Annotated in this window: 107 protein-coding genes, 4 tRNA genes and 1 pseudogene (2 of these 112 running past the window's edge); 51 read left to right on the forward strand and 61 right to left on the reverse strand. The window is 66.9% G+C overall.

Annotated elements, in window-relative coordinates; translation table 11 throughout:
- Positions 1-354 carry the beginning of an SDR family oxidoreductase gene (locus tag QNM97_RS24815; protein ID WP_283820764.1) on the reverse strand. The gene continues 354 nt to the left of window position 1, outside the view, so 354 of the gene's 708 nt are visible here — the first part of the coding sequence; the start codon lies at positions 352-354; its stop codon lies beyond the left edge, outside the window.
- Positions 355-446: 92 nt separating this feature from the next.
- Here QNM97_RS24815 and QNM97_RS24820 point away from each other — a divergent pair, with 92 nt between their 5' ends.
- The 3 genes from QNM97_RS24820 to QNM97_RS24830 all read left to right on the forward strand — a co-directional run bounded on the left by QNM97_RS24820 (position 447) and on the right by QNM97_RS24830 (position 1552).
- Complete coding sequence (locus QNM97_RS24820) at positions 447-893, forward strand: winged helix-turn-helix transcriptional regulator (RefSeq protein WP_283820765.1); 447 nt, start codon at positions 447-449, stop codon at positions 891-893.
- A gap of 5 nt (positions 894-898) precedes the next feature.
- Entirely contained in the window at positions 899-1045 is a 147-nt protein-coding gene (locus tag QNM97_RS24825; protein WP_283820766.1) for a hypothetical protein, read from the forward strand.
- Between the two features lie 66 nt (positions 1046-1111).
- Entirely contained in the window at positions 1112-1552 is a 441-nt protein-coding gene (locus QNM97_RS24830; protein WP_283820767.1) for a hypothetical protein, read from the forward strand.
- Here QNM97_RS24830 and QNM97_RS24835 read toward each other — a convergent pair.
- The 4 genes from QNM97_RS24835 to QNM97_RS24850 form a co-directional block, all read right to left on the reverse strand.
- Positions 1549-2379 (reverse strand): SDR family oxidoreductase, encoded by an 831-nt coding sequence (locus tag QNM97_RS24835; protein ID WP_283820768.1) that lies wholly within the window; start codon positions 2377-2379, stop codon positions 1549-1551. The genes QNM97_RS24830 and QNM97_RS24835 overlap by 4 nt on opposite strands.
- Before the next feature lie 6 nt (positions 2380-2385).
- Complete coding sequence (locus QNM97_RS24840; protein WP_283820769.1) at positions 2386-3273, reverse strand: LLM class flavin-dependent oxidoreductase; 888 nt, start codon at positions 3271-3273, stop codon at positions 2386-2388.
- A gap of 10 nt (positions 3274-3283) precedes the next feature.
- Positions 3284-4069 (reverse strand): alpha/beta fold hydrolase, encoded by a 786-nt coding sequence (locus tag QNM97_RS24845; protein ID WP_283820770.1) that lies wholly within the window; start codon positions 4067-4069, stop codon positions 3284-3286.
- An 87-nt stretch (positions 4070-4156) separates the two neighbouring features.
- A complete protein-coding gene (locus QNM97_RS24850) occupies positions 4157-5581 on the reverse strand; it encodes a DHA2 family efflux MFS transporter permease subunit (protein WP_283820771.1) in 1425 nt (474 codons plus the stop codon).
- Positions 5582-5664: 83 nt separating this feature from the next.
- Here QNM97_RS24850 and QNM97_RS24855 point away from each other — a divergent pair, with 83 nt between their 5' ends.
- On the forward strand, positions 5665-6135 hold the full coding sequence (locus QNM97_RS24855) for a winged helix-turn-helix transcriptional regulator (RefSeq protein ID WP_283820772.1): 471 nt from the start codon (positions 5665-5667) through the stop codon (positions 6133-6135).
- A gap of 26 nt (positions 6136-6161) precedes the next feature.
- Here QNM97_RS24855 and QNM97_RS24860 read toward each other — a convergent pair whose 3' ends face one another.
- From QNM97_RS24860 to QNM97_RS24885, 6 genes are all read right to left on the reverse strand, one after another.
- Positions 6162-6638: a MaoC family dehydratase gene (locus tag QNM97_RS24860; protein ID WP_283820773.1), complete on the reverse strand. Its 477-nt coding sequence runs from the start codon at positions 6636-6638 to the stop codon at positions 6162-6164.
- 92 nt (positions 6639-6730) lie between these two features.
- A complete protein-coding gene (locus QNM97_RS24865; protein ID WP_283820774.1) occupies positions 6731-7891 on the reverse strand; it encodes an acyl-CoA dehydrogenase family protein in 1161 nt (386 codons plus the stop codon).
- Positions 7892-7966: 75 nt separating this feature from the next.
- Positions 7967-10084, reverse strand: a complete 2118-nt coding sequence (gene helR, locus QNM97_RS24870) for an RNA polymerase recycling motor ATPase HelR (protein ID WP_283820775.1) — start codon at positions 10082-10084, stop codon at positions 7967-7969.
- A 70-nt stretch (positions 10085-10154) separates the two neighbouring features.
- Positions 10155-11351 carry a CynX/NimT family MFS transporter gene (locus QNM97_RS24875; protein WP_276113600.1) on the reverse strand — a complete coding sequence of 399 codons (1197 nt, stop codon included), beginning with the start codon at positions 11349-11351 and terminating at the stop codon, positions 10155-10157.
- The gene (locus QNM97_RS24880; RefSeq protein ID WP_079931525.1) at positions 11348-12022 is read right to left on the reverse strand and encodes a FadR/GntR family transcriptional regulator; all 675 of its coding nucleotides are present in this window, start codon (positions 12020-12022) and stop codon (positions 11348-11350) included. Before QNM97_RS24880 ends, QNM97_RS24875 begins: the two co-directional genes overlap by 4 nt.
- A 31-nt stretch (positions 12023-12053) precedes the next feature.
- Positions 12054-12275 (reverse strand): hypothetical protein, encoded by a 222-nt coding sequence (locus QNM97_RS24885; RefSeq protein WP_276113599.1) that lies wholly within the window; start codon positions 12273-12275, stop codon positions 12054-12056.
- A gap of 82 nt (positions 12276-12357) precedes the next feature.
- Between QNM97_RS24885 and QNM97_RS24890 the strand changes: the two genes are divergently transcribed.
- From QNM97_RS24890 to QNM97_RS24900, 3 genes are all read left to right on the forward strand, one after another.
- The gene (locus QNM97_RS24890) at positions 12358-13335 is read left to right on the forward strand and encodes a GlxA family transcriptional regulator (RefSeq protein WP_283820776.1); all 978 of its coding nucleotides are present in this window, start codon (positions 12358-12360) and stop codon (positions 13333-13335) included.
- A 2-nt stretch (positions 13336-13337) separates the two neighbouring features.
- Positions 13338-14381 (forward strand): NAD(P)H-dependent flavin oxidoreductase, encoded by a 1044-nt coding sequence (locus QNM97_RS24895; protein WP_283820777.1) that lies wholly within the window; start codon positions 13338-13340, stop codon positions 14379-14381.
- A 152-nt stretch (positions 14382-14533) separates the two neighbouring features.
- Entirely contained in the window at positions 14534-14854 is a 321-nt protein-coding gene (locus QNM97_RS24900) for a GIY-YIG nuclease family protein (protein ID WP_283820778.1), read from the forward strand.
- A 149-nt stretch (positions 14855-15003) separates the two neighbouring features.
- On the opposite strand, the gene QNM97_RS24905 is transcribed toward QNM97_RS24900, so the two are convergent.
- Positions 15004-16311, reverse strand: a complete 1308-nt coding sequence (locus QNM97_RS24905; RefSeq protein ID WP_502874961.1) for a competence/damage-inducible protein A — start codon at positions 16309-16311, stop codon at positions 15004-15006.
- A 39-nt stretch (positions 16312-16350) separates the two neighbouring features.
- Entirely contained in the window at positions 16351-17574 is a 1224-nt protein-coding gene (locus tag QNM97_RS24910) for an oxygenase MpaB family protein (protein ID WP_283820780.1), read from the reverse strand.
- 116 nt (positions 17575-17690) lie between these two features.
- Between QNM97_RS24910 and QNM97_RS24915 the strand changes: the two genes are divergently transcribed.
- Positions 17691-18368 (forward strand): TetR/AcrR family transcriptional regulator, encoded by a 678-nt coding sequence (locus tag QNM97_RS24915; protein ID WP_283820781.1) that lies wholly within the window; start codon positions 17691-17693, stop codon positions 18366-18368.
- A gap of 4 nt (positions 18369-18372) precedes the next feature.
- Here the strand turns inward: QNM97_RS24915 and QNM97_RS24920 are convergent, their stop codons facing one another.
- Positions 18373-19083, reverse strand: a complete 711-nt coding sequence (locus QNM97_RS24920; protein WP_283820782.1) for a CPBP family intramembrane glutamic endopeptidase — start codon at positions 19081-19083, stop codon at positions 18373-18375.
- A 109-nt stretch (positions 19084-19192) separates the two neighbouring features.
- Here QNM97_RS24920 and QNM97_RS24925 point away from each other — a divergent pair, with 109 nt between their 5' ends.
- From QNM97_RS24925 to crtI, 4 genes are all read left to right on the forward strand, one after another.
- Complete coding sequence (locus QNM97_RS24925) at positions 19193-20899, forward strand: alpha/beta hydrolase (protein ID WP_283823318.1); 1707 nt, start codon at positions 19193-19195, stop codon at positions 20897-20899.
- A gap of 106 nt (positions 20900-21005) precedes the next feature.
- Positions 21006-21563, forward strand: coding sequence for an isopentenyl-diphosphate Delta-isomerase (gene idi / locus QNM97_RS24930; RefSeq protein ID WP_283820783.1), 558 nt, complete (start codon positions 21006-21008; stop codon positions 21561-21563).
- Positions 21560-22483: a phytoene/squalene synthase family protein gene (locus QNM97_RS24935; RefSeq protein WP_283820784.1), complete on the forward strand. Its 924-nt coding sequence runs from the start codon at positions 21560-21562 to the stop codon at positions 22481-22483. Before idi ends, QNM97_RS24935 begins: the two co-directional genes overlap by 4 nt.
- Entirely contained in the window at positions 22480-24060 is a 1581-nt protein-coding gene (crtI, locus tag QNM97_RS24940) for a phytoene desaturase family protein (protein WP_283820785.1), read from the forward strand. The genes QNM97_RS24935 and crtI overlap by 4 nt, the downstream gene beginning before the upstream one ends.
- Positions 24061-24565: 505 nt before the next feature.
- On the opposite strand, the gene QNM97_RS24945 is transcribed toward crtI, so the two are convergent.
- From QNM97_RS24945 to QNM97_RS24965, 5 genes are read right to left on the reverse strand one after another with little or no spacing between them, the layout of a single operon-like run.
- Positions 24566-26053, reverse strand: coding sequence for a phytoene desaturase family protein (locus QNM97_RS24945; protein ID WP_283820786.1), 1488 nt, complete (start codon positions 26051-26053; stop codon positions 24566-24568).
- A complete protein-coding gene (locus QNM97_RS24950) occupies positions 26046-27212 on the reverse strand; it encodes a glycosyltransferase family 2 protein (RefSeq protein WP_283820787.1) in 1167 nt (388 codons plus the stop codon). Before QNM97_RS24950 ends, QNM97_RS24945 begins: the two co-directional genes overlap by 8 nt.
- A complete protein-coding gene (locus QNM97_RS24955) occupies positions 27209-28036 on the reverse strand; it encodes a carotenoid biosynthesis protein (RefSeq protein WP_283820788.1) in 828 nt (275 codons plus the stop codon). The genes QNM97_RS24950 and QNM97_RS24955 overlap by 4 nt, the downstream gene beginning before the upstream one ends.
- Positions 28033-28743 carry a monooxygenase gene (locus tag QNM97_RS24960; protein WP_283820789.1) on the reverse strand — a complete coding sequence of 237 codons (711 nt, stop codon included), beginning with the start codon at positions 28741-28743 and terminating at the stop codon, positions 28033-28035. The genes QNM97_RS24955 and QNM97_RS24960 overlap by 4 nt, the downstream gene beginning before the upstream one ends.
- The gene (locus QNM97_RS24965; RefSeq protein WP_283820790.1) at positions 28740-29849 is read right to left on the reverse strand and encodes a polyprenyl synthetase family protein; all 1110 of its coding nucleotides are present in this window, start codon (positions 29847-29849) and stop codon (positions 28740-28742) included. Before QNM97_RS24965 ends, QNM97_RS24960 begins: the two co-directional genes overlap by 4 nt.
- A 121-nt stretch (positions 29850-29970) precedes the next feature.
- Here QNM97_RS24965 and QNM97_RS24970 point away from each other — a divergent pair, with 121 nt between their 5' ends.
- The gene (locus QNM97_RS24970; protein ID WP_283820791.1) at positions 29971-31191 is read left to right on the forward strand and encodes an NAD(P)/FAD-dependent oxidoreductase; all 1221 of its coding nucleotides are present in this window, start codon (positions 29971-29973) and stop codon (positions 31189-31191) included.
- Between the two features lie 30 nt (positions 31192-31221).
- Here QNM97_RS24970 and QNM97_RS24975 read toward each other — a convergent pair whose 3' ends face one another.
- The 4 genes from QNM97_RS24975 to QNM97_RS24990 form a co-directional block, all read right to left on the reverse strand.
- Positions 31222-32592 (reverse strand): ABC transporter permease, encoded by a 1371-nt coding sequence (locus QNM97_RS24975; RefSeq protein ID WP_283820792.1) that lies wholly within the window; start codon positions 32590-32592, stop codon positions 31222-31224.
- Positions 32589-33344 (reverse strand): ABC transporter ATP-binding protein, encoded by a 756-nt coding sequence (locus QNM97_RS24980; protein ID WP_283820793.1) that lies wholly within the window; start codon positions 33342-33344, stop codon positions 32589-32591. Before QNM97_RS24980 ends, QNM97_RS24975 begins: the two co-directional genes overlap by 4 nt.
- A gap of 126 nt (positions 33345-33470) precedes the next feature.
- Complete coding sequence (locus QNM97_RS24985; RefSeq protein ID WP_283820794.1) at positions 33471-34112, reverse strand: response regulator transcription factor; 642 nt, start codon at positions 34110-34112, stop codon at positions 33471-33473.
- On the reverse strand, positions 34109-35308 hold the full coding sequence (locus QNM97_RS24990; protein ID WP_283820795.1) for a sensor histidine kinase: 1200 nt from the start codon (positions 35306-35308) through the stop codon (positions 34109-34111). The genes QNM97_RS24985 and QNM97_RS24990 overlap by 4 nt, the downstream gene beginning before the upstream one ends.
- Before the next feature lie 14 nt (positions 35309-35322).
- On the opposite strand from QNM97_RS24990, the gene QNM97_RS24995 reads away from it, so the two are divergent.
- Complete coding sequence (locus QNM97_RS24995) at positions 35323-35742, forward strand: hypothetical protein (protein ID WP_265077140.1); 420 nt, start codon at positions 35323-35325, stop codon at positions 35740-35742.
- A 428-nt stretch (positions 35743-36170) separates the two neighbouring features.
- Complete coding sequence (locus QNM97_RS25000; RefSeq protein WP_283820796.1) at positions 36171-37832, forward strand: HNH endonuclease signature motif containing protein; 1662 nt, start codon at positions 36171-36173, stop codon at positions 37830-37832.
- Between the two features lie 179 nt (positions 37833-38011).
- On the opposite strand, the gene QNM97_RS25005 is transcribed toward QNM97_RS25000, so the two are convergent.
- On the reverse strand, positions 38012-39127 hold the full coding sequence (locus QNM97_RS25005; protein ID WP_283820797.1) for an Rv3169 family protein: 1116 nt from the start codon (positions 39125-39127) through the stop codon (positions 38012-38014).
- Positions 39127-40296 carry a phosphotransferase family protein gene (locus QNM97_RS25010; protein WP_283820798.1) on the reverse strand — a complete coding sequence of 390 codons (1170 nt, stop codon included), beginning with the start codon at positions 40294-40296 and terminating at the stop codon, positions 39127-39129. The genes QNM97_RS25005 and QNM97_RS25010 overlap by 1 nt, the downstream gene beginning before the upstream one ends.
- Before the next feature lie 39 nt (positions 40297-40335).
- On the opposite strand from QNM97_RS25010, the gene QNM97_RS25015 reads away from it, so the two are divergent.
- Positions 40336-40956, forward strand: coding sequence for a TetR/AcrR family transcriptional regulator (locus tag QNM97_RS25015; RefSeq protein ID WP_283820799.1), 621 nt, complete (start codon positions 40336-40338; stop codon positions 40954-40956).
- Positions 40957-40962: 6 nt separating this feature from the next.
- Here the strand turns inward: QNM97_RS25015 and QNM97_RS25020 are convergent, their stop codons facing one another.
- The gene (locus tag QNM97_RS25020) at positions 40963-43014 is read right to left on the reverse strand and encodes an OPT family oligopeptide transporter (RefSeq protein WP_283820800.1); all 2052 of its coding nucleotides are present in this window, start codon (positions 43012-43014) and stop codon (positions 40963-40965) included.
- 116 nt (positions 43015-43130) lie between these two features.
- On the opposite strand from QNM97_RS25020, the gene QNM97_RS25025 reads away from it, so the two are divergent.
- Positions 43131-43616 (forward strand): PPOX class F420-dependent oxidoreductase, encoded by a 486-nt coding sequence (locus QNM97_RS25025; protein ID WP_283820801.1) that lies wholly within the window; start codon positions 43131-43133, stop codon positions 43614-43616.
- A 1-nt stretch (position 43617) separates the two neighbouring features.
- On the opposite strand, the gene QNM97_RS25030 is transcribed toward QNM97_RS25025, so the two are convergent.
- Positions 43618-44919 carry an aspartate aminotransferase family protein gene (locus QNM97_RS25030; protein ID WP_283820802.1) on the reverse strand — a complete coding sequence of 434 codons (1302 nt, stop codon included), beginning with the start codon at positions 44917-44919 and terminating at the stop codon, positions 43618-43620.
- A 98-nt stretch (positions 44920-45017) separates the two neighbouring features.
- The gene (locus QNM97_RS25035) at positions 45018-45371 is read right to left on the reverse strand and encodes a nuclear transport factor 2 family protein (protein ID WP_283823319.1); all 354 of its coding nucleotides are present in this window, start codon (positions 45369-45371) and stop codon (positions 45018-45020) included.
- Positions 45372-45505: 134 nt separating this feature from the next.
- On the opposite strand from QNM97_RS25035, the gene QNM97_RS25040 reads away from it, so the two are divergent.
- Entirely contained in the window at positions 45506-46300 is a 795-nt protein-coding gene (locus tag QNM97_RS25040; protein ID WP_283820803.1) for a helix-turn-helix domain-containing protein, read from the forward strand.
- Here the strand turns inward: QNM97_RS25040 and QNM97_RS25045 are convergent.
- Complete coding sequence (locus QNM97_RS25045; RefSeq protein WP_283820804.1) at positions 46297-49746, reverse strand: DUF3376 domain-containing protein; 3450 nt, start codon at positions 49744-49746, stop codon at positions 46297-46299. The genes QNM97_RS25040 and QNM97_RS25045 overlap by 4 nt on opposite strands.
- Positions 49747-49976: 230 nt before the next feature.
- Positions 49977-50546, reverse strand: a complete 570-nt coding sequence (locus QNM97_RS25050; RefSeq protein ID WP_283820805.1) for a type 1 glutamine amidotransferase domain-containing protein — start codon at positions 50544-50546, stop codon at positions 49977-49979.
- Between the two features lie 110 nt (positions 50547-50656).
- On the opposite strand from QNM97_RS25050, the gene QNM97_RS25055 reads away from it, so the two are divergent.
- The gene (locus QNM97_RS25055; RefSeq protein WP_283820806.1) at positions 50657-51766 is read left to right on the forward strand and encodes an NAD(P)/FAD-dependent oxidoreductase; all 1110 of its coding nucleotides are present in this window, start codon (positions 50657-50659) and stop codon (positions 51764-51766) included.
- Positions 51767-51785: 19 nt separating this feature from the next.
- Here the strand turns inward: QNM97_RS25055 and QNM97_RS25060 are convergent, their stop codons facing one another.
- On the reverse strand, positions 51786-52634 hold the full coding sequence (locus tag QNM97_RS25060; protein WP_283820807.1) for a ribokinase: 849 nt from the start codon (positions 52632-52634) through the stop codon (positions 51786-51788).
- A gap of 260 nt (positions 52635-52894) precedes the next feature.
- On the opposite strand from QNM97_RS25060, the gene QNM97_RS25065 reads away from it, so the two are divergent.
- Together QNM97_RS25065 and QNM97_RS25070 are read left to right on the forward strand one after the other, a co-directional pair.
- Positions 52895-53599 carry a GntR family transcriptional regulator gene (locus tag QNM97_RS25065; RefSeq protein ID WP_283820808.1) on the forward strand — a complete coding sequence of 235 codons (705 nt, stop codon included), beginning with the start codon at positions 52895-52897 and terminating at the stop codon, positions 53597-53599.
- Positions 53600-53634: 35 nt separating this feature from the next.
- Positions 53635-54693: a polyhydroxyalkanoate synthase family protein gene (locus QNM97_RS25070; protein WP_283820809.1), complete on the forward strand. Its 1059-nt coding sequence runs from the start codon at positions 53635-53637 to the stop codon at positions 54691-54693.
- Positions 54694-54700: 7 nt separating this feature from the next.
- Here QNM97_RS25070 and QNM97_RS25075 read toward each other — a convergent pair whose 3' ends face one another.
- The 3 genes from QNM97_RS25075 to QNM97_RS25085 form a co-directional block, all read right to left on the reverse strand.
- Positions 54701-56434, reverse strand: a complete 1734-nt coding sequence (locus QNM97_RS25075) for an NAD(P)/FAD-dependent oxidoreductase (RefSeq protein WP_283823320.1) — start codon at positions 56432-56434, stop codon at positions 54701-54703.
- 87 nt (positions 56435-56521) lie between these two features.
- Positions 56522-57106, reverse strand: a complete 585-nt coding sequence (locus QNM97_RS25080) for a YdcF family protein (RefSeq protein ID WP_283820810.1) — start codon at positions 57104-57106, stop codon at positions 56522-56524.
- Complete coding sequence (locus QNM97_RS25085; protein WP_283820811.1) at positions 57099-57563, reverse strand: histone-like nucleoid-structuring protein Lsr2; 465 nt, start codon at positions 57561-57563, stop codon at positions 57099-57101. The genes QNM97_RS25080 and QNM97_RS25085 overlap by 8 nt, the downstream gene beginning before the upstream one ends.
- Before the next feature lie 859 nt (positions 57564-58422).
- On the opposite strand from QNM97_RS25085, the gene QNM97_RS25090 reads away from it, so the two are divergent.
- Positions 58423-59352, forward strand: a complete 930-nt coding sequence (locus QNM97_RS25090; RefSeq protein ID WP_283820812.1) for a hypothetical protein — start codon at positions 58423-58425, stop codon at positions 59350-59352.
- A 119-nt stretch (positions 59353-59471) separates the two neighbouring features.
- Here QNM97_RS25090 and QNM97_RS25095 read toward each other — a convergent pair whose 3' ends face one another.
- Positions 59472-60068: a TetR/AcrR family transcriptional regulator gene (locus tag QNM97_RS25095; protein ID WP_283820813.1), complete on the reverse strand. Its 597-nt coding sequence runs from the start codon at positions 60066-60068 to the stop codon at positions 59472-59474.
- Positions 60069-60128: 60 nt separating this feature from the next.
- Here QNM97_RS25095 and QNM97_RS25100 point away from each other — a divergent pair, with 60 nt between their 5' ends.
- The 4 genes from QNM97_RS25100 (at position 60129) to QNM97_RS25115 (ending at position 64334) form a co-directional block, all read left to right on the forward strand.
- Positions 60129-60437 carry a hypothetical protein gene (locus QNM97_RS25100; protein ID WP_283820814.1) on the forward strand — a complete coding sequence of 103 codons (309 nt, stop codon included), beginning with the start codon at positions 60129-60131 and terminating at the stop codon, positions 60435-60437.
- A gap of 41 nt (positions 60438-60478) precedes the next feature.
- A complete protein-coding gene (locus QNM97_RS25105; protein WP_283820815.1) occupies positions 60479-61801 on the forward strand; it encodes an NAD(P)/FAD-dependent oxidoreductase in 1323 nt (440 codons plus the stop codon).
- A 64-nt stretch (positions 61802-61865) separates the two neighbouring features.
- Positions 61866-63092 carry a DUF1214 domain-containing protein gene (locus QNM97_RS25110; RefSeq protein WP_283820816.1) on the forward strand — a complete coding sequence of 409 codons (1227 nt, stop codon included), beginning with the start codon at positions 61866-61868 and terminating at the stop codon, positions 63090-63092.
- 15 nt (positions 63093-63107) lie between these two features.
- On the forward strand, positions 63108-64334 hold the full coding sequence (locus QNM97_RS25115) for a sulfotransferase family protein (protein WP_283820817.1): 1227 nt from the start codon (positions 63108-63110) through the stop codon (positions 64332-64334).
- Positions 64335-64471: 137 nt separating this feature from the next.
- Here QNM97_RS25115 and QNM97_RS25120 read toward each other — a convergent pair.
- From QNM97_RS25120 to QNM97_RS25130, 3 genes and pseudogenes are all read right to left on the reverse strand, one after another.
- Positions 64472-65047, reverse strand: a pseudogene (locus tag QNM97_RS25120) (HNH endonuclease signature motif containing protein); the annotation flags it as partial.
- A 308-nt stretch (positions 65048-65355) separates the two neighbouring features.
- The gene (locus tag QNM97_RS25125) at positions 65356-66627 is read right to left on the reverse strand and encodes a reverse transcriptase family protein (protein ID WP_283820818.1); all 1272 of its coding nucleotides are present in this window, start codon (positions 66625-66627) and stop codon (positions 65356-65358) included.
- A 246-nt stretch (positions 66628-66873) separates the two neighbouring features.
- The gene (locus tag QNM97_RS25130; RefSeq protein WP_283820819.1) at positions 66874-67968 is read right to left on the reverse strand and encodes a magnesium transporter CorA family protein; all 1095 of its coding nucleotides are present in this window, start codon (positions 67966-67968) and stop codon (positions 66874-66876) included.
- A 58-nt stretch (positions 67969-68026) separates the two neighbouring features.
- On the opposite strand from QNM97_RS25130, the gene QNM97_RS25135 reads away from it, so the two are divergent.
- Both QNM97_RS25135 and QNM97_RS25140 read left to right on the forward strand, forming a co-directional pair.
- Positions 68027-69172, forward strand: a complete 1146-nt coding sequence (locus tag QNM97_RS25135; RefSeq protein ID WP_283820820.1) for an acyltransferase family protein — start codon at positions 68027-68029, stop codon at positions 69170-69172.
- 62 nt (positions 69173-69234) lie between these two features.
- Positions 69235-70476 (forward strand): hypothetical protein, encoded by a 1242-nt coding sequence (locus QNM97_RS25140; protein ID WP_283820821.1) that lies wholly within the window; start codon positions 69235-69237, stop codon positions 70474-70476.
- Between the two features lie 13 nt (positions 70477-70489).
- Here the strand turns inward: QNM97_RS25140 and QNM97_RS25145 are convergent, their stop codons facing one another.
- Entirely contained in the window at positions 70490-70969 is a 480-nt protein-coding gene (locus tag QNM97_RS25145; RefSeq protein ID WP_283820822.1) for an acyl-CoA thioesterase, read from the reverse strand.
- Between the two features lie 206 nt (positions 70970-71175).
- Here QNM97_RS25145 and QNM97_RS25150 point away from each other — a divergent pair, with 206 nt between their 5' ends.
- Positions 71176-72150, forward strand: a complete 975-nt coding sequence (locus QNM97_RS25150; protein ID WP_283820823.1) for an alpha/beta hydrolase — start codon at positions 71176-71178, stop codon at positions 72148-72150.
- 20 nt (positions 72151-72170) lie between these two features.
- Here QNM97_RS25150 and hisC read toward each other — a convergent pair whose 3' ends face one another.
- The gene (gene hisC / locus QNM97_RS25155; protein WP_283820824.1) at positions 72171-73235 is read right to left on the reverse strand and encodes a histidinol-phosphate transaminase; all 1065 of its coding nucleotides are present in this window, start codon (positions 73233-73235) and stop codon (positions 72171-72173) included.
- A gap of 131 nt (positions 73236-73366) precedes the next feature.
- On the opposite strand from hisC, the gene QNM97_RS25160 reads away from it, so the two are divergent.
- The 6 genes from QNM97_RS25160 (at position 73367) to QNM97_RS25185 (ending at position 77889) form a co-directional block, all read left to right on the forward strand.
- A tRNA-Ser gene (locus QNM97_RS25160) sits at positions 73367-73455 on the forward strand.
- 75 nt (positions 73456-73530) lie between these two features.
- A tRNA-Arg gene (locus tag QNM97_RS25165) sits at positions 73531-73603 on the forward strand.
- A 195-nt stretch (positions 73604-73798) separates the two neighbouring features.
- Positions 73799-74575, forward strand: a complete 777-nt coding sequence (gene aqpZ, locus QNM97_RS25170; protein WP_283820825.1) for an aquaporin Z — start codon at positions 73799-73801, stop codon at positions 74573-74575.
- An 83-nt stretch (positions 74576-74658) separates the two neighbouring features.
- On the forward strand, positions 74659-76356 hold the full coding sequence (locus QNM97_RS25175; RefSeq protein ID WP_283820827.1) for a cation:proton antiporter: 1698 nt from the start codon (positions 74659-74661) through the stop codon (positions 76354-76356).
- An 82-nt stretch (positions 76357-76438) separates the two neighbouring features.
- The gene (locus QNM97_RS25180) at positions 76439-77212 is read left to right on the forward strand and encodes a hypothetical protein (RefSeq protein ID WP_283820828.1); all 774 of its coding nucleotides are present in this window, start codon (positions 76439-76441) and stop codon (positions 77210-77212) included.
- 56 nt (positions 77213-77268) lie between these two features.
- The gene (locus tag QNM97_RS25185; RefSeq protein ID WP_283820829.1) at positions 77269-77889 is read left to right on the forward strand and encodes a putative glycolipid-binding domain-containing protein; all 621 of its coding nucleotides are present in this window, start codon (positions 77269-77271) and stop codon (positions 77887-77889) included.
- 9 nt (positions 77890-77898) lie between these two features.
- On the opposite strand, the gene QNM97_RS25190 is transcribed toward QNM97_RS25185, so the two are convergent.
- Positions 77899-78855: a prephenate dehydrogenase gene (locus QNM97_RS25190; protein ID WP_283820830.1), complete on the reverse strand. Its 957-nt coding sequence runs from the start codon at positions 78853-78855 to the stop codon at positions 77899-77901.
- Between the two features lie 72 nt (positions 78856-78927).
- Between QNM97_RS25190 and QNM97_RS25195 the strand changes: the two genes are divergently transcribed.
- The 6 genes from QNM97_RS25195 (at position 78928) to QNM97_RS25220 (ending at position 81743) form a co-directional block, all read left to right on the forward strand.
- Complete coding sequence (locus tag QNM97_RS25195; protein ID WP_208793188.1) at positions 78928-79470, forward strand: tRNA adenosine deaminase-associated protein; 543 nt, start codon at positions 78928-78930, stop codon at positions 79468-79470.
- A gap of 29 nt (positions 79471-79499) precedes the next feature.
- Positions 79500-79958: a nucleoside deaminase gene (locus QNM97_RS25200; protein WP_283823321.1), complete on the forward strand. Its 459-nt coding sequence runs from the start codon at positions 79500-79502 to the stop codon at positions 79956-79958.
- A gap of 71 nt (positions 79959-80029) precedes the next feature.
- Complete coding sequence (locus QNM97_RS25205) at positions 80030-80296, forward strand: hypothetical protein (RefSeq protein WP_283820831.1); 267 nt, start codon at positions 80030-80032, stop codon at positions 80294-80296.
- Between the two features lie 149 nt (positions 80297-80445).
- Positions 80446-80655 carry a CsbD family protein gene (locus QNM97_RS25210; RefSeq protein ID WP_006371700.1) on the forward strand — a complete coding sequence of 70 codons (210 nt, stop codon included), beginning with the start codon at positions 80446-80448 and terminating at the stop codon, positions 80653-80655.
- 68 nt (positions 80656-80723) lie between these two features.
- Positions 80724-80811 (forward strand) — tRNA-Ser (locus tag QNM97_RS25215).
- 185 nt (positions 80812-80996) lie between these two features.
- Positions 80997-81743, forward strand: coding sequence for a DUF4234 domain-containing protein (locus tag QNM97_RS25220; RefSeq protein ID WP_283820832.1), 747 nt, complete (start codon positions 80997-80999; stop codon positions 81741-81743).
- A gap of 1 nt (position 81744) precedes the next feature.
- Here QNM97_RS25220 and nuoN read toward each other — a convergent pair whose 3' ends face one another.
- The 15 genes from nuoN to QNM97_RS25295 all read right to left on the reverse strand — a co-directional run bounded on the left by nuoN (position 81745) and on the right by QNM97_RS25295 (position 99384).
- Positions 81745-83505 carry an NADH-quinone oxidoreductase subunit NuoN gene (gene nuoN, locus QNM97_RS25225; protein ID WP_283820833.1) on the reverse strand — a complete coding sequence of 587 codons (1761 nt, stop codon included), beginning with the start codon at positions 83503-83505 and terminating at the stop codon, positions 81745-81747.
- Positions 83505-85115: an NADH-quinone oxidoreductase subunit M gene (locus tag QNM97_RS25230; RefSeq protein WP_283820834.1), complete on the reverse strand. Its 1611-nt coding sequence runs from the start codon at positions 85113-85115 to the stop codon at positions 83505-83507. Before QNM97_RS25230 ends, nuoN begins: the two co-directional genes overlap by 1 nt.
- Before the next feature lie 3 nt (positions 85116-85118).
- Positions 85119-87038 (reverse strand): NADH-quinone oxidoreductase subunit L, encoded by a 1920-nt coding sequence (gene nuoL / locus QNM97_RS25235; RefSeq protein WP_283820835.1) that lies wholly within the window; start codon positions 87036-87038, stop codon positions 85119-85121.
- A gap of 27 nt (positions 87039-87065) precedes the next feature.
- Complete coding sequence (gene nuoK, locus QNM97_RS25240) at positions 87066-87365, reverse strand: NADH-quinone oxidoreductase subunit NuoK (RefSeq protein ID WP_283820836.1); 300 nt, start codon at positions 87363-87365, stop codon at positions 87066-87068.
- Positions 87362-88141, reverse strand: coding sequence for an NADH-quinone oxidoreductase subunit J (locus tag QNM97_RS25245; protein ID WP_283823322.1), 780 nt, complete (start codon positions 88139-88141; stop codon positions 87362-87364). The genes nuoK and QNM97_RS25245 overlap by 4 nt, the downstream gene beginning before the upstream one ends.
- Before the next feature lie 14 nt (positions 88142-88155).
- Positions 88156-88794: an NADH-quinone oxidoreductase subunit NuoI gene (nuoI, locus tag QNM97_RS25250; protein WP_283820837.1), complete on the reverse strand. Its 639-nt coding sequence runs from the start codon at positions 88792-88794 to the stop codon at positions 88156-88158.
- Complete coding sequence (gene nuoH / locus QNM97_RS25255) at positions 88787-90073, reverse strand: NADH-quinone oxidoreductase subunit NuoH (RefSeq protein WP_283820838.1); 1287 nt, start codon at positions 90071-90073, stop codon at positions 88787-88789. The genes nuoI and nuoH overlap by 8 nt, the downstream gene beginning before the upstream one ends.
- Positions 90070-92472 carry an NADH-quinone oxidoreductase subunit G gene (locus QNM97_RS25260; RefSeq protein WP_283820839.1) on the reverse strand — a complete coding sequence of 801 codons (2403 nt, stop codon included), beginning with the start codon at positions 92470-92472 and terminating at the stop codon, positions 90070-90072. The genes nuoH and QNM97_RS25260 overlap by 4 nt, the downstream gene beginning before the upstream one ends.
- Complete coding sequence (gene nuoF / locus QNM97_RS25265; protein ID WP_283820840.1) at positions 92469-94613, reverse strand: NADH-quinone oxidoreductase subunit NuoF; 2145 nt, start codon at positions 94611-94613, stop codon at positions 92469-92471. Before nuoF ends, QNM97_RS25260 begins: the two co-directional genes overlap by 4 nt.
- Positions 94610-95950 (reverse strand): NADH-quinone oxidoreductase subunit D, encoded by a 1341-nt coding sequence (locus tag QNM97_RS25270; protein WP_283820841.1) that lies wholly within the window; start codon positions 95948-95950, stop codon positions 94610-94612. Before QNM97_RS25270 ends, nuoF begins: the two co-directional genes overlap by 4 nt.
- A complete protein-coding gene (locus tag QNM97_RS25275; RefSeq protein WP_283820842.1) occupies positions 95947-96633 on the reverse strand; it encodes an NADH-quinone oxidoreductase subunit C in 687 nt (228 codons plus the stop codon). The genes QNM97_RS25270 and QNM97_RS25275 overlap by 4 nt, the downstream gene beginning before the upstream one ends.
- Complete coding sequence (locus QNM97_RS25280) at positions 96630-97184, reverse strand: NuoB/complex I 20 kDa subunit family protein (protein ID WP_006371687.1); 555 nt, start codon at positions 97182-97184, stop codon at positions 96630-96632. The genes QNM97_RS25275 and QNM97_RS25280 overlap by 4 nt, the downstream gene beginning before the upstream one ends.
- 100 nt (positions 97185-97284) lie before the next feature.
- Positions 97285-97677, reverse strand: coding sequence for an NADH-quinone oxidoreductase subunit A (locus QNM97_RS25285; RefSeq protein ID WP_079928584.1), 393 nt, complete (start codon positions 97675-97677; stop codon positions 97285-97287).
- A gap of 162 nt (positions 97678-97839) precedes the next feature.
- A complete protein-coding gene (locus tag QNM97_RS25290; protein ID WP_079928585.1) occupies positions 97840-98292 on the reverse strand; it encodes a DNA-binding transcriptional response regulator in 453 nt (150 codons plus the stop codon).
- Positions 98293-98307: 15 nt separating this feature from the next.
- Positions 98308-99384 (reverse strand): D-alanine--D-alanine ligase family protein, encoded by a 1077-nt coding sequence (locus QNM97_RS25295; RefSeq protein WP_079928586.1) that lies wholly within the window; start codon positions 99382-99384, stop codon positions 98308-98310.
- A 22-nt stretch (positions 99385-99406) separates the two neighbouring features.
- Between QNM97_RS25295 and QNM97_RS25300 the strand changes: the two genes are divergently transcribed.
- Together QNM97_RS25300 and QNM97_RS25305 are read left to right on the forward strand one after the other, a co-directional pair.
- Complete coding sequence (locus QNM97_RS25300; RefSeq protein WP_283820843.1) at positions 99407-100726, forward strand: UDP-N-acetylmuramoyl-tripeptide--D-alanyl-D-alanine ligase; 1320 nt, start codon at positions 99407-99409, stop codon at positions 100724-100726.
- 169 nt (positions 100727-100895) lie between these two features.
- Entirely contained in the window at positions 100896-101642 is a 747-nt protein-coding gene (locus tag QNM97_RS25305) for an SAM-dependent methyltransferase (protein WP_283820844.1), read from the forward strand.
- A 100-nt stretch (positions 101643-101742) separates the two neighbouring features.
- On the opposite strand, the gene QNM97_RS25310 is transcribed toward QNM97_RS25305, so the two are convergent.
- Positions 101743-102525, reverse strand: a complete 783-nt coding sequence (locus QNM97_RS25310) for a MerR family transcriptional regulator (protein ID WP_283820845.1) — start codon at positions 102523-102525, stop codon at positions 101743-101745.
- Between the two features lie 68 nt (positions 102526-102593).
- On the reverse strand, positions 102594-103010 hold the full coding sequence (locus QNM97_RS25315) for a hypothetical protein (protein ID WP_502875068.1): 417 nt from the start codon (positions 103008-103010) through the stop codon (positions 102594-102596).
- Between the two features lie 123 nt (positions 103011-103133).
- Here QNM97_RS25315 and tgt point away from each other — a divergent pair, with 123 nt between their 5' ends.
- From tgt to QNM97_RS25330, 3 genes are all read left to right on the forward strand, one after another.
- Positions 103134-104402 carry a tRNA guanosine(34) transglycosylase Tgt gene (tgt, locus tag QNM97_RS25320; protein ID WP_020173174.1) on the forward strand — a complete coding sequence of 423 codons (1269 nt, stop codon included), beginning with the start codon at positions 103134-103136 and terminating at the stop codon, positions 104400-104402.
- 277 nt (positions 104403-104679) lie between these two features.
- Positions 104680-106077 carry a hemolysin family protein gene (locus tag QNM97_RS25325; RefSeq protein ID WP_283820847.1) on the forward strand — a complete coding sequence of 466 codons (1398 nt, stop codon included), beginning with the start codon at positions 104680-104682 and terminating at the stop codon, positions 106075-106077.
- Positions 106074-107075: a hemolysin family protein gene (locus tag QNM97_RS25330; protein WP_283820848.1), complete on the forward strand. Its 1002-nt coding sequence runs from the start codon at positions 106074-106076 to the stop codon at positions 107073-107075. The genes QNM97_RS25325 and QNM97_RS25330 overlap by 4 nt, the downstream gene beginning before the upstream one ends.
- A 31-nt stretch (positions 107076-107106) precedes the next feature.
- On the opposite strand, the gene gluQRS is transcribed toward QNM97_RS25330, so the two are convergent.
- Complete coding sequence (gluQRS, locus tag QNM97_RS25335; RefSeq protein WP_283823323.1) at positions 107107-107964, reverse strand: tRNA glutamyl-Q(34) synthetase GluQRS; 858 nt, start codon at positions 107962-107964, stop codon at positions 107107-107109.
- 110 nt (positions 107965-108074) lie between these two features.
- Here gluQRS and QNM97_RS25340 point away from each other — a divergent pair, with 110 nt between their 5' ends.
- Both QNM97_RS25340 and QNM97_RS25345 read left to right on the forward strand, forming a co-directional pair.
- Positions 108075-109127: an ATP-dependent DNA ligase gene (locus tag QNM97_RS25340; RefSeq protein ID WP_283820850.1), complete on the forward strand. Its 1053-nt coding sequence runs from the start codon at positions 108075-108077 to the stop codon at positions 109125-109127.
- A 1-nt stretch (position 109128) separates the two neighbouring features.
- Entirely contained in the window at positions 109129-110205 is a 1077-nt protein-coding gene (locus QNM97_RS25345; protein ID WP_283820851.1) for a DNA polymerase domain-containing protein, read from the forward strand.
- A gap of 28 nt (positions 110206-110233) precedes the next feature.
- Here QNM97_RS25345 and QNM97_RS25350 read toward each other — a convergent pair whose 3' ends face one another.
- Complete coding sequence (locus QNM97_RS25350; protein ID WP_283820852.1) at positions 110234-111091, reverse strand: NmrA family NAD(P)-binding protein; 858 nt, start codon at positions 111089-111091, stop codon at positions 110234-110236.
- A 139-nt stretch (positions 111092-111230) separates the two neighbouring features.
- Between QNM97_RS25350 and QNM97_RS25355 the strand changes: the two genes are divergently transcribed.
- Together QNM97_RS25355 and QNM97_RS25360 are read left to right on the forward strand one after the other, a co-directional pair.
- Positions 111231-111875, forward strand: coding sequence for a trypsin-like serine protease (locus QNM97_RS25355; protein WP_283820853.1), 645 nt, complete (start codon positions 111231-111233; stop codon positions 111873-111875).
- Positions 111876-111963: 88 nt separating this feature from the next.
- Positions 111964-112052, forward strand: a tRNA-Ser gene (locus tag QNM97_RS25360).
- Positions 112053-112765: 713 nt separating this feature from the next.
- On the opposite strand, the gene QNM97_RS25365 is transcribed toward QNM97_RS25360, so the two are convergent.
- Positions 112766-113125 carry a hypothetical protein gene (locus QNM97_RS25365; protein WP_283820284.1) on the reverse strand — a complete coding sequence of 120 codons (360 nt, stop codon included), beginning with the start codon at positions 113123-113125 and terminating at the stop codon, positions 112766-112768.
- Between the two features lie 462 nt (positions 113126-113587).
- Between QNM97_RS25365 and QNM97_RS25370 the strand changes: the two genes are divergently transcribed.
- On the forward strand, positions 113588-113893 hold the beginning of the coding sequence (locus QNM97_RS25370; RefSeq protein WP_283820854.1) for an MspA family porin. It continues 330 nt past the right edge of the window; the window shows 306 of its 636 coding nt (coding positions 1-306); it begins with the start codon at positions 113588-113590; its stop codon lies off the right edge, out of view.

The following is a 113893-nucleotide window of genomic DNA, read 5'->3' on the forward strand; positions in this document are numbered from 1 at the left end:
GGCAAGCGTCGGCGCAAATGCTTTCGCAACCCTCAGTGCCCCGAAAACGTTGGTGGCAAAGACGTCTTCGACCTCCACAACAGTCGTCGACATCAGTGACTGTGCACCGCCCACTCCCGCGTTGTTCACCAGGATCGAGACGTCGAGCGCATCTGCGGCCGCGGCCTCGACGGACCCCGGGTCCGTGACATCCAGCGTCAACGGAACGATTCGATCATCGCTCCACGCTCGCGGATTTCGTGCTGAGGCGTACACCTTGCTCGCCCCGCGTGCGATCGCCTGTGAGACGAATTCTGTGCCGAGACCACCGTTGGCCCCCGTGACCAATACGACGGCGCCATCCAACTGCGTCATGGTTTCTCCTTTGTGAGACCGAAGCAATACTGGGTCGATAAGTTGAACCTAGCATGCAGGGTTCATATTCCCGACTCAGGTAACCTGGAGTCATGCTCGGAATCCTCGGCGGGGAAGACCGCTGTCCCATCGCACGCTCGCTCGATGTGCTCGGCGAGAAATGGACGCTCATGATCGTTCGTGACGCTCTTGCGGGCACGACGAGGTTCTCCGAATTCCAGGCGTCCCTGGGGGTTCCCCGTGACGTGCTCGCGAGTCGGCTCGACACCCTCGTCGACGGGGGAGTGCTGGTCCGGCGGCCCTACAAGCCCGATACCGGTCGAACGCGCGACGAATACATACTCACCGAAGCCGGGCAAGAACTGTCCCTGGTCCTGCTGGCACTGGGCGACTGGGCCAATCGCAATCGGCCATCCTCCGAGTCGCCGACCCTGGAGTTCGTCGAGTCCGGCACCGGGCGACGTCTTCGCCCTGCAGCGGTTGTTGGCGACCGTGTTGTCCCCACCGCCGACATCGCGGTCCGCCCCCGCGACCGGTGAAGACCATGGCCGACACCCTCTTCGCCGACATCTCCGAATGGCAGCCCGTGCTCGATGACTCCTACCCGTACCGGTGGCTGTCCATCCGGTCCAACGACGGGACCTATCGGGACCGCCACTTCCAGCAGAACTGGACGATCGCCCGTTCCTAGCTGGACTCCGGTCGACTGCGCGGGCTGATCGTGTACTGCGTCTACCGATCCAACTGGCGAGACGTGATGACCACGCACATCGAGATGCAAGGCGAGAACCGCCCCGACGTGGTGTCGATGGTCGACGTGGAATCGTGGGGCGGCCAGATCAGTTCCGACAACAGCGATTCCATCAACCGCCTGGTGTGGGGACTCGGTGACTGGCGCGGACCGCACATCGACGGACGACCCCGCCGCGTCATCGGCTACCTCAACCCCAATGACGCACGCATCTGGCGGGTGCGGCCACCGATCGGCTTCGTCATCCCGTCCTACGGTGCCCTTCCGAGATTCCCGGCCGGCACCGACGATCTGCGACGACAGATGATCGCCCACCAGTACACCAACGGCGACGGTTACGGGCACGGTCTGCCGGAGGGTTACGGAACGGTGCGATGCGACATGAATGCCGCCAACGGGCGTGACCCCGAACAACTTCGGATCGCCACCGGTATCGGGGTGCCCTAGTCGCCCAGCGCCTTGGCTTCGTACTCGGCCCGCGTCGCCGAATTGCGCACCGCATCAACCTGGTTGGGCACCATCCGGCGCATCAACAGATCTCGGATCGCCTGCGGGAGCAGCCCTGCCGCCCGCACCGCGGGACCCACGAAGGATGGCAGGGTCACCTCGAAGCGCGGCTTCTCGATCGCCGCGACGACGGCGGCGGCGACGTCGACCGGCTGCAGCATGGCTGCCGAACCGGTCGCGGTGCCCGCAGCGAGTTGGGTGTCGACGACGGTCGGCATGACCGCGGTCAGGAGTATCCCGGAGCCGCGGAGTTCCTCACGGACTGCGGTCAGGTAGCCGAGCACGCCGTGCTTGCTCGCGGCATACGTCGCCTCGCCAGGAGGGGCGAGTTTGGAAGCGGCAGAAGCGATCGTGACGATGTGACCGTGTCCGCGGTGGCGCATCCGCGGCGCGGTGAGTCGGACCCCGCGGATCACGCCGTGCAGGTTGACCGCCAGCATCGCGTCGGCTGCCGCATCGGTCTCGGCGTCGAAGGGGCCGACCCACATGACCCCGGCGTTGTTCACCAGGACGTCGATCGGTCCGACGGACGACTCGACCGCATTGAGAAAGGCCTCGAAGGACTCGGTGCTGGTGACATCGAGCGCGAAAGCATGTGCCTCGCCCGGGATCTCACTCGCCGTGACACGCGCACCGTCAAGGTCGCGATCGCCGATGGCCACCCGTGCCCCGGCGTCGGCGAGGTGCCGGGCGATCTCGCGTCCGATGCCCGCTGCGCCGCCGGTGATGGCGATGACCTTGCCCGCTATCGGTGTGCCCTTGCTCATGACCGATCAGTCTGTCACATCGACGGCGCCGGCACGCCCGGGTTGCAGTCGGGCGGCAACCTCGTCGAGGACGTGGTCGGGAGCCAGGTAGGGCTCCGAGGATCTCGGCCAGTGCACGATGACGTCGGTGAATCCCAAAGACGATGCGCATCCGACCATTTCGTCGAAGAGGTCAACGCTCTCCAGGGCGTTGCGCGGCGAGGCATCGAGACTCAGGTAGCGGGGGAAGTCCTTGGTGATCCCGTCCTTGTCGAGTGTTTCGGTGAGCACATCGCAGCTCGCGCGGATCCCGTCGAACCAGTCGTCGACGGTCTCCGACGGTGTGCCGGTGGTGATCCAGCCGTCGCCGTGCCGTGCGGCGAAGCGCACTGATCGGGGACCGTTGCCCGCCAACAGGAATGGCACGCGCGGCCGTACCGGTTCGCCGACCAGCCGCATGTCACGGGCGCGGTAATACTGCCCGTCAGCATCGACGTGATCGTCACGAAGGGTGCGGTCGAGCAGCAGGGTGAACTCCTGCAGGCGGTCGACGCGTTGCTTGGGTGGGAGTCGGTCGCCGCCGAGGACGGTGTCGTCGGGGGTCCCGCCGGCACCGAGGCCGAGCAGGAAGCGGCCGTCGGAGATGTCGACCAGGGTGGCGACCTCGCGACTGAACGCGACCGGATGGCGGAAGTTGGGGGAGACGACGAACGCGCCGAGGTCGATGTGTCGGGTGACGGTCGCGGCGGCGGTCAGCGTCGGGATGCAAGAGAACCAGCGGGAGTCGGGCAGGCCACCCCAGACCAGGTGGTCGTAGGTCCAGGCGTGATCGAAGCCCATCTCCTCCGCGCGTTGCCACCGGGGCCGCGACTCTCGCCAGGTCAGATCGGGCAGGATGCAGATGCCGAAACGCATGGCACCCAGCCTAGCCGGTCACGAAGTCCAGGACGAGAGGCACTGTCTGCGAACGGTATTCGTCAAAGTAGGCGTGTCGGGCGCCGTCGAGGATGTGTGCGCGGGCGTCGGGGATGCGCTCGGCGAGTATCTCGGCGTTGGCCACCGGCGCCATCTGGTCGTCGGTGCCGTGCAGGATCAGGGTGGGACTCGTGATGTCGGGCAGGACCGCCCACGCATCGTGTCGATTGCTCGCCAGCAGGTGCGCCCGCCGGTCGGCGTCGGACATGTCCGGATCGCCGAGTACGTGATATGGGCCGGGGTTGGCGGCGCGCCACTGCGGCGAATACATGTAGTCGAGCAGCGCCGCGGTTGCGTCCGGACCGGCCAGTGAGCGACGCACCGACTCGTCTCGTTCGACGGCATGAATCCCGCCGGGCGTGGTGCATCCGAGGACGAGCCGCCGCACTCGACGTGGTGCCGATGCCGCCAGGAACTGCGCGGCACGACCGCCCATCGACGTGCCGTACACCGCGAACTTGTCAATGGCGAGCGAATCCATCACCGCCAGAGCATCTTCGGCGAACAATCGCGTGCTGTAGCGTTCGCCACCGGAACCACTTGCGCCGGTCCCGCGATAGTCGAAGGTGACCGTGGTGTGGTGGGCTTCGAAGTCGCCGCGGGTGCGATCCCACCAGTGGTGATTGTTGGCCTGACCGGGCAGGAGCAGCAGCGTCGGCCCGGACCCGCGCACCTGCACCGCCAGCCGCACCCGGTCTCGGGTGCGGGCGATCTCGTGATATTCGGCGGCGGGCACGTCGGTGAGCCTAGTAGCGTCGGCGCGTTGTTCTGAACGCCGTCTGAACTTACGAACGCCGGTGGTGTACCGCGAGCGTCTGCAAAGTCAGACAGCGTTGTTCGCGGAGCCCCCCTGGCGAGGCGTCATCCCGAGTGCCGTGACCGCACCCGCAGCCGCGACCACGGCCAGTGTCCACCACGCGTGCTGGAAGACCGTATGGACGGCGTCGTATCCGAGGGGACTGCCGATGATGGCGACGAGGACGCTCACGCCCAAGGCCATTCCGATCTGGCGACTCATGTTGACTACGGCGCTGCCCGTCGCCGACTGTGTGGCAGGCAGATCCGCGGTTGCCGAGGACAGGATCGCCGGCAACGCCAAGCCCACCCCCACTCCGCCTATCAGCCAGCCCGGCAGTAGTGCCGTCGCGTAGGCGGGTGTGGACGAGATCGACAGCGAGATCAGCAGACCACCGAGGCCGAACAGTGCACAGCCGGCAGCGATGACCACACCGACCGGAATCCGGGCGGTGAGCCGGTGCCCGACGGCGGCGAAGATCGGGACCATCAGTGGTCCGGGAGAGACCGCGAATCCGGTCTTGATCGCCGAATATCCCCATACCTGCTGCATCCACAGGATGTTCGCGAGCAGCGCACCGGCGAACGGGATGGAGAAGAGTACGGCGGTGATGTTGGCGAAGGAGAATGCGCGCACGCGCAACAGATTCGGGTCGATCACCGGTTCTCGGTGTCGTGCCGAACTGATCAGGAAACCGATCAGTCCGACGACGGTGACGGCCCACGCCAGCAGAATCCGGTCGTCGGTCCATCCCCAGGTCGGTCCCTCGACGAGGCCGAGGGTCAACGCGCCGATGGCGATCGCGAGCAAACCGGCGCCGAGAAGATCCGGCAGGTGCTCGGCGGCCTCGTTGCGCGATCGCGGGAGCAACACCGCGCCCCCGACGAGCGCGAGCACGCCCACGGGCAGGTTGACGAGGAACACCCACCGCCAGGAGGCCTCCACCAGCACGCCGCCGGCTGCCGGCCCGAGCGCGGCGGCCACTGCACCGGTTGCGGCCCAGATCCGCACCGATCGCGCGCGGATCTCCGTCGGCATGGCGGCGACGACGAGCCCGAGGCTGGCCGGGGTCAGAATCGCAGCCCCGACCGCCTGGACGGCGCGAAAGGCGACCAACCACCAAATACCCTCAGCAGCAGCACATGCCGCGCTGGCGAGCGTGAAGATCGTCACGCCGATCAAGAAGCCGGCCTTGCGTCCGTAGCGGTCGGCGATCCGGCCGGCGGGTACGAGCAGCGCGGCGTAGAGAATGGTGTACGCGTTGAGCACCCACGACAGTTCCGACAGTGAGACGCCGTGGAAGTCGCGTCCGATGTCCTCGAACGCCACGTTGACGATGAACACATCCAGGCTCGCCATGAAAGCTGCGAGCGACAGCAACGCCAGGATCAAAGCCGGACGCCGAGGAGCCGACGCGACGCCGGATTCCTGGGCATGAGCCACGTCGGTCATCGGGGTCTCCTCAGTCGTGAGTTTCGTGACGAAACTGAGGAAAGCAGATTGAGTTGTCTGACGCAACCCACTAGACTCGACGCATGCGCCGCGCCAGCTTCTCCGGAATGAATTGTTCGGTCGCGCAGACCCTCGAGGTCGTCGGCGAGTGGTGGACGCTACTCATCATCCGCGACGCACTGTTCGGGGTGACGCGCTTCGACGACTTCTCGACCCGTCTGGGTATTGCTCGCAACGTGCTCACCCAGCGACTCGACACGCTCGTCGAGCACGGAATCCTGGTCCGGGATCCCTACCAGGACAATCCGGTTCGCTACGACTACCGGCTGACCGACAAAGGCCGCGACCTGTGGACGGTGATCAACGCCCTGCGTCAATGGGGCGACAAGTGGTCGGCACCCGACGGCGCTCCGGTCGAGCTCGTGCACACCGGCTGCGGTCAGACGACGACGCTCGAGCCGGTGTGCTCCGAGTGTGGTGAGCACGTTGATCGGGGGTCGGTGACAGTGCGCCGGGGGCCGGGCGCCGGCGCGAATGCCCCGCTGCCGGCGTGAGCAATCCGACGTCCAGCCGGCCGCAGTCAGGCGGGAGCGTCGGCCGCCGGTGATCCGCTGCGGGTCGGGACGACGATGTTGCCCACGGACGTCTGTACGGGTTTGTCATCCTCGTTGAAGGTCACCGTGCGGAGCTTGACGATTCCGACTCGCGGGTTCGACCGCGACGGCCTGACCTCGAGCACATCGCTCTCGACACGCAGCTCGTCATCGGGGCGTACCGGTCGAGGCCAGCTCAGCTCGTCGAAACCTGCGCCGACGATCCCGCCGGCCGGTCGGAACTCGCTCGCCACGAGCAACTGCATGGTGATCGCCGCGGTATGCCACCCGCTGGCCGCCAGCGATCCGAACACCGAGCCTGCCGCGCCTTCATCGCTCAGATGAAACGGCTGTGGATCGTACTTTTCGGCAAAGGCGCGGATGTCGTCGGCGGTGATCCGGGCGGTGGTTGTTCCCGCGTACCGCTGGCCCGCGGCGAGATCCTCGAAATAGAGTGGCGACATGTGCTGTGCTCCTTGCATTCTCGGACCCGTTTCGCGCGATCTCGGGTTGGCGTGTGCTCGTCGGTGTCGAGTGTGACACGCGAACCCGACGCTCAGAGGTCCAACCCACCCCGCTTGACGAGTTGCTTGGCGATGACGTTCTGCTGGATCTCGTTGGTGCCCTCGCCGACGATCATCAGCGGCGCGTCGCGGAAATACCGTTCGACGTCGTACTCGGTGGAGTAGCCGTATCCGCCGTGGATGCGCACCGCGTCGAGGGCGATTCCCATGGCCGTTTCCGAGCAGAACAGTTTGGCCATACCGGCCTCCATGTCGGCGCGTTTGCCGGTGTCGACGCGTTCGGCGGCGTCGAGCAGCAGGCTGCGGGCGGCGGCGAGTTTGGTGCCCATCGTCGCGAGCATGTTGCCGACGGCCTGGTGTTTCCAGATCGGCTGGCCGAAGCTCTCGCGGTCCTGTGCATACTGCAGCGCGTCGTCGAAGGCGGCGCGGGCCACGCCGGTCGCGCGGGCGGCCACCTGAATGCGGCCGGTCTCCAGTCCTTTCATCATCTGAGCGAAGCCCTTGCCCTCCACGCCACCGAGCACCGCGTCGACGGGAACGCGGGCGCCGTCGAAGTTGAGTTCGCAACTCTCCACGCCCTTGTATCCGAGCTTGGGTAGATCCTTGGAGACGGTGAAGCCGGGCACCTTCTCGACCAGCAGGATCGAGACGCCGGTGTGTGCGGGCTGCGCGGCCGGATCGGTCTTGCACATCAATGCGACGAGACCGGACTTGCGGGCGTTGCTGATCCAGGTCTTGGACCCGTTGATGACGTACTCGTCACCCTCTCTGGCCGCAACGGTCCGCATGTTCTGCAGGTCCGAACCCCCGCCAGGTTCGGTGAGCGCCATCGTCGCGCGCAGCTCGCCGCTGGCCATGCGTGGCAGATAGTTCTGCTTCTGCTCCTCGGTGCCGAACGTGAGCAGCAGCTTGGCGACGACGGTGTGCCCGCCCATCGCCCCGGCCAGACTCATCCAGCCGCGGGCCAACTCCTCGGTGACCTGCGCATAACAGGGCATCGACACCTGCGCGAAGCCGTAGGGCTCGGGGATGGCGAGACCGTAGATCCCGAGCTCCTTCATCGTTTCGATGAGCTCTTCGGGGTAGGTGTTGGCGTGCTCGAGTTCACGCACCACCGGACGCACCTGCTTGTCCACGAAGTCGCGAACGGTCTTGACGATGGCGTCTTCTTCGACGGACAGCTTAATGGCCATGGCAGTGTTCCTCTCAACTCTGTAAAAAATAGTCTATGGAAAATTGAGAGATACGCAAGCCTGGCGTCGGTCCGCTCAGGAGAGGATCACCAGCTGTTGGGTGGCGCGGGTCATCGCGACGTAACGGTCGACGGCGCCGGTGATGCCGGCACCGAAGCGATCCGGCGCGACGAGAACCACCAGGTCGAACTCGAGACCCTTGACGCGCTCGGGCGCGAGCGTCCGCACGCGCGGGCGGTGGATCGGTGCCGGCAGGCTGCTCGGATCGCCGATGACGCAGGCGACCCCCTCGGGATGAGTCCGCTCCCACTCGTCGAGGATCGCAGCGAGGTCGGCGACGGTGCCGTGGCCGACCTCCATGCCGCTGCTCCGGATGGAGGTCGGGACATTCGCGTCGGGTATCGCGGTCGTGATCACCGGCGCGGCCTGCGCCATGATCTCCTCGGGCGTGCGGTAGTTGATCGACAGACCGGCGACACGGACCTCGCCGAATCCGACCCGGCGCAATCGCTCCGGCCAGCTTTCGGTGAATCCGCGTCGCGACTGGGCGCGGTCGCCGACCACGGTGACGCTGCGAGACGGGCAGCGCGCCATCAGCATCGACCACTGAGCGTCGGTCAGCTCCTGCGCCTCGTCGACGATGATGTGGGCGAACGGCCCGGCCAATGGATCGCGCTCGGCGACAGGCGCAGCGGAGTCGTCGACCAGTGAGCTCCGCAGATCCTCGCCGCGCAGCATCGGCGCGAGACCCTCGCCGTCGTCGAAGGTGTGTGCTGCAAGGAGGTCGTCGACAACGCGATCCATCGCGTCTCGACCGGCTGCCAACACCGCCTCACGCCGGCGCCGGCGTCGGGAGAAGCCGGGATCTCCGAGCCGACGCCGCGCCGCATCGAGGAACGGGATATCCGAGGTGGTCCACGCGGTCGGGTTGTCCCGCTGTAATGTTCGGAGTGCAGTGGTGTTCAGCTCCGGTGCGGCCAGACGCAAGTACACCGGCACCGACCACAAATCGCCGACCAGGATGGGAGCGTCGAGAATCGGCCATGCCGTGGTGAACGCGGAGACGAGGTCGTCGTTGCCGGCCAACGCTCGACGGAGCCGGGGCAGATCACGAGTATCGAGAGCGTCGGCGATGATGTCGGTGAGTGCGTCCCACACCTGTTCGCGTGCCTCGTGATGGCTGGTGCCGGGCTCGGGAGTGCTGAAGGCCTCGGCCCACTCGGGGGCCGTGAGTTCCGTTTCACCCCAGGGGGTCTCGACTTCCACAGTGTTGGTGGGCGGTTGTTCGTAGAAGGCGACGGCCCGCTCGATCATGGCGATCGGGTCGAGGCCGTCCTTGAGTGCGACGACGGAATCGGATTCGGTTGTCGCACCGCCACCTTCGGGCACGAGGTCATGCAAGGTGCAGGTGCGGACGCCGTCCTCGCCGAGGCTGGGCAGGACGTCGGAGATGTAACCGAGGTACTCCTCGTGAGGACCCACGACCAGTAGTTCACCGCGATTTCCCGCCAGCCGCGGGTCGGCGTAGAGCAGATACGCCGCACGATGCAGCGCGACCACGGTCTTGCCGGTGCCGGGGCCGCCGTCGACGACGAGAGCACCGTGACTGTCGGCCCGGATGATGGCGTCCTGGTCGGCGGCGATGGTGCCCAACACATCTCGCATCCGCGGCTCGCGGGAGGCGCCGAGGCCGGCGAGGAACGCCGAATCGTCGTCGAGTGCGAGATGTGCGACCTCACCGTCGAATGATTCGTCCCAGAAGTCGACGACCTGTCCCTGACTCCACCGGTACCGCCGCCGACTCGACAACCCCTGGGGATCGGCGTGGGTGGCGGCGAAGAACGGTGCGGCCGCCGGGGTGCGCCAGTCGACGAGTAGTTGTTCGCCGCCACGATCGGTCATGCCGATGCGGCCGATGTAGCTGATGGTGCCGTCGGCGCGCACGATACGTCCGAGGCACAGATCCAGGCTGTAGCGGCGCAACACGCGGAGCCGGCGATTCGTCTCGTGGATCTCCAGGTCACGGTCGAGTGCGCGACGGCCGCCACCGCCGTCGGCGAGACGTAGCGCGCCGAGGCGTTCGGTGAGGTCGGCGATGGTGTGGGTGAGGTGGTCAGTGATGACGGCGAAATGCCGGTCGTCGTCACCGATGACGGCAGGATCGCACGAGGCGCGAAAAACCATGGGCGCCATTGTGAACCCGAGGTGGGGCCTTGCGGCAAGCCCCCACCGGCGGGTTACAGTGAAAGGGGAAGGGGAGAGGTCAGTCCATCTTCACATCACGCCCGGCGATCAGGGTCGAGGCAGCCTGCGCGAGTAGCGGGACCGCCAGCACCGACAGCGCGATTGTCCACGATCCGGTCGAATCATGCAGTGCTCCCACGGCGATGGGCCCGAACGCGGCCAGGATGTAGCCGACCGATTGCGCCATTCCCGACACCTGGCCGGTCTGCTCGGCCGAGGAACTGCGCAGCACCATGAACAGCAGCGCGAGGCTGATCGACGATCCGGGGCCGAACATCACCAGCATCGTCCACAGCAGTGTGGCGTGGTCGCTGAGCAGGAGTCCGGCCAATCCGATTCCGCACAGGACGATCACGACGAGCGTGATCAGACGTTGGTCCCGGTAGCGCCCGGCGATGATCGGGATGAGTAACGACGCCAGCAGCGCGACGACCTGACCGATGGCCAGGATGGTGCCGGCCGACGCCCGCGAATGTCCCTCGCTGATGAGAAATGCGGGCAGCCAGGCGGTGAAGGTGTAGAACACCAGCGACTGTGCGCCCATGAACACGGTGATCGCCCACGCAATCGTGTTGCGGCGCAACGATCCGGTGCCGGCGACCGTTTCCGGACGGTGCTGGACGATTTGCGGTGCCCAGATGACGACGGTGATCACGGCGAGAATCGCCCACGAGGTGATCGTGAGCCGCCAGTTGTTGCCCAACGCATTGTCGAGGGGCACGGTGATTCCGGCGGCAACGGCGGCACCGCCGGACAGCGTCATCGAGTACAACCCGGTCATCAATCCCGACCGATGGGCGAAATCGCGCTTGATCAGCGCAGGCAACACCACGTTGCAGATACCGATCGCGGCACCGACCACCGCCGACCCGATGAACAGCATCGGCGCACCCGGAATCAGGCGCATGAGGGTGCCCACGGTCAGCAGGAGCAGAGCTCCGAAGATGGTGCGTTCGATCCCGAACCGGGCCGCCAACCGTGGCGCCACGGGCGCGCTGAGCCCGAAGAACAGAACCGGAAGGGTGGTCAGCAGGCCGGCGGTGGCGCTGGAAAAGCCTTCGTCGCGGGTGATCTCGTCGATCAGCGGTGCCACCGAGACGACGACGGGCCGCAGATTCGCCGCCACCAGCATCACGCCGACCGCGGTGATCACCGTGCCGAGTGGTCGGCGTCCACGCGATTCCGACGTCGCGGGCGCGGTGTTGGTCACGCTCATCGGACGATCTCGTGGGCGAGGTCGAGGTAGACGTGCACAGCCGCGCGTGCCGCCGCCGGGTCGGCGGCGGCGATCGCCGCGACAACCTCGCGGTGACCGTCGGGATGTCCGTCGTCGACCGCTGCCGCGGCAATCGCCTCATGCGTGCGGCGCATCACCTCGCCGACACCTTCATAGAGTTCGATCAGCAGCCGGTTGCCCGAGATCTCGACGATGGTGGCGTGGAACTCGATGTCGAGCCGGGCATAGCGGCGCAGGTCTCCGGCGGCGATGGCGGCGAGCGCGGCGTCGAGCTTGTTCTGCAGCCGGGTGACGTCGGCGGCCGAGGCGCGCAGGGCAGCGAGGTCGGCGGCCTCGGCCTCGAGTGCCCGCCGGGTGCTCAGCAGATCGGTGATCTCGGGGTCGGGAGCACAGCGTTCCAACGCTGCGGCGAGAACGTTACGGCTGCGCACGTAGGTGCCGTCACCGCGGCGCGGCATCAGCAGCCCGGAGTGTTCGAGCGCGCGCACGGCCTCACGAATCGTGTTGCGGCCCACGCCGAATTGTTCGACGAGTTCGGGCTCCGCGGGGATTCGGGCTCCGACGGCCCACGCCCCGTCCCGGATCAACTCGTGCATGCGATCGACGACGAGCGAACTGGTACGGGGCGGTGGGGTGATCAGCGGTGGCACGCAAAGAGCCTAACATCCCATGTTTGGATGTCTAGGCCGAGTCCCTCCGTTGCAGATGGAGTACGCGAAGTTCCGCGGCGATGCGGTCGGAGTCCGGTCCGCGTTTCCACGGACGATCGTCGCCGACCGCGAGACCTGCGAGATGTCCCAGCGGAATGGGTTGTGCGTCATCGACTTTGCGGTGCACACGGTAGATGATGACGACGGTCGGGGCGACGACGAGTACGGCGAGGAGAACGATGAGTGTGGTCATGACAGAAACAATGCGCCCATAAATTACCTGCCACCAGTGGCCGAAGCGACATGCTTCGCAAATTATCTGCCAGACTGGTGGGGTGTTGAATTCTGTTGCCGTTCTGCTCTACGGGCGCGTCGCTCTCTTCGAATTCGGGGTGCTGCACGAGGTGTTCGGACTCGATCGCACCGACGACGGTGTCCCCGCCTTCGACTTTCGCGTCGCCTCACCGACTCCGCACGCGGCGCTGCAGGTTGACGGAGGCGTGACCATTGCCGCGCCGTACACGCTCGACGACTGCCTCGACGTCGACCTCGTCGCGATTCCCGGGGGCAGTACGTCCGGCGAGTATCCGCAGGAGATTCTCGACACCTTGCGTACGGTAGTCGACCGCGGTGGCCGGGTGCTGACGGTCTGCTCCGGAGCATTCGCCGCCGGCGCTGCCGGACTTCTCGACGGGCGACGCTGCACCACGCATTGGCGCTATGGCGACAAGCTCGCGCGGATGTTCCCCGAAGCCGAGGTCGACACCGACGTCCTCTTCGTCGACGACGGCCCGATCACCACCAGTGCGGGCACCGCCGCGGGTATCGACGCCGCGCTGCATCTCGTCCGCGAGGAGTGGGGGCCGACCATCGCCAATCGCATCGCCCGCCGCATGGTGGTGCCGCCACACCGCGACGGCGGGCAACGGCAGTTCATCGATGCGCCCATGCCCACCTGCGCCGACGAGGGTTTCGGCGAGCTGCTGGACTGGATGGTCATGCACCTCGACAGAGACATCTCCGTCGATGCCCTCGCTGCTCGAATGCACATGTCGGGACGGACCTTCGCGCGCCGATTCGTCGACGAGGTCGGCATTCCGCCACGTCGGTGGCTCACCGAACAGCGCGTCCTGCACGCCAAGAACCTGCTGGAATCGACCGATTTGTCGGTGGAGGAGGTGGCCCGGTTGTCGGGATTCGCATCGGCGACGTTGCTACGCCACCACTTCACGACGACTGTGGGGGTGGCGCCGGTCGTTTACCGCAGACGATTCGCCGGCGGTATCACCGACCATGCGGTGGGACAGGAGTGAGGATGTTCGATCTTCGAGATCTCGAGGTGCCGATCATTGCGGCCCCGATGGCGGGTGGTCCGTCGACGCCGGGCCTGGTGATCGCGGCCGCGCACGCCGGCGGGATCGGCTTCCTGGGCGCGGGATACAAGTCCCCCGAGCTTCTGGAATCGGAGATCACCGCGGTCGGCGAGGCGGGAATACCGTTCGGCGTCAACATCTTCACGCCGGGACCGCCTATCCGTGATCGTGGTGCCGTGCAACGCTACCGGGATGCGCTGGCTCCGGTCGCCGAGCGCTACGGTGTGCCGCTGCCGGACGTCATCGACGCCGACGACGATCACTTCGACGTGAAGATCGACCTCGTTATCGAGAGGCGGGTTGGGTTGGTGTCGTTCACCTTTGGTCTTCCGGCGGTCGACGTCGTTGGTCGGCTGCACGACGCCGACATCATGGTGATCGCGACCGTGGCGAGTGTCGACGATGCCGATCGTGCGGTGGCCGCCGGTGTCGATGTGCTGTGCGTGCAGGGAACCGAGGCGGGCGGACACCGGGGCACCCTGGACCTCGACGCGGTGCCGAACGACGCCTCGACGGTGGATCTGGTGCGAGAAGTGGTGTCCAGGAACGATATCCCGGTCATTGCCGCCGGCGGTATAGCTGACGGCCGGGCTGTCGCAGCGGCCCTGGCCTCCGGGGCGGTGGCCGTGCAGATCGGGACCGCGCTCCTGGACTCCGACGAGGCGGGCACCAACGGGGTGCACCGTGCCGCTTTGCGGAGCCCGGCGTCGGCGGAGACTGTTGTCACGCGGGCATTTTCGGGCCGTCCGGCGCGGGCGATACGCAACAGCTTCGTCAATACCTACGACTCCCTCTCTCCTGCCGAGTATCCCGCCGTCCACCATCTGACGAGCCCGCTTCGCAAGGCCGCAGTCGCCGCAGGTGAGCGCCGCGACGTGAACCTTTGGGCCGGAACCTCATTCGCCTCCATCCGCGGCGGTTCGGCAACCGACATCATCGCGGAGTTGTGGTCCGACGCCCAGCGCGGCCCGGAACCAGCGCCGTAGCAAGGGGTCTCGAGGCTCTTGGCCATCTTTGCCCGATGGTCGAGGTGTGAGGAGCGATAGCGACGAGCCTCGGGACCGCCGTCAGCCAAGGCTGTTTCCCCACCTGTGGATAGATTTCCGGCCAGCGCTCGATCGCACGCGATACTGACCCCATGTCCGGCTACGTCTACATTCTCGAATGCTCCGACGGCAGCTACTACGTCGGTAGCACCGTGGATCTCGACCGACGAGTGAACGAACACCATGACGGGAAGGGTGCTGCCTACACCAGTCACCGGCGACCTGTGCGGGTGGTGTTCAGCGAGCAGTTTCCGACTGTTGAGGGGGCTTACCGGCTCGAGAAGCGGATACAGGGGTGGTCGCGCGGCAAGCGGCGAGCGTTGATCGACGGCGATTTCGACCTACTCCGGGATCTCGCGCGTCGTCCCGGTGCGCGGGCAAAGGATGCTCGTGGGGCGGAACCAGCACCGTAGCAAGGGGTCTCGAGGCTTCGTCGCTGGCGCTCCTACGCACCTCGACCACCGGTTGGGGAAGCCGACGACCGGGCGGGTCACCGGCGATGGGGTCTTTTGCCCGATGGTCGAGGTGTGAGGAGCGATAGCGACGAGCCTCGAGACCGCCGTCAGCTGAGGCTGTCAGCTCGACCATCGGATCGCAGCGCGCGGTACAGCATATGCATCGCGATCGTCACCGACCGCTCACGCACGGCGGCACGGTCACCGGGCAGGTGCAGCGTCCGTGCGCGCGGTGCCGTATCGGCCAGCGCAACACCGAAACAGACGGTACCGACCGGCTTGTCGGGGGTTCCGCCACCCGGCCCGGCGATCCCGCTGGTCGACACGGCGATGTCGACAGCGAAGCGACCGACCGCGCCCCGGGCCATCGCCGCGGCGACGGGCTCGCTGACGGCGCCGTGTTCGGCGATCAATTCAGCCGGGACGTCGAGCATTCCGGCCTTGGCCTCGTTGGAGTACGAGACGACCCCGCCCATCACATAGTCCGAGGACCCGGCGCGGTCGGTGAGGCGCGCCGCGATCAGACCGCCGGTGCACGACTCCGCCGTGGCGACGCTGCGGCCCTGGAGCGCCGCGGAGACGAGATCGTCGATGGTGGAACCGTCGACCGAAAAGATCTGTGTCCGGTGATGTTCGAGCAATCCGTCGGCCAGTGCGTCGTAGGCGGGTTGGGCGCCGATCGGATAGCGGGTCACGATTTCCACGTCACCGCGGCGCAGGCAGGTGGTGACCTCCAACTCGTCGGCGCCGTCGATCCCGGGTTCGATGGTGCGCAGGGTGGCGGCGAGGTCGGACTCCGAGAGCCCGAAGGCCCGGATGGTTTGTTCGCGGAAGTCACGGCGTCCGGCGATCGCCGCCGCGATCGGCTCGGTACCGATCGCCGCGTCCCACATACCCTGCAGCTCACGCGGCGGACCCGGCAGGACGAGGATCGCCGGTGCGCGTCGGGCGTCCTCGGCGACCGCAGGTATCGCGACTCCCGGCGCGGTGCCGACTGGAGGGATCGGTTGCGCCCCTTGGGGAATCATCGCCTGCTTGCGGGTGCCGGCCTGCGACGACTCCGTCGCGGGTTCGCCTCGTTGCTGCTGCCAGCGTGAGATGATCTGCGCGATACGGGTTTCCATCTCCGTATCGAGATGCAGTGGGCGTCCGCAGAACCGGGCGACCGTCTCCACGGTGAGATCGTCGGCCGTCGGGCCCAGACCGCCGGTGGTGACGATGAGGTCCACCCCGGATGCGGCGAGGAAGTGCAGTTGCGCGGTCAGGTCGTCCGGGCGGTCGCCGCAGATGGTGATGTGGGCGACGTCGACGCCGAGGTCGAGCAGGCGCCGGGCCACCCACGGGCCGTTCGCGTCAGAGATCCGACCGGTGAGGACCTCGGTTCCGGTGACCACGATTCCCGCACGCACATTCACGCAATCGAGCATAGTGCGGCGGGATCGTGGGCCGCGGTGTCAGTTGTAGTTCGGGTTGTTGAAGGAGGGAATCTGGATGCTGATCGGCATCCGCAACTCGGCCATGTAGAACAGCACGAACTGCCGGAGGAACTCGTCGAAGAGCCAGTAGGTTTCCCGTGGCAGGCCGGCGTTGAGCAGGCCCTCGCGGACGGCGACGTAAGGGCCCCAAGCGGTTTCCAGCAGCGGAGTCCAGACGGGCTCACGGGGGATGTGCAACCAGTCGGCGATCTTGTCGCCGAGCATGAACCGGGTCAGCGCACCGAGGATGGGCCGCGACAGCAGGGTGAGGTCGAGATCCCGTCCCAGGTCGAGGAGCATGTCGGCGAGTTTCTGGCCCTCCGGCGTCCACGCGAGGATCGGATCGAGCACCTGCTTGGCCTGCGAATCGGCGGTGGCCCACGAGTTGGGGATGTACTGGTCCTGCACGCCGAGCATCGCCGCGGTCACCTGCCAGGAATGCAGGAACCCTTCGGATTCGTCGGCGGGCAGTGGCACCTTCCACTTCTGGAGGTTGCGCATCACCGTCGTCGGCAGACTGTGCCAGGTGACCATGATGTCGGCCTGACTGATCGGCTTCTCCTCGGGTGCCGAGCGCACCCAGTGTGCCGACTTGGGCAACAGATGCCGCACACCCGCATGGGCCATCCGGGTCTTGACGCAGGTCACGATCATCTCGCCGCTGGGCTGATAGGCATTGAGCGACCCGATGTCGTAACCGAGCTTGGCCGTCTTGGAGATGCGGTCCTTGAGGTCCCAGCCGCCCTTGGAGTAGTAGACCGCGCGCGCCTCCTTGGGGATGACGGTGCTCATCATGCCGCTGGCGAAGCCGTACAGCACTCCGAGGTAGGTGCCCCGTCGCTGATTGAATCGCACCGCGGCAGCGAGCTTGCCGCGATCGGTCCACGACGGCAGTTGGCGGGCATGCTCGATGAAGTCCCGCAATTCCGGAGGCAACCCGGCCGGCAGCGGCTGGGAGTTGGTGCGCCATTGATTGAGCAGGTTGTTGACCTCGACGATCTTGCCGCTGTCGATGACCCGAGCGATCACCTGGTCGGCCTCGTCGTCGAAGATCGTTCGCGGATCGGCACCCGTTCCCGCACCCGGGATCGAGTTTGCCGGTGCCCACGTCCAGGGCGTGGCCTGGGTGAGCGTCGCAAGGGCGCCCGCGGCGCCGATCGTGCCTGTGGCGCGCAGGATCGCGCGCCGGTTGAGCTGTTCCATGATGTTGTGCTCCCGTCTATCGCCACCCGACTCGATGACGCGATGTAACAACGCGAGTAACGTTGTAACATCAGGAGTAGCATACAGTGATTGGCATCACAACAGATTCACCCCGAATGCGTTGGAGGTTCATGGTGGTCTCGGCGTCGTCGGCACCGAAGTCGTTGTTGGAGAGGGCATATGACGACGTCGTTGCCGAAGGGGGAGAAAGCGCGAATGCGGATGCGACCCGCGAGAAATTGCTCGATGCCGCATATGCGCAATTCTGTCGTTTCGGTATTCAACGCACCTCGCTGGAGGAGGTGGCCAAGAGCGCGGGCACCTCCCGCATCACCATCTACCGCAAGTTCACCAACAAGGAGGTGCTCGTCGAGGAGGTGATGCTGCGGGAATTCCGGCGTTACCTCGTCCAGTTTCTGGCCGACATCGCACCGGCGCGCACCATCGCCGAGCGCCTGGTGCTGGCCTTCGTCAGTTCCTATCGCGCGGTGTCGACGAACCCGCTGATCAGCGGATTGCAGCAGACCGAACCCACCTTGCTGGCCGGTGCGCTCGGCGCCGACGGACGGCTGCTGGCCACCGTCGCACAGTTCATCGCCCAGCAACTGCGGCAGGAGCAGCGCGCGGGAACCCTGCGCGCCGACCTCGACACCGATCTCACCGCCGAGATGATGGCGCGTATCTCGGCGTCGTTCCTGACCACGCCGAGCGCGCTCGTCGACACCGACGACGACGATCAGCTCGCCGACATCGCCCGGCGCTATCTGGTGCCGATGCTCGACGCCCCGAGCTGACCGGTCAGCTCGGCAGCTGCCACGCGATCGCCGCGGCGATCGCGCCGAGGCCGTTGACCGACCAGTGCAAGGCGATCGGCGCGAGCAGGCTCCCGCTGCGAATCCGCAACCAGCCGAGCAGGACTCCGGCACCGCCGGTCACGACGACGGCGAGTGCGACACCGGCGAACGTCGCCAATGGGCCGCTGCCCACGATGTCGCCGAGGCCCTGGTTGTGTGCCGAGAGCCCCATCGACGAGCCGACGTGCCACAGTCCGAACAGCCCGGCCTGCACGATCAGCGCGGTCCGGGGACTGCGGATCCGCCGCAGCGCACCGAGCAGCACACCCCGGAAGATCACCTCCTCGGCCAGGATGGTGTGGATCGGAATGAGGACGAGCGCAGACACCAGTGCCGCGTGGACATCTCGATAGGCGTCGTTGTGAAACAGGTCGCGCGTCCACGGGAGGGCGACACCGATCGCGGTGACCGCGGCAACAGCACCGATGATGACCGCCGCGTAGCGCAGACCCGTACCGAGTGATCGTCGTGCCAGACCGAGATCTGCCCAGGACAGACCGGTAGCCCTGGCGAGAACGAGGATGAGCGCGGCGGCGATCGGCACCGCCCACTGCACACCGGGGACCGGGGTCACGAAGATCAGCACTTGCACGCAGACGAGAAGCGTCACGACGCCGACGCACAGCCACGCGAAGCGGCGCTCCGGGAGAGACATACATTCTGCCCTTCTGCCGCGATATGCCGTCTGACAAGATGTTTCCGACCGATTGTGCCCGACCGTCGGGGCGCGGACGACAGGAGCGTGGCCAGTGCCGGAATCTGATGTGGACGCCGTCGACGGCGCCGACGCCCCGCAGGACGTGAGCGCCCAGCCGCACCGGTCACGGGCACGCGAGCGGGCCGTGGCCTACCTCGGCCGGATCAGTTACTCCGGCCTTGCGGTCGCGACGGCATTCCTCTGGTTCTCGGCGACGCCGTCACTGCTACCGCGCGGGCCGCTGTTCCAGGGCATCGTCAGCGGCGCGGCGGCCGCCGTCGGCTACTGTCTCGGCGCCTTCTTCGCCTGGCTGGTGCGGTTCATGTTGTCGAGGGATCGGCGGTGGCCCTCACCGCCGTGGTACCTGTGGGCTGCGCTGGGCGTGATCTTCGCGGTGGGCACCTCGGTGATGTTCTATTGGTATTCGGTGTGGCAGAACGAGATCCGCTCGCTGATGAAGGTCGACCAGCTCTCGTGGACGGCCTACCCGCTGATCATCGTCGTCTCCGTCGTCGTGTTCGTGCTGCTGATGGTGATCGGACAACTGTGGGCCGCCCTCGTCGTGTGGTCGGTGCGCAAGCTCAATCGCTATGCGCCGCCACGGATTTCCGCGGTCGCTGGCGCGACGGTGATCGTCCTGATCACCGTGTTCATCCTCAACGGCGTGGTCGCGAACTACTCGATGAAGTGGCTCAATGCCTCCTTTGCCGCAGCGAACGACGAGACCGATGCGACGACGTCTGCACCGAGCACCACGGTCCGATCCGGTGGTCCGGGCTCGCTGGTGACGTGGGGCTCGCTCGGCCGGGAGGGCCGGCGATTCGTTGCGAACGGCCCCGATGTGCAACAGCTCTCGGCGTTCAACGGGGCGCCCGCGATGGAGCCGATCCGCGCGTTCGTCGGGCTCGGATCGGGAAATGATCTGCGCGCCAACGCCACCCTGGCCGCCGATGAGCTGGTCCGTGCCGGCGGTCTCGACCGGGCCGTGGTGGCCATCGGGTCGGCCACCGGTTCGGGGTGGCTGAACAAGGCGACGGTCGACTCACTGGAGTACATGTACAACGGCAACGTCGCGACGGTGTCGATGCAGTACTCCTACCTGCCGAGCTGGCTGTCTTTCCTCGTCGACAGCGAACGCGCGCGTCAAGCCGGCAGCGCGTTGTTCGAGGCCGTCGACGCGCGTATCCAGCAACTGCCCGAGGGGCGCCGACCCAAGGTCGTCGTGTTCGGGGAGAGCCTCGGTTCGTTCGGTGCGGAGGCTGCCTTCGGTACCGTCCCGACGGTCGTCGCCCGCACCAACGGCGCCCTGTTCGTCGGGCCGACGTTCAACAACCAGCTGTGGAGTGACGCCACCGCCGCCCGTGATCCCGGTTCGCCACAGGTCCTGCCGATCTACGACGATGGCCGCCACGTCCGGTTCATCGCGGACGCCGCGGACCTGAACCGTCCCGACACGCCGTGGCTCGACCCGCGCGTCGTCTACCTGCAGCACGCGTCGGACCCGATCGCCTGGTGGTCGCCGCGGCTCATCCTCAACGAACCGGAGTGGCTGAAGGAAGAACACGGCCGTGACGTGCTCGGGGCGATGACGTGGATGCCGTTCGTCACGTTCCTGCAGGTGTCGGCGGACATGGCCGTGTCGGTGAACGTGCCCGACGGGCACGGCCACAACTATCTGAGCGCCATCCCGTACTCGTGGGCCGACATCCTGCAGCCGCCCGGATGGACCCAGGACAAGACCGAACGGTTGCTGCCGCTACTGCATCGGGACTGAACCGGTCGGGTCGCCCATCCGAGTTTGCGTCGGCGTCGAAGTGCTGTTGTCTGGAGGCACGCCGGGCCTATCGAGGCCCGACCGACCAACGAGGAGCAGACCGCGCATGACCGAGGACCTGGCTGAGGACCTGGTGGTACTCGTCGAGCCCGACGGCACGCCGTGCGGTACCGCGGACCGGACATCGGTGCACACCACGTCCACCCCGCTGCACTTTGCCTTCTCCTGTCATCTCGTCGAGGCCGGCCGGTTGCTGATGACCCGGCGGGCGCTGACGAAGAAGACCTGGCCGGGTGTGTGGACCAACTCCTACTGCGGGCACCCGCGACCCGGCGAGACCGCCGTCGACGCCGTGCATCGCTACGCGCAGCGGGAACTGGGCCTCGACGTCACCGATGTGCGCTGTGTCCTACCCGATTTCCGCTACCGGGCCGTCGACGCCAGCGGTGTGGTGGAGAACGAGGTGTGCCCGGTGTTCGTCGCGCGACCGACCGGTCCACTACGACCCAACCCCGACGAGGTGATGGACGTCGCGTGGACCGACGTCGACGACGTGTGGTCGGCGGCGCGACGCACCCCGTGGCTGCTCAGCCCGTGGTTCGTCGATCAGGTGCACGCGCTCGGAGCCCACCCCTATCGTGTGCCGGAGCGGGAGACGACATGAGCCTGCGCCAGATGGGGTCGCACCGATCGGCTGCCACGACCCGACCGTATGTGCGTTACGACGAGGTCGCCGACGCCAGCGCCGACCTGGTGATCCGCTCGTATTCGTCCTCCTTCGGCCTCGCCTCTCGATTACTGGCCGGCCCGATCCGCCGCGACGTGCGCAACATCTATGCGCTGGTGCGCGTGGCCGACGAGATCGTCGACGCCCCGCGGCCCGGCCAGGACGTCGAGAGCAGGCGGGTCGCGCTCGATCAGCTCGAGGCCGACACCCTCGCGGCGATGGACACCGGCGCGAGCAGCAACCTGGTCGTCCACGCCTTCGCACGCACCGCCCGGAGAGTCGGCGTCGACGCCGCGCTGACCGCGCCGTTCTTCGCGTCCATGCGCACCGACCTCACCTGCCGAGTGCACGACGAGGACAGTCTGGCCACCTACATCTACGGGTCGGCCGAGGTCGTCGGGTTGATGTGCCTGCGGGCGTTCCTTGCCGAGGAACCCGACCGCGACGTCCGCTACGCGGCGATGGCGCCCGGGGCAAAGCGTCTCGGGGCCGCATTCCAGAAGGTCAACTTCTTGCGTGACCTCGGAGTCGATGACGGTGAACTCGGCCGACGCTATCTGACCGGCCTCGACCCGCGAGACCCGAGCGATGGGGCGTGGCAGCGGTGGCTCGACGACATCGACGACGATCTGGCCGCCGCGGCGCGCATCATTCCCGACCTGCCCGGTGAGGCACGGGTCGCGGTGTGTACCGCCCACGATCTGTTCGCCGAATTGTCGGCGCGACTGCGCAAGGTGGCTCCGGCGGATGCCGTGACCACGCGCGTACGGGTTCCCGGGCCGGCCAAGGCCCGCATCGCCGCGGCGGCAGCAGTGCGTCGTGGATATCCACGAGCGGGAGGGGTATCGAGCCGGTGACCACACCGAAGAAGGTCGTCGTCATCGGCGGCGGTGTGGCCGGACTGGCCACTGCTGCGTTGTTGGCCGCCGACGGGTACGACGTCGACATCGTCGAGAAGAACGCGAATCCCGGTGGGCGGTCCGGGAGTTGGGAGAAGGACGGATTCCGCTTCGACACCGGCCCGTCGTGGTGGCTGATGCCGCAGGTCTTCGACCACTTCTTCGCGCTGCTGGGGACGTCGACGGCGGAGCAACTGGAGCTTACCCGACTCGAACCCGGCTACCGGGTGTTCTTCGAAGGTGAGCGGGACCCGCTGGAGATCTCCGGTGACCGTGCTCGCAACCGAGAGTTGTTCGAGCGCACCGAACCCGGTGCGGGCGCACGATTCGACGAGTACCTGGAGTCGGCGCGCGACACCTACGACGTGGCCGTTCGACGATTCCTGTACACCAGCTTCGAGTCGGCCCGGGCCTTCACCGCCACCGAATTGCTACGCCGCCTCCCCCGGTTGGCGCGACTCCTCACCGAGAGTCTGGAGTCGTTCACCGCCAGGCACTTTCGTGACCGGAGGCTACAGCAGATCCTCGGCTATCCGGCAGTGTTCCTCGGGGCGTCGCCCGAGCGTGCGCCCGCGATGTATCACCTGATGAGCTGGTTGGACCTCGACGACGGGGTCCGATACCCGCAAGGGGGTTTCACCCGATTCGTCGACGCGCTCGTCGGTGTCGCCGTCGATCATGGTGCGCGCCTGCACACGGGGGTGGCGGCAACCGAGATCTGTACTCGCGATTCGGGCCGCGGACCAGTCGGAAGGCGGGCAACGGTCACCGGGGTGCTGGTGACCGGTGCGGACGGCGCCGAGAGTGTGCTGCCTGCCGACATCGTGATCGGCGCGACCGATCTGCATCACCTCGAAACTCGCTTGCTGCCACGAAGATTGCAGACATTCCCGCAACGGTGGTGGGACCGCCGGACGTCGGGACCCGGGGCGGTGCTGGTCTTCCTCGGGGTGCGTGGGCGGCTGCCGCAGCTCGCCCATCACTCGCTGTTCTTCACCAAGGACTGGCACGCGAACTTCGACGCCATCTTCACCGAACCCACCCGCGTCCCCGAGCCGGCGTCGCTGTATGTGTGCCGGCCGTCGGCGACCGACGATTCGGTGGCGCCGAGCGAGCACGAGAATCTGTTCATCCTGGTACCCGTACCGCCCGACCCGTCGCTGGGGCGCGGCGGTGTCGACGGCGCAGGCGATCGGGTGATCGAGCAGGCCGCCGACCGCGCCATCGAACTCGTCGCCGACTGGGCGGGCATCGAAGACCTCGCCGATCGGATCGTGGTTCGCCGCACGATGGGGCCGGGCGACTTCGCCGTCGACGTCAACTCGTGGTCCGGGGGCGCGCTCGGGCCCGCACATACGTTGCGCCAGAGCGCTTTCCTGCGCGCCACCAACCGCTCACGCAAGGTCGACGGCCTCTACTATGCCGGCGGCTCGACCCGCCCCGGCATCGGACTGCCCATGTGCCTCATCAGCGCCGAACTGATCCGCAAGCGCCTACGCGGAGACCATTCCACCGGACCGTCGGTGGCTCCCTAGTGGTGGTGTGAAACCAGCCCTGTAGCAGGTGGTCTCGAGGCTCGGCGCACGCGCCTCGCACCTCGACCATCGGTAGGGGGACGGCTTCTTCACGGTGGTCGAGGTGCCGACGAGCGCTAGCGAGGAGCCTCGAGACCTCTTGTGTCGAAGGGTTTCCGGTCCACGGTGGGTCGAAAACAGCACCGGCGACGGTGGTCTCGAGGCTCGGCGCGCACGCCTCGCACTACGACCATCGGTAAGGCGTCGGCTTCTTCGCGGTGGTCGAGGTGCCGACGAGCGCTGGCGAGGAGCCTCGAGACCTCTTGTGTCGAAGGGCTTCCGGGCCACAGTGGGTCGAAAACAGCACCGGCGACGGTGGTCTCGAGGCTCGGCGCGCACGCCTCGCACTACGACCATCGGTAAGGCGTCGGCTTCTTCGCGGTGGTCGAGGTGCCGACGAGCGCTAGCGAGGAGCCTCGAGACCTCTTGTGCCGAAGGGTATCCGGTGTGGCGATGGAGCGCTCGCCTATGCCCGGCCGATGAGCCCGGCGGTGATCTTCGCGGACAGCAGAACCAATGGCAGGCCGCCGCCGGGGTGCGCCGAACCGCCGACGAGGTAGAGGCCGGGAATGGGGGAGGCGTTCGCGGGGCGCAGGAACGCGGCGCGCGGACCGTTGGATGAACTGCCGTAGATCGAACCGCCCGGCGTCAGGGTGCGGCGGGCGAGATCGGCGGGGCTGAGTACGAATCGGTGACGGATGCGATGGCGGACGTCGGTTCCGCGAGCGGCCATCACCTCCAACACGTGGTCGGCGTAGGACTGCGCGAGACCGTCGCTGTCCCAATCCATTCCCGAATCCGGGTCGTGGCGCGGCGCGTTCACCAGCACGAACCACGCCCCGGTTCCCGGGGCAGGGACGATGGCTGGGTCTTCCGGTGCGGTGATGTAGACGGTCGGATCGGCGACGGGATGTGGCGCCCCATGCCGGCCGAAGACCGCGTCGAACTCGGCGTCGTAGTCGGCGGGGAACAACACTCGATGATGTGGCTGTCCGGGTGGCTCGTCGTCGAGGGCGAGCAGGATGACGAACCCCGACAACGACGGTGTGCTCCGCTGCAAGCGACGGAGCTGGCGGCGCGCCGACGACGTGTGCACGAGTGAGGAATACACCTGAGCTGCATCGGCATTGGCCACTACGAGATCAGCGCGACGCAGGTCGCCGGACGCGGTGATGACACCGTCGGCGCGGCCGTCGCGGACCCGGATCTCACGCACCGCGGTCCCGGTCTCGACGCATCCACCGAGGGCGGCGAGACGATCGGTGAGCGCAACGGCGATGCGGCCCAGGCCGCCGCGCACATACCAGGAACCCCAACGCTGTTCGGCCCAGGGCACACTCGCCAGCGCGGCCGGGGCGCGACGCGGGTCGGAGCCGGTATAGGTGGCGTACCTGTCGGCCATCATGCGCAGCCGCGGGTCGTGCAGATACCGGGACGCAAGGCCCCGCAGCGACGACCACGGGGCGACGGTCCGCACGTCGTCCACACTGCGCGCGAGAGAAGTCATGTCGCGCAGGCTGATCGGCGCTTCGAGAAATGGCCCGTGGGTGGCGTCCCAGATCCTGCGGGCGCGATCGCGAAACCCCGACCACTGCGCGCCACAACCGGCTCCGAGAGCGGCGTCGAGCGCAGCGGGGATCTCGGCGAAGTCGCCGGGAACATCGAGGCCGGTCCCGTCCGGAAACCGGTACCGGGCGGCGATCGGGAGCCGCTGCAGTTCGAGAACGTCGTCGACGGGTGCGCCGGTCGCCGCGAACAGTTCGGAGAGAACGTGGGGCATGGTCACCAACGACGGGCCGGTGTCGAAGACGAAGCCGTCGTGCTCGAGGGTTCCGAGTTTGCCGCCCACCGCAGTCGATTGCTCGAGGACGCTCACCCGATGCCCGGCGTGCTGCAGCCGGATGGCTGCGGCCAGCCCGCCGACCCCCGCCCCGACCACGATGACCTCAGCCACGGCGGGTCACCCGCCCTCGCGGTGTCGTCCCGGGGAGGGCACGCCCTTTCCAGCTCAGTCGATCTCGGTGATGCGTCTGCAGCGAATCCACGGTGAGCACGGCGAAACCCGCGATCGACAAGGGATGGGCCAACGCGTCCGGCCACGTGCGCCCGCCGGTGACGGACGCCGAGATCGCCCGCGACGCAACGCCGGCGGCGTATCCCAGCAGCCCGATCCGAGAGCTCGCGAGCGCCGCAACCGCCGGGACGATGTACGCCAGCACCAGCATCGTCACCACGCCGACAGCCCCGGCGGGCGAGCCGAACGCCGACCACAACGACTTGCGGTAACCCTCCCGAATCTCACGGTGGCCTCGGTACATTCGGCATTGCGCCAGGTGCGCACCGGCGCCCACCCCACCCAGGCCGCCGACGGACTTGATCGCACGGAGCAGGGCGATGTCCTCGAGAACCTCACCCGCGACGGCCGCGTGGCCGCCCGCTCGGTGGTATGTCTCGGCATCGACGACGAGGAACTGGCCGTTTGCCGCGGACAGGCTCGGTCGCGACGACCGCTCCGCGATCCCGAGCGGCAGCGTGCTCATCCACGACCATTGCAGCAGCGGCTGGATCAGCCGCTCGGCCGGACTGTAGGCGAGTTGACGGGGATACGGGCACAACAGTGCCAGCCCGGCAACGCGCAGGGCCGCGACGGTCGCGGTGAAGGCGAACGGGCTGACCCGCACATCGGCGTCGACGAAGGCGAGAACTCCGCTACGCGGAAAATGTTGTGCTGCTTCATGACACGCCCACGACTTGCCGAGCCATCCGGCCGGCGGCGGTGCTCCCGCGACAACCGAGACGCGCGGGTCGTTGGCCGCGTAGATCGCCAGGATCTCCGCGGTGTCGTCGGTCGAGTCGTCGTCGACGACCACGACGCGGGCCGGGCCGGGCCAGCGATCGATCGCCGCGAGCACCGCACGCAAACATCCTGGGGCGTTCGCGGCCTCGTCGCGCATCGGGATGAGCACCGACAACGGCTCGGCCGCGGGCAGCGCATCGACATCCGGGGTGCGAATCCGCCGGGCATTGGAGATGGTCAGCACGAGGGAGGCCGCCGCCAAAGCGGTACCGGAGTTCACGACCCATCGGGCGAGGTCACGCGGCCGGATGATCATCGACGAGCCTCCCGGAACATGCTGACGGCCAGCGGGATTGCGACAGCACCCATCACCAGTCCGCCGACCAGTGCGACCGGCGGCCGACCGAAGAACACCAGATGCGCGATCACCGACGACGCATACACCCACAGGTAGGCGACCAGCGGAAGCAACTCGGCGGCGCGACGATCGGTCATCGATGCGGGTTCTCGACGCCCGATCGCCACGCTGAGCACCGCCATCATCAACGCCGACACCAGAAGCCATCCCACGAAGTTGGTCAGCGGAATCCCCTCGACACCGGGCAACGCCGGATGCGGCGATGACCACCGCCAGTACCCGGCGTCGACCATCTGCGGATCGAGGAACACATCCCACGCAGTCAACGCGTAAGCACCCAGAAGTGGTACCGCCCGGGAGCTTCGCCCCGCGAGTCGTCGCGCCACGATGAACGCGGGCCATCCCATCATGATCCAGGCCAGCGGCACCACCACCGGGACGCCGAGGATCTCACCGCCGAGGGCTCCGGTATAGGCATACTCCCCGAAGGGAATTCCGGTGTGGACCCCGACGGCCTCGGCGAGCAAACCGCCACCGCCGGCCACGGCGAGAAGACCGAGCAGTCCGCGCCCACCGTGCGTCGCCGCACTGTGACACAGCATTGCCGCCGACATCGCCACCACGACGATCGTGGTGAGCACGACGTTGCCGCCGCCGGTGAGGGGAAACGCGATCTGCACACCAACACTGGTGGCCAACAGAATCCACGCCGCCACCCGTAGGGGCGGGGGCCGCCGTCGAGATGTGGCTTCGGCACGGTCGACCACATCGTCGGCGGTCACGGCGCAATCCCCCGGTAGGTTCCGGTCACCGACTCGACGCCGAACCGGGCGAACAACTCCTCGGCGTACCAGCGCTGTGGGCCGGTCTCGCGGATCGCCGACACGTGACCTGCACTCCGGTAGGCGAAGTCGGTCAGCGCAGACGCGTTCTCCCAGAGCGAGAAGGTGCCCTGCAGCCCGATCGGTGCCTCGCCGACCCCGAGCGCCAGGCGCACTCCCGGTGCGGCCGTGAGATCCGCGACCACCGCGGGCACCGCCCGCCAGAACGACGCCATGCGCGAGGGGCGCAACCGCGCCCGGGTCAATGCTGCCACCGGGCCCGTCCAGTCGGTGCCGCGTGCTCGAGTGGCGTTGGTGCCGAAGGGTTCTCGTCGTGACCACTGCCCGCGCGAGGCCAACGGCACCAGACGTATGGTCAGCGCCTCGCTGCCCGCTCGATCCCAGGACCGCAGATAGCGCGATGCCGCGCCGGTCGCCGCAGCATCGGCATCGGCCCACACCGTCAGCAGTGCCCAGTGGTGAGCGTCGGCGTCGCGCGGGGTGAACGTGCGCGCCGAGCCCGTCCCCAACACCTTCGCGAACCGCAGGCCGGGCAGTTGGCGCAACGCCCTTCGACCCGACGCCACCCGCAGGAGTGCTGGTCCCACCCGATCCACGCCCCAGATGCGCAGTTCGACGACCGGTTTCGCCGACGGTGTCACCGTCATGAGCGTCGCCTCACCGACTGCCGCACCAGTTCCCGCAGTGCCTCGCGTGCGAGGTCGTCGACCTCGATGCGATCGATCACCTGCTGCGCGGCCGCGGTGAGATCGTCGACGCGGACCTCGGTCTCGGCGAGCGCGCCGGTGGCCACCATCAACTCCCGTACCGCGAGAAGGTCGTCGACGGTGACCTCCGGGTTGCCCAACGCCCTGGTCAGCAGGCGCCTCCCCGCGGGGTCGGCGCGCTCCTGGGCGAGGGCGACGAGCAGCGTCCGTTTGCCCTCCCGGAGGTCGTCGATGACCGGCTTACCGGTCTCGGCGGGGTCGCCGAACATTCCGAGGACGTCGTCACGCAGTTGGAACGCCTCGCCGGCGAGAACGCCGATCTCGTCGTACTGCGCGAGGAGGCCGGCGGGCGCCCCGGCCAGCGCGCCTCCGAGCCGCAGGGGATGGGAGATCGTGTACTTGGCGCTCTTGTACTGCAGGATGGTCCGGGCGCGCCGGCGGGTGATCGTTTCTCGCGTCTGCCCGAGCATGTCGAGGGTCTGCCCGGCGAAGGCCTCGTCGCGCATCGTAGACCACATCGACCGGACGACCGATCGCGTGGGGCGATCGAGATCGGCGACGGCATCGCCGAGCAACTCGTCCGACCACATCAGGCACAGGTCGCCGGCGAGGATCGCCATCGCCGACCCATGCGCTCGCGCGTCTCCTGACAGGCGCTCGGCCACATGCCGATCGGTGAAGGCGCGGTGAACAGTCGGCATCCCGCGTCGTGCGTCGCTACCGTCCATGATGTCGTCGTGGATGAGCGCGGCCAGGTGGAACATCTCGATGGCGGTGGCCGTCTCCCACACCCCGGGTGCACTCGGGGCCCCGGCGGGACTCCTCACCTCGGCAGCAGCTCGTGCGCCCCAGACGCAGAATTGTCCGCGCAGCCGTTTGCCGCCCACCGCGGCGGCGCGAATGGCGTCCGTGAGACGCCCGACGTCCGGGTCGACGCCGGTGAGGATCGTCGCATGGCCGTCGATGGTGGATAGCAGCATCCGGTCGACACACGTGCGGATCACTTCCGCCGCGCGGCATGGGGAATGCTCGCGCAACGAATCCATTCGGCCTCCTCGGAACGGGACAGGTCGGGGGTGGACTTATCACGGGCCATTCGGAGCCGCTCCGACCCCGGATGGGTGCGCGTACGGTGGGACGAGTACCCACCAGGAAGGTAGGAACGCCATGACGGCTGTGGTGATCGTCGGCGGCGGCCTGGCGGGAGCCAAGACCGCCGAGGCGCTGCGCGAACAGGATTTCGACGGCGACGTCGTGCTGATCGGGGCGGAGGACCATCTGCCCTACGAGCGGCCGCCGCTGTCCAAGGAGTTTCTTGCGGGCACGAAGCAGCCCGTCGAGTTCACCGTCCACGATGCGGACTGGTATCGCGACAACAACATCGACCTCCGTCCCGGTACCACCGTCGAGCGGGTCGACACCGACGCCAAACAGGTTGTGCTACCGGATGGTTCGACCGTCGCGTACGACAAGCTGGTGCTGGCCACGGGCTCGTCCTCCCGACACCTGAACCTTCCCGGCGAGGACGCCGCGCACGTGCATCATCTGCGCACCCTCGACGAGGCGACCGCGCTCGGTGACGACATCGGTCCCGGACGTCGGCTGGCGATCATCGGTGGCGGATGGATCGGCCTGGAGGTCGCGGCGTCGGCGCGCCAACGCGGTGCCGAGGTCACCGTGGCCGAGGTCGGCGAACTACCGTTGCTCTCGGTGATGGGCCGCGAGGTCGCGCAGGTCTTCGCCGACCTGCACCGCGAGCACGGCATCGATCTGCGCACCGGCGTGCAGGTGCAGGAGATCCTCGAAACCGAGGGCTTCGCCACCGGCATCCGGTTCGGCGACGGCACCACCGTCGACGCCGACGCGGTACTCGTCGCCGCCGGCGCGGTCCCGGCGCTCGGGCCTGCCGAGTCCGCCGGTCTCGACATCGACGGTGGTGGTGTCCTCGTCGACGCCGGGCTGCGCAGCAGCAATCCCGACGTCTTCGTCGTCGGTGACATCGCCAACGCCGAGCACCCGGTGCTCCGGCGGCGGGTGCGCACCGAACACTGGGCGAACGCCCTGAACCAGCCGGCGGTCGCGGTCACCAACCTGTTGGGCGGCGCGGCCGAGTACGACAATCTCCCGTACTTCTTCACCGACCAGTACGACCTCGGCATGGAATACGCCGGACTCGCCGGCGCCGACGACACCGTCGTCCTGCGCGGGGATGTCGCGGCCCGCGAGTTCGTGGCGCTGTGGGTGTCCGACGATGCGCGGGTACTCGCCGGCATGCAGGTCAACATCTGGGATCAGCTCGACGACATCAAGGCGCTCATCACCGCGGGCCGCCCCATCGATCTCGATCGGGCGGCAGACGCCGATGTGCCGTTGACGCAGCTACTCTGATCCGACTCCCCGGGTCCTCGCACCGGCGGGTCACTGCACCGCCAGGGCATCGACCGGGGTCACCGCCACCGCGCGCCGACTCGGCGGCAGTGACGCCACCAGAGCCAGCGCGAAGGTACCCACGATGATCGATGCCAGTGCCGCCCAGGGCAATCCGAGCGGAATGCCGGACGTGAGTGCTCCGACCAGCGACTGACTGCCGACGGTCCCGAACACGATGCCGAGTGCCAGGCCGGCCGCGACCGCGGTCCCCGACATCGCCAGCGACTCCCGGAAGATCATCGAACGGATCTGTCCCGTCGTGAATCCCATCGCGCGGAGCATCCCGATCTCCCGGGTTCGCCCGATGACGGTGAGCGACATCGTCGAGACGAATCCGACCGCGGAGATGATCACCGAGATGGCGACCATGGCGATCAGGATCGCTGTGATCACCGACATCGTCTCACGGGTGGCCGCAGCGTTGGCGGGTGAAAGGTCCCAGCTGTCGACCGAACGGGTCAGCGCAGCCATACCGGTGGCGATCGTGGTCACCAGGGTGACCCCGATCAACAGACCCAGGGTCGACCGGGTGGTGCGGTGCGGGTCGCTGACCGCGTTCTTGCGGGCCACCACCGACGGCGCACCCGCGCCGAGAGTGCGTCCGCTCAGCCGCACGAGGCTCGGCACGATCAGTGGTGCGCCGATCAGTACGCCGACGGAAAATGTTGCTGCGCCGAAGAATGCGACGACGAATCCCGCAAGGCTGCCGCGCTCGCCCAACAGTGCAGCCAGCGCGAGGAGTCCGGCCCCCACGAGGAGCAGCGTCGCGGCGACGACGCGTCGGACCGTGCCGATCTCCTTTCGTGCCGGGGCGGCTGCCATACCGGTCAGCACGCCGCGGGTGCCGACCCGAGCAGCCAGCACAGCGGTGGCGACGACGGCGAGCCCGGCCACGATCACCCCGGGTGGAAACGACGGATAGTCGAGACCGGGAATGGTGCCGTTGTGTACCAATATGATTCGAATGATGTCGGTGCCTGCGGTACCCAGGATCACCCCGAGGACGGCGCCGATGGCCGCGTCGAGAGCGACGGCCCGGGTCAGGCTCGCCCGCAACTGTGCCGAACTCGCGCCGATGAGCCGCAGTAGCCGTAACTGGTTGCGGCGTCCGGCGATCACGGTGGTGACGCCGTTGGTGATGACGATTGCCGACACGAACAGGGCGATCATGATGAACACCGAGGCGATGACGTCGAGGGCCGCGCCGGCGGAGCCGCCCTTGTGTGCCGAGATCACCGAGAGCATCCGCGATGTGGTGACCAGGGCGGCGCCGTAGCTGGCCGAGAGTGCCGACACCACACCGATCGTGGCGAACTCACGCAGCGACCCGACGGTCAGGCGCGTTGAGGTGGCCTTCATGCCGGAACCTCCTGCAACCCGATCAGCAGGTCGGAGATCTGGCGGGGATTCAGACCCCGGTACTCGCCGGTGATCGCGCCGTCGGTGAGGACCACGATCCGGTCGGCGTAGGAAGCGGCCACCGGGTCATGGGTGACCATCGCGATACCCTGACCGTATTCGCGGGCCGCGGTGGTCAACAGCGTCAACACCTCTCGGCCCGTACGGGTGTCGAGGGCACCGGTCGGCTCGTCGGCGAGGACGATCGTCGGGCGGGATGCGAGGGCGCGCACGATCGCAACGCGTTGTTGTTGTCCGCCGGATAGTTCCGACGGCAGATGATCGAGCCGGTCGCGCAGACCGAGCGTCGCGACGAGATGCGCGATCCACGCCTGCTGCGTCGCATCGGGCCGCACCCCGGCGAGTACGAGTGGAAGTCGGATGTTCTCGTCGGCGGTGAGGGTCGGAATCAGGTTGAACGCCTGGAAGACGAAGCCGATGGTGCTGCGGCGCAGCAGGGTTCGCGCGGTATCGTCGAGTCCGGCGATCGGGGTGTCGCCGAGCCAGATCTGCCCGGAGCTGATGTCGTCGAGTCCGGCGATGACGTTCATCAGCGTCGACTTGCCGGACCCGGAGGGTCCCATGATCGCGGTGAACTCGCGGCGATGCAGATCGAGAGAGACGTGACGCAGTGCGTGGATGGGGTTGGCGGCGTCGCCGTAGGTGCGTGACACGTCGCGCAGGACGACGGCAGGTGTGTGGGGTGCGTTCATGGGCTCGACGCTACGTTCGTGTGTCCGTGAGATCGTCGGCCGCGGTGTGGAAATCGGATACATCGCAGGTCGGTCGGTCGTACATCTGGAGATGTACCTCGGGCTGCGCAGGACGGGTGTCCCGGGTCAGACGAGGCCGTGATCGTAGGCGTACACGACCAGCTGAACACGGTCGCGCAGAGCGAGTTTGGTGAGGATGCGGGAGATGTGTGTCTTGACCGTGGCCTCGGACAGCACCTCGGCCGCGGCGATCTCTGCGTTGGACAGGCCGTGTGCGGCCCGCACCAGGATCTCGCGTTCCCGAGGGGTCAACTGTGCGTACTCCGGGCCGGGTTCTCCCGCGCGTGTCCGATGTGTCTCGAACAACCGACGGGTCGCCGATGCGGCGACCACCTGGCTGCCGTCGACGACGGCGCGGATGGCGGCGAGGAGGAAGTCGGGCTGGGCGTCCTTGAGCACGAACCCGCTGGCACCGGCGGCGATCGCCGACGCGGCAGCCTCATCGGTGTCGAAGGTGGTCAGTACCAACACCTTCGGTGTATCGTCGCCGAGATCGGCGATGAGGTCGGCGGTGGCGGTGATGCCGTCGACGCCGGGCATCCGCACATCCATCAACACGATGTCGGGTCGGGTGGTGCGGACCACCGAGGCAAGGCCGATCGCGGTCGACTCCTCGGTGACCACCTCCATGTCGGGTTGGCTACCGATGATCATGGCGATGCCTCCGCGGAACAGTGGTTGGTCATCGATCAAGGCGATGCGGATCATAGGGTCTGTGTCCCTCCGGATTCGTGGTTCTCTCGCGTCGTATCGGGGTGCGGTGCGGGGATCTGCAAGGAGACGAGCCACCCGTCGTCGTTGTCGCGGGCACTGCGAAGCGTTCCGCCGATCTGCGCTGCCCGCTCGGCCATACCCGCGATACCCTGTCCCGCGCCGCCCGGGGCCAAGGGATTGTCCGACAGCGCATTCCACACCGTCATCGAGCATCCGCGCGTCCACTCGATACGCACGACGACGGGTACAGCGAGGTCACCGTACTTGAGGGCGTTGGTGAGTGCCTCGCCGAGCACGCGCCCGGCGACCCGGGTGATGTTGGCATCAACCGATTCGTCGTTCCCGCTTTCCTGGTTGTCGATGGTCATGCCGGCCGCCCGCATCCGGTCGAAAAGGATGTCGCGATCCGACCGCGACGCCGACGGCACATCCTCATTGCGGAGTTGCTCGAGGAGCCCCCGGACGTCGCCGAGCGCTCCTCGCGCGGTATCGGCGATGACGTGCAACGCCTTCCGTGTGGCGTCCGGGTCGGCGTCGAGCAGCATCCGGGCACCTTCGGCCTGTGCCACCACCACGGCGAGCGAATGCGCCACCACATCGTGCATGTCGCGCGCGAGCCTGGTGCGCTCGGATTGTTCGTCGTAGAGATCGAGCAGCCGTTTGCGCTCGAGTTCGGCGATGGTCTCGGCGACCGACGCCTGCTGCACCATGCGGCGCTGGTAGCGGATGAAACCGAAAGCCCAGCCGCCGATGACGACGACGGCTGCACCGGCAAATCCGAACAGTCGGATGGCGACCGCGTTGCCCGCGGCGTCGACGTAGGCGTGCGGGAACTCCCAACCGGCCACGACACATCCGGCTATCGCCACCGCAAGGGAACCGAACCGCACCCGACGATCGGGATGTCCGCCGACGGTGGCGAACAGCGGGAAGTAGGCCAGCGAGGCGACCACCGCGATCTGGTCGGTGGATACCTGCACCGCCGCCGAGGCCAGGGCCAGCACGATCATCACGCTGGGTGCCAGCCGACGCAGCGCCAAGGCGATCGACACGACGCCCGCGGTGACCGCGGCCGACGTGGATTGCCCGAGGTGGATCGGGATGGCGACCAATGCGAACACGACCGCGATCGCCACATCGATGATCAACCCGCGACGGGTCAGACCACCGGTGGAGAGCGGATCGCGCATGGCACGATGATCGCATGAGCACCGAGGCCGCGATCGTATTGTTCGTCGCCGGTCTGATCTTGTTACTGGCATTGGTCCTCGGCGTGTGGAAGTACCAGCAGATGCTGACCGCCCCCGATCACCTCGCGCATCCCTACGTCGACATCGCCCACCGTGCGGCGCTGATGTACTCCTTTGCCACGGCCCTGCTTGCTGCGCTCGTGCAGTTCAGCGCGTGGCCCGCGTGGCTCGATCTCGTGGCCGCCGGCATCCCAATCGTGTTCTTCCTCGGCGCAATCCTCACCTACATCGGGCACGGCATGCGTCGCGACACCACCAATCAGTTCGCGCACCCCGACCGAGCCCTACGCCTATCGATGGCCGCACTCATCCTCGGTGAGGTCGGTGGTGTGACAGTACTTCTCATCGGTTTCGCAGTGGGCCAATTCGGTTAGGTCTTCCGACGAGCGGATGCCCTCCTTTCCCCGGATGGTCGACCCTTCCCCCGATGGTCGAGGTGCGAGCCGCGTGCGGCGAGCCTCGAGACCGGTTGCGCCGGTGCTGGTTCCGGCTCGGCGGGTGGTGCGGATACTCATCGGTGAGCGGGGTCTCGAGGCCTCGTCGCTGGCGCTCCTCGGCACCTCGACCATCGGAAAGGATCTCCCGATGCTCGACCGTTCCTTCCCGATGGTCGAGGTGCGAGCCGCGTGCGGCGAGCCTCGAGACCCGGGAGATGACAAGCATCGCAACCACATCCACTACCCACTCGACGACTTGTCCACAGATTTCCCCGGCCTGGCATTCGCCGGGACGGTTTTGTCGGTACCCCTTCGTACACTTGTGCCCATAGGTTGGATCACCGATCGCGGGAGGGAGGTTTCTGGTGTCGACGACGTTGACGTTCACCGATCCGGATGCCGATGCTGCCGCGATCACAGCCATGTCCCGCGATGAGCTCACCGAGACCGGCCCGGAGTTGTTGCGTCAATCGCGTAAGTACGAGGCCCGGACGGTGCTGGCTGCCGCCGCTCTGGCGGAGCGGGTATTTCACGAGCATCTCGCCGATCGGCCCGAGAGCGGTGTGTGGGGGTCGGTCGTCGAGCATGCCGAGAGACTCGGCCGCGCCGAAGTATCGTTGCAGTTCAAGGTCTCCCGCAGCAAAGCCGGGAGTTGGATAGCGTTGACGGACCTCCTGGAGAAGCTACCGCTGATCCGCGCCGCCTACCTAAACGGGGAACTCTCCACCAACCGGGCCTCGATCATGGCGCGCGCCGCCCAACGCGGCAGCGACACCGACACCACAGACAGCGCCAGCGACAGCGTCGATACCGGTGACGAGTCCGGTGACAACGAGGAGATGACGTTCGAGGAGGTCGTCCTGGACTACGGATCCCGCGCCACGACCGATCCGGTGCTGTCGCAACAACTCGACGCCGCACTGATCTCGATGAACCCCGACAGCGTTATCGAGGACCGTGAGACCCTCACCGACCTGGTGGGGAACGTGACCATCACCCCCGACGTTGCGGGGCACTCCGCTCTGGATGCGGTTGTTCCCGCCCATTACGGGGTGTTTCTCACGACGCAGATCAACGCCCTCATCGATGAACGGACCTGCCGCAATGATCCGCGTCGAGTGGGGTCGCTGCGGGTGATCGCCCTCGGGGAGATCACCGGCGTCCCGGGCGCCCACCTCACCTGCGAATGCGGACAGGACGACTGCCCGAAAGGCAACGGCGGCGCCGTCAACAGGGACTCGGCGGAAACACCCGCTGACGCTGCCGATGCCGAGGACGCGGCAGGCTGGGACGACCTGCTCCCCGAACCTGTCGACGCCGATGCTCCTGACATCGACGACGTCGAACCTTCCAGTGCGCCAGAAACTGCCGATGAGCATGACCCTGTTGAGTTGGTGGAGCCGGTCGCCGAACCCGAGATCCCCGACCCCATGGACGAGCCGACGCCGGATGAGGTGCCGGTGGCGTTCGGACGTGCCCTGGTGGTGCCCGGCGCACCTGTACTGACGGTGTTGAAAGATCCCGACGGTGTGCTGGTGCCCCGGTTGCAGGGGTACGGGCCGATCGACCGCGACTACGCGGCCACCCTGTCCGAGGTCGCGAAGACGATCCACTACCCCGAATCTGCCCGTGCCGCGGGACCACTCATCCCGCAGATCTCCGACCGGCCCCAAGCGCCACCGGCCGACCCCACCGGACACGGTGGTCACACCGCGCCACCCCCTGGGGCATTGACCTATGCACCCAGCGCCACCTTGCGCGCTGAGGTGCTCGCCAACGATGCCTGGTGCCGATACCCCTACTGCGGGATGCCGTCACACCTGTGCGACCTCGATCATTGGCGGCCGTTCAACCATGCCGATCCCGAGGCCGGTGGGTGGACGGTGCTCGGTGATCTGATCCCGCTGTGTCGGGCCGATCACCAACGCAAACACCTCGCCGAGTGGGTACCGACGCTCTACACCCACCGCCGGGTGGAGTGGCGGAGTCGGTGGAGCGGGCGGGTGATTGTCACCTATCCGCGGTGACGGTCTCTATGTTCGTGGGGTGGAACCAGCTGTGGCTCAACGGGTCTCGAGGCTCGGCGCACGCGCCTCACACCTCGACCATCGGGAGGAAGGGTTCTCGACCATCGGGGGGAAGGTCCTCGACCATCGGGGGAATGGCCGCCGACAAAGGGGAGGCGCGCGACGCGCAGCACCGCCGGCTACGGCGCCACCGACAGCCAGTCGGCGAAGCCGGATGGGTCGTGGCGGCCGAGGGCGCCGTGCTCGAACAGGCCCCAGCCCTCTCGGGTGGTGCCGTCGGATTCGCGGCAGGTCGCGGTGCCGACGTGGTCGACCATCCCAAACGGAATGCGGCCGGCGACAGCGGGATCGGCCAGATCGTAGGTCACCCGCTCGGTGAAGCCCTCACCCTTCCACAGGCCGTGCGTCCAGTCGGGGTCACCGCCGTACCCGCCGCCGACGTGGAGCGGTGTGGCCAGCAACGACCTGACCTCGAGCGTGACCGTGCCGCCCGCGGAGTCGGTCATCTCGATCGAGGCACCGGTGGGAATCCTTGTGCCCGAGCGGTAGTGCGCGGAGACGCGCGGCCAACCGAGTTGCTCGACTCGACCGTCCTTCCAGACGCGACTGCAGTCGTTGAGGGTTCGGAATCCGTCGGGGTTCTCCTGGACGATGAGGACAAGGGCGAAGTCGTCGAACGCCATCGGGATGTAGTTCCACCACATCCCTTCGAACGGGGGGTCGGCCGGACGTCCCGCGGGTTCGGCCTCGCCGACGGGGCGGATACCCCACGAGCGGTCACGCGACCCGAGCCACGTCGCCGGGTCGACGGTGATCTCCTCACCGTCGATCACCAGCTGTCCACGCCACGTGCCGAGTTGTGCGAAACGCTGGGCGTCCAACGTGATCCGCCGACCGGTGCGCATCACGTGCGGCATTTCCTGCAGCGCGTCGAACAGTCCGGTGAAGGTGAGATCGGCAGAAATGCCGTCGGTCTCGTCGAGGACGATACGCAACGAGCGCAGAGGTTCGCTGACCTCGACACGATAGTTGCCGACATGCTGATTGAGGCGGTCGTCGTCGATCGCGTCGGACAGGTGTACCGCAGTGTGGGTGCCGCCTCGGCTGATGAGGACGAACGCATCCTTGACGCCGAGGTTCGGGTAGTACCCGATGCCGGTGATGAGGAAGATCTCGCCCGTGCGGTCGTGCGCATTGAAATAGGAGCGGTCGTAGAAGTTCCGGTCGGAGCTGCCCGGCCATGCGATCGGTTGGGGGAGTTGGTGAATGGGGAATTCGTCGGTGGGTCCGAGCATTATGGTCCTTCCTTGAGAAGACGTTCCAGCAGGGTGCGGTGATAGAAGAGTTCGGCGTCGACGTCGGCGGGCCGGGTGATCTCACCGAAATGCACGCGACGGGCGCCGGCGCGCATGAACACACAGCACCAGACGACCCCGGCGAACACCGAGAACCAGCGCAGGTCACCGAGCTCGACCCCGGTCAGTTCTCGGTAGGTGTCGCGAACGTCGTTCTCACGCAGGAAATGTGGCATGCCGGGCAGCGTGGCGAGTCCGCAGAGCTCCTGGAAGACCTGGTGGGCGAAGATCATCCACGACACGTCGAGTTCGCGTGGTCCGAGGGTGGCCATCTCCCAGTCGAGGATCGCCGTGGGCGCGAAGTCCCGGTAGATCACGTTGCCGATCCGCGCATCACCCCAGATGAGTACCGAATCCGACGCGGCGACGTCCTCGGGGAAGTGGTCCTCGAGCCAGGGGAGCGCCCGATCGACCAGTGGGGACCGGCCGATCGTCGTCGACGACTCGTACCACTGCGCCAGCCAGGCGAGGCGGCTCTTCAGGTCAGAGTCCGCAGCCGGTTGACCCTCACGTAAGAACCCGAACGTCGTCGACGCCTCGGGAATCGAGTGTAACTGGGCCACCAGTTCGATCGTCGAATCCTGCAGGGCGCGTTGATATTCCATGGGTGCGTCGAAGAGCCAGTTGTCGCCGAAGGTGTAGGGCATGACGTCGGGCGGGACGAGCCCGTCGATGCGATCCATCAGGAAGAACGGCGAACCCAACAGCGCGCCCGTCGGCTCGAGCCACCGCATCCGGGGGATCGGCAGGCCGGTGGCCTCGGCGGCGAGTCGCATCGTCTCGTATTGGTGATCGAGTCGGTAGGTGTCGAAGACGGGGATGTCCTCGGGTCGCGGCGCCATGCGCATCACCCACCGCTCGTCGGCCGGTGAACCCCCATCGGGCCAATGCGCATCGACCATGATCGTCTCCGACGACATGCCGTTCGCGTCGACGCCGGCATCGATGTGCAGCTGGGGTGTACCGCGAGGGGAGTCCCCGCGGCTGCCGATCCAGTCGGCGAGGATGAGTGGGACCTCCGAGGTGTCGCGTGCCGACCGCTGCAACGGGTCGACGTGGGTGTCGACCGTGGGGGTGTGACCGCTGTGTGGGGGCGCCGTGTCGGACATCGGTGATTCCTTCCTCATTCCGCTACGCTCGGTAGCGTTATGACAGCAGAGGACGCGAGCGCCCGCAGCGGAATCCGGAAAACCGCCGGACGGCCCCGTGACGACAGCATCGATACCGCGGTACTCGACGCGGCACGTGAACTGCTGGCCGAGACCGGATATGCAGGGGTGACGGTCGCCGCGGTTGCACATCGTGCCGGCACCACCAAGACCGCGATCTATCGGCGATGGGAGTCCAAACCGCACCTGGTACACGACGCCACGTTCGGCCGGTTCACCACGCTCGTGCCGCAGAGCGGACAGATCTCCGAGGACGTGGCACAGATGGTCGAGGAGGTGTGCGCGGTGTTCGGCAGTCCCGTGACGCGGGCGGCGCTACCGGGCCTGATCGCCGATATGGCCGCCGATCCGGCGGTGCATCAGCGAGTGCTCGCGGGCTTCGCCGGAGTCTTCGGCGGCGTCGCCGAACGTCTCATGGACGCTCGCGAACGTGGAGAACTGCGCGTCGACGTGGACCCGACGATCTTCGTCGAAATGCTCGGTGGCGCAGCCATTCTGCACACCCTCATGCATCGCGAGGACGGTCTCGACGAGGCATGGGGTGCGCAGATGTTGGCGGCGCTGTCGGCGATCGTCGTCGACGAGCCGCCGGCGCAGTGAGCGGCCTCAGCGTTTGGTGACGTCGACGGGCTCGCTCGGCCCGACCCCGGTGCCGCCCATCGACCCCGCGATCCGCTGGGCCCACTTGTAGAGCCCGAGGATGAGCAGGATGAAGAACACGATGCCGAGCCACTTGGCGTAGTTCTCGAAGGAGTCGCCGACCACCCCGAGCACGCCATCGTCCCCGGAGGCCGCGACGATCGCCGCATAGACCACGCCGAACAGACTCTCGCCGACGATCAGACCGGTGGCCATGAGCACACCGATTCGTTTCTTCTGCTCGACGTCGCCGCCCCGACGGTCGGCCCACTTGTTGTAGAACACACCGAGGATCGCGCCGACCGGGATGATCAGCGTCAACGACATCGGCAGGTACATGCCCATACCGACGGCCAGCGGAGGCAACCGCAATCGCCCGGTCGTCCGCCCGAGCACCTCGTCGACGATGATGACGCCGATCCCGATGAGTGCGCCGATGCCGAGCAGACCCCAGTCCAGCGACCCGCCGAGCACGCCCTTGGCAAGAGTGGACAGCAGTTGCGCCTGCGGCGCCGACAGGGCGTCCTCGCCGGCGCCGGGCATACCGGCAAAGCCGAACGAATCGTTCATCAGCCCGAGGATCGGCGGGATGACCGCCGACCCGAACAGCACGCCGATGATGAGCGCGACCTGCTGTTTCCACGGTGTGGCACCGACCAGCTGACCGGTCTTGAGGTCTTGCAGGTTGTCGTTGGAGATGGTGGCCACGCCGAAGACGATCGCCGACGCGAACAACGTGTACGCGATCAGTGCGTCGGTCTGGTCGCCGGTCGCGGTGCCGTAGACGACCTTGATCAGCACCGCGGCGATGATCACCACGAGAATGCCGACACCGGAGATAGGGCTGTTCGACGATCCGATCAGACCGGCCATGTAGCCGCAGACCGCCGCGACCACCAGGCCGATGATGGCGACGAACACGATGGTGACGGTGATGATGCCGCCGGCCGACCCGACGAGCGGCATCGACGACGAGCCGGCTTTCGCGGTGTGGACGAAGTCCCACAGCAGCAGCCCGATCGGGATGAGCATCACCACCACGGTGCCGATGACGTACGGGAACGGGATGTCGCGTTCGGTGATGTCGACGGTGACCCCGGCGCGGCGTGAGCGCGCGGAGGTGAGCGCGCCGGAGATGCCGGTGATGATCGGCCGCATGATCTTGAGGAGAGTCCACACGGCGGCGACGGCGATGGTCCCCGCGCCGATGAGCCGGACGTCGGAGGAGAAAACGGTGTCGATGGTGTCGCCGATGGCGCCGGTCGCGGCCGTGAAATCGCCCCACGAGTAGATCGGCATCAGGATGAAGAACGAGATGACCAGTCCCACGAGCATCGCGATACCGACGGTCAGGCCCACCAGATGGCCGACGCCGATCAGGGCCAGCGACAGGCTTGCGCCGAACATGCTTCCGCCACTGCCGATCCGGAAGACCGCCGACACGGAGTCGGTGAAAATCCGCATCTTCGCCAGCAGGGCGAACAGGGCCGATCCGACCGAACCGATGATGATCGCCTTGAGGCCGGCCCGGTTGCTCTCCACACCCTCGGAGGTCTCGCCGACTTTCAAGACCTCAGCTGCGGCAACACCTTCCGGGTACGGCAGGTCCGAGCCGGTGACCAGCGCGCGACGCAGCGGAATCGAATACATGACGCCGAGGATGCCGCCGACCGCGCAGACCGCGAGGGTGATCCAGTACGGAAATCCGGTCCACCATCCGATCATCACCAGACCGGGGATGACGAAGATGATCGCCGACAAGGTACCCGCGGCCGACGCGATCGTCTGCACGATGTTGTTCTCGACGATGGAGTGGTGGGAGAAGAAGCGCAGCACCGCCATCGAGATCACCGCGGCCGGGATGGCCGTGGCGAAGGTCAGACCCACCTTGAGGCCCAGGTAGACGTTGGCCGCGGTGAACACCAGCGTGATCAGGCCGCCGAGAATCACGCCGCGCACGGTCAATTCGCGAAGACCTGCGGTGGGCGGTGGGGCCACCACGGTCGGAGCATCGGACATGGTGGTCTCTCCTTCGCTCGGGGTCTGTCACACCATAAGCCCGGTGCCCGGCGTGGCGGGCGACCTCGGGACCGAGACGTGTCCGCCGGATGTCGCGCGTCACCTACGGTGGAGACATGCCCAGAACGATTGCCACCGCCACCGATGTCGAGAAGGCCGAGCTCGAAGAGTTCCTGCGGCCGCGCCACAAGATGTTGCTGCTCACCACCCGGGACTCGGGCGCCCCGCAGATCTCGCCGGTCAGCGGCGGCGTCGACGACCAGGGCCGCATCGTGATCGCCACCTATCCGGGACGCGCGAAAACCACGAACGCCAAGAAGCGCCCGCAGGTCAGCCTGTGCGTCATCTCCGACGAGTGGAACGGCCCGTGGGTTCAGGTCGACGGCACCGCGGAGGTCCTCGACATGCCCGACGCCGAGGACGGTCTCGTCGACTACTTCCGGTCGATCTCCGGTGAGCACCCCGATTGGGATGAATACCGTGCAGCGATGCGACTGCAGAACAAGTCGCTGATCCGGGTCACGCCCACGTCGTGGGGGCCGATCGCCACCGGCGGGTTCCCGGCGGACGTCGCCGCCGCGCTCGACGCCAAAGACGCCTGACTCAGACGCTCTCGGCGATCGCCTGCTCCAGGATCTCGAGGCCGAGCCCGAGTTCGTCGTCGGATGCGGTGAGTGGCGGTGCGATCCGGAACGTGCCGCCCATACCCGGTAGCTGCACCACATTCATGTGCAGCCCGAGCTCGAAGCACCGACGGGTCACCGCGGCCCCCAGCCGGTCGGCGCTGGCATCGGGGTCGCCGGGCTCGACGAGTTCGAGTCCCTGCAGCAGCCCGCGCCCGCGGATGTCGCCGACGACGGCGTGGCGACGAGCGATGTCGCGCAAGCCCTCCCGCAACAGTTTTCCGGCGGCGGTGGCGCGCTCGTCGAGCCGATCACGTTCCAGCACATCGAGAACGGTGTTGCCGACGGCGGCGACCAGCGGGTCGGAGACATGGGTGGTGAAGAACAAGAACCCACGGTCGTGGGCGGTCTGCTCGATCTCCGCCGAGGTGATGGTCGCCGCGAGCGGCAGACCGGCGCCCAGCGTCTTGGACAGGGTGAGGATGTCGGGGAGGACGCCGTCGCGCTGAAAGGCATACCAATTGCCGGTGCGACACAACCCGGTCTGCGCCTCGTCGAGGATGAGGAGCATGTCGCGATCACGGCATTTGCGTTGCAGTGCAGCCAGATAGCCCGGCGGCAGATCGATGACACCTCCGGAGGAGAGGATCGGCTCGACGATGCATGCGGCCAGCGAGCCGACGGACTGGGCGTCGATGAGCCCGAAACCGAAGTCCAGTTGACGCTCCCAATCCAGGGTGCCGTCGGGACGGGTGAAGTCGGGGCGGAACGCATCCGGGGTCGGCAGCGCGTAGTTCCCCGGTGACACCGGACCGTAACCGCCACGACCGGCGCTGTAGGTCGCTGCCGCGGCCGCATGCGTCATGCCGTGCCACGACCGCGCGAACGACACGATCTCATGCTTGCCGGTGACGAGTTTGGCGAGCCGGATCGCGGCCTCGTTCGACTCGGCTCCCGTGGTCAGCAGCAACGCCTTCTCCAGCGGCGCGGGCAACGAATCGGCCAGTCGCGCGGCGAGTTCGAGGACCGGCTCGGAGAGCATCCCGCTGAACAGGTGATCGAGCGTTGCTACCTGCCGGGACACCGTCGCCACGATCTCGGGATGCGAGTGCCCCAGGATCGCCGACATCTGCCCAGAGGTGAAATCGAGGATGCGCCGACCGTCGACCGTGTAGACGAAGCTGCCCTCGGCGCGGGCGATCAGCTCGGGCGAGAAACTCCCGCCGTAGCGAATCAGGTGCCGGGCGGGATCGGGCGGGGTGGGGTCGTGCGCCGTGTTCATGCGTTGACGGTAGTGGGTGGCGCCTGCGGTTGCGTGGAGAGGTTGGGTGGAGTGCCGCGATACTTGCGGCACTCCACCGGTTCCGGTGACGTGGAATGTCACGCCGGCACTTTGTCGAGGAATCCCCGGACGTCGTGGATCCTGCCCTGCTCATCGAGGACTATCACGTCGAAACCGACAACCACCGGCTCTGATCCGGCCGGCCCGAGCCCCCAGTGGAATCGCAGTTGCCGATGGTGAGCGTCCACGTCGCTGAGTTTGGAGAACACGAATTCGGGGAACTGTTCGTGCACGCCATCGATCACGGCGCTCACGCCGGCGTGACCGCTGACTTCCGCGAGCGGATCAACGTAGGAGACCGAAGGCGACCAGACGGCGGCAAGGAGATCCGCCCGGTCGTTCCCGGTGGCGTTCCACGTTTGCAGGTACTTCTCTGCGATGTCGTTCATCATCATTCTTCCTTCCTTGCGGGAATAGGTTTCCCGCAAGGAGTCTGACGATGACTGATGCGTGTGGGCCATGACCTTGGAGGTCATGGCCGACTGGACGTGCGCTGTCTACTCTTTCGTTCATGGTTGCGACACCCATGAACGCCGACAGTGCGGGTGCCATGCTCCGGATCTGGCGAGAGCGCCGCAGGCTCAGCCAGCAGGAGCTGTCGAACCGCTCCGGTGTGTCCAGTCGACATGTGAGCCGGGTGGAGACAGGCAAGGCGCACCCCAGCGTCGACATGCTCCTCCATCTCGCCGAACAATTGGACCTACCACTTCGAGAGCGCAATCGAGTTCTTCTTGCCGGCGGGTACGCGCCCCGGTACGAGGCCCGTGATCGGGATGACGCTTCGGTCGCGGCCGTGATGGACGGCTTACGCGATCTGCTCGATGCCCATCGCCCTTATCCTGCACTCATTCTGGACGGCTATTGGAACATCATCGACGCCAACGATGCGACGGAAGGTCTATTGGCAGGATGTGCACCCGCACTCCTCGAGCCGCCGGTCAACGTGCTGCGTGTGTGCCTGCATCCCGACGGGATCTCCACCCGCATCCGCAATCTCAACACCTGGGCCGGCCATCTGTACCGGCAGGTCACCCATCGGGCGAATCGCACTCACGATCCCCGCCATCTCGAGCTTGCCGACGACATCGTGTCGAACGTTCCAGATGTGCTCAGCGCGCCACCCGGAGCCGGGCCCGTTCTCACTCTCGAACTCGATTCCGCCGAAGGGACTCTGCGGTTCTTCAGCGTCTCGACCCAGCTGGAGACGGCGACTGACGTCTCTTTGGAGGAGCTGCATCTCGAAACATTCCTCCCGGCAGACCAGCAAACCAGGGACCTCTTCTCGAAGTGCGAGCCGCAAAGGCACACGACCACCGCTTAGTCGGTTGGGCGCAAACCCATCTCCTCCGAGGTGCGTGGTGTGACGTTGCCCAGGAACACCGCGAGGTAGAGCCACCACACGATCACCGGAACGAGGACGGTCAGGGGCAGCGCCGAATCCGGGATGACCCAGACGTCGAAGGCCGCGGCGATCGCCCCCGAGAGGACCGCGGCGGGAGCCGCGTAGGTGTAGACCTGGGCGGCCGAGGTCCACCCCCACAGCGAACACGCGACGAGGACGGCGCTGCACACCGCGGCGAGCACCGCGGTGTAGATCGGGGCGCTCGGCGGGGTGGCGTCACCCCAGAACGCGGTGACGACGATCGCGACGATGAACACCACTGCGACGACGAGGGGAACCCGCCGGCGCAGTCGTCGGCCCAATCCTTCGACGACCGGCGGGTTGTATGCCAGTGCGGGAGGCATTTTCGTGCACCGGACGGTGAGCGTGATCGCCCCACCGGCGACGAGTACCCACACGATGAGCAACGGTTCGATCTGGTAGCGCGTCACCACGCGTTCACAGGTGAGGACGCCGGTGATCACCGCGGCAGCGATACAGCCGACGCCCACCGCGGCGGTCCACTGACGCCACTTGCGTGTCTCCTCCTCCGCGAAGTGCAGGGCACCGAGCCAGGACTCGTGTGGACCGCCGGTGACGGTTTGTTCCAGCCGGCGGTTCATGTTGCGCCACTTGCTGTCTGCGGCAAGGGAACGTGCGACCAACAGAAGGCCGATGAGGCCGGTGAGAGCGGAGACGGTGTACCAGAGCACCGGGCCCGTCTCGGAATCGCCCGGCAGGAGAAAGGACGTCAGGAGAGTCGCCGCCAGCGCGATCAGCAGGCGCAGCGGGTCGACGATCAACCCCAACAGGACCGGGATGACGCGCAACAGTGCGACACCGAGGATCACGACGGACTTCTTGACTGGGCTCGGAAAGATCGACGCCGGCTGCAACGCCCGGATCACCAGACCGGACGCGCGCGACACGAGACCCACACGATACGACGACGGGAGGTCGGTGATGGCGCCGAGGCCCCGCGCGGGAATCGCTTGGGCGTCGGGGTCTTCGGTGACGATATCGCTCTGAAGTCTCTCCTTGTAGTCGTGCCGCCGCGCGTCCTGCCGCGTCTTCTGCTCGGCGTCGGCACGCGGATCGTCCGGCAGGAGGAGGTCGACGATGCCCGACGCGGCATTGACTCGGCCCCAACGCCAGTCGCTCGCACGCCACCGCCAGTCGAGAAAGCCGGCGAAGCGGGCCAGGGGTGTGCCGCAGAGTTTGTCCTCGGCGCGTTGGAGACCATCGATCTTGGTCATCCACTCGGACAACAGTTGCGGATCGATGGCGTCGATCGCGGTGTCGTGCTTGAGCCATGCCTCCAACTGGGTGGCCACGGCGTCGGCGCGAAGGGCTTTGAGGTAGTCGGAGTCGGCAGTGGCCGGCGGCTCGTCGCCTGTGATCTGGTGGTAGCGGATGACCGACTGGGTGTCGGGTCCGCCCGACACCGCGATGAGGCGCACGATCTCGTACGCGGTGTATGTGGTCTCCGCGGGAAGTCTCTGAGCCAGAGCGTGATACAAGGACTCATTCCAGAACTCCTCGTTGGCGCGCGCGCAGGCGGTCACGAGGGCTGCCAGGTGTGCGTGGAGGTGGGTCCAGATCGTGGTGAGGAGAGCCGAGGAGTCGGCGCCGGATGTGAGACTGACTCCGCTCGCCTCGGTCGACGGTGACAGGGCGCTGTAGAAGGTGGCGTCGTCGACGCTGTTGCCCTGGGCCAGTGCATTGTTGACATCAGCACTGATGGTCAGCGCGTCTTGCGCGGCGATACCGTCGACGAGTGCATCGGTCCACTGCTCTGGGTCCGCGGACACCGACGCCAGCTCGGTGTCGACGGTGAGATGACGGGCTTGCAGGAGCACGGCGCCGCAGCGATACAGCGAGGGCTTGAACGCGCTCGCGGCACCGACTCCTGCGCCCTCGAGTGCACGGGCCCAGGCGATCAGGAATTGCGTCGCATCGATGGCGGCGGTGACGTCCCCGCGGCTCATCACCGACTGGGCCTGCGCGTCGGAGCCGGCTGCCGCCGATCCTGGGGTGACCCTCGTGTAGGCCTGCGCGAGTGCATCTTTGATACGTAGGCTGATCAGCGGTTCGACGGGTGTGCGTGGCGCGGCCCGGAACGGCGGGGTGAACAGCATCGTGTGGGGTTCAGTGAGAATCTCGCTGTAATGCTGTGCGTCGGAACCGATCCGGGACTGGATGTAGCGGCTCACCGGAATGCTCGGCAGAGCACCTGGGGCGTTTCCCAACCACGCGGCGAGTTCCTCGGTGCGCCCGCGCAGTGCGAGGACTCTGTCGTTGTGCTCGCGGATGTAGGTGATCTCGTCCTCGGCCGACTCCTGTCGACTCTTCATCGACATGCCGGAGCGAATGACGTTGAGCCAGCGCGACAACTGGGCGGTTTGCTTGGCGAGCACTCGTCGCTGCGCATTGTCCGTCGCCGGCATCGGGATGGGCTCGGGTTGCGCGGGTGGTTGTGGGTCGAGGTACATCAGCACGCGCTCGGTGGGCGCGGACGCAGGGGCGCGTTGGATGGCGCGGATCGCCCGGTCGATCGGGATGTTGTCGAAGACCCCACCGTCGATGACGAGAAAAGGTGCCTCCCCGGGCGCGGTGGTGCTGCCTGCTGTGTCGTCACCCGTGGCAGCGCGAGCGAACGGAAACACTCTGTCCATGTTGGGTTTTCCGCCGGTGTTCGGCGCGATCTCCTCGGGTGAGTCGATCGAATACACCGTGGCCGGTTCGAAGGCACCCGGGAACGAGGACGTCGATCGGATGGCCAGTGCTATGGCCTGCCGAGCGATCTCGGCGGCGGCCTCGTCGTCGCCCAATCCGGGAATCGTCGAGTACTGCGAGCCGAGGCCACCGGGCCGGCGGGTGAAGGAGAACCCGCCGCGGGCGGTGGTCACCTGCTTGTCCGGGTCGGGGAGCAGGGTGGCGGCGAGTTCGACGCTCAGTGCTTGCGGTGGCGGTCGCTTCGACAGTCTCGGCGCGGCGGCGATCTTGTTCACCGCGCCGACGGCAAGGGTCAGGAATCGGCAGTCGCCGGACAACACGGAGTCGACGGCGCGAAAGCCGGACCATCGATCCGCAGCGGCATTGTCGGCGGGGCTGCGCAGCAGATCCCAGAGACCGCCGTCGTTCTCCCACGTCTCGCGGACGATGGAATCGGTGACCACCCCATAGCTTTGCGCCAGTGCGAACAGCACCGCATTGAGCCCACCCGCGCTGGCTCCGGCGAGGATGTCGAACTCCACACCCTTGTAGTGGGCTTCGCCGAGCAACTCACGATAGATCTTCGCGCGGCCCGACGTATCAGAGGTGTCATCGGTGGCCCGCCGCAACAGATCGAGTTCCGCGATCACCCCGCCGATCCATACCGCCATGCTCACTCCACCACGCATGGCGAGCGCCACGCGCAGGGTGCGGGTAGGACTCTGACTCGTGCTGGTGTCCGGTGACATCGTCGCGGTCTTCCGCCGGGGTCATCGCCCGACGCGACAACACTGATGCCTATTCAATCGCAGTCCGGACCGAATCGGACAGCATGGTGTTCCCCGGCGTCTGCGAATCGATATACGCGACGCCGGGGGCGCTACTCAGGGGTCGGCGGTACTCAGGCGTCTGCAGTTCTGCGGCCGAACTCCACGACGAGTGCGGAGTTGAAGGCGGCCAGATCGTCCGGTTTGCGGCTGGTGATGAGGGTGTTGGTCCCGTTGCGATCCACCACCACCTCTTCGTCCACCCAGTTGCCGCCGGCATTGGCGATGTCGGTCTTCACACTCGGCCACGAGGTGATCGAGCGACCCCGGACCACATCGGCTTCGACGAGGGTCCACGGTGCGTGGCAGATCGCGGCGACCGGCTTGCCCGCGTCGAAGAAGCCCTTGATGAAGTCGACCGCGGACTCGACCGTGCGCAGGTAGTCCGGGTTGGCCACCCCACCCGGCAACACGAGCGCGTCGAAGTCGTCGGGGGTGATGGTGTCGGTGGTGGCGTCGACGTCGAAGGTATCGGCCTTGTCGAGATGCTCGAACGCCTGCACGGTGCCGCTGTCGGTGGACACCAATCTCGGCGTGCCGCCGACCTCTTCGACCGCCCGCCACGGCTCGGTGAGCTCGACCTGCTCGATGCCCTCGGGTGCGACGAGAAATGCGACGGTGATTCCCTTGAGTTCTTCAGCCATGGTGCTGCTCCTTTCGCGTCTGTTCTCTCCCCCGGCTGTCCCGGTTACCCCAGAGCAGTCGCGTCCAAACCCTGTCGTGTCAGAAGCCGTGCGCTTGTACTGTCGGGCACATGACCACCACCTCGGACGTCGCCGTCATCGGCGCGGGCATCGTCGGACTGTCGGCGGCACACGCGGTACGTTCCCGTGGGTACTCGGTGACGGTCTTCGAGTCGGGAACGCCCGGTTCGGGACAGTCGGCCGGAGTATCGCGAATCTTTCGGCACGCGCACGACGATCCGCGGATGGTGGCACTCGCGGTCCGGGCGCGACGGCAGTGGCGCGACTGGGAGGACACCTTCGGTGTGCGACTCGTCAGCGACGACGGTGCGCTCGCGCTCGGACCGACCGCCGTGCGACGGCTGGCCCTCCTCGAAGATCACCCCGACATCGGGGCGCGACTCGTCGACCGTGACGAACTGGCCTCGCTGCTACCGATACTCGGCGCCTACAACGGCGGCGCGGTATTCGACCCGAATGGCGGGTCGATCGACACCCGAACGGCGATTGCGCGTCTGGCGGACGAGGCACGAGAGGCAACGACCGGGGCCGGGCTGATCGCCGAGCAGGCGATCACCGTGCGCGACCGCTCCGACGGAGTCGAGATACGCACCCCGACAACGGTATCCACGCACGCCGCGGTGGTGGTGGCAGCCGGACGCGGTAGCGCGGCCCTGGCCCGGGCGCTCTCGGTGGCGATACCGGTCGAACTCGGTGCGCACGTCCGGGTGTCGTTCGCCCTGCGCGAGGTTCCCGACCGGCTGCCGACACTGCAGGACGGCAGCGGAGCGTTCGGGGTGTCGGGCGTATATGCCGCGGCCTATCCCGACCGCTCCGCGTTCGGGCTGGGTCTCTCCGATTCGGTTGTCGCCCATGATGACGGAGCCATCGACGACGTCGACGCACTGGCCCGCTCGGCCGACAATGCGATCGCTTACGCCTCGCGAGCACTTCCCGGGCTTGTCCACGAACCGATCGGCAATGTGCACTGCTGGGTCACGCGTCTGCCCTGGGGCGACGACGGGGTGGCGATCTGGAAGTCGGGCAACGCCTACGTGATTGCCGGACACAATCTCTTCAAACACGCACCGGTCCTCGGCGAGGCGCTCGCCGAGTCGGTGGTCGCCGGGACGGTTGCCGAGCCGTTTCGCCCTGAGGATCGGCTTGGTGCCGCGGACTGAGGGGATCGATTGTGGGTCGTCAGTTGCGGGGTCGGGACACGAAATCGGTTGCGGTGTCCGCGGCGAGCGCCGCCGCCTCGGGAAGCTCGATGCCGGCGGCGAGGTGCGCGACCAGGGTTCCGGCGAAGACGTCACCGGCCCCGGTGGTGTCGACGGCGGTGACTCCGCGCACGTTGATGCGGGTGACCCGGCCGTCGTCGACGACGAGCACCCCCTCGGCGCCCAGGGTGATGACCGCCGACGTGCAGCGTGACCGAAGCCGTTGTGCCAGAGGCTCGAGATCGTCGGCCGTGCCGTAGTAGGCGGCCTCGATCTCGTTGACGACCAGCGGGTCGGCGAGTGTCAGTATCGAATCATCCAGTGCCGCAACTGGACTGGGATTGAGGGCGAAGCGCCTTAGATGGGCTCGGCACCACCGTGCCGCGGCGTCGGTGACTTCGCGGGGCGACTCCAACTGTGTGAGAACCACTTCGGGGTCCAGAGCGTTCAAGGACGCCGTGACGTGGTCGGCGGTCAGCTCGGCATTCGCACCGGAGAGCACGATGATCCGGTTGGTGCCGTCGGCGTCGACCTCGATGACCGCCCGTCCGCTGAGGCCGGTGACGCGACGAACGTGCTCGACGTCGACACCCTGAGCACGTTGATGTTCGAGCATCGTGGTGCCCGCCGCGTCGTCCCCGACCGCGGCGATCAGCGACGTCGAGGTGATCGCCGCCGCTGCCGCGGCCTGATTGGCGCCCTTGCCGCCCGGCCGCTCCGTCTCCGACAGCCCGAGGACCGTCTCACCGTCGGCGGGTAGACGCTCGACGTGCACCACCTGGTCGAGATTGAGGGTGCCGACCACGGCGACACGCGACGAGGAGTTCATCGTGTTAATTATGCCGGTGGGGAAAGCGGGTTGTTGTGCTCTGAGAGGCCCGAAAGTTCGGGTGTCGGGTCCGTCGGCTGTCACCGTCCACGTCTACGTGACAATCGCCCGATCCATCCGCTGGCGAGCGTGCGCACCGTACGGTTGACTGATCGTATATACCCCGCGGCCCTGCGACGGCCGAACGAGCGCCGCCACCGCGCCCGTCCGGCCTCGGTCATCGAGTCGTCGGGACGGGGATGAGGACAGGAGGACAGGCGATGGCTGCTGTGCGGCTGGGTCGTCGACAGCTCACCGACGAGGTCGCCGACCATCTGCGGACGCGCATCATGACCGGCGAGATCCGGCCGGGGGAGTTCATCCGGCTCGACGAGACCGCATCGGCGCTCGGTTGCAGCGTCACACCGGTACGTGAGGCGCTGGTGACGCTGCGCGGGGAGGGATTGGTCCGGTCGTCACCGCATCGCGGCTTCATCGTGGAGAGCCTGGGACGCGGCGACATCGTCGACATCTTCTGGATGCAGGCCGAGTTGTCGGCGCGGCTGGCGACCCACGCCATCGCCGATCCGGACCTCCCGAGAAGCCTCACCGACCTCGCCGAGATCGTCGACGACTTGGAGAAGGCGGTGACCGCGGGCAACGCCGACCGGGTCCTGGATCGCGAGTTCGCCTTTCACCGTCGGGTGAACCTGATGGCGCACAGCAAGAAGCTGGCGTGGTTCCTGTTCTCCGCCAACAAGTATTCGCCCGATGAGCTGTACGCCCAGGACTCCGAGTGGGGTCGGCAGGCGGTGGCCAGTCATCGTCGTCTCATCGGTTATCTGCGCGACGGTGACGAGAGCGCGATCCGCGAGGAGATCCACGCGCGATTCGCCGATGCCCGCGACCGACTGATCCGCAGTCTCGCGGCCGTCGGATTCTGGGACGAGGACTCCGACGCCGACTCCCGTGAGCACGCCTCATAGAGATCGCCGGCGGCCGGTCGCGTAGATTGCGGCGCATGTCGACACTCGATGGTGCCCTGCTGGTCCTGCGTTTGGCGGGTGGACATCAGGTGGCCCCGGACATCGAGACCCCGCACACCGTCCTGTACCCGGGCGCACACCGTGAGCTGCGGCGATACGGCACCGACGAGCAGTTCGCCGCGGCCCGCGCCACGGGGCGGCCGCCGGTGTTGCTCGTACCGCCGCTCGCGGTGTCGGCGCGTTGCTACGATCTCGGACCCGGTCAATCGGTGGTCGAACAGTTCCTCGAGATCGGTCGGGTGCCGTATGTGGTGGACTTCGGTGAGGTCGGTCGCGCCGAGCGGGACATGGGGTTCGAGGACTACTTCGACGACATCGTCCCGCAGGCCATCGGCCGGGTCCTCGACGACCACCCGGGCGCCGATCAGGTGGATCTGGTGGCGTGGAGTATCGGCGGAACGATCAGCTTGTTGACGGCCGCCGCGCACCCGGAACTGCCGATCCGCTCGATCGCCGCCATCGGCACACCCCTGGATTACGACGCGGTGCCTCCGTATCCGCTGGTCAAGAAGGTGATGAAGCCGACCGGCGGCAAGGCCGTCACCGCGGCATTGCGGGCATTCGGCGGCATCCCCGCCCCGCTGGTGCGCATCGCCTACCGCGGGACCGCGTGGCAGCGGGAACTGAAAAAGCCCGGCTACATCATGCGCAACGCCCACGACACCGAGGCGCTGGCACGCATGCAGGTCATCGATCGCTTCCAGAACTCGATGCCCGGATATGCGGGCAAGGTGTCGGAACAGATGTGGCAGAACTTCGTCTACCGCGGCGAACTCGCGTCCGGTGTGGTCGATTTCGGCGGACGCCGCGTGGACCTCACCTCAATCGGAGTGCCGATCGCGCTGTTCGGCAGTCACCGCGACGCCATCGCCAGCTGGCAGGCGGTGCGTCACGGGGTGGAAGTGCTCGCCGATTCTCCGCAGGTGCACTTCACCACCGTCGAGACCAGCCATCTCGGCCTGATCGCCGGTGAGGCGGCCACAAGCCAGACGTGGCCGCGGGTCGCGGAGTTCCACGCCGCGCTCGATGACTGAGCCGCTGTCAGCCGAGCGCTCTGGCCTCCACCCACTGGTGTACCAGCGGGACCACACCGGCACCCTCCCCGGACGCCGAAGCGACACGCTTCATCGACCCCGAACGGATGTCGCCGGCCGCGAACACGCCCGGTGCGCTGGTCGCCAGATTTGCCGGCGGTAGCCCGTCACCCCAGCGATCCTTGGGAACATCACGCCCGGTGAGCACGAAACCGCGTGCGTCACGGGCGATGTCGTCGGGAATCCACTCACAGTGCGGCTCCGCGCCGATGAGCAGGAACAGACCGCCGACGGCCCGCTCCTCGAGCATGCCGGTGCTGCGGTGGCGCAGCGTGATCCGATCCAACGTCGGCGATCCACCGCCGTCGACGACCTCGCACCCGCCGCACACGCTGATCCGCGGGTGATAGGCGATCTCGCCGATCAGGTACTGCGACATCGTCGAGGTGAGGTCGGCGCGCCGAACGACAATCGTCACCGATCGCGCAAATCGGGCGAGGTGGATCGCGGCCTGCCCGGCGGAGTTGCCGCCGCCGACGACGATGACGTCGCGACCTTCCATCTCGCGGGCCGCCGACATCGCCGCCCCATAGAACACCCCGAGTCCGACGAGTGCTTCGAGGGAGTCGACGCCGAGCCGGCGGTAGGCGACCCCGCTGGCGATGAGTACCGCGTGTGCGCGCACGTCGCCACCATCGGTGATCAGACAATGCGGCCGGTTCTCGACGCCGACATCGAGTCGTTCGACGGCCCATCCCGAATAGAACCGCGCGCCGAAGCGCACCGCCTGGGTGCGGGCGCGCTGGGCCAGCCGCATGCCGGAGATGCCGCGCGGGAAGCCGAGGTAGTTGCGGATCATCGAACTCGTGCCGGCCTGGCCGCCGATCGCCGAGGACTCGATGACCACCGTCGACAGCCCCTCGCTGGCGGCGTAGACCGCGGCGGCCAGGCCGGCCGGACCGGCTCCGGCGATCGCGAGATCCACCACGGAGTCCTCGGCCACATCCGACGGGCGTCCGTACATCATCACCGATACATCGCGCGCCGAGTGCGGGGCGATGACCGTGCGGTGGGCCTTGCTGACCATCGACTGGACCAGGGGGAACCTCGGGCCGTCGGGGGTGTCGGTGCCGTCGATTGCGCTGTGGTCGAAGGCCGCCTGCGCCTCGCGGCCGGCGGGACTGTCGGGGGTGTGGGTGCGGTGCGGCATCCCCATGCGGTCGAGGAGGTCCCGAATCTCCAGTGTCAGTGGGCTTTCCGTGTCGGCGATGATGCGAATCGACTCGACGACGGGCGCGGCGATCGTGGCTCCCCAGTCGGAGAGCATCTCGGTGATGGCGTAGTGGAACTCCTCGTCCCGGGCTCCTCGCGGCATGAGCAGGAACGTGTCGAACTTGCCCTTGCGCAACGGAATCCGCAGTGTCTCCGACGTCGCGGCGAAGCGGTCCCAGTGGATGACGACGACGCGTCGGGCGGTGGGGACGATGCTGCGGAAGGTGCCGAGTGCCTCGAGGATCGGCATGTCCGGTAGTTCGGATTCGGCGACGATGAGCGCGATCGGTTCACCCTGCGAGGACAGTTGCCCGAGGGTGGTGATGGCCTCGATCGCCGAGGACACGCAGCGTACGTGGTAGTCGCGTCGGTACCGGCCGAACTCGTCGGACAGGGCATCGGCGTGGTTGCTGGACACCAGAAGGATGGTCGGCGTGGGTGTTTCGGGTCCGGCGGCCGTGCCGGGCATCGGTTCGGTCACGGCAGGAGGTGCGCAGACGGGGTGGTCATACCTTCCAGTGTGACACCGCACCTCACGTGTGCGCTCGGTGCGGACTCATGCGTAGGCAGGCCGGAACTCGAGAGTCAGGCCGCGTTGTGCCGCGGCCGTGCGGAACTCGCCGAGTGCTCGCTGCATGTGAAAACCGTTGGTGACGATGAGGGCGCCGTCTGCGTTGCGTGAGTTCAGGATGGCCACGGTGTTGGCGGCATTCTCTGCGGTGCTCGTGGAATTCTTCTCGTTGATCATCTGCCAAGGGGGTACGCCGCGTGTGATGAGTTCGAGATTCATGAAGCCCGCTTCACTGATCGGCAGCCACCAGGTGTCTCCGCCGGAGACGATGACCGTGTTGAAGGGGTGGGTTCGGGCCAGTTGTGCCGCTACGTCGAGTCGATCGGAAAGAATCCGGGGTATCTGCCCGCGGGGACCGACCCTCGCTCCCAGTACGACGATGTAACGATCGCCGGGGCGTTGCCACAGAAACGTGCTGAGTTCCCGATCGGTTGGGTGAGTGAGCGACCGACCGGTGTCGGCGACGTCGGCGCGCGCGTGTGGGCGGGCCATGGCGTGGTGGGTGGTCGCCGCGCACACCGCCACCGTCGTCGCGAGCGCAGCCGCCCCCGTGATCAGGCGCCTACCCATTACGGTGACCGCTCGTCGGGGACGAAGTAGCGGTATCGGTGTGGTCTGCGGCACGGTGGAACGCGGCTCGTATGTCTGCAGGCATTCGTCCCCTGTCGGACACGGTGAAACCGTGTGTGCGAGCCCATTCTCGGATCACCTGGTTCATCGGATCACGGGGACGTCGAGGTGAGCAGGGTCGTGGTGGCGGCGGAGAATGATCGACCGGCCGCGCCACGGCCAGATATCGACTGAGAACCTGCCGGAACTCTTCCGCGGTGGCGGGCGAGGTGTCGAACTCGTAGCTCATGCCGTCGAGCCCGAATGACACCGTCACGTGGGTCTCGAGGATCGAGCCGTCGAGATCGTCGATCACGACATGTGTCAGTTGCCTTCCCATTGTCCCTCTTTCGTTCGGCATCCTGCTGGGATGCTTGATCAGGTTGTCAGCCAATAGATTCCGATCACGAATGCCCACATCGGGATACTCATCGCGAAGGCGGTGAGCAGGCCCCGCATCGCCCGAAGCGATTCGTTGTCGCGATAACACGGGCAATGGCACAGCGAGCAGTCGCTGCCTGAGCGGTGGTGTTGATGCGCGCTGCGTGGGTCTCCACACCGCCCGCACGGCGCCGAGGCCGTTGGCCGTGGGCTGCTGGTGGTGCTCATACGGGTGCCTCCGATGACGGTGGTATGGGTGCTCTCGGTGCGGATGCGCGGCGCGCGCCGTGTGAGAGGGACGACGGCGCGCGCCACTGACGCCGGGTGACCGAGCGGCGTACGACGCAACTCGTGCCACCTGGCGGGTATCCGAGGTCTGACAAACGTCGTCGAAAAGTCGAACGGCGGGAGCGAGCCCGTGCGTGGCGATCCACGACTTCGTGGCGACGATGTGTAGAGATGTTGGCATGAAATCCGTGGTGTGTGCAAGTGCACCGACGCGGCATAAAGAATCGCGGGAGTTTTGTCCTGAGAACAGTGGGTACAAAGTCCCTATGCGCGACTCTCGCGGCGGGGAATTCGTTCACTCTGCGGCGTAGTCCGGTGTGCCATCAATGATGTCCAGCGGGCGATCGTCGGTGCGCGAGACGCGAAATAGCTTGTCGCACAGATAAAGTAATCGGATTTGAGGTCTCGACATCGAGCGTTGTTACTCTGCCGACCAGTGCGATCTGGCACACATCAGGGGTGCTCGACTTGACCCGGGTTCGTGTCGTACTTACCGTCTAGTAGGGACAGACCGACCGGTCGGTCTAATCACCACCATGCGCGACGTGAATCCCTTTAATTGCCCTAATCCGTACGAAGTCTAATAGGCACTACCCAGGAGAAAAACCGTGAACAAGAGACAAATTCGAAGTGGTGCGACAGCGTTGTTTGCCGCGTCTGCACTAGCGCTGACCGCCGGGCAGGACGCGGCGCATGCCGACGTGCTGACCTCGTCGAATACGACGGCGACGGCAGTTGTGCAGGCACGCCTGCCTGCCGCGTCGACGACCGACGGCGTCGATCCGGCGACCGAGCGTGCGGCGATCCCGCCCGGCTATGCGATCAACGATGATCAGCGAGTCCGTGATGCGGCAGCGGCGGGTGCCGTGCGCGGTGGTGTCGAGGGAGCCGCAGTCGGGGCGACAGCGGGTGCGGCACTGACCGGCGCGGTTGGTTGGCTGCCCGGTGCAGTGGCGGGTGGCCTCGCCACCGGCATCGCAGTTGGTACCGGGGTTGGAATCTACGGTGCCGCGGTGGGAACGGTCGTCGGTGGTGTGCTCGGCTGCGCGGTGGGTCTGCCGTACGTCATCGTCGGATGCGCTGTCGGGTTCCCGATCGGCGCGGCGCTCGGTGCGACCGTTGGCGGAGTGATCGGAGCCGGAGTGGGTGGCGCGTACGGGGCGGTCGCAGGAGGCGTTCCCAGCGGTCTGGTCACCAGCGCTTTGGTTGCGCCGATCGGCGCCGTTGTCGGTGCGGGTATCGGCGCGGCAACCGGCGCAGCGGTCGGTGCCGGACAAGGAGCCGCGTCGGCGATGAACGACATCAGCCGGGCCAAGGCACGGATCGACGAGCGGAACAGCCAACAAGGCGAGGCAGCGGGAACGGAGAGTGGCGGTAGCGGGCCGACAGCACGTGCGGATGCTCCGACGGCTCCGTCGGTGGCCCCCGCCGAGGGTGCACGAGCGTCGTCGTCCCGCGTGGGGCAGGTGCTTTCACCGGACGTGCTTGGCACAGACCGCGATATGAATCGCACCGCGGCGGCCATTGGTTCTCGCTGATCGCCCGAATGTGGCTCCTCGTGCCGCCGCCTCGGGTGCCGCGACGCTCGGTGACCAGGGTTGTCGTCGAGCGTCGCGGTTGTCTCTCGAGGAGTGCGGACTCCGGGGCGAGTTCGGTGTCAGAACGAATTGAGATAGTCCCGAAGAACTGGGTAGAAGGTATCGAAGGTATCCGCGATGGGCGTATCGGGATCCATCAGCGCAGCGATGTTGAGCCCGTCGACTATCGCCGACATCGCAACGGCGGCGCGGTTGATGATCTCGTCGGGAACCTCTGGATACTTACGCTTCATCCGACGGGCGAGATCCGAGCGCGCCTCGAGGTACTTGGCCGCCACGACATCGCGGCTGACGCTGCCGTCGGTCAGAGCCTCGGCCAGCATCAAGACGGAGAACTGGGCCCACATCCGGTCGTCGTCGAGCGCGGTGGCCAGGCGTGCGCTGATGGACTCGGCAATGGCGTCATCATCGGGCCCGCCGGTGTGATCGGGCTCCTCGGCGTCAGGCGACTGCGAGATGCCATGGGTCGCGTCCATCTGCGCCATCGCCTCACGCAGAAGGAGCTCTTTACTGGGAAAGTAGTGCAGCAAGCCCGACTTGCTGACACCCGCAGCCCGCGCGATCGATGCCAAAGACGCTCGCGTGTAGCCTTTTTTGGCGAATTCGGAAATCGCAGCCCGCACGATCCGGCGGCGTGAGGTACTACTGAACGGCACGTCGCAACAGTACCGACGGTCGCCGCCGCAGATGAGTCGGCTCCTGGGTAGGCTGCACGCATGGCAATCGATCCCACCGTCGCTGGTGTCACCGTCGGCCTGGTCGGCGGCTTCGGCGCTTTTCGTGCGACGGGCCGGCGCGAACTCGGCGGCGTCGTCGTCACCTCCGCCGGTGTCTACTGCACCCGCCAATGGCTGCGGCGCGGGCCTGCCGTCGCGGGCGGGCTGCTCGGTAGTTACGTTGCCGCCTTCGCCATCTCGCATCCCCTGGCGAAGAAGATCGGTGCCTGGCCGTCGGTCTTCGCAGCGACAGCGGGCGCGGCGGCGGCGACCGTCGCGATGACCTCGGCGGTCCCGGCGAAGAGCTGAGGGGCGCTCGCGGCGCCGAACTTTCTGCCACAATCGGCGAGGTGAATGCGTCCCAACCCCGCCGGGACACCCGGCCGCACGTGGTCATCCTCGGTGCCGGTTTCGCCGGTATGCATGCGGCGCGCAGCCTCCGGCGCGCGAACGCGAAGGTGACCGTCATCGATCGCGGTACCAGTCACCTGTTCCAGCCGTTGCTCTATCAGTGCGCGACGGGCCTGCTGTCGGAGGGCTCGATCAGCAGCCCGATCCGGCATCTGCTGCGCAGGCAGCGCAACGCCGACGTCTACTGCGCCGAAGCGACCGACATCGATCCCGCGGCACGCACGGTCACCGTCACCCGGCTCGACTCGTCGGTCGAGCAGGTCGGGTACGACTACCTCGTCGTCGCGGTCGGTATGCGTACTGCCTACCACGGCAACGAACACCTGATGGAGCACACCATCGGGATGAAGACCCTCGACGACGCACTTGCCATCCGTCGCAAGGTGATGGGCGCATTCGAGGTCGCCGAGACCCTGCCCGATCCCGAACGGCGCAAGCCGTGGCTGACCTTCGCGATCGCCGGCGGCGGCCCCACGGGTGTCGAATTGGCAGGCCAGATCCGGGAATTGGCGCACAACGCGTTGGAGCGGGAGTTCCGTAGCATCGACCCGGACGAGGCGCGGGTGATCCTGTTCCAGGGGGCCGACCGACTGTTGCCGTCGTTCAGTCCGTCGCTGTCGACGAGTGCATTGCGCACTCTCGAACGCCTGGGCGTGGAAACACATTTCGGGGTGCACGTCACCGACGTCGGTGCCGACACCGTCGAGATCACCGAGAAGAAGTCCGGGGAGGTGCACACCTTCGGGGCTCGTACCACGCTCTGGACGACGGGCGTCGAGGCGGTGCCGTTCGTCAAGGCGCTCGCCGACGCGGTCGGGGTGAAACAGGATCACGGCGGCACCATCCCGGTCGGGGATGACCTGTCGGTTCCGGGCCATCCGGACATCTTCGTCGTCGGCGACATCAGCTCCTACAAGGAGCTACCCGGGGTCGCGGAGGTGGCGATGCAGGGTGGCAGGCATGCCGGAGAGGTGATCGCCGGGCTCCTCGCCGGAGGCTCCGAGCGACCCGTTTTTCGGTACCGGGACTTCGGTAGCGCCGCTTACATCTCCCGGAAGAACGCGATCCTGGAGACCGGTCCGCTGCGGTTGTCGGGTCGGGTGGGCTGGCTGGCGTGGGGCGCGATCCACATCGCCTTTCTCGCCGGCGTCCGCAACCGCACCGGAACCCTGGTGACCTGGGCTGCGACGCTGCTCACCGATACCCGTCGAGAACGCGCCATCACCTACGGCGATCCGAAGACTGCGCGCAAGTCGTTCTGAGCGGGCCCGTCGAGTCGTAAAGTGAGTACCGGACGGTTCAGGCGGGCATGAACGGAGGTCGTGCATGAACGGCCGAACACTGGCGACCTCGGCACTCGGTGGATTCCGGCGGGCCCGCGTGGCCTGGCTGAAGGTACGCGGCAAGACCCCCGACGACGTCGCAGAGGCCCGGGTGGCCACGGGTAAGGCGTGGGAAGAGTTCTGCGACACGCTGAAATCGGCAGGCGCATCGATCATGTACCCGGGGACGCCGACCGATCCGCTGACCCAGGCCGAGGGTTACCGATATCTGTCGCGGCTCACCCGCGCCGGACTCGAAGCGTTTGTTGAATACGCAGACCCGCGAGCTCCCGTGCTGCGCAGGATGATTCATGAGACCGCCAAGATGGGCTCGGACAATCCCGACAACTACTACCAAAACGCGACGGTCGACGGGACGCTCACCTATCGCATCAGTGGGACGCGCGGCACCGTCGACTATCTCGGTTTCGGGACGCAGGAGGGCAATTACGGTCAGGGCGGGCAGATGCCGACGACCGGATACGTCGAGGCCTCCGACCTGCAGATCGCCGACGACGGCACCTTCGAGTTGATCGTCAGTGCGACCCGCCCGTGGCCTGAGGGGCAGGGCGGCAACTGGTTGCCGATGACCGCTGATACCGGGTTGCTGATCGTGCGACAGACCTTCGCCGACCGCACCACCGAGGTGCCCGCCGATCTGCATATCGCGCTCTACGATCCGGCTGTCGGTGCCGGCAACGATCAGGTGCCACCGCCGCCCGAGCCGCTCACCGCCGCACAACTCGACGCCGGGCTCGGAAAGGCGAGTCTGCTTGTGGCCGGCGCGTCGATGCTCTTCGCCAAGTGGGCGCACGACTTCGCCGAGCACACCAACGAACTCCCCATGTTCGATCCGGAGAAGTCGACGAAGGCCGGTGGAGACCCGAATATCATCTACTACCACAGCTATTGGCGCCTGCGAGCCGACGAGGCGCTGGTGATCGACGCGGAGATCCCCGAGTGTGAAGCATGGAACTTCCAACTCGACAACCACTGGCTCGAGTCGCTGGATTACCGGTACTCGACGATCCACGTCAACAAGCACACCGCCAAGTATCGGCCCGACAGGAGCGTGCGAATCGTCGTCGCACACACCGATCCCGGCGTGCCGAACTGGCTACACACCACCGGGCATGACTGTGGCGGAATGACTTTCCGTTGGATTCGGGCACAGGACCATCCGCAACCCCGGACCCGGGTGGTACCGGTCGCGCAGGTCCGCGAACTCTGACGGTCGGGCGTCGCGATGACCGATGGATTCGTGCCGTATCGGCGACGTGGCATCCGAGCGCTCAATCATGTTGGTGCCGAGCTGGTTAGACGTGGTCTCGGGCCGGATCTGTCCGCCGATGCCCTGCGGCGGCGTGCCGAGAGGTCGGCGGGTCGGGCATGGGAGACCGACCCGGTCACCGACGACGCTCTCGACGTGTTGACCCGTTCGATCGTCGAGGAGGCGAACCTCAGCTATTTCGGGGCGTTGGTGATCCGCGCTCGGCTGCACGGCCTGCTCACGACGCGTTTGCGGGTGGCCGCACTACTGGAGGCCGAGCCCGAAATACTCGACGAGCCGATCACCCCACCGATCGTGATCGCCGGACTGCAGCGCAGCGGAACCACCATGCTGCACCGGCTGATCGGCGCCGATCCGCGGATGCGGGCGGTGCAATCGTGGGAGGTGGTACACCTGCTGCCAAGCCGATGGGAGCGGGCAGGTGCACGGCCACGGGTGCGGATCGCACAAACCAAGCTCGCCGAACTCGCCCTGCGATACCTGAACCCGCAGTTCTTCGCCATCCACGCCGTCGAGGCCGACGGTCCAGAGGAAGATGTTCTGCTGCAGGAGTATTCACTTTTATCCCAGGTGCCGGAGGCGATGCTGAACGTACCTGCGTATGCCGAGTGGTTGGCGCGCCAGGACGCCCGACCGTCGTACGAGTATCTGAATGTGCTGTTGCAGGTACTCGCGCAGCAGGACCGACGACCGCACTGGGTGCTCAAGACGCCCGCGCATCTGGAGCATCTCGACACGCTGCTCGACGTGTTTCCCGACGCGGTCATCGTCAACACCCACCGCGACCCGGTGCGCACCACAGCCTCGTTCTCGAGCATGCTCGCTCACGGCCATTCGATGTTCTCCGACACCGTCGATGCCGCTGCCGTCGCGCGACATTGGTTGCGCCGCAACGTCGACATGACCGAACGGGCACTCGTCGTACGCCAACACCATCCGGACCGATTCGTCGACGTGCGGTACGACGACCTCATTGCCGACCCGATGGCGCAGATCGACCGGATCTACGCTGCCGCCGGCCTGGAACTCGACGGCCCGACCCGTGCCGCCATGCATCGGCACCGACAATCCCATCAGCAGAATGCCCATGGCGTGCACCGCTATTCCCTCGAAGAGTTCGGTCTCACCGAGGATGAGGTGGCCGGTGCGTACGCCCACTATCGCGAGGTGATGGGGATCTGAGAGATCCGGGTGGTCGGAACCCTTCCCCCGGTGGTCGAGGTACCCTTTTTCTGGTGGTCGAGGTGCGACGAGCGCCAGCGAGGAGCCTCGAGACCCGTTGAGCCACAGCTGGTTCCACCCCAGAGACAAAGAAGTCGTCACCGCGGATAAGTGACGATCACCTGCCCACTCCGTCGGCTCCGCCACTCCACCCGCCGATCGGTGTACAACGTCGGCACCCACTCCGCGAGGTGTTTGCGTTGGTGATCGGCCCGACACAGTGGGATGAGGTCGCCGAGCACAGTCCACCCTCCCGCCTCGGGGTCGGCATGGTTGAACGGCCGCCAATGATCAAGGTCGCACAGGTGTGACGGCATCCCGCAGTACGGGTATCGGCACCAGGCGTCGTTGGCCAGCACCTCAGCGCGCAACGCAGCGCTGGGTGCATACGTCAGTGCCCCAGGGGGTGGCGCGGTGTGGCCGCCGTGTCCCGTCGGATCCGCCGGTGGGGCTTGGGGTCGGTCGGAGATCTGCGGGATGAGTGGTCCAGCGGCACGTGCGGATTCGGGGTAGTGAATCGTCTTGGCCACTTCGGACAGTCTGGTGGCGTAGTCGGGGTCGATGGGCCCGTATCCCTGCAATCGGGGTACGAGAATCCCGTCAGGCTCGTTCAATACCGTCAGTACGGGCGCACCTGGCACCACCAGGGCCCGTCCGCACGCGGCTCGCACCTCGACCATCGGGGGGCGGTGGATCATCGGTCAGGGAATGCGCCGTCGTTCTACTCCGGACTTTTCCATCCGATGGTCGAGGCCTCGAGACCCCGCTCGCCGATGAGTGTCCGCACCACCTGTCGAGCCGAACCAGCACCGGCGCAAGCGGTCTCGAGGCTCGCCGCACGTGGCTCGCACCTCGACCATCAGGGGAGGGGGCGAGCGTCGGGGATCGAGGCGAGCGTGGGGTGGTGGAAGCGTTCGACTCTCGGGGGAGGGTCGACCATCCGGTCACGTCCCATCAGCGACCGGGGTGGAGGTGAGCGGCGTCAGGAGTCCCAGTCGACGGCATCGGCCATCTGCAGGAGACGTTGGCGGCGAGTGGGATTGGTGGCACCGACCCAAGAGATCAGTCCGAGCACGTGTGCGCGGAAGTCGGGATGGTTGGTGTGATTCTGCGACCGGGCGCCGTGTGCCGCGGCGTTGTGCAGCAGTGCGCGCAGGTTGTCGTAGGAGGTGCGTGAGATCTGGGGGCGGTCGTTGACCACCAACCCGGCAAGGCGTTGTTGTTGGTGCTGGTACATGATGCGGACCTTGTCGGGGTGGGCTGTGAACCCTTCGGCCTCAATGATCTTCAGAACCACCCACAACGTGCGATCGGCGTCCATGGAGTCTCCCGAGAGGGCGAGATCGTCGCCGTATCGGGTATAGCGCAGTCCGTTGGCACGGGCGTACCCGTCCAGCCGGCGATCGAGCCCGCGCATCACGAGGTTCGCCAGATGGGGTGACGTCGGAGCGCCCTGTGGGAGATGGCGGTCGCGCAGCAGCGCACGATGAGCCAGATCAATGCCACCGAGTTCATCGATGGGTGTTGCGGTGGTACAGAGTTCGGCAAGGATTCGGGCGATGTGTGCCGGATAGCCGACGTCATGGAACACCCTGCGCACCCGGGCAGTGGTGATGGTTTCGAAGCAATGTCGGAGGTCGGCGCGCAGTACGACGGGTCGGTCGGAGTGGGGCCACGCGAAAGCGGTGGTCGATGATCCGGCGACGAACCCGCGTGCGCAGGGATGCGCCGGGACGTGTTCCACGAGGCGCCGCAGCAGGCGGCGCTGGGTTTCGCGCATCCGCGGCTTGGGTGCTTCGATCACCCGAAAACCGTCCCGTTTGCTCCGACGCCAGATTCGATAGTGGCGTAACGGCGGTCGCGCAGTCCGCAGCCAACCGCCGCGATCGGCAAACCACTCGAGTTCTGGCACGGTGAAATCCAGCCAGTGGGCCAGCTGTGTCACGTCATAGAGGTCGGGAAGCCCTTCCGGCACAGTCCCGCTCGATTGAGGCTCCTGTGGCCGGATGATGCGCGGCGGGTCCGGCGGCAGCAACGTCCACGGTGCGAGGGCCTCGACGAGTACCGCTTCGGGATGGCGAGGTTCGGTCGGGGAGAGCTCGAACAGGCGCGGCGCCACCGCATCCGCCAGATCCCGGGCGAGCACGGCCCGCAAGGCACGGAGCACCTCCGGCCACGTCCATCCGGTGTAGATCCGCGAGAACTCGGCGGCGAGCTCGCGGACCTGACCGAAACCCAGAGTGGCGTCGGTCATCGAGTGATCCAGCCGCATCGAACGTGTCGAGTACGGGCGTTCAGAAGATGGATGACGGGTGCGGTGACCACAACCGTGGTGCGGCGCCGGCCTGCACGTGCAGCGTGCTGCACGGCGTCGGACGCAGGGCCCAACTGTGAACTGCACCCAGGGGTTACCCCTGAGACGGATCGAACCGATCCCCTCTCACCACACCCGTCGCCCATCACAAGCCATCGTGCCACGGGCGGCGTGCATAGTGGCGGACTACAACCAGTCTCGCCGCTTGAACGTGGTGTACAGGGCGATCACGGTGACCACGATCAACACCGAGCTGACCACGAAACCGGTGGTGGTCTGGAAGAACGGGAACGAGACGTTCTGCCCGTAGAAGCCGGTGATGGCGGTGGGTACGGCGATGATCGCGGCCCACCCCGTCAGCTTCTTCATCACGGTGTTCAGGCGGGCGTCGGCCAATGACAGGTTGGTCTCGAACACCGTGGTGACCATGTCGCGCAACGATTCTGTCCACTCCGCCGCCCGCAGCGCGTGATCGTAGAGGTCGGAGAAGTGGGGGTCGAGTTCCGGTGGCGCCTCGTTCTCGTAGCGGTGACGCTGGATCGCCGCGATGACCTCGCGCATGGGCACCACGACTCGACGCAGAAGCACGAGATCCTTACGGAGATCGTAGGTTCGGCGCTGTAGGGTTCGAGCGGCGACGGACTCGTCGAAGAGCAGGGCCTCGAGATCCTCGATGTCGTTGTCGAGGCGTTGGACCGCGTCGAAATGTCCGTCGACGACCACGTCGAGCAGACCGTGCAGCAACGCGCCGATGCCGTACTGTTCGCCGCCGATCTCCTCCCACCGCTGGGTCACCACGGAGATGTCGAATCCCGGTGTCATCCGCACCGTGATCAACGCGTTCTGCTTGACGAAGATCGAAACACGATGCAGAACAAACGACTTGGCGCGTTGCGCATACGCGGAGTGCTGATCCGGACGCGCTGCTGCGTAGCCGGTCGTCGGGTTCTCGTCGCCCGCAGACGGATTCGCGTCGTCACCGGTCGGGGCGGCGGTGATCGCATAGACGGTCATGAATGTGTAGTCACTGTAGTTCACGGTCTTGACGCGTTCGGCGGCGGCGATCGTGTCCTCGATCGCGAAGCTGTTGAGGTCCAGTTCCTGTGCCAGCGCCGTCAGATCGTCGTGAGACGGGCAGTCGAGATCGGCCCAGATGAGCGTGTCGGCGCAGTCGAGATGATCGGAGATGCCGTCGATCGAGAAGCCGTCGACCTTCTGGCCCTTCTTCCAGATCTGGCCGCGAATGCGTGTTCCGCGATCCGGATCCGATGTGCCCGCCATGGCATCATCGTGCCACCACCTGTGCGGTGGGCGGCGGTGCGGCTGGCAGGATCGGCGCATGGCCTCGCGCGTTCCCTCACTCACCGGCGTGCGCACGATCGCCGCGCTGTCGGTGTGTCTGACCCACGCTGCGTTCTGGACCGGGCACTACACAGACGACTACGTCGGCCGACTGTTCGCGCGCTTCGAGATCGGGGTCGCGATCTTCTTTGTGCTCTCGGGGTACCTGTTGTTCACGCCATGGGTGCGGGCGGCGCGCGAGAACACCCGCGACACGCAACTGCCGGGCGTCGGACGCTACTTCTGGCACCGGGCACGACGCATCCTGCCCGCGTACTGGATCACCGTGATCGGCGTCTATCTGCTGTACGCGATCGCCCCGCCCGGCGGCGAGGCGTCACCGACCGGCACCGGCTGGTCGGGCTTCCTGCGCAACATGACACTGACGCAGGTGTACGGGTTCGGGCACCTGCACTCCGGGCTGACGCAGATGTGGAGCCTGGCCGCCGAAGTCGTGTTCTACCTGGTCCTGCCGTTGATCGGCTGGGTCGTCGTGGTCGGTGTGATGCGTGTGTCGGGCAGGCGCGGCGGGTGGCGACCGGATCTTCTCATCGCAGCGCTGGTGCCGTTGTTGCTGGTCAGCCCGGTGTGGTCGGTCATCGTCGCGGGCAGTGCGGGGGTGAATCCGACAGCACGCCTGTGGGCGCCGGCATTCTTCGGCTGGTTCGTCGGCGGCATGTTGCTCGCGGCCTGCGCACCGCTGATCCGCCGGTGGAACACCACCGCGTGGGTGGGCATCGCGATCGCCGCGTTTCTGGTGTCCGGGGGCTCGATCGCGGGGGAGCCGACGATCACCCCGACCACGGCGTCGGCGACGATCGTCAAACATGTGCTGTACCTGGTGATCGCCGTCGGTCTCGTCGGCCCGCTCACCGGCGCCGATCAGCGATCCTGGTGGGCGCGGGTGTGTGCCAGCCGACCGATGGTGTTCCTCGGTGAGATCTCCTACGAGCTGTTCTGCGTGCACGTCGTTGTTCTCGAGGTGGTGATGGCCGCGCTCGGCTACCACGTGTTCAGCGGAAACGTGCTGATCGCGTTCGGTCTCACCGCGGCCATCAGCGTCGTGCTGGCGTGGGCGCTGCACCGTGTGACCTCGCCGCTGTGGCGTGCGCGCACACCCGGGACCGTCGGTTCCCGCAGGTAGCATGGGTGAGCAAGACGGCGCAGAAGCAGCATGGCCGACAAGCAGGGTGACGAGGCGGGAACATGATCGACGACGGCGGAATGCGGGGGGCGGCACGGATCAGCGGCCCGAGCAGCGGGGAGATCCGGCAGTGGTGTGACCGGTCGGCGATGCCCGGTGAACGGCCGGAACTGTCCGATGTGGCCGCGATCCTGGTCGCCTCGGGTTATCTCACGCCGACGGGCCGGGCAATCGTCATCCGCCGCGTGTCCACAGGTCTGCCGTTGCCGATCGTGCCGGGTGGCTTCGGCGAGATGCGGCGTCTGCAGCGAGCGATCATCCAGCTCGAGGCGCAGCAGTCGGGGCCGATGGTGCCCGGTGTGGTCGCCGCGGTGATGCGTAACCGTCTCAACGGGCTGGTTCGACGCCGCGAGGATGCGCACAAGGCGTTCGTCACCGGCAAGGGCGTCTTCGCCGGCAGCACGCGCGCCATCCGCCGCGAACGCCGCGAGAACGTCTATCTCGAGCTCGACGAGCGCGAACGGCTCTTCGCCGGGCTGCTGTGTACGCCGACCCCCAACGTGGGCACGATGCGCGCGGTGCGCCGAGCAGGCACCGTTGCGGTCGAGCGCATCGCCGGTGTCGTCGGACAGGTCGCGGCGCGGTCCGGGAATCGTCAGGTGGAGCAGTGGGCCGAGCAGGTCACCGCGGCGACCGATCGCGATGCTCAGGCGCCCGCGGTGCCCGGGTCGGCGAACTTCGTCGACGGATATGAGGCGCTGCTGTTCATCGCCGGCCACTATTACGACCGGATCATGACCAATCCCGCTTGGCGCTCAGACCATTTCGCGGTGCAGCGGACGCAGGTGAACCTGCACTCCGAACTCGCCGAGATCGCCGCCGACGTCATCGCGTTGCGTGCGGTGCGCGTCGACCTGGACCGGGCCAAGCGCAATGGTGGCTTCGACCGGGCCTTCGCCGAACAGATCGACCGCCGTGAGACCACGTTGCGGCCGGTGTGGTCCGAGCTGATCGATCGGGTGCAGGCGTTGTCCGACGTGGCTCACGTCGTCGAGTCCGCGGCAACGGAATTGCGGATTCTGGCCGAATACAACAAGGCCGCGACGATCGACGATCGGATCGACGCCCTGGTCGCCCGGTCCGGTGATCGCGAGATCTCGATGGACAATGCCAAACGGCTGTCCGAGCAGGTCCGCAGTGGTGAGGAACAGCTACGAATTTATCGGGATGTGTTGCAGGGCAACATCTCTCGTCTCTCACCAGCGGTTCCCAGGGAACTCCCCGCACGGTACGAGCCATCCTGATTCGCCGGAGCCGTCATCGCGACCAGGACCGCAGGTAGCCCTTCTCAGTGTCGGTGAGTCGACGCAAACTGTGCGCCTCGACGTCGACGACGGCCATCTGAGTGCTCGCAACACATGCCGGTTTGCTCATCGGATCGGCGTGCGCCCCCCGGATCTCGTAGCCGATGGTGAAGTCGACGGAACGAAAACCCTTGATCCACATGCCGATGCGCAACGGTGAGTCGTCGTGACGGAGCTGGCTCTGATACCGGATCTCGACGTGCACGATCATCGCGCTCTTGATCAGCGGGGTGTACTCCTCGCCCGCGGAGAGCAGCCAAGCGATCCGGGCCTCCTCCATGAGCGTGACCATCCGGGCATGGTTGATGTGACCAAAAGCATCCATGTCCGACCAGCGCACCCCGACCTCCGCGGTGAACGCGAATTCGTGTGCGCCCAAACCGCTCTCACCAGCGGTGTTTGCTGAGTTGCGGCCGGTGTTTGCGGTACTCACTGACCCACGCTCCTGAATGCCGGCTGTGAAAACACGTTCGGGTCTTCACGCTTTTGTTACCCGCTAGTAGTCTTCCATCCGCGCGGCGTCCCCGATAATGGGGGGCGGTGTACCTGCGAAGTGCGGTACCGCAATGCGTTCGTGGGCTACCGCCGTCGGCGGGTGGGATGAGGTTATTGATGATGGGCACAAGGCGAGTGGCCGCAATGGTGGCGACCATACTCGGCGTCGGCGTCCTGAGCGCGGGTTTGCTCGGTCCGGCAGTCGCGGACGCGGCGCCACGCGTCGAGGCACGCATCGTCACCACCAAACCGATGAGCGAACTGCGCACCGACGTCTGGGTGGACTCCCCGTCGATGAAGCAGCGCATCAAGGTCAGCGTCTTGACCCCCGAGTACTCCAGTGGCCCGCGCCCGACGGTCTACATGCTCGACGGCGCAGGTGCCGACGGAGACGTCAGCGACTGGATCACCAAGGGCCACGCCGGCGCGTTCTTCGCGAACAAGAATGTCAACGTCGTCCTACCGGTCGGTGGAGCGGGCACGTTCTACACCGACTGGCAGCATGCCGACCCCAAGCTGGGTAAGCCGATGTGGGAGACCTTCCTCACCAAAGAACTTCCCCCGCTGATCAATTCGCGGTTTAACGGCAACGGCCGCAACGCGGTGATCGGGTTGTCGATGGGCGGACAGGCGTCGTTCGCGCTGGCCATCCGCCATCCCGAGCTGTATTCGGGTCTCGCGTCGCTCAGTGGGTGCCCGCCGGTGTCCGGGGCGGCCAACGAAGCCTACGTGCGCACCACCGTCGGTCGCGACGGCGGCGACGCCACCAACATGTGGGGCCCGTTCGGGTCCGTCGGCTGGCAGGCGCACGACCCGAGCCTGCATCTGAACGCGTTGCGCGGCAAGGACATCTTCATCTCCGCCGGCTCCGGTGCCATCGGCCCACTGGACATCACGCGACGCATCGAGCCCGACGAAGGTCCGCCCGCAGCGGTCACCGCGTCGTCGTCGGCGCTGGAGGCCGGGGCCTACCGATGCTCATTGGAGTTCGCGTGGGACCTGCGCACCCACAACGTGCCCTACACCGACGGATTCCGCCTGATCGGCACGCACACCTGGGCCTACTGGGAGCAGGACCTGCCCGCCGCCTGGGGAACGGTCTCGCGGCACCTGTACTGAGCCGCCTGCCGCAAGAGACCTCAGTCGGCGCGGATCCACCGCTCGGCGAAGGCCAGGAAGCTGTCGTTCTCGTCGAGATGGGTGACGGTGACCCGGACGCCGTCGTCGGCGAAGGGCCGCACCACGACTCCGGCGTCGATCGCCGCGCGCGCGAACTCCGACGACCTCTCGGCCAGGTCGAGCCACACGAAATTCGCCTGCGAGTCGGGTACCCGGTAACCTGCGGCGCGGAGCCGCTCGGTGACCCGCCGGCGTTCGGCGACCACCGCGTCGGTGCGCTCGAGCAGTTCGTCGCCGGCCTCCAGGCAGGCCAGAGCTGCGGCCTGCGCGACGCTGTTGACCGAGAACGGCACATGCGCCTTACCCAGGGCGGTGATGATCTCCGGATCGCCGATCGCGTACCCGACGCGCAGGCCGGCGAGCCCGTACGCCTTGGAGAACGTGCGCAACGCGACCAGGTTCGGGAACTCGCGGCGCAATTCGAGGGCGTCGTAGGCGTGGTCGTCGTCGAGGCGGGTGTATTCGAAGTACGCCTCGTCGAGGGCGACGACGATGTCCGACGGCACCGACTGCAGGAAGGCGCGGAGATCGTCGGCGGTGACCACGGTCCCGGTCGGGTTGTTGGGGTTGCAGACGAAGATCAGGCGGGTGCGGTCGGTGACCGCGTCGGCCATGGCCGCAAGATCGTGCACGTCGTCGCCGGTGAGGGGAACCTGGACCGGTGTCGCCCCGACGAGCCGCGTCGCGAGGGGATAGGTCTCGAAGGAGCGCCAGCCGAAGACGACCTCGTCGCCGGGGCGACAGGTGACCAGGATCAGGTTCTGGCAGAGGATCACCGATCCGCATCCGACCTGGATCTCCTCGGGGCTGACGCCGAGGTTCTTCGCCAACGCGTCGGTCAGCTCGACCATCCCGTTGTCGGGGTATCGGTTCACACCGGCCGCGGCATGTGAGATCGCCTGCAGAACAGAGGGGAGCGGACCGAAGGTGACCTCGTTGCTGGCGAGTTTGACCGCGTCCGGGAACGTCTTGCCGGGGACGTAGACGGGCAGGTCGGCGAGGTCGGGACGGATACGAAAGGTCACCGTCCAACTGTAGGTCCACGGTCGTGGCGGACGATGCCCGGACCCGGCAATCCGGCTCTGACCGCGCGGTTTGCTTCTGCCGCCGGGCGGTGTGTAATCTTTCGCTTCGGCAGTTCGAAAGGACTCCGCTAGGAGGCGTGCCAGAGCGGCCGAATGGGACTCACTGCTAATGAGTTGTCTCGCTAAAACGGGACCGGAGGTTCAAATCCTCTCGCCTCCGCCGACCGCAGTCGCGCCGACCGCGGTGACAACTGAACAGCACGACAGCTGAACAGTATGACAACTAAATAACCACGCGCCCGTAGCTCAACGGATAGAGCATCTGACTACGGATCAGAAGGTTTGGGGTTCGAATCCCTACGGGCGCACTCTCAAGACCCCGCCACCGGCGACAACGGTGGCGGGGTTTCTTGCTTTCCGCATCACCGTCGGATGTCGGCCTGGTCACCGTTTTGTGGCCTTTCGCCGCCTTTGGGTCGGAACGGGCGTGAATGGTGTGCGCTGAAGTTGCTCAAGTTCTGTCAGTGGCATGCGTGTGCACCCAACGACCTCGAGAGGCTGACATGATTCCTGCACCATTCACCAAGTACGCGGCCGAGTTGTTCGGCACGTTCTGGCTTGTCCTCGGCGGCTGCGGTACCGCGGTCTTCGCTGCCAAGCAGGTTGCCGAGGGAGACGACAAGGGGACGCTCATCCAGGTGGGCGTCGGCTATCTGGGCGTCGCGCTGGCGTTCGGACTGACCGTCGTCACCATGGCCTACGCGCTCGCCCACATTTCCGGGGCGCACTTCAATCCGGCGATCTCGCTCGGCGCTGCGGTGAGCGGGCGACTCGAATGGAAGGACTTGCCGGGCTATTGGATCGCCCAGGTCGCCGGTGGTCTGCTCGCCGGTCTCGCGATCTATGGGATAGCGCAGGGTAAACCGGGCTGGACGGCCACCGGCAACATGGCCGCCAACGGATACGGCGACCACAGTCCCGGCCATTACACCCTTGCCGCGGTCCTGATCGCCGAGATCCTGCTGACCGCGTTCTTCCTCATCGTCATCCTCGGCGCGACCGACGGGCGGGCCCCGAACGGCTTCGGGCCGTTGGCAATCGGCTTCACCCTCACGCTCATCCACCTGGTGTCCATCCCGATCTCCAACACCTCGGTGAACCCGGCCCGCTCGACGGCGGTGGCGTTCTTCAACGGCGACGGCGCGCCCGGCCAACTGTGGGCGTTCTGGGTCGCCCCACTCATCGGTGGCGTCGTCGGCGGACTGATCTATCCGTTGCTCTTCGAGGACGGCAAGTTCAAGTACGGTGCGTCGGCGCCTGAGGAGACACCGGCCGCCTGACCGCGTCGGCCGCGGCGAACGCGGGCAGTTGACGAAACTCCGCAACCGGCGAAATCGGACAGCCGCTGCGAGAATCACTGCCCATGGAACTGTTGATCCTGGTGCTCGTGGGTGCCGTCATCATCACCGCGATCGCCGACCGGCGCGGCATGCAACCCGCGTTGATCATCGTGGTGGTCGCGCTGGCGGTCTCCTTCGTCCCGGGCATGCCGCATGTGGAACTCGAATCCGAGATCCTGCTGACGGTCGTGCTGCCACCGCTGCTGTACTCCGCAGCGCTGGGCTTCTCGGTGCCGAGCTTCGTGCGCAACATCAAGCCGATCCTGGGGCTCGGGGTGGCGATGGTCGTCATCACCGCCTTCGCCGTCGGGTGGATCGCGTCGTTACTGATCCCCGAGTTCACCTTCGCGCTGGCATTGTTGCTCGGGGCGATCGTCGCACCGCCCGACGCGGTCACCGCCGTGGCCATCGGACGCAAGCTCGGACTGCCGAAGCGGTTGATGGCCATTCTCACCGGCGAGAGTCTCGTCAACGACGCCGCGGCGCTGTCGCTGTTCGCCATCGCGATCTCCCAGATCGCGTCCACCCACGCGTTCATCGACAATCCGCTGGCGCTCTTCGGCTACAACGCGATTCTCGGTCCCATCGTCGGCGCCGTCCTCGGCTACCTCACCCTCTGGATTCGACGCCACCTGCGCAACCCCGCACTGGAGACGGTGCAGGGCTTCGTCGTTCCGTTCGCGGCGTTCCTCGCCGCCGAACACATGCACGCCTCCGGGGTGCTCGCGGTGGTGATCGCCGGCTTCGTGGTCGGGTCGGGGTCGGTGCACGCCGGCTATCAGACGCGGCTGCAGGAACGCTATGTGTGGAACTCGGTCGACGTGTTGCTCGAGGCATTTGTGTTCGCCTACATCGGGTTACAGATGAGGTTCATCATCGAGGATCTGCGCGAGGCGCGAGAATCGTTGCTACAGATCACCATTGCCTCACTCCTCGTGCTGGCCGTGGTGCTCGTGATCCGTCCGCTGTGCGTGTTCGCGATGTTCGGTCGTGGCTTCGTCAGCCGCCACCTCGACGCCACGGTCGCGGTGGAGATCCAGCCCACCCCGCGCCGCGGCGCCGCCGGCCGCCGCGACCCCGCGCAGGCGCCGGAGTGGTGGCGGAGCCTGCGCGAACGCATCGACAACCGACCGCTGACCTGGCAGGAGTCGACGGTGGTCGCCTGGACCGGCATGCGCGGCGTGGTCTCCCTCGCGGCCGCCTCCGGCATCCCGCTGACCGTCGCCGACGGCAGTGCGTTCCCCGAACGCTCGGCCATCCAGGCAATCGCGTTCGTCGTGGCCGTCGGGACCATCCTCATCCAGGGCCCGACCCTGCCCTGGCTCATCAACCGGCTGCAGCTGCGCAACGAGGATGAGGAACGCTACGACCACGAGCAGACCGCCCGCGCCGAGGCCATCGTGCACGGCGCGGCCGACGAGGTCATCGCGGGCTTCGTCGACAACCCGCCCACCGACCTCGACGAGGTGACCGTCGACTTCATCAAGGAGACCGTCGCACGACAGTCCCGCGACGCCGAGGAGATGCCCGACCCCGACGCGCACACCGCGCGTACCGACGCCTTCGCCGCCCTGTATCGCAGCGTGCTCTCGGCCCAACGCGACGCTCTCGTCGCGGGCAGAGAGAACGGACACCTCGAGGACGAGGCCGTCCGCGCCATGCTCGATCGCCTCGACCTGCAGGAAGCGGGCCTCACCGCCCGACTCGAGAGCCGCCTCTGAGACGTCGTCAGTAAGGTCGAAGGTGCACGTGTTGGATACGGGTGCGCCGGCTCGGCGACCCGCGGTGATCGGGAGTGGCGACATGGGACAGCCCACCGGGCAACGGCCCGACGGCGCCAACGATTACCGCATCCCGCTGCTGCCGGGCAACTATCCGCCGCTCGGCTACTCCGACCGTGGACTCCCTCGCTACACCGCCGCCGACCTCGCCGCCCGCGACGCACCGCAACCCGGTCCCCGCCCCGACGTCGCGCAGGTGCCGCCGTCGGACGGCCGGGGTGGGGTCGGCATGAGTGCGGCCAGTACGGACGCCGAGCCACCGCATCCTCCGCAGCGTCCGCGCCGCTCCGGGGAAGAGCGTGGGGTCGGCGCCACCGTGGTCATCTTCGCCGTCGTCGGCCTGGTGATCGTGGGTCTCGTCGTCTTCGGCGTCCGCTCGCTGCACCAACAACAGAACCCGACCATCACCCTGCCGACCGCCGACCCCACCAACACCTACTCGCTACCGGTGTTGCCCACCCGGCCCGGCCTGCCCTCGCAGCCCGGTGGCGACCAGCCCGGCGGTGGGTCCGGCGGTGGTTCGGGTACGACGCCGGGCGCACAGGTCACCTACACCGTCACCATCAACGGCGTCGGGACCATCCTCTACGTCGACGACGTCGGCGTCCGGACCGACTTCACCCCGCCTGCGAACTGGACGGTCACCTTCGCCGCGAGCCGCAACCCGCTGCGACTGTTGGTCGTGGCCGGCGACGGATCGTCGGCGCACTGCACGATCACCGTCGCCGGCCGACCGGTCGCCGACGACAGTGTCGAGGCCTCCTCGACCCGGCGAACGGCCACGTGCATCGCCTGACCCGCGGGTCATATCGGGGTCCTCGGCGTGTGTCGGCGGCCCGAGGTCGCTACCGTATGTGTGTGAGTTCCCCGCAAGCAGCCCCGCAGGCGTCGGCGAGCGACGCCACCGAGTTCAAGACCATGATCACGTGGCGCGGTGTCGACACCGAGCGCCTCGAACAGGTCCGCCTCAACGTCCAAGGCGCTCGGGTCAAGGCGTACGGCCGCATCATCGCCGCGGCGACCGCCGACCACGACGCGTTCTCCGCGTCATACGAGCTGGTCACCAACGATGCCGGCGTCACCAAGCGGCTGTCGATCCACCTCGTACAGGCCGGCGGTGAGACGCAGCTCGGAATGGCTCGCGACGAGGAGAACACCTGGCTCGTGCAGACTGGGGGCGAGACCGTCCGCAAGGACTTCGGTGGCGCCGAGGACGTCGACCTCGCTCTGTCGCCGATGTTCAACGCCCTGCCCATCCGCCGCCTGCATCTCACCGCGGCCGACGCCTCCGGCACCGTCGAGGTCCCCGTCGTGTACGTCTATCTGCCGACGGCGGTCGTCGAACCGGCCACCCTGCGCTACACCCCCGGCCCCGACGGGATCGGGGTGTCCTCGCCGGTCGCCACCTCGACACTGACCGTCGACGACAACGGCTTCGTCATCGACTACCCGGGACTGGCCAGCCGCGTCTGACCGGGGCGATCAGCCCAGCCATACACTCCCGCGGTGCGCCTGGCGGCGCATCTCCGCCTGCCAGCCCGCGGCGCCCGGCTCGACGTCGGTGATCGCCACCCGCGGCGCATTCGCCATCGCCTCGTAGGCGTGCCGGGCGCGGTAGCCGTCGTCGATCAGCACCTGCGTGGTGCCATGATCGCGGAGTTCGTCGCGCGCCGCGGTCAGCCGGTCGATCACCTCGCTGAGCGCGTTGAGTACCGCGATGCCATTCGCCTCGATCATCGCCCGCTGCAACTGCGGAGCGGTCCCGGCAACACGGGTGCCGTCGCGGAAACTGCCCGCGGCCAGCCGGATCGCCAACTCGCTCTCCGCGGCACCGACCGCCGCCGTCGCCGCGGCCGTCAGATGCGGCACATGCGAGATCGCGGCCACCGCGCGGTCGTGCGCGTCGTTGGCGGCGGGCACCACCGCGGCACCCAGCGCGCGCGCCAGCCCGGCGACGACCCGCCAGTCGTCGGCGTCGGTGGTGTCCTCGGTGGTCACCATCCACATCGCGTCGGTGAACAGGTCGGGATCGGTGGCCTCCCAGCCCGAGTGACTCGAGCCGGCCATCGGATGCCCGCCGATATGCCGGGCGTCGGGGAACAGGCGCCGAAAGATCTCGGCGACAGGGGTTTTCACACTGATGACGTCGGTGATCAGGCAGCCTGCCGCATTCTCGGCGATCGCCGACACGATCGGTTCGATCGTGGTGACCGGGGTCGCGAGCACGATGACCGCGTCGGTGTCGGCGGCGCGGCGCAGCGTCGCCACGAGATCGGTGGATGCGTCGTGGCCGTCGGCGCGGGCCTGCTCGACGGTCGCCGACGAGCGGTTGTAGCCGAAGGTGGAGGCGCCCGACGCATCGAGTGCCCGCATCATCGACCCGCCGATGAGGCCGAGACCGAGAATGCAGACCGGGGTGGAGCGGATGTCTGTCACCATCCCAGATTTCCACATCGCCGTGGCGCGGGTAGGACTTGGGGAGTACGCCCCCGACGGGCTACCGTGACCTGCATGGCAGGTGCCGGCGCGGGAGTATCGGGTTCCAACAGCAACGACGTCGTCGACGGCGTGGAAGGTTTCGCTGTCGCGGTGGTGCGCGAGGATGCCGCCTGGAAGGTCACCGCCCTCAAACCGGACGCCCTCACCGACCTCGATGCCGCCGAACGGCAACTGCGTGATCTGCGGTCGGCGGGCGCGGTGTTCGGTCTGCTCGACGTCGACGAGGAGTTCTTCATCGTCATCCGCCCGGCACCCGGAGGTGCGCGGATGCTCATCTCCGACGCCACCGCGGGCATCGACTACGACGTGGCCGCCGATGTGCTCGACGCCCTGAACATCGACGTCCCCGACATCGACCCCGACGAACTCGACGACGTCGACCCGTGGGAAGAGGGTGACCTCGGCATCCTGTCCGATCTGGGCCTGCCCGACGCCGTCATGGGCGTCATCGTCGGCGACACCGACCTCTACGCCGATGAGCAGATCGGGATGATCGCCGCGCGGCTCGGATTCGCCGACGAGCTGTCCCGCGTGCTCGACTCACTGGGGCATTGAGCTCCGCGACTCCCGCCGGCGCCGCGCAGATGCGGGTGTGGGAGTCGATGATGAATGCCGCCCTCGACGCGGCGGCTCTCTCCGGTGACGACGACGTACCGATCGGTGCCGTCGTCTTCGATCCCGTAGGCGTCGAACTCGCCCGCGCAGCCAACCGTCGAGAGGCCGACTCGGACCCGACCGCGCACGCCGAGATCCTCGCGTTACGCGCGGCGGCCGCTGCCTTCGGCGACGGATGGCGACTACCCGGGTGCACCATCGCCGTCACCGTCGAACCCTGCACGATGTGCGCCGGAGCCATCGGCCTCGCCCGCGTCGAGACCCTGATCTTCGGTGCGTGGGAGCCGAAAACCGGTGCGGTGAGCTCACTCTGGGACGTGGTCCGCGATCCGCGGCTGACCCATCGACCACAGGTACGCGGCGGCATCCTCGAACAACGGTGCCGAACGCTGATGGTCGAGTTCTTCACCACCCGCCGCGACCTGTGACTCTGTGGCAGATTTGACGGTGCACGACATCGGACGAATCCGTATTCCACCCCGAACCTCAGGAGGACGGCATGGCCGACGCAAGCGACAAGGTCAACGAGGTCATCGGCACAGCCAAGGAGAAGCTCGGTGAACTCGCCGACAACCCCAAGGTCGCCGAGGCCCTCGGCACGGCGAAGGAGAAGATCGGCGAACTCGCGGAGAACCCGAAGGTCAACGAAGCCCTCGACACCGCGAAGGAAAAGATCGGTGAGCTCGCCGGGAACGAGAAGGTGCAGGGCGCGCTGGGCACCGCCAAGGAGAAGTTCGACGAGGTGAGGGGCAAGTTGGGTCACTGAAGTTGGGTCACTGACGCCCCCTGTGGCGGTCGGTACGGTGGAAGGCGGGGGCAACCCCGCCCATGCGAACCGTCGAGACCAGGCGTGGACGCATCATCCGATCGCCTCGACGTGCGCGCCGTGCGCGCACCCGGCAGAGGAGGCTCACCATGGCACTATCCGATGACGCCAAGAACAAGGCCGAAGAGCTCAAGGGACGCGGGAAGGAAGCCGCAGGCAGCCTGACCGACGACCAGGACCTCAAGAACGAGGGCAAGGGCGACCAGGCCGTCGCCCAGGGCAAGCAGAAGATCGCCGACGCGGCCGACGCCGTCAAGGGAAAGGTCGACGACATCAAGGACAAGCTCAGCGGCAACTGACACCCGCCGTTTGCCCGTCTGACCAGCCGATTTAAGGCCGGGCGCGGGCCTGCGGTACAGTCTTCGGCGGTGGCGTGTCCGAGCGGCCGAAGGTGCAGCACTCGAAATGCTGTGTGCGGTAACCCCGTACCGAGGGTTCAAATCCCTCCGCCACCGCCGACAATGGCCCCCTATCCTCGCAGGTAGGGGGCCATTGTGCTGTCCGGGGAGGCTTGTGCCGTACTTATGGGTCACCAGGTGACTTGAAAGTACGGCACAACGCGCACGGCGGCCGTATCTGCCGTCGATCGTTCGTGTGAATCCCATGGACCTGGGCCGACCGCTGGTCGATGATCAACAGCATGAGCACTCCGCAGCAGCCGGGTAACGACCACAACCAGCCCGGACCGTCGAACGCGCCGACGACCCACTATCAGAAGCAGAGCCCGGGTCCGGACGGGCAGCGGACCACCGCGTACCAACGTCCGCCGGCGCCGAGGCCGACCGAGGCGCCGACGCGGGTGCACGCACGGCCACAGGTAGCGCAGCCGGCCGGTCCGCCGCGCCATATCGCACCGACCGCCCAGCCCGGCATCGCCCAGCCCGGCATGGGGCAGTCGCAGGTACCGCCCGGCCGGCCGGGCCCGCCGGCACGGTCGGACGCGCAACCTCCGGCACCGGGCGGACAAGTACCGACCGGCCGCCCCGTCGCCGACGGCGCGGCGATGAAGAAGCGCAACCCGATTGCGGTGTGGATCGGCCTGCCGCTGATCACCCTCGGGATCTACTCGCTGGTCTGGTACTACAAGATCAACAAGGAGATAGCCGCCTTCGATCGGCGCAAGGAGATCTCGGCGGTCGGGCCACTGTTGGTGATCATCTTCCTCGGTTGGACGGTCATCGCCCCGATCATCAGCTTCCACAACACCGGCAAGCGCATCCGTGAAGCGCAGCGTAGCGCCGGGCTACCCGAGACGTGTAATCCGTTGCTGTGCTGGGTACTAGGCTTCGTCTTCGGTCTGCACACCTTCTACATGCAGAGCGAACTGAACAAGATCGTCGACCGCTACGGAGCCGAACCGGGCACGACGGTGCCGCTGTTCGCCTGACTCACAGGAACGATCCGGCTCCACCGACGAGGTCGAGGAGTGGTTGGGGAAAGAACCCGAGCACGATCGTGACCGCCGTGCACAAGGCGATGGAGGTGGTCGTCAATGCGCTGGGCCGCACCACATGCGGGGCGTCGACGGGGACGTCGGAGAAGAACATGGCCACGATGATGCGGATGTAGAAGTAGGCCGCGATGGCGCTGCTGATCACACCGATCACCACCAGAATCGAACCGCCGCTTCCCGAGACCGCGGCGAACACATCGAACTTCGCGATGAAGCCACTCGTCAACGGAATGCCGGCGAACGCCAGCAGGAACATCGAGAACATCGCTCCGACAAGCGGATAGCGCCTTCCGAGACCGGCCCACTGGTCGATGCCGGTGGCCTCACGCCCGGACAGGTGCGCTCCGGTGGCCCCGCCGATGCGCGCCGACCCGGTGAACGTCGTCGGCTCGCGAACCACCGAGACCGTGGCGAACGCACCGAACGTCGAGAAGGCGTACGCGGCCAGATAGAACAGGGTGGCGCTGACGCCCGATTCGTCAAAGGCGATGAGCCCCAACAGGATAAATCCGGTGTGTGTCACCGAGGAGTAGGCGAGTAGGCGTTTGACGTCGGACTGGGTCACGGCCATCACCGCGCCGCCGAGCATGGTGACGATCGCCACCGCCCACAACACCGGTTTCCACTCGTCGGCGAGCGCACCGAAGCTTGTGTAGAAGACCCGCAACAGCGTGCCGAACGCGGCGATCTTGGTGGCCGCGGCCATGAACGCGGTCACCGGCGTGGGTGCGCCCTGGTAGACGTCGGGGACCCACGAGTGGAACGGCACCGCGCCGATCTTGAACAGCAACCCCACCGAGAGCAGCGCCAACCCGATCAGCGGGAGCAGTACCTCACCCGACGTTCCGGCGGCGGCGCGATCGACGCTGATCCCGATGACGGTCAGGTCGAGCGAGCCGGTGCCGCCGTAGACGAAGGCGGCACCGAAGAGGAAGAACGCCGACGAGAAGGCGCCCAGCAGAAAGTATTTGAGGGATGCCTCCTGGGAGAGCAAACGGCGCCGCCGGGCCAGGGCGCACAACAGGTACAGCGGCAGCGAGAACACCTCGAGCGCGATGAACATGGTGAGCAGATCACCGCACGCGACGAACAGCATCATCCCGCCGACCGCGAGCAGGGTCAGCGGGAACACCTCGGTGGTCACGCCACCGGCGCGGGTCGCCTCGAACTCGTCGTCGGAATTCGGGGTACTCGCCCCCGACGGCGTGAACATGTCGGCGCGACCGCCGGCCAGCGTGGCCTGCGCAGCAGCACCCGGCCCGTCACTGACCCGGCGTCGTGCGGCCGGTTGTCTCGCCGAACGTGTCGACGGCGCCACGACCCGCTCGAGTCCGCGTTCGGCCATGAACGCCACGGCCAGCACGGAGATCACCAGCAACAGGCCCTGCAAGAACAGGGCGGGCCGATCGAGCACCACCGCCCCGGACACCGCGGTCCGGCCCTGACCGCCGTCGGCGGTGAGATGAACTGCCAGCACGATGACCGCGATCAGCGCGGCCACCAGCCCCGCCGTCGACAGCACCAGTTGGGCGCGCCACCGGCCGGCCCGTGGCGCGAACGCCTCGACCAGCACCCCGATGACGCCGACGCCGAAGACGATCAACATCGGTGACAGCAGGGAGTATTCGACGTGGGGCGGGGTGATTGTGGCCAGTGCCGTCGTGATTTCGTCCGCAGTGGTCACGTGTGCCGCCATCACTTGCCACCTCCGTTGTTCTGGACCACCACGGCCGGTGCCGGGTCGTCGCGTCCCACGGTGGTCAGCGTGTGCGAGACCGTGGGAGTGATCAGATTCAGCAGCGGCTGCGGGAAGAACCCGAAGACGAGTAACAGGGCGAGCAGTGGCGCCACGACGAGACGTTCGCGGCCGTGCAGATCAGGCATCGTCCGGCGGGCGGCGCCGGGACCCTCCACCGGTGTCGGTGGGCCACCCATCACGCGCTGATAGAGCCAGAGAATGTAGATGGCGGACAGGACCAGCGCGCTCGACGCCGCGATCGCGGCGACCGGGTACCGGGTGAAAGTGCCGATGAACACCAGGAATTCGCTGATGAACGGCGACAGGCCGGGAAGCGACAGGGTGGCCAGCCCGGCGACGAGGAAGGTGCCGGCGAGGACCGGCGCGACCTTCGCGACGCCACCGTAGTCGGCGATCAGGCGGCTACCACGCCGCGAGACGAGGAACCCGGCGATCAAGAACAGTGCCGCGGTGGAGATCCCGTGATTGACCATGTACAGGGTGGCACCGCTCTGCGACTCGCTGGTCATCGCGAACACCCCGAGGATGATGAACCCGAAATGCGAGATCGAGGTGTAGGCGATCAACCGCATCATGTCGGTTTGTGCGATGGCCAGGATCGCGCCGTAGACGATGCCGATCACCGACAACGCGATGATCAGTGGGGCAAAGGTTTTCGACGCCTCGGGGAACAGCTGCAGACAAAATCGCAGCATCGCGAAGGTGCCGACCTTGTCGACGACGGCCATCATCAGCACCGCCGACGCCGGGGTGGCCGCCACCGCCGAATCGGGCAGCCACGAGTGGAACGGCCACAGCGGGGCCTTGATCGCGAAGGCGATCATGAAGCCGCCGAACAGCAATGCCAGTACCCCGGTGCTCGCGTCGAGGCGTCCGCCGGCCACCGCGTCGGAGATCGCCGGAAGACTGAAGGTGCCGCGGCCGTCGGCGCCGATCCCCGAGCGTGCGGTCACCACGTACAGCCCGATCACCGCCGCGAGCATCAGCAGTCCACCGAACAGGTTGTACAACAAGAACTTCACCGCGGCGGCGGCCTGCATGCCACCGCTGCCGAAACCGCCGATGAGGAAGTACATCGGGATCAGCATGGCCTCGAACACGATGTAGAACAGCAGGACGTCGGTGGCGACGAAGCTCATCAGCACCATCGCCTCGACCGCCAGCATCAACGCGAAGTAGGTGTGCGGGCCCTTCTGCCGACGTCCACCCGAATGATCCAGGGAGCCTGCATGATCGGCGTCACGCCAGCCGGCCAGCACGAGGATCGGCATGAGCACGGTGGTGAGCAGGATCAGGACCAGCCCGATACCGTCGAGACCCAGTTCGTAGCGAGCGCCGAACGACGGGATCCACCGCACGTTCGTGACGAACTGATAGCGGGGGCCACCGGGATCGAAACCGATCGCGAGCCCGACCGACACCACCAGCGCGGCCACCGTGCCGAGTAGACCCGCCCACTTCGCGAGATCGGGACGCTGCGCCGGGAGCGCGAGCACACCGACGGCGACCACCGCCGGGATCAGCCACAGGATCGTCAACCAGCCCATCGTCTACACCCCCCTGACCAGCATCAGCACGGCCACCACAACGGTCGCCCCGGCCAGCATCGACAGCGCATACGATCGGACGAAACCGCTCTGCCACAGCCGTATTCGATTCGACGATGCGGTGACCAAGGTGCCGACGCCGACCCCGGCGCCGTCGACCCCCTCGGATTCGAGGACGTCGAGACCACGGGCGAGTGCCTGACCGGGCCGCATCAACACGCGCTCGTTGAACGCGTCGCCGTAGAGGTCGCGACGTGCCGCGACCGTCACCGCGGTGACCTCGCGTGGCGCCGTCAGCGGGATCGGGGCGCGCGCGTATCGCGCCCACGCCACACCGATACCCGCCGCGACCACCACCAGGATGCCCACCGTCACCACCCAGCTGGGCACGGGCAGCTCGCTGTGATGCTCGCCGACGACGGGTGTCAGCCAGTGCACCAGCGCGTCGCCGCTGACCAGCAACCCACCCGCGGCGACCGATCCGAGTGCGAGCAAGATCATCGGGCCGGTCATCGAGGCCGGTGCCTCGTGCGGGTGTGCCTTAGGTGCCCAACGCTTTTCGCCGAAGAAGGTCATCAGCATGATGCGGGTCATGTAGAAGGCGGTGATGCCCGCACCGAGCAGCGCGGCCCCACCGAGGAGAACCCCGCGCGCACCGCCGGCACCGAAGGCCGCCTCGATGATCGGGTCCTTGGAGAAGAACCCCGAGAACGGGGGTACCCCGATCAATGCCAGATACCCGAGCCCGAAGGTGACGAAGGTGATCGGCATGAGTGTGCGCAGCCCGCCGAATCGGCGCATGTCGGTCTCGTCGTTCATCGCATGCATCACCGAGCCCGCCCCGAGGAACAACCCGGCCTTGAAGAACCCATGGGTGAGTAGATGCATGATCGCGAATGCGTAACCGGCCGGCCCCAATCCGGCGGCCAGCACCATGTAGCCGATCTGGCTCATCGTGGAGGCGGCCAGCGCCTTCTTGATGTCGTCCTTGGCGCAACCGATGATCGCGCCGAACAGCAGTGTCACCGCACCGACGACCGCCACGGCCAGGCGGGCGTCGGGGGCGACGTCGAAGATCGCGTGCGAGCGGGCGATCAGATAGACGCCTGCGGTCACCATGGTCGCCGCATGGATGAGCGCCGACACCGGCGTCGGGCCCTCCATCGCGTCACCGAGCCACGATTGCAACGGCACCTGGGCGGATTTGCCGCACGCGGCGAGCAACAGCAGGAAACCCAGTGCGGTCATGGTGGCGTGTCCGGCGGCGTCGGCACCGGCGAACACGGTGGTGAACGAGACCGATCCGAAGGTCGCGAACATGACCATCAGCGCGACCGCCAACCCGATGTCGCCGACGCGATTCACCACGAATGCCTTCTTCGCGGCGGTCGCCGCCGAGGGCCGCTGCTGCCAGAATCCGATCAGCAGGTAGGACGCGAGACCGACTCCCTCCCAACCGAGATAGAGGCCGAGGTAGGAGTCGGCGAGTACCAGCACGAGCATCGCGGCGAGGAACAGGTTGAGGTAGGCGAAGAATCGGCGACGATCGGGATCCGAGGCCATGTAACCGATCGAATAGATGTGGATCAGGGTGCCGACGCCGGTGATCAACAGGACGAAACACATCGACAGCTGATCGAGATAGAGCCCCATGTCGACACTCAAGCCGCCGCTGCCGGCGCCGGCCGGGGTGATGTGCAGCCACGTGAACAGCACCTGGTGCACGGGACGGTCGGTGGTGGACCGGCCGAGCATTCCGACGAACAGCGCGATGCCGACGCAGAACGACGCGCCGGCCAGCACGCATGCGAGGTAATGCCCCCAACGGTCGGTGCGCCTGCCCGCCAACAGCAGGACGGCCGCACCCAGTAGCGGCAGCGCGGGAACCACCCAGAGGATGCTCGCCGATGTGTCGGTGCTCATGCCGCCCTCCTCATCTCCCGGCCGTCCCTATCTCCGCAGCAGGGCGGCGTCATCGACCGAGGCGCTGCGCCGGGATCGGAAGATCATCATGATGATCGCGAGTCCGACGACGACCTCGGCGGCCGCGACCACCATCGTGAAGAACGCGATCACCTGCCCGTCGACGCTGCTCTGCATGCGCGCGAAGGTCACGAACGACAGGTTCGCGGCGTTGAGCATCAGCTCGATGCACATGAACACGACGATCGCGTTGCGCCGCAACAACACCCCGGCCGCACCGATGGCGAACAGCAGGGCCGAGAGATACAGGTAGTTCTCGGGGTTCACTTCGCCGTCCCCCGATCCGGTTGCCGGGCGCGCAATCGTGCGTTGACCGACAACTCCGACGGGGTGCCGTCGGGTAGCAGGGCGGGGATGTCGACGGCGTTGTGCCGGGCGAAGACTCCTGGACTCGGCAGCGGTGTGACGTCGATGCCCTTGCGGAACCGCTCGATCGAGATCTCCCGCTGGGTCCGCTTCGGTCCGAAGCGTTCTCGGTGCGCCAGCACCATCGCGCCCAGTGTCGCCGTGATCAGCAGGGCGCCGGTGAGTTCGAACGCCCACAGGTAGCGCACGAAGATCAGTTCGGCGATGGCCTCGACGGCGCCGTTGCTCCCCGGTGGCCGGGCTGCCACCGCGCCCGGCGGTGCGGTGATCGCGACGGTCGCCGCACCGATGCCGCCGCACAGCAACGCGCCGAACCCGATTCCCAACACCACCGCGGCAACCCGTTGTCCGCGTAGCGTTTCGACCAGGGAATCCGAGGAGTCCACGCCGATCAGCATGAGTACGAACAAGAACAACATCATCACCGCGCCGGTGTAGACCACCACCTGCACGACGCCGAGGAACAGGGCGCCCTGCGCGACGTAGAAGACGGCGAGCACGATCATCGTGGTGGCCAGGAACATCGCCGAATACACGGCCTTGGTGGCGAAGACCACCCCCAACGCGCCGGCGACGGCCACGACGCCGAGAATCCAGAACTGCACCGCCTCGCCGGTGGAGGTGCGGGCGGCGTCGGCGAGCACCGCGTCGGTCAGTGCCGCACCCGAGTGCGCCAGGATCGTCGAGGCACTCACGGCACGACCCCGGCGCTGGTGGTTCCGGTGCTGGTGGTCACGGCGTCGGTGGTCTCGGCGTCGTTGGGCTCGGTGCCGGCGGACCGGCCGGTCACGGTGCCGTCGGCGCCCACGCGTCCCAGGTAGTAGTCGGCCTCTCGTGGTGCGGTCCCCGCTGCGGCCGCAGCGCTGACATCGTGCGGTGTCGGCTCGGTGCCCGCCGGTAGTGGCGCGAGCAACTGCTGCTTCTCGTAGATGAGGTCGGCGCGGTTGTCGTCGGCGAGCTCGTAGTCGTTGGTCATCGTCAATGCCCGGGTGGGGCAGGCTTCGATGCACAGGCCGCAGCCGATGCACCGGAGGTAGTTGATCTGATAGACGCGGCCGTACCGTTCACCCGGCGAATAGCGCTGCTCGTCGGTGTTGTCGGCGCCCTCGACGAAGATGGCGTCGGCCGGGCAGGCCCATGCACAGAGTTCGCAACCCACGCACTTCTCGAGACCGTCGGGGTGCCGATTGAGTTGGTGCCGACCGTGATAGCGCGGCGCGGTGGGTTTCTTCTCCTCGGGGTACTGCTCGGTGACCGTCGGCGCGAACATCGACGAGAACGTCACCCCCATGCCGCTCAAGGGTTTGGGGGGCTTGAGGAAGTCAGGCATCGGTGGTCTCCTTCGCGGGGAGTTGGCCGGGCAGGGGTGGCACCGGGAAGCCGCCGGCCATCGGGTCGAACGGAATGTCGCTCCGGGGTGCGGGGGTCTCGGGTACCGGGACGCGCGGTGGCGCGGGGCGGACGACGCGACGAACGAGCCAGAACAACAGGAGGGCCACCACCAGCCCGACGGCCGCCGACACCAATGCCCGTGGCACCGTGTCACTCGCCGAACCGAATGCCGCGCGGATCAGCGCGACGATCATCACCCAGGTCAACGACACCGGGATGAGGACCTTCCAGCCGAGATTCATGAACTGGTCGTAGCGCAGACGCGGCAGGCTGGTGCGCAACCAGATGAAGACGAACATGAACACCCAGACCTTGAGGGTGAACCACAGGATCGGCCACCAGCCGGAATTGGCTCCGTCCCACAGACTCAGCGGCCACGGCGCCTGCCAGCCGCCGAGGAACAGCGTGGTGGCCAGTGCCGACACGGTCACCATGTTGATGTACTCGGCGAGCATGAACATCGCGAACTTCAGTGAGGAGTACTCGGTGTGGAAGCCGCCGACGAGTTCGCCCTCGGCCTCGGGGAGATCGAAGGGCGCGCGGTTGGTTTCGCCGACCATCGACACCGCGTAGATGACGAAGGACGGGAGTAACACGAGGCCGTACCAGTAGTTGTGTTGTCCGGCAACGATCTCCGAGGTCGACATGGTGCCCGAGTCGAGGAACACCGCGGCGAAGGTCAGGCCCATCGCAATCTCGTAGGAGATGACCTGTGCGGTCGAGCGCAGTCCGCCGAGCAGGGGATAGGTGGACCCGGAAGACCAGCCGGCCAACACGATTCCGTAGACCCCGATCGACGCCATCGCCAGGATGAACAGCACCCCGACGGGCAGGTCGGTCAGTTGCAGCGGGGTGTGGTGGCCGAACACCGACACCATCGGGCCGAACGGGATCACCGCGAACGCCATGATGGCCGGGACCACGGCGATGACGGGCGCGATCAGGTAGAGGACCTTGTCGACACCGAACGGTGTGATGCCCTCTTTCAGTGCGAGTTTCACGCCGTCGGCCATGCTCTGCAGCATCCCGTGCGGCCCGACCCGGTTGGGCCCGAGTCGGGCTTGCATGCGGGCCATGATCTTTCGTTCGGCGAGGATCGCGACGAGCGGATTGGCCACCAGAAAGGCGAAGACCGCCACCGCCTTGATGAGCACGAGCCACCACGGATCGTGGCCGAAGTCGCCGAGATCGGGATAGTCGGTGGCTGCCAGGTTCACGACTGCCCTTCCGCCGGACGGATGGCGACGACGTCGCCGGATTCTGCATGGAGCTGCGAACGGACATGCGAGGACACCGAATTGGTGGGCACCCACACCACGCCGTCGACCATGTCGGTGATCAGCAGCGGAAGCCGGAGTGTGCCCGAGTCGGCACCCAGTTCGACGTCGTCTCCGTCGGTGAGTCCGGCGGCGGTCGCCGTGGCCGCCGAGCATCGCGCGACCGACGGGTGCGCGGTGCCGGCGAGATACGGCTCGCCGTCTTGGAGTCGGCCGTCGTCGAGCAGCAGATGCCAGGTCGACAGCACCGCCTCGCCGGGGCCGGGTGTGCGGGCAGCCGACTCCGGGGGTACCGGTATCTCCGGTCGAGAGCCCGTCCACGGGCCGAGGCGGCCCAATTGTGCTCGAATATCGGTGATCTCGCGGCAGTCCAGCGAGACACCCGCCGCCTGCGCCAGCGCGTCGAGGACCCGATGATCCGACAGACGCCCGGTGTCGGCGAGGGCGGCCGGGAACGGTCGCGCCCGCCCCTCCCAGTCGAGGAACATCCCCGCCTTCTCCGCGGCCGCCGCGACCGGCAGCACCACGTCGGCGCGTTCGGTCACCGCCGATGTCCGGATCTCCAGGCTCACCAGGAAGCCCACCGCGTCGAGCGCGTCGATCGCCGCGGCGGGGTCGGGGAGATCGGCCGGATCGACGCCACCGACGAGCAGCGTGTCGAGGCGCCCGGTCGTTGCGGCGGAGAGGATCTCACCGCTGTCGCGTCCAGGGACGGACGGGAGATCGCGCGCCTGCCAGAGCCCGGCGACCTGAAGTCGCGCGCCGGCGTCGCTGACCGGCCGGCCACCGGGCAGCAGGGTCGGCAGCGCGCCGACCTCCACCGCTCCGCGATCGCCGGCCCGACGCGGAATCCACACCAGTCGTGCGCTGGTCCGTTCGGCGAGTCGTACCGCCGCCGAGAGCGCGCCCCGTGCGCTCGCGAGACGTTCGCCGACGATGATCACCGATCCCGAGTTGCCGAGCAACGCGGCGGTGGAGTCGTCATCGAGTACCGCGGCCTCGGCGCCCGGAACAACGGGAAGTACCGTGCCGCTGAGCTTTTCGATGCCTGGACTGCGCCACGGTGCGATGGTGTGGACCCGCGTGCCGGTGGTGCGCACCGCGCGACGCAGTCGCAGGAAGACGATCGGTGACTCCTCCTCCGGCTCGAATCCGGCGAGGAGCACGGTCGGGGCCGCGACCAGTGCGTCGTAGGTGAGGTCGTCGGCGCGGGCGGCGACGTGGCGGGTGAGGAAGGCGGTCTCCTCGGCACTGTGGGGCCGGGAGCGGAAGTCGATGTCGTTGGTGCCGAGAACGGTTCGCGCGAACCGGACGTAGGCGTAGGCGTCTTCGGCGGTGATCCGGCCACCGGTGAGGACTCCGGCACGGCCGCGGGCGGCCTGCAATCCGTCGGCGGCGGCGCGCAACGCCTGCGCCCACGACACCTCCCGCAGCTGTCCGTGCCGGTCTCGGACCAGCGGTGTGGTGAGCCGATCGGCGCCGGCGGTGTAGGCGAACGCCCAGCGTCCCTTGTCGCAGTTCCACTCCTCGTTGACGGCGGGGTCGTCGGCGGCCAGGCGCCGCAACACCTTTCCGCGCCGATGGTCGGTGCGCTGGGCGCAGCCGCTCGCACAGTGTTCGCAGGTGCTCGGGGTGGACACCAGGTCGAACGGCCGCGCGCGGAAGCGGTAGGCGGTGCCGGTCAACGCACCGACGGGACAGATCTGCACGGTGTTACCGGAGAAGTACGAGTCGAACGGGGTTCCGTCAGCGGTGCTGACCTGTTGCAGCGCACCGCGATCGGCGAGGTCGATCAGTGGGTCGCCGGCGATCTGGTCGGCGAAGCGGGTGCAGCGGGCGCACAGCACGCACCTCTCCCGGTCGAGCAGCACCGCCGAGGACAGCGGAACCGGTTTGGTGTAGGTGCGTTTGGGTCCGGTGAACCGCGAGCGTGGCCGCCCCGCGGTCATCGCCTGGTTCTGCAGCGGGCATTCACCGCCCTTGTCACAGATCGGGCAGTCCAGCGGATGGTTGATGAGCAGCAGTTCCATCACCCCGCGCTGGGCCTTCTCGGCGATCTCCGAGCCGAGCTGGGTGCGGACCTCCATGCCCTCGGTGACCGTCGTGGTGCACGAGGCGAGCGGTTTGCGTTGCCCCTCGACCTCGACGAGACACTGCCGGCACGCACCGACCGGGGCGAGCAACGGGTGATCGCAGAACCGGGGGATCTGGATGCCCGCACGTTCGGCGGCCCGGATCACCAAGGTGCCGGGCGGTACTCGCACCTCGGTGCCGTCGATGGTCGCGGTGACGAGTTCGACGGGTTCGGCGGACGAGGGCCGATCGGACAGTGCGGTCATCGGCTCGCTCCCGGGACGTACGGCGTGCGGTGGTCGGTGAAGACGGTCGACGCGGCGGGATCGAACGGGCAGCGCCCGCGCGCCTGCGGACCCGACCTGGTACGGGTGTGGGCGAGGAACTCGTCCCGGAAGTACTTGAGCGCCGACACGATCGGGCTTCCGGCGCCGTCACCGAGTGCGCAGAACGACTTCCCGACGATGCTGTTGGTGACGTCGGAGAGGACCTCGAGTGCCGCGGACATCTCGTCGGCGTCGAGGTCGCCGGACTCGATGGCACGCAACTGCTGCACCAGCCAGTAGGTGCCCTCCCGGCACGGTGTGCACTTACCGCACGACTCGTGTGCGTAGAACTCGGTCCAGCGCAACACCGCCCGCACCACGCAGGTGGTCTCGTCGAAGATCTGTAAGGCCTTGGTACCCAACATCGATCCGGCCTCGGCGACGCCCTCGTAGTCGAGCGGGACGTCGAGATGATCGGCGGTGAGCATCGGCGTCGACGATCCGCCCGGCGTCCAGAACTTGAGGTGGTGCCCGTCGCGGATGCCGCCGGCTCGATCGAGCAACTGCCGCAACGTGATACCGAGGGGAGCCTCGTACTGGCCGGGATGATTGACGTGTCCCGACAGCGAGTACAGGGTGAATCCCGGCGACTTCTCGGTGCCCATCGCCCGAAACCAGTCGATGCCGTTGCGCAGGATCGCCGGGACGCTGGCGATCGATTCGACGTTGTTGACCACCGTCGGACTCGCGTAGAGACCGGCGACCGCGGGGAACGGCGGCCGCAGTCGGGGCTGGCCGCGACGACCCTCGAGCGAGTCGAGCAAGGCCGTTTCCTCACCGCAGATGTACGCGCCCGCGCCGGCGTGCACCACGAGGTCGACGTCGATTCCCGATCCGAGGATGTCACGCCCCAGATAGCCTGCGGCATAGGCCTCGTCGACGGCCTGACGCAGGCGACGCAGCACCCCGACGACCTCACCGCGCAGGTAGATGAAGGCGTGGCGCGCCCGGATCGCGTAGGCCGCGATGATCGCCCCCTCCACGAGGGCGTGCGGAGATGCGAGCATCAGCGGCATGTCCTTGCAGGTGCCCGGCTCGGACTCGTCGGCGTTGACCACCAGATAGTGCGGTGGCGCATCCGGATTCGGGGCGTCCCCCTTGTCCTGCGGGATGAACGACCACTTCAGTCCCACCGGGAAACCCGCCCCGCCGCGCCCGCGCAATCCCGCCGACTTGACCGCCTCGATGACGGCGTCGGGAGCCATGTCCAGCGCGGCGCGCAGGCCCCGATATCCGTTGTGGCGCCGATAGTTGTCCAGGGTCCACGACTCCGGCTCGGCCCAATGCCGCGACAGGACCGGCGGCGCCGCGGGCTCAGCCTCGACCGGATACTCGGTGGGCCCGGCATCACCTGCTGCAGCATCACCTGCGGTGGGCGACGCGACCTTTCCGACTCCGGCCAATACGGCTGCGGTGTCCCGGAATCCGGCCACCGCCCGGTCACCGCGACTGGGCGTGACCTCCACCCCGGCCCGCAGGTCCTCGACGAGTTCGACCACCGACTCCGGGGTCTGCTGGTCGAAGAACTCCCAGTTGACCATCACCACCGGGGCGAGATCGCAGGCCGCGTTGCATTCGAGGTGCTCGACGGTGATCCGGTGATCCTCGGTGGTCTCACCGGGTGCGACACCGAGGTGTTCACACGCCGTGCGCAGGATCTCGTCACCGCCGAGAACCCCACAGAGGGTGTTGGTGCACACACCGATCAGATACTCACCGGTGGGCGTGCGGCGGAACATCGAGTAGAAGGTGGCGACCGCGGCGACCTGTGCGTCGGTGAGGTCGAGGATCTCGGCGCACAGTGCGATACCGGCGCGGGTGAGGTGTCCGTCCTGGGACTGCATCAGGTGCAGCAGGGGTAGCAGCGCCGATCGGGATTGTGGGTAGCGCGCGACGATCGGGGCAGCCGCCTGTCGCAGACGATCGGCGACGCCGTCGGGATAGGTTGCCGGGCCGTCGAACTCGATCGGTCCGTGCGGGCGTGCGACGCACGCTGCGGGTTCGGCCGGCGCACTACTGGTCGGGGTGGGTTCGGGTGGCGGTCCGTCGATTCCCAGCTCGAGGTACACCGGTTCGCTCATCGGTCCACGCCTCCCATCACCGGGTCGATGCTGGCCACCGCGGTGATCACGTCGGCGACCATGCCGCCCTCGCACATCGCCGCCACGGCCTGCAGGTTGGTGAACGACGGATCGCGGAAATGCACTCGGTAGGGCCGGGTTCCGCCGTCGGAGACCATGTGGACACCGAGCTCACCGCGCGGCGATTCGATCGCGGCATAGCACTGGCCCGGTGGCACCCGCATACCCTCGGTGACGAGTTTGAAGTGGTGGATCAACGACTCCATGGATTCGCCCATGATCTCGGCGATGTGGGCCGGGGAGTTGCCGAGTCCGTCGGGTCCGAGCGCGAGATCGGCGGGCCAGGCGATGTTGGCGTCGGTCACCATCACCGGTCCGGGGCGCAGCCGTGCCAGGCACTGTTCGACGATCCGCACCGATTCACTCATCTCACGTACGCGAATCATGTAGCGCCCGTAGGAGTCGCAGGTGGTCTCGGTGATCACGTCGAACTCGTAGTCCTCGTACCCACAGTAGGGTTCGGTCTTGCGCACGTCGTGCGGCAGGCCGGTGGATCGCAGGACGGGGCCGGTGATGCCCAGCGCCATGCACCCGGTGAGGTCGAGGAAGCCGACGTCACAGGTGCGTGCCTTCCAGATGTAGTTGTCGGTCAACAGGTCCGAGAGTTTGGCCAGCTGCTCGGGCAGGGCGGCGACGATCGCGGCGATCTGCTCCACGGCGCCGTCGGGGAGGTCGGTGGCCACTCCGCCCGGCCGGATGAAGGCGTGGTTCATCCGCAGGCCGGTGACGAGCTCGAAAATGTCGAGGATCTGTTCGCGAATACCGAAACCGGAGAACATCGCGGTCACCGCACCGAGTTCCATACCGCCGGTGGCCAGGGCGACCAGGTGGGAGGTGATCCGATTGAGCTCCATGAGCATCACCCGGATGACCGAGGCGCGCTCCGGGATCACCTCGGTGATACCCAGGAGCTTCTCCACCGCCAGGCAGTACGCCGTCTCGTTGAAGAACGGCGAAAGATAATCCATGCGGGTGACGAAGGTGACGCCCTGAATCCAGTTGCGGTACTCCAGGTTCTTCTCGATCCCGGTGTGTAAGTAACCGATTCCGCACCGTGCCTCGGTGACCGTCTCGCCCTCGATCTCCAGGATCAACCGCAGCACCCCGTGCGTGGACGGGTGCTGCGGACCCATGTTCACCACGATCCGTTCCTCACCGGAGTTCGCGGCGGCGCGCGCCGACACCTCGGAGACGATCTCGTCCCAGTCCTGGCCGGAGACGGTGTAGGTGTGTTCGGGGCGTGCGGCGTGACTCGGCCGCGGGTCGAGATCGGTCATGAGTATGACCTCCGGCGATCGGGTGGTGCAACCTGGGTTCCCTTGTACTCCACCGGAACCCCGCCCAGCGGGTAGTCCTTGCGCTGGGGATGACCCACCCAGTCGTCGGGCATCGAGATCCGGGTGAGCGCGCGGTGGCCGTCGAAGACGATGCCGAAGAAGTCGAAGGACTCGCGTTCGTGCCAGTCGTTGGTCGGGTAGATCTCGCACAGGCTCGGGATGTGCGGGTCGGCGTCGGGGACCGCCACCTCCAGTCGCAGCCGCCGATTGTGGGTGATCGACGCCAGCGGATACACCGCGTGGAGTTCGCGGCCGGTGTCGTCGGGATAGTGAACCCCGTTGACGCCCAAGCACAATTCGAATCGCAGTGCCTCGTGGTTGCGCAGCGTCAGCGCGACGACGGCCAGATGTCGGGCGACGACGTACATCGTCATTTCCCCGGCGTGGATCTCCACCTTCTCGATGGCCTCGTCGAAACCCGGCCCCCCGCCCGCGTCGAGTGCGGCGGAGAGCGTGTCGGCGATGTGGTCGAAGTATCCGCCGTAGGGCTGGGTCGCCGCGGGCAAGGTGACCGTCTGGACCAGCCCGCCGTATCCGGACGTGTCGCCGCTGCCGTGCACCCCGAACAGGCCGTGGCGCACCGCGATCACCTCGTCGGGTGCGGTCGTCTCGTCGTCGGTCATCGCAGCAGGCCCTTCAGCTCGATCGTCGGAGTGGCCTGCAGGGCCGCTTGTTCGGCGGCCCAGATTGCCTCTTCGCGATTGACGCCCAGTGGCATCTCGCCGATCTTGCGGTGCAGGGCGAGGATGGCGTTGAGCAACATCTCCGGACGTGGCGGACAGCCGGGGAGATAGATGTCGACGGGCACCACGTGGTCGACGCCCTGCACGATGGCGTAGTTGTTGAACATGCCGCCCGAGCTGGCGCAAACACCCATCGCCAGAACCCATTTGGGCTCGGTCATCTGGTCGTAGATCTGGCGCAGCACCGGGGCCATCTTCTGGCTGACCCGTCCGGCGACGATCATCAGGTCGGCCTGGCGTGGCGAGGCGCGAAACGCTTCCATCCCGAACCGCGCCAGATCGTAGCGACCGGAGGTGCTCGCCATCATCTCGATGGCGCAACACGCGAGGCCGAAGGTCGCGGGCCACAGCGAGCCCTTGCGCATGAATCCCGCCAGGTCCTCCACAGTGCTCAGCAGGAATCCACTGGGCAGTCTCTCTTCGAGGCCCATCGCCTACCTCCTCGCCGCGCCGGACGGGTCACGGGCACATGTGTGCCGAACTCGCTATCGGTGCGCTCCCTTGTGCTCGACTCGTGCCCGATCAGTCACGTCAGTCCCACCCCAACCCGCCGCGGCGCCATTCGTAGGCGTAGGCGACGGACACGTTCACGATGAACAGGGCCATCGCCGCCAGACCGAACCAGCCGAGCGCGTCGAAGGCCACCGCCCATGGGTAGAGGAAGACGATCTCGATGTCGAAGATGATGAACAGCATCGCGGTCAGGTAGTACTTGACCGGAATTCTCTGCACCACAGTCTGTCTCACGTCCGAGAGGGTGGACGTCCCCGCTCCGCCGCCGATGGGCTCGATACCGCACTCATAGGCATCGAGTTTGGCGCGGTTGGCCCGGCGCGGCCCCACCGCCGAGGCGATGACGACCGAGAACACCGCGAAGCCGAGCGCGATCGCGCCGAGAACGAGGATCGGAACATAGGCGTTCATCGCCGATCGACTCCCTCCGTGCGCTCGCTCAGTGGGTGTGAGCTGCTGGGTAGTAGCGGGCTGATGTGAGCTACAACACAACCTTACAAGCGCACGACGTCGTGTCGAGACATTTGGGAGAGTTTTCGGACGGTCGTCCCGACCAGGAGTCGAAATGCCTGTTCAGGACTGTTGCTGCGAGAGCTTTCCGCGCAACATGTCGCCCAGGGCTGCCGGCAATTCGATCGGATCGACCGGAAGCGTAGCGGCGGCGTCGGCCCGCGACCAGTCGGCCAGCCACCGGTCGGCGGCGCGACCGATCAGCACGAGCGTCGGCGGCCGCGGATCGTATTCGTCGCTCATCTGCTTGGCGATGCCCAGCCCACCTTCCGGCGAGGCCTCACCGTCGAGGATGGCGACATCGACGTTGCCGGCATCGAGTTGGGTGAAGACCATCGGTCCGGTCGCCACTTCCAAGAAGCTCAACTCCGGCAGATCGGGCACGGGCCGGGTGCCCAGCGCGCCGATGACCTGGCGACGGGTGTCGGCGTCGTCGGAGTACACCAACACCCGCAACACCGAAGGTCGCTGGGGCAAAGCATCATCGGTGCTGGTCACGTCGTCGGTGCCGCTCACGGGATTGATGCTACGTCAGTGTTCGGTGGAGAACCCGGTACGACGACGATGCGATTCGAGGGCGAGCGTGACCAGGCGGTCGATGAGGTCGGGGTAGGGCAGTCCGGTGGCATCCCAGAGTTTCGGATACATCGAGCCCGGGGTGAAACCGGGAATGGTGTTCACCTCGTTGAGGAGCCAGCCCCGACCGAACTCCTCGTAGAAGAAGTCCACGCGCGCCATGCCGGCGCAACGCATCGCCGTGAACACCTTCGCCGCGAGTTCGCGGACGTCGGCGGCGGCCTCCTTCGACAACGGTGCCGGGATCACCAGTTTCGCGGCGCCGGTGATGTATTTGTCCTCGTAGTCGTAGAATTCGCTGCCCGGCATGATCTCCCCGGGCACCGAGGTCTCCGGCAGCGCATTGCCGAGCACGGCCACCTCGATCTCACGGCCGTCGACCATTTCCTCGATGACGACGACGTCGTCGTAGCGCAGCGCGAGATTGATCGCGGCGTCGAGTTCGGCGGCGTCGTGGGCCTTGGTGATCCCCACCGACGAGCCCATGTTGGCGGGCTTGACGAACAGCGGAAGCCCCATCTCCTCGATTGCCCGGAAGGCGATGGTGCGCGGATCGTCGACGCCATCGCGGAACTCCAGCCATCGGCACTGCGGGATTCCGGCTTGCGCGGCAACCACCTTGGCCATCGCCTTGTCCATGCACACCGCGGAGCCGAGCACCCCGGCGCCGACATAGGGCAGCCCGAACAGCTCCAACATGCCCTGGATCGTGCCGTCCTCACCGTGCGGTCCGTGCAGCAGCGGCAACACCACCCCGATGGCGTCGTCGGACTGCCGGCGCAACTCGGCGAGCGGATCGACGGCCGTACCGGCGATCTCGAGTTCACCGGGCAGCTCGGTGCCCTCGGCGAGCGCGGCGATCACCTTGTCGTTGCGCACCCAGGTGCCGTCCTTGGCGATGCCGATCGGCCTCACCTCATACTTCGCGGGGTCGGCGGCGGCGATCACGTGCGCCGCGGTGACCCGGGAGACATCGTGCTCGGCGGACACACCGCCGTAGAGCACGATCAGACGCAGCAGGGGAGAGGCCATGGGGTCACGATAGCGTTAGGGCGTGCACATCCAGGTAAGTGAGATCGCCGACGCCGTCGGCGGAGAGCTGACCAACGGCGAAGACGTGACGGTCGACGGTGCGACCATCGATTCGCGTGCCGTCGCCGCCGGGCAACTGTTCGTCCCGATCGTCGCCGTCCGCGACGGACACGATTTCATCGGTTCGGCCGTCGCCGCGGGCGCCACGGCGTACCTCACCTCGCAGCCCCCGCGCACCGACGTCGCCGCCGCCGCGATCACCTGCGCCGACACTGCGGCCGCGCTCGCCGACGTCGGACGACTGGTGCGTCGCCGGCTGCCCGAACGGGTCGTCGGGGTGACGGGGTCGGTCGGCAAGACCTCCACCAAGGACCTGCTCGCCGGGGTGCTCGCGACGACCTTCGTCACTGCCGCCAGCGAGAAATCGTTCAACAACGAACTGGGCCTGCCACTGACGCTGGCGAACGCCCCCGACGACACCGAGGCCGTCGTCGTCGAGATGGGCGCGCGCGGCGTCGGACACATCGCCGAGTTGTGCTCCATCGCCCGCCCGACCGTCGGGATCGTGACCCGCGTCGAGGGCGTCCACCTGGAATTGTTCGGCGACATCGACGCCGTCGGCCGGGCAAAGGGCGAACTCGTCGAGTCGCTGCCCGCCGACGGCATCGCCGTCCTCAACGCCGACCACGAGCGCGTGATCGCGATGGCCGAGCGCACCTCGGCGCAGGTGCTGAGCTACGGGCTGACCCCGTCGGCCGACGTCAGCGCCACCGACATCACCGTCGACGCGGCCCTGCGTGCGTCGTTCCGGCTGCACACGCCGTGGGGGTCGACGCAGGTCAGTCTGGGTGCGCGCGGCGAACACCAGGTGTCCAACGCGCTGGCCGCGGCCGCGGCCGCCGGCGGGCTGGGGGTGCCCGTCGAGGTCATGGCCGACGGCCTGCTCGGTGCGGCGCTGTCGGGGTTGCGGATGGAACTGCACACCACCGACGCCGGTGTCACGATCCTCAACGACGCCTACAACGCCAACCCGACGTCGATGGCCGCGGCGCTGCGGTCGCTGGCCGCGCTCGACGGTCGCCGTCGGATCGCGGTGCTCGGCACGATGGCCGAACTCGGGGCAGACGCACCGGCCGCGCACGAGCAGATCGCGCAGCAGGCGCAGTCACTCGGCGTCGAGGTGATCGCCGTCGGCGAACCGTCCTACGGAACGGTCGCCCGGCACGTCGGCGACGTCGAGGCCGCCGTCGCCGCCCTCGACGACCTCACCGAGGGTGATGTGGTGCTCGTCAAGGGCAGTCGGGTGGCCGCGCTCGAGCGGGTCGCCGACGCACTGGGGTGACTCTCAGATATTGGGTGGAAACGTCGCACCCGGGAGGCTAGGTTCATCCGGTTGAAGATCCATGCGTCCGAACGAGGTGAATTGATGACGGTCCGCGCCACAGCAGGCGACTCAGGTCTGCTGCCATCTGCAAAAGTCATGGCCGAATCAGCTCCAAGGAGTACATCTCGTGGACCTTCCACGCATCTTCACCATTCGCGAACGTAGCCACCGCATCCACAATCCGTTCACCCCGGACAAGCTCGCCACCCTGGGCCAGGCACTTCACCTGGAACCCGGAACGCGTGTGCTCGATCTCGCCAGCGGGTCAGGCGAAATGCTCTGCACCTGGGCACGCGACCACCGCATCACCGGAATCGGCGTCGACATCAGCACGGTATTCACCGAGCAGGCCCGTCTCCGTGCCGTCGAACTCGGCGTCGCCGATCAGGTCACCTTCGTGCATTCCGACGCCTCCGGCTTCGTTGCGGACGAGGTGGTCGATCTCGCCGCGTGTGTGGGCGCCACCGAGATCGGCGGCGGTGTGGCCGGCACCGCCGACCTGCTGAACAGGAGCCTCCGTCCAGGTGGTCTGATACTGATCGGTGAGCCGTACTGGCGTCGGGAAGTACCCGACGAGGAGACCGCCGGCGCCTGCGGTGCCGGCCGTAAGGACGATTTTCTGCTCCTACCGGAGTTGATCGAGCAGTTCGGCGATCTCGGGTTCGACGTGGTGGAAATGATGCTGGCCGATCAGGACAGCTGGGACCGGTACCAGGCGGCGCAGTGGCTCAGCCTCCGCCGCTGGCTCGACGAGAACCCTGGCGACGAGTTGGCTCCGGAGGTACGGGCGGAGCTCACCACCGAACCCGCCCGCTACACCCGTTACCAGCGGGAATACCTCGGCTGGGGAGTTTTCGTACTGATGGTCCGCTGAGGGTGCAATGAGCGCGGGTCCGGGCAGTACGTTGCCCGGACCCGCGTTTCATGGTCGATCCCCAGGCGAGTGGGTCGGGCATTACCAGCGACTGGTCAGGCTAAGCCGTCTGCTTCTTCGCGGCGTTGGCCCGGATGATCTCGCGCAGGTAGATCGCCAGGCCCGGCGCGACACCGTCGTAGTGCTCGGTGAAACGCGGGTCGGCGACGTACATGTCGGCCAGGCACACCTGCATCTCGTAGCCGCAGTCGTAGAACTTCTCGATGGCGGCCCGATGCTGTTCGGCCAGGGCGTCGGCCTCCGCCGACCCCGGGCTCACACCGCGGCCCATCGCATCGGCCACGCGTGTCTCGAAGGCGTCGGTCTCCTCCTTGATCCGACGCCAATCGTCCTTCGAGTATCCGGCGGTGCGCTGTTGGCTCTGCTGCCACGCATCGGTGTCACCCCAACGTTCCTGTGCTTCGTCGGCGTACTCGTCGCCGAGCCAGTCGTCGCCGAAGATCTCGGCCTGCTCGGCCGCCGTCAGCGCGATACCGGTCTTCTTCGCAGTCATCATGTCCTCCACAGCCGCGACCATTCGGGTGAGGTGAGCGATACGGTCGTGCAGCAGATCACGCTGGGTGGAGAGGTGTTCCAGCGCGTCGGCCGACGGATCGTCGAGCAGGGTCGCTATCTGTTCGAGAGGAAATCCCAGCTCCCGGTAGGTCAGTACCTGATGGAGCCGTTCGACGTCGGCGTCGTCGTAGACGCGGTAGCCGGCATGTGTGCGCGCCGACGGCGTCACCAGGCCGATCTCGTCGTAGTGGTGCAACGTTCGCACGCTGACTCCGACGAGCCGCGCCGTGGCGCCGACCGTCAGCTCTTCGGGATGTCCTTCGCTCACTCCCCACACCTTCGGGTCTGACGTCACGTGAGGGTCAAGTCGCGCCGGTGGGCTCGGGATGCGGTCGGTCAGGGCGTGAAGCCGAGGACCTTGTCACCCGATTGGCAGGCGGCGAGGATGCCGCGGACCTCCGACGGGCCGCACGTCCAACCGGAGACCTTCTGTTGCTGGCCGGTCGCGATCTTCGGGCTGTACTCGGTGCCGATCTTCTTCGCGGTCTCGCAGTCGACGTCGCCGGCGAGCACGAGCACACGCAATGCGCCGTCGGGGCCGGCCACGCTGCCGCAGGTCTTGCTCGTCGACGAGGTCGAGGCCGACTGGGCGCCCGAGGTCGCCTCGGTGGTGCGCGACTGCGGGCTCGGGCCGGCGACGACCGGCACGCTGGTGCTCGGAGTGGTGACCGAGGGGGCGGCGGAGGAGTCCTGCGCACCGGACTGCTGTTCGTCACCGCATGCGGCCAGCGACACCGTGGCCAGCGCGGCCATACCGCCGACCGCCAACGACCGGGCCGACCAGCGGGTCAAAGTGGGATGCGACATGGTCTTCACCGTAGCGAACTCGCCCCGGAGAACGAACAGACGACAACCGTCGGTTTGAGCTGCACGCTCATGGCCTGCGAAGATGCTCCGGTGAGTTCGCACGACACCTTCCGGATCGGCACCCGACTCCCCGGCACATTGGGGCGCACCGGTGTCATCACGACGCCGCATGGGGAGATCGCCACGCCCGCGTTCGTGCCGGTCGGGACCAAGGCGACGGTCAAGACCGTGCTGCCGGAGTCGGTGGCCGCGCTCGGGGCACAAGCGGTGCTGGCCAACGCCTATCACCTGTATCTGCAGCCGGGGCCGGAGATCATCGACGCGGCCGGCGGGCTGGGTGCGTTCATGAACTGGCGGGGCCCCACCTACACCGACAGCGGCGGCTTCCAGGTGATGTCGCTGGGCGCCGGGTTCAAGAAGGTCATCTCGATGGACGTGACCGGCGAGCAGGACGATCACAAGATCGCCGAAGGGCGCGAACGACTTTCCCACGTCGATGACGACGGCGTCACCTTCAAGTCGCACCTCGACGGCTCGTTTCATCGCTTCACCCCCGAGGTGTCGATGCAGATCCAGCATCAGCTCGGCGCCGACATCATCTTCGCCTTCGACGAGCTCACCACCCTGATGAACACCCGTGGGTATCAGGAGAATTCGCTGGAGCGGACCCGGCTCTGGGCGATTCGTTGTCTCGCCGAACACAATCGGCTCTCCGTCGAGCGCAGCCACCGCCCGCAGCAGGCGCTGTGGGGCGTGTTGCAGGGCGCGCAGTACGAGGATCTACGACGCAAGGCCGCGCGGGATCTGACCGAACTGTCCCGCATCGACCGCGAGAACGGCGGAAAAGGCTTCGGCGGCTACGGGATCGGCGGTGCGTTGGAGAAGGACAACCTCGGCACCATCGTCGGCTGGGTCAACACCGAACTCCCGGAGAACGCACCCAAACATCTCCTCGGCATCAGTGAGCCCGACGACATCTTCACCGCCATCGAGAACGGCGCGGACACCTTCGACTGCGTCTCGCCGACGCGGGTCGCGCGCAACGGTGCCGTCTACACCCGCGACGGCCGGGTCAACATCACCAACGCGCGCTACCGCAAGGACTTCGGGCCGATCGACCCCGAGATCACCAATTACACCTCGCAATACACCCGCGCCTACCTGCATCACCTGTTCAAGGCCAAGGAAGGGCTCGCGGCGACGCTGGCGACCCTGCACAACGTCTCCTTCGTCATCGACATGGTCGACGGGGCCCGCCGTGCCATCGAGAACGGCGACTACGAGGCGTACCGCGACGACTTCCTCGGCCGCTACTACGCCGGCCGTGCCGCGCGCTGACGGCGCTCGTCTCCCCTCCGACAGCGCCCTTCTTTCCGCCGACGGCGCCCATCTCCCCGCCGACAGCGCTCTTCCTGACGCCGACGCCGCCCGCGGGAACTCCGAGAGCGCCCGACCCGTTGGCTTTGCGTATCCTGTGAATCACCCCCGACCCGAGACCGAAAGCTCCGATGACCCGCGCGAAGCGCAAACGCAAGAAACCCCGACGATCCGGCCCCCATCCGGGGGCACCGTTTTCTGACCGAGCCGCGGTCATGTCCCCCGAGAGCGGGGCATCATGCTGCTGACATTGCTCGGAATCCTCATCGGCATCCTGGTGGTCTTTGCGATCACGGCGCTGACTGGCTACTTCGTCGCCCAGGAATTCGCCTACATGGCCGTCGACCGGTCCCGCCTCAAGGCACGCGCCGAGGCGGGCGACACCGCCGCAACCCGTGCGCTCGCGGTGACCCGACGCACGTCATTCATGCTGTCCGGCGCTCAGCTCGGCATCACCGTCACCGGTCTGCTCGTCGGTTACGTCGCCGAACCGCTCATCGGCAGCGGCTTCGGTGACCTGCTCGGCGACGTCGGGGTCCCGGTGTCGGTCGGCGTGGCCATCGGCACGATCCTCGCGGTGCTGTTCTCGACGGTGATCCAGATGGTCTTCGGCGAACTGTTCCCGAAGAACCTCGCCATCGCCCGTCCCGAACCGGTCGCCCGTCGACTCGCGCTGTCGACGCGCACCTACCTCAAGATCTTCGGTCCACTCATCACGGTGTTCGACGCGGCGTCCAACCTGCTGCTCAAGGCGCTGCGCATCGAACCGGTGCACGACGTCGAGCATTCGGCGACGCCCCGCGACCTCGAACACATCGTCGCGGAGTCGGCGCAGGCCGGGGAGATTCCCGCGGAACTCTCTCAGCTTCTCGATCGCGTTCTCGAATTCCCCACTCGCGCCGCCGATCACGCGATGATCCCGCGTCCGCGCGTGGACACCGTGCCCGCCGACCTCGACCTCGCCGCGGTCCGTAGCCGCATGGCGACCGGCCACACACGCTATCCCGTGATCGATGCGGGCACCGACGACGTCGTCGGGGTGGTCCACCTCGCCGACATCCTGGAATGGTCGGCGACCCCGGCACCGACTGCAAGGACCGCCCGCGACCTCGCACGCCCCGCGGTGATCGTCCCGACGACGCTGCCGCTGCCGCAGGTACTCGACGACGTCACCGCCGCCGGTGACGAGATGGCGGTCGTCATCGATGAATACGGCGGATTTGCCGGCATCGTCACCACCGAGGACATGGCCGAGGAACTCGTTGGTGAGATCGACGACGAGCACGATCCCGCCGACACTGGACCCATCGCGGTGCTCGCCGACGGCTGGGCGATCCGCGGTGACGCACACCTCGACGAGGTGTCCCGCACGCTGGGATACGAACTCCCCGAAGAGGATTACGAAACGCTGAGCGGTCTGGTCATCGCCACCGCGGGGGAACTGCCCGAGGTCGGCGACAGCGTGGTGTTGCCGATCGAACCCGACCCGGCCGGCCTCGTCGACGACGAACCGGCGCTCCCGCCGCGACTGATCGCCACGGTCGTCGAGATCGCCCACCGCGTACCCGCGATGGTGCACGTGACGCGCGAGACCGTACCGGCCGCCGACGAATCACCGAAGGAGAGTCAGCGATGAGCAACCCCTGGGTCGTTCTCGCCGTGACGGTCGCGTTGATCGCGGCCAGCGCCTTCTTCGTCGCCGTGGAGTTCGCGCTGATCGCCGCGCGCAGGCACCGCCTCGAAGACGCCGCGGCGACCAGCCGTTCCGCGCGTGCCGCCCTGCGCAGCGCGTCGGAGCTGTCCGTACTGCTCGCGGGTTCGCAGTTGGGGATCACCGTGTGCACGTTGGCGCTCGGTGCGGTCACCAAGCCGGCCGTCCATCACTGGCTGACGCCGGCGTTCGAGAACATCGGCGCGCCGCTGTGGTTGGCCGACATCGCCGGATTCGTCCTGGCGCTGATAATCGTGACGTTCCTGCACCTGGTGGTCGGTGAGATGGCGCCGAAGTCGTGGGCGATCGCCCATCCGGAACGGTCGGCGGTGTGGTTGGCCATCCCGATGCGGGTGTTCATGTGGTTCACCCGCCCGGTGATCGTCCAACTCAACAGGCTGGCCAACCGGGTGTTGCGGATGGTCGGTGTGGAGGCCGTCGACCAGGTCGCTTCCGGACAGGATCCGGAGACGTTGCGCCAGCTCGTCGAGCATTCGGCGACCGTCGGCACGCTCGAGGCCCGCTATCACGAACACCTCTCGAGCGCACTGGATCTCGCGTCGTTGACGGTGGCGGACGTGGCGACGGTGGTCGATCCCGATGGGGTCGATCACGATGCGACGGCGGCCGTCATCGAGGCACGGGCCCGGGACAGCGGGCATCTGCGTCTCGTGGTCCGCGACGGGCCGCGGGTCAGCGGTGTCGTCCACGTCCGGGACTGTCTCGAGGCCGCCCCCGACGCGAGCGCCGCCGACCTCATGCGGCCGGTGCTGGAAATGACGCCCGCACTTCCTGTCTACGACGCCCTGAGCCGAATGCGGCAGTACCGCAATCACATCGCGGTCGTCGTCGACGACGGCCGGGTCGTCGGGGTGCTGTCCATCGACGACGTCCTGACCCGACTGCTCGCCACCGCGAGCTGAGCGCAGTCGCGACCGGTTGCGCCACGAGCGGTCAGCGCCACTCGAGATCGGAGACGATCCACGGCGTGCGCGCCAGCACAGCGGGATCGAATCTCGCTGCCAGCGTGGCGATGTCGATGTGCTCGCCCGCCGCGGCGAGTCCCAGTGACACGGCGATGTGATCGAGGACGATGCCGGCATGGACGCCGGTGGCCGCGAGGTCGGCGAGGGTGATCGCGCCGTCGCGCTTGCTGAGCCGGACGCCGTCGGGGTTGAGCACCATGGGGACATGGGCGTAGGTCGGCGGCGAATATCCCAGCAGCGTGGCCAGATACGCCTGCCGCGGCGCCGACGACAACAGGTCGTCACCGCGGCAAACCTGATCGATGCCCTGCTCCGCGTCGTCGACGACCACGGCCAGGTTGTAGGCGGGGGTGCCGTCACCGCGTTGGATGACGAAATCGTCGACCGCACCGGTGTAGCGGCCGTGGAGTACGTCGTCGACGGTGAACGTGCTGCGGTCGGCGATGATCCGGATCGCCGGTGGCCGGCCGGCCGCACGCTTGGCCTCGCGTTGCGCGGCGGTCAGGGTGCGGCAGGTTCCCGGGTACGCGCCCGGCGGTGTGTGCGGTGCGCTGGGTGCCTCGAGGATCTCGCGACGTGTGCAAAAGCACTCGAAGGTCCCTCCGGTCGCGGTGAGGTCGTCGATGACCTGCCGGTAGCGCGGCAGCCGGTCGGTTTGGTAGCGCACCGGCTCCTCCCAGGAGAGGCCGAGTGCGTGCAGGTCGGCGATCTGTCGGGCGTCCGAGCCGACGGCTGTGCGGTCCAGATTCTCCATGCGCAGCAAGAACCGCCGGTCCGTCGTGTGGGCGAACAGCCACGCCAACACGGCGGTACGCAGGTTGCCCACATGGAGGTCTCCGGAGGGCGACGGGGCGAACCGTCCCGCCGGGCCGGCCGCGGAAACGCCAGGGTGTGCGGTCATTGCCCTAGAGGCTACAAGTGGGTGACGATGGTGAGGTGGATCTCCCCGTCACTCCTCCGGTCGCGCCGATGCTCGCCAAAGCGGCGAGCGCGGTTCCGGCCCAACCCGCCGACAATCCGGAATGGTCCTACGAGCCGAAGTGGGACGGATTCCGCGCGTTGGTCTTTCGTGACGGCGACGAGGTCGTCATCGGCTCTCGCGGTGGCAAGGACCTCGCACGCTACTTTCCCGAGATCGTTGCCGCCGCCCGCGCGGAGTTGCCCCGGAAAGTGGTGCTCGACGGGGAGATCGGTGTGCCCTCGCTCATCGGCGACACCCATCGACTCGACTGGGACTCGCTGGCCCAGCGCATCCATCCGGCGGCCTCGCGGGTCGCGATGCTCGCCGAGACCACACCGGCGATCTTCATCGGCTTCGACGCCCTCGCGCTCGGGAACGTCGGTGTCATCGACGAGTCTTTCGTCACCAGGCGCGAGGCGCTCGTGGAGGCCATCGGTCCGGGCGGGCGTGATCGCCGATTCCATGTCAGTCGGGTGACCGCCGATCCGGCCGTCGCCGAGGACTGGTTCTCGGCGTTCGAGGGCGCCGGACTCGACGGCGTCGTCGCCAAGCGCCTTGCGGGTCACTACGTGGAAAACAAGCGCGAGATGATCAAGGTCAAGCACAAGCGAACCGCCGACTGTGTGGTGATCGGCTACCGGGTGCACAAGAGCGGTACCGGCCTGGGATCGATGCTGCTGGGGCTGTTCTACGACGGCGAGCTGCGAATGGTCGGCGGCGCAGGCGCTTTCACCGACGCCAAACGCGTCGAGTTGCAGCAGATGTTCGAGCCGATGCGTCTCGACCCGGACAAACCCTCTGCCGGGGAACCGACGCGGTGGCGTTCGGAGAAGTCGGGGGAGTGGATTCCGATCCGGCCCGAACTCGTCGCCGAGGTTGCCTATGACCAGATGGAGAACGGTCGCTTCCGGCACACCGTCAAGTTCCTACGATGGCGTCCCGACCGCGAGCCCGACAGCTGTGGATACGAGCAGCTCGACGTGCCGCTGACCTACGACCTGCACGATGTGCTGGAAGGGCAGGACTGACATGGCTTCTCGCTCGCCCGCCGAAGAACTCGACGTCGGCGGTATCGCCGTACGCATGAGCAACCCCGACAAGATCTACTTCCCCGAACTCGGTGAAAACGGCGGCCGCAAACGCGATCTGGTCGGCTACTACCGGCAGATGGCCCTACTCGACGACGGCGGCGACGGCCCGATCATGACGGCGCTGCGCGATCGGCCCACCTTCCTGCAGCGCTTCCCCGACGGTATCGAGGGCGACGAGATCTACCAGAAGCACATCGCCAAGAAACGTCCCGAGCACGTTCCGTCCACCCGGATCACGTTCCCCTCCGGGCGCACCGGAGATGCGCTGTGCCCCAAAGCGCCTGCCGACATCGTGTGGGGGGCGAATCTCGGTACCGTCACCTTTCACAGTTGGCCCACCCATGATGGTGACAACGATCATCCCGACCAGTTGCGCATCGATCTCGATCCACAGCCGGCCACCGATTTCGACGATGTGCGTCGGGTGGCGATCGATGTGCTCGCCCCATTGCTCGACGAACTCGGATACACCGGATTCCCCAAGACCTCGGGCGGGCGCGGTATTCACGTGTTCGTGCCGATCCAGCCGCAGTGGGATTTCATCGCCACCCGCCGTGCGGTGATCGCGATCGCGCGCGAGATGGAGCGTCGTGATCCCGACACGGTGACCACCTCCTGGTGGAAAGAGGAACGCGGAGAACGGATCTTCATCGACTTCAACCAGAATGCGCGGGACCGCACGATGGCCTCGCCGTACTCGGTGCGCCGCAGCGCCAACGCCCGCGTGTCGACGCCGGTGACGTGGGCCGAACTCGCCGAGATACATCCCGACGACGCGACCATGGCCACCGTCCCCGACCTGGTTGCCCGACGCGGGGATCCGATGGCCGACATCGCCGAGCACCGCGTCGGACTCGAACCGCTGTTGGAGATGGTGCAGCGCGACGACGCCAACGGGCTGCACGACATGCCGTACCCGCCGAGCTACCCCAAGATGCCCGGCGAGCCGCCACGTGTCCAACCGAGCAAAAAGGTTGCCGCACACTGGGATGAACACGGCAACCGGATGGAGTGACCCGGTTTTCCTAGGGCGTGTCGACGCCCTAGCCGAACGCGCCGGCCGCCCATTCGGCGAACGACTGCCACCCGACCTGGGGGTACTGCTGATGCAGTTGGGTGATGTTGACGTTGTAGCCCGTTGTCGAGAGGAAACCGAACATCGCACGCATGTCGGGTGATGAGATACGTTCGGGATCATAGGATTCCGCGTGAACATCGTTGCCGGTGACCGACGACAGGACGGCGGCCATCTGGCCCGGTGTCACCGAATCGGAGGCGATGTCGATGCGCTCACCGACATGCGCGGAGGGATCGGCGAAGAGGTTCGCGACGAATGATCCCAGGTCCGCGCGCGAGAGTTGCTGCAGCGGCATCTCGGTCGGCATCGCCATCAGGAGTAACCCGGCCGCGAGTGCATCACGATCGCCGAAGATGTTGTCGTAGAAGTACGTCGGGCCGACGACGGTGTGGGCGATGTCGGCCGCCGCGAGGCGCTGCTCGACTTGGTACTTCGAATCGAAGTGAGGGACCCCGGTATTCAGGTCGGCGCTGGCGACCGACGAGAACACGAGATATGGCAGCGCTGATGCACGCGCCGCGGCGATGATCGCATCCCCCTGGGTGAGCTCGGCGTCGACACCCGACTCGAACGGCGTGGTGAGCGCGAACGCTCCGGCGACTCCGGCAAACGCCTCGGCCAGGCCGTCGCCACTCATCAGGTCTGCGACGGCCAGCTCGACACCGCGGTCGGCAAGAGTTTGCGCGCGCGAGGACTCCGGCGACCGTACGACGGCCCGAACGCTCCGTCCGGCGTCGAGGAGTGCATCGACAACGGCGCCGCCCTGACCTCCGGTGGCGCCGAGGACCGCGATTGGTTCGGTGTGACTGGATGTAGGCGGCATGTGGATTCCCTTCGACGGCGGCGTCATGAGTCTACGGCCGTTCCACTTAAAGGGGGACAAGAAGACAATCCTCGATTTGCTATCTCAAAGACTCCTGATAGATTGCCTTCAGTCGCCAACCAGACGAAAGACGGAACACATGCGTATTAAATTGATGGCCGCCGCGTTCGTGCTCAGTGCCGCAGGACTCGTCGCAGCCCCGGTTGCCTCCGCTCAGGCGGCAGTCCCGACGGTGCGGTCGGGCATGGAGATCAACGTCGACGAGACGATCATCACGGCCACCTCCTGCACGCTGGGTGCGGTTGTGTCCCCGACGAAGGCCCTTACCGCCGGCCACTGTGGTCACGTCGGTCAAGAGGTGTACGACGAGCACGGAGACACGATCGGCCGCATCACCGCCAACCGGATCACCAAGGGTCTGGACATCGCGGTCATCAGTCTCGGACGCAACACCCACGCGCAGGTCGACTTGATCGCCTGGAGCGCTCCGATCGTCAAGGGCGAACGTGTCACCAAGAACGGCGTGACCACGCGGTTCAGTGCCGGCACCATCACCGACCCCAAACCGACCATGCGCACCGCATATGGGTACTCTTTCGCCCCGCCTTTCCTGCTGCAGAACACGACGACCAGCGTCCGCGCGCTCCTGCGCTCGGCCGAGGGCGACAGCGGATCGGGCATCCGGGATGCGCAAGGAAACGTCATCGGCATCCTGTCGGCCGGTAGCTCCGACACCGACACCCTCATCGCCCCGGTCTCGTTGCTGCCCGCAAACCTGCGCTAGTAGAAGCCCGGTCGGGCGGGTTCGGAGGTCGATGATGACCGTGCAGTTTGGGTTGGGCGCCCGCTCCCGGCTATGATCGACCGTCGTTGGAGGATTCGCCTAGTGGCCTATGGCGCTCGCCTGGAACGCGGGTTGGGTTAACAGCCCTCAGGAGTTCGAATCTCCTATCCTCCGCCAAATGAGCGTTATTCGAACTCGGCGCGTACGGAAGTACGTGCCGAGTTTGTTTTTGCCTGCGTATGGTCCTGACCTGCGGGTTTCGCGAGGCGTACAGGATGGCTTCGGTGAGGGTGAGGCCACCGAGGTCGAAGGCGGTGTCGCCAGATGCTGGCTCTAATGTGTTGTCGGATGGCGTGTCGGGGGTGTCGGTCATCTCATTAGTCATGATCTCGGTGTTGGTGTTGGTGTTGGTGTTGGTGTTGGTGTTGGTGTTGGTGTTGGTGTTGGTGTCGGTGTCGACGGCGAGCAGTCTGCCGAATCGCTGGTGCACGACGGCGGACTGCACCTGTCCGTCCTCGCCGATGTATATCTGGTCCCGGCATCCACTACGGGACAGTAAAGCGACTCATCTGAGACGTGGACCAAAACACTTACGCAGGGTTGTAGGTCGATAATGCGCCTCATGATGAACGCTACGCGGGCCCCTCGGGGGCCGATCGTGTGCGATAAAGCGAGCGTTTCTGCGGCGGTGACATGTTCCGTCGCCGGAAAATGCTAATACTCAGAGCGGTTCGCTTCGCTCGATTCGTGTGCGTCCTCGTGCTGTTCGCCAGAGGATTATGCGGGCCAACGCGGTGAGGAGGGTTGTGCCGGCGAGTGTGGCGAGGACGATGTCGGTGAACACGAGTCTGCGACCAGGGGCGTACGTCGGTGAGTGGTGTACGGCGCGGTTATGGTGCGCATCGGCTGGCGGGCCAGAGGGTGACGTAGTCGATGTTGCCGGGGCCACCGTCGTTGGGGGTGGCGATCCCGATCTCGATGCATCCCTCAACGAGGGTGGCGGCTTGGGCGTCGCGTTGGATGACATGGCCCCAGGTCGGGTTGTAGACGAGGTTGGGAATGTAGGGGATGCCGGAGAATGCGGTGCCCAGGTTGTTGTGGGCGACGAACGCGGTCTGGGAAACGGTGAGTGTGACGCCGTGGCGGGTGTAGTCACGGGCATCGGCGTGACCGGCTCCGAGGGCTCCAGCGGCCACAGATGTGGCGGCGACGATCCCGGCCGGTGCGGCAGTGGTCTTTGCGTGTTTCATGTCGGACCCCCGTGATGTGTAGTGAACTGGATCGAGACTGTACTACAGCTGATGGCTGTCTGCTGAGGTACGTGTATTCGCTTGGCGGGGCATATCTTTCGGGGGAGGTGTCGTCCGGGCCGGGTGCGTGTGATTGTCGGTGGCGGGTCTGCGTTGTCGGATTTTCCGACTCGAGTGCGCTATCCGGTCGTCGGTGTGGTGTACCTGGCCGTATTTGTGGCGTGATGTTCTGGGGAATTCTTCTCAGTTCCGGAATGACGTCCAGAGGGGTCTGACCTGATGATTTGCCACAGCAGGCAGTACTTAACCGAATTGTTATCTTGCCGAAAGGTCGACCTTGTGGTTTGCTTTCGGCAATCAGTTCGGCATCTGACATTCGCAGTTCGTGGTGTCGGATGAATGTAGCGAGGGGACGGCATGGCGGTGGGGATTGGTTCGGTGAGGCGACGACGATCGGGAGTCATGCGACGTCGCGGCGTGCTGGCGGGTGCTGGTGTCGTGTGTGTGGTGGTCGGGTCGGTGATCGGCGCGGGTGCATCTGGTGCTGCCCCGAGTTCGTTTGCTGATCAGCAGACGACCAAGCGCACGGATGATGGATGGGTTGTCTCGGCGATCAAGTCGCACGAGCAGGTGCGTTCGGTACCACCCCTTAACCAATCGCCGTGGACGAGAGAAGGATTTCTGAGTCTGAAAGGTGAGGGCGTCATCGCTGGGACCGGGTCGGTGCCGGTGCAGGCGGGCACTGTCGCGGCCGGGTTTCAGATCGGC

It is taken from the genome of Gordonia sp. L191 (assembly GCF_030077625.1).
GTDB lineage: Bacteria > Actinomycetota > Actinomycetes > Mycobacteriales > Mycobacteriaceae > Gordonia > Gordonia polyisoprenivorans_A.

Excerpts from the sequence above, each read along its gene's own strand:
- QNM97_RS24820 (WP_283820765.1), top strand. The coding sequence starts at position 447 with ATGCTCGGAATCCTCGGCGGGGAAGACCGCTGTCCCATCGCACGCTCG.
- QNM97_RS24825 (WP_283820766.1), top strand. The coding sequence starts at position 899 with ATGGCCGACACCCTCTTCGCCGACATCTCCGAATGGCAGCCCGTGCTC.
- QNM97_RS24830 (WP_283820767.1), top strand. The coding sequence starts at position 1,112 with ATGACCACGCACATCGAGATGCAAGGCGAGAACCGCCCCGACGTGGTG.
- QNM97_RS24835 (WP_283820768.1), bottom strand. The coding sequence starts at position 2,379 with ATGAGCAAGGGCACACCGATAGCGGGCAAGGTCATCGCCATCACCGGC.
- QNM97_RS24840 (WP_283820769.1), bottom strand. The coding sequence starts at position 3,273 with ATGCGTTTCGGCATCTGCATCCTGCCCGATCTGACCTGGCGAGAGTCG.
- QNM97_RS24850 (WP_283820771.1), bottom strand. The coding sequence starts at position 5,581 with ATGACCGACGTGGCTCATGCCCAGGAATCCGGCGTCGCGTCGGCTCCT.
- QNM97_RS24855 (WP_283820772.1), top strand. The coding sequence starts at position 5,665 with ATGCGCCGCGCCAGCTTCTCCGGAATGAATTGTTCGGTCGCGCAGACC.
- QNM97_RS24860 (WP_283820773.1), bottom strand. The coding sequence starts at position 6,638 with ATGTCGCCACTCTATTTCGAGGATCTCGCCGCGGGCCAGCGGTACGCG.
- QNM97_RS24865 (WP_283820774.1), bottom strand. The coding sequence starts at position 7,891 with ATGGCCATTAAGCTGTCCGTCGAAGAAGACGCCATCGTCAAGACCGTT.
- helR (WP_283820775.1), bottom strand. The coding sequence starts at position 10,084 with ATGGCGCCCATGGTTTTTCGCGCCTCGTGCGATCCTGCCGTCATCGGT.
- QNM97_RS24875 (WP_276113600.1), bottom strand. The coding sequence starts at position 11,351 with ATGAGCGTGACCAACACCGCGCCCGCGACGTCGGAATCGCGTGGACGC.
- QNM97_RS24885 (WP_276113599.1), bottom strand. The coding sequence starts at position 12,275 with ATGACCACACTCATCGTTCTCCTCGCCGTACTCGTCGTCGCCCCGACC.
- QNM97_RS24895 (WP_283820777.1), top strand. The coding sequence starts at position 13,338 with ATGTTCGATCTTCGAGATCTCGAGGTGCCGATCATTGCGGCCCCGATG.
- QNM97_RS24900 (WP_283820778.1), top strand. The coding sequence starts at position 14,534 with ATGTCCGGCTACGTCTACATTCTCGAATGCTCCGACGGCAGCTACTAC.
- QNM97_RS24910 (WP_283820780.1), bottom strand. The coding sequence starts at position 17,574 with ATGGAACAGCTCAACCGGCGCGCGATCCTGCGCGCCACAGGCACGATC.
- QNM97_RS24915 (WP_283820781.1), top strand. The coding sequence starts at position 17,691 with ATGCGTTGGAGGTTCATGGTGGTCTCGGCGTCGTCGGCACCGAAGTCG.
- QNM97_RS24920 (WP_283820782.1), bottom strand. The coding sequence starts at position 19,083 with ATGTCTCTCCCGGAGCGCCGCTTCGCGTGGCTGTGCGTCGGCGTCGTG.
- idi (WP_283820783.1), top strand. The coding sequence starts at position 21,006 with ATGACCGAGGACCTGGCTGAGGACCTGGTGGTACTCGTCGAGCCCGAC.
- QNM97_RS24935 (WP_283820784.1), top strand. The coding sequence starts at position 21,560 with ATGAGCCTGCGCCAGATGGGGTCGCACCGATCGGCTGCCACGACCCGA.
- QNM97_RS24950 (WP_283820787.1), bottom strand. The coding sequence starts at position 27,212 with ATGATCATCCGGCCGCGTGACCTCGCCCGATGGGTCGTGAACTCCGGT.
- QNM97_RS24960 (WP_283820789.1), bottom strand. The coding sequence starts at position 28,743 with ATGACGGTGACACCGTCGGCGAAACCGGTCGTCGAACTGCGCATCTGG.
- QNM97_RS24965 (WP_283820790.1), bottom strand. The coding sequence starts at position 29,849 with ATGGATTCGTTGCGCGAGCATTCCCCATGCCGCGCGGCGGAAGTGATC.
- QNM97_RS24970 (WP_283820791.1), top strand. The coding sequence starts at position 29,971 with ATGACGGCTGTGGTGATCGTCGGCGGCGGCCTGGCGGGAGCCAAGACC.
- QNM97_RS24975 (WP_283820792.1), bottom strand. The coding sequence starts at position 32,592 with ATGAAGGCCACCTCAACGCGCCTGACCGTCGGGTCGCTGCGTGAGTTC.
- QNM97_RS24980 (WP_283820793.1), bottom strand. The coding sequence starts at position 33,344 with ATGAACGCACCCCACACACCTGCCGTCGTCCTGCGCGACGTGTCACGC.
- QNM97_RS24985 (WP_283820794.1), bottom strand. The coding sequence starts at position 34,112 with ATGATCCGCATCGCCTTGATCGATGACCAACCACTGTTCCGCGGAGGC.
- QNM97_RS24990 (WP_283820795.1), bottom strand. The coding sequence starts at position 35,308 with ATGCGCGATCCGCTCTCCACCGGTGGTCTGACCCGTCGCGGGTTGATC.
- QNM97_RS24995 (WP_265077140.1), top strand. The coding sequence starts at position 35,323 with ATGAGCACCGAGGCCGCGATCGTATTGTTCGTCGCCGGTCTGATCTTG.
- QNM97_RS25005 (WP_283820797.1), bottom strand. The coding sequence starts at position 39,127 with ATGCTCGGACCCACCGACGAATTCCCCATTCACCAACTCCCCCAACCG.
- QNM97_RS25010 (WP_283820798.1), bottom strand. The coding sequence starts at position 40,296 with ATGTCCGACACGGCGCCCCCACACAGCGGTCACACCCCCACGGTCGAC.
- QNM97_RS25015 (WP_283820799.1), top strand. The coding sequence starts at position 40,336 with ATGACAGCAGAGGACGCGAGCGCCCGCAGCGGAATCCGGAAAACCGCC.
- QNM97_RS25020 (WP_283820800.1), bottom strand. The coding sequence starts at position 43,014 with ATGTCCGATGCTCCGACCGTGGTGGCCCCACCGCCCACCGCAGGTCTT.
- QNM97_RS25025 (WP_283820801.1), top strand. The coding sequence starts at position 43,131 with ATGCCCAGAACGATTGCCACCGCCACCGATGTCGAGAAGGCCGAGCTC.
- QNM97_RS25030 (WP_283820802.1), bottom strand. The coding sequence starts at position 44,919 with ATGAACACGGCGCACGACCCCACCCCGCCCGATCCCGCCCGGCACCTG.
- QNM97_RS25035 (WP_283823319.1), bottom strand. The coding sequence starts at position 45,371 with ATGATGAACGACATCGCAGAGAAGTACCTGCAAACGTGGAACGCCACC.
- QNM97_RS25040 (WP_283820803.1), top strand. The coding sequence starts at position 45,506 with ATGAACGCCGACAGTGCGGGTGCCATGCTCCGGATCTGGCGAGAGCGC.
- QNM97_RS25045 (WP_283820804.1), bottom strand. The coding sequence starts at position 49,746 with ATGGCGGTATGGATCGGCGGGGTGATCGCGGAACTCGATCTGTTGCGG.
- QNM97_RS25050 (WP_283820805.1), bottom strand. The coding sequence starts at position 50,546 with ATGGCTGAAGAACTCAAGGGAATCACCGTCGCATTTCTCGTCGCACCC.
- QNM97_RS25055 (WP_283820806.1), top strand. The coding sequence starts at position 50,657 with ATGACCACCACCTCGGACGTCGCCGTCATCGGCGCGGGCATCGTCGGA.
- QNM97_RS25060 (WP_283820807.1), bottom strand. The coding sequence starts at position 52,634 with ATGAACTCCTCGTCGCGTGTCGCCGTGGTCGGCACCCTCAATCTCGAC.
- QNM97_RS25065 (WP_283820808.1), top strand. The coding sequence starts at position 52,895 with ATGGCTGCTGTGCGGCTGGGTCGTCGACAGCTCACCGACGAGGTCGCC.
- QNM97_RS25070 (WP_283820809.1), top strand. The coding sequence starts at position 53,635 with ATGTCGACACTCGATGGTGCCCTGCTGGTCCTGCGTTTGGCGGGTGGA.
- QNM97_RS25075 (WP_283823320.1), bottom strand. The coding sequence starts at position 56,434 with ATGCCCGGCACGGCCGCCGGACCCGAAACACCCACGCCGACCATCCTT.
- QNM97_RS25080 (WP_283820810.1), bottom strand. The coding sequence starts at position 57,106 with ATGGGTAGGCGCCTGATCACGGGGGCGGCTGCGCTCGCGACGACGGTG.
- QNM97_RS25100 (WP_283820814.1), top strand. The coding sequence starts at position 60,129 with ATGGCAATCGATCCCACCGTCGCTGGTGTCACCGTCGGCCTGGTCGGC.
- QNM97_RS25110 (WP_283820816.1), top strand. The coding sequence starts at position 61,866 with ATGAACGGCCGAACACTGGCGACCTCGGCACTCGGTGGATTCCGGCGG.
- QNM97_RS25115 (WP_283820817.1), top strand. The coding sequence starts at position 63,108 with ATGACCGATGGATTCGTGCCGTATCGGCGACGTGGCATCCGAGCGCTC.
- QNM97_RS25125 (WP_283820818.1), bottom strand. The coding sequence starts at position 66,627 with ATGACCGACGCCACTCTGGGTTTCGGTCAGGTCCGCGAGCTCGCCGCC.
- QNM97_RS25130 (WP_283820819.1), bottom strand. The coding sequence starts at position 67,968 with ATGGCGGGCACATCGGATCCGGATCGCGGAACACGCATTCGCGGCCAG.
- QNM97_RS25135 (WP_283820820.1), top strand. The coding sequence starts at position 68,027 with ATGGCCTCGCGCGTTCCCTCACTCACCGGCGTGCGCACGATCGCCGCG.
- QNM97_RS25140 (WP_283820821.1), top strand. The coding sequence starts at position 69,235 with ATGATCGACGACGGCGGAATGCGGGGGGCGGCACGGATCAGCGGCCCG.
- QNM97_RS25150 (WP_283820823.1), top strand. The coding sequence starts at position 71,176 with ATGGTGGCGACCATACTCGGCGTCGGCGTCCTGAGCGCGGGTTTGCTC.
- aqpZ (WP_283820825.1), top strand. The coding sequence starts at position 73,799 with ATGATTCCTGCACCATTCACCAAGTACGCGGCCGAGTTGTTCGGCACG.
- QNM97_RS25175 (WP_283820827.1), top strand. The coding sequence starts at position 74,659 with ATGGAACTGTTGATCCTGGTGCTCGTGGGTGCCGTCATCATCACCGCG.
- QNM97_RS25180 (WP_283820828.1), top strand. The coding sequence starts at position 76,439 with ATGGGACAGCCCACCGGGCAACGGCCCGACGGCGCCAACGATTACCGC.
- QNM97_RS25185 (WP_283820829.1), top strand. The coding sequence starts at position 77,269 with ATGTGTGTGAGTTCCCCGCAAGCAGCCCCGCAGGCGTCGGCGAGCGAC.
- QNM97_RS25190 (WP_283820830.1), bottom strand. The coding sequence starts at position 78,855 with ATGGTGACAGACATCCGCTCCACCCCGGTCTGCATTCTCGGTCTCGGC.
- QNM97_RS25195 (WP_208793188.1), top strand. The coding sequence starts at position 78,928 with ATGGCAGGTGCCGGCGCGGGAGTATCGGGTTCCAACAGCAACGACGTC.
- QNM97_RS25200 (WP_283823321.1), top strand. The coding sequence starts at position 79,500 with ATGCGGGTGTGGGAGTCGATGATGAATGCCGCCCTCGACGCGGCGGCT.
- QNM97_RS25205 (WP_283820831.1), top strand. The coding sequence starts at position 80,030 with ATGGCCGACGCAAGCGACAAGGTCAACGAGGTCATCGGCACAGCCAAG.
- QNM97_RS25210 (WP_006371700.1), top strand. The coding sequence starts at position 80,446 with ATGGCACTATCCGATGACGCCAAGAACAAGGCCGAAGAGCTCAAGGGA.
- QNM97_RS25220 (WP_283820832.1), top strand. The coding sequence starts at position 80,997 with ATGAGCACTCCGCAGCAGCCGGGTAACGACCACAACCAGCCCGGACCG.
- nuoN (WP_283820833.1), bottom strand. The coding sequence starts at position 83,505 with ATGGCGGCACACGTGACCACTGCGGACGAAATCACGACGGCACTGGCC.
- QNM97_RS25230 (WP_283820834.1), bottom strand. The coding sequence starts at position 85,115 with ATGGGCTGGTTGACGATCCTGTGGCTGATCCCGGCGGTGGTCGCCGTC.
- nuoL (WP_283820835.1), bottom strand. The coding sequence starts at position 87,038 with ATGAGCACCGACACATCGGCGAGCATCCTCTGGGTGGTTCCCGCGCTG.
- nuoI (WP_283820837.1), bottom strand. The coding sequence starts at position 88,794 with ATGCCTGACTTCCTCAAGCCCCCCAAACCCTTGAGCGGCATGGGGGTG.
- QNM97_RS25260 (WP_283820839.1), bottom strand. The coding sequence starts at position 92,472 with ATGACCGCACTGTCCGATCGGCCCTCGTCCGCCGAACCCGTCGAACTC.
- nuoF (WP_283820840.1), bottom strand. The coding sequence starts at position 94,613 with ATGAGCGAACCGGTGTACCTCGAGCTGGGAATCGACGGACCGCCACCC.
- QNM97_RS25270 (WP_283820841.1), bottom strand. The coding sequence starts at position 95,950 with ATGACCGATCTCGACCCGCGGCCGAGTCACGCCGCACGCCCCGAACAC.
- QNM97_RS25275 (WP_283820842.1), bottom strand. The coding sequence starts at position 96,633 with ATGACCGACGACGAGACGACCGCACCCGACGAGGTGATCGCGGTGCGC.
- QNM97_RS25280 (WP_006371687.1), bottom strand. The coding sequence starts at position 97,184 with ATGGGCCTCGAAGAGAGACTGCCCAGTGGATTCCTGCTGAGCACTGTG.
- QNM97_RS25285 (WP_079928584.1), bottom strand. The coding sequence starts at position 97,677 with ATGAACGCCTATGTTCCGATCCTCGTTCTCGGCGCGATCGCGCTCGGC.
- QNM97_RS25295 (WP_079928586.1), bottom strand. The coding sequence starts at position 99,384 with ATGGCCTCTCCCCTGCTGCGTCTGATCGTGCTCTACGGCGGTGTGTCC.
- QNM97_RS25315 (WP_502875068.1), bottom strand. The coding sequence starts at position 103,010 with ATGGCCGCGCTGGCCACGGTGTCGCTGGCCGCATGCGGTGACGAACAG.
- tgt (WP_020173174.1), top strand. The coding sequence starts at position 103,134 with ATGGCCTGCGAAGATGCTCCGGTGAGTTCGCACGACACCTTCCGGATC.
- QNM97_RS25325 (WP_283820847.1), top strand. The coding sequence starts at position 104,680 with ATGCTGCTGACATTGCTCGGAATCCTCATCGGCATCCTGGTGGTCTTT.
- QNM97_RS25330 (WP_283820848.1), top strand. The coding sequence starts at position 106,074 with ATGAGCAACCCCTGGGTCGTTCTCGCCGTGACGGTCGCGTTGATCGCG.
- QNM97_RS25345 (WP_283820851.1), top strand. The coding sequence starts at position 109,129 with ATGGCTTCTCGCTCGCCCGCCGAAGAACTCGACGTCGGCGGTATCGCC.
- QNM97_RS25350 (WP_283820852.1), bottom strand. The coding sequence starts at position 111,091 with ATGCCGCCTACATCCAGTCACACCGAACCAATCGCGGTCCTCGGCGCC.
- QNM97_RS25355 (WP_283820853.1), top strand. The coding sequence starts at position 111,231 with ATGCGTATTAAATTGATGGCCGCCGCGTTCGTGCTCAGTGCCGCAGGA.
- QNM97_RS25365 (WP_283820284.1), bottom strand. The coding sequence starts at position 113,125 with ATGAAACACGCAAAGACCACTGCCGCACCGGCCGGGATCGTCGCCGCC.